104 protein-coding genes, 1 tRNA gene and 2 pseudogenes (1 of these 107 only partly in view) are annotated in these 114,600 nt (G+C 60.3%); 56 read left to right on the top strand and 51 right to left on the bottom strand.

What is annotated here, in order from left to right:
* The 5 genes from ACIPZE_RS09020 to ACIPZE_RS09000 all read left to right on the top strand — a co-directional run.
* Positions 1-710, top strand: partial view of an NADP-dependent glyceraldehyde-3-phosphate dehydrogenase gene (locus tag ACIPZE_RS09020; RefSeq protein ID WP_400772496.1) — the final stretch only. The gene continues 916 nt to the left of window position 1, outside the view; the window shows 710 of its 1,626 coding nt (coding positions 917-1,626); the start codon falls outside the window, past its left edge; the stop codon is at positions 708-710.
* A 128-nt stretch (positions 711-838) separates the two neighbouring features.
* Positions 839-1,204 carry a DUF3302 domain-containing protein gene (locus ACIPZE_RS09015; protein WP_400772494.1) on the top strand — a complete coding sequence of 122 codons (366 nt, stop codon included), beginning with the start codon at positions 839-841 and terminating at the stop codon, positions 1,202-1,204.
* Between the two features lie 3 nt (positions 1,205-1,207).
* Complete coding sequence (locus tag ACIPZE_RS09010) at positions 1,208-2,167, top strand: HlyD family secretion protein (protein WP_129393299.1); 960 nt, start codon at positions 1,208-1,210, stop codon at positions 2,165-2,167.
* A 56-nt stretch (positions 2,168-2,223) separates the two neighbouring features.
* The gene (locus ACIPZE_RS09005) at positions 2,224-3,264 is read left to right on the top strand and encodes an FUSC family protein (RefSeq protein WP_174823934.1); all 1,041 of its coding nucleotides are present in this window, start codon (positions 2,224-2,226) and stop codon (positions 3,262-3,264) included.
* Between the two features lie 83 nt (positions 3,265-3,347).
* Entirely contained in the window at positions 3,348-5,249 is a 1,902-nt protein-coding gene (locus tag ACIPZE_RS09000) for an acyltransferase family protein (RefSeq protein WP_400772492.1), read from the top strand.
* Here ACIPZE_RS09000 and ACIPZE_RS08995 read toward each other — a convergent pair.
* Positions 5,236-6,145: pseudogene (locus tag ACIPZE_RS08995) on the bottom strand (DMT family transporter). The gene ACIPZE_RS09000 and the pseudogene ACIPZE_RS08995 sit on opposite strands and share 14 nt — an antisense overlap.
* 149 nt (positions 6,146-6,294) lie before the next feature.
* Between ACIPZE_RS08995 and ACIPZE_RS08990 the strand changes: the two are divergent.
* Together ACIPZE_RS08990 and ACIPZE_RS08985 are read left to right on the top strand one after the other, a co-directional pair.
* Positions 6,295-6,732: an Lrp/AsnC family transcriptional regulator gene (locus ACIPZE_RS08990; RefSeq protein ID WP_129393293.1), complete on the top strand. Its 438-nt coding sequence runs from the start codon at positions 6,295-6,297 to the stop codon at positions 6,730-6,732.
* A gap of 58 nt (positions 6,733-6,790) precedes the next feature.
* Positions 6,791-7,120, top strand: a complete 330-nt coding sequence (locus ACIPZE_RS08985; RefSeq protein ID WP_129393290.1) for a YceK/YidQ family lipoprotein — start codon at positions 6,791-6,793, stop codon at positions 7,118-7,120.
* 81 nt (positions 7,121-7,201) lie between these two features.
* Here ACIPZE_RS08985 and ACIPZE_RS08980 read toward each other — a convergent pair whose 3' ends face one another.
* On the bottom strand, positions 7,202-7,873 hold the full coding sequence (locus tag ACIPZE_RS08980) for a Bax inhibitor-1/YccA family protein (protein ID WP_129393287.1): 672 nt from the start codon (positions 7,871-7,873) through the stop codon (positions 7,202-7,204).
* 122 nt (positions 7,874-7,995) lie between these two features.
* Between ACIPZE_RS08980 and ACIPZE_RS08975 the strand changes: the two genes are divergently transcribed.
* A tRNA-Ser gene (locus ACIPZE_RS08975) sits at positions 7,996-8,083 on the top strand.
* A 314-nt stretch (positions 8,084-8,397) separates the two neighbouring features.
* Here ACIPZE_RS08975 and ACIPZE_RS08970 read toward each other — a convergent pair.
* On the bottom strand, positions 8,398-8,604 hold the full coding sequence (locus tag ACIPZE_RS08970) for a YceK/YidQ family lipoprotein (protein ID WP_283436656.1): 207 nt from the start codon (positions 8,602-8,604) through the stop codon (positions 8,398-8,400).
* Positions 8,605-8,987: 383 nt separating this feature from the next.
* Here ACIPZE_RS08970 and ACIPZE_RS08965 point away from each other — a divergent pair, with 383 nt between their 5' ends.
* Entirely contained in the window at positions 8,988-9,377 is a 390-nt protein-coding gene (locus ACIPZE_RS08965; protein WP_283436657.1) for a hypothetical protein, read from the top strand.
* A gap of 194 nt (positions 9,378-9,571) precedes the next feature.
* On the top strand, positions 9,572-9,703 hold the full coding sequence (locus tag ACIPZE_RS08960; RefSeq protein ID WP_283436658.1) for a lipoprotein: 132 nt from the start codon (positions 9,572-9,574) through the stop codon (positions 9,701-9,703).
* A gap of 337 nt (positions 9,704-10,040) precedes the next feature.
* Here the strand turns inward: ACIPZE_RS08960 and ACIPZE_RS08955 are convergent, their stop codons facing one another.
* Positions 10,041-10,604: a hypothetical protein gene (locus ACIPZE_RS08955; RefSeq protein ID WP_400772489.1), complete on the bottom strand. Its 564-nt coding sequence runs from the start codon at positions 10,602-10,604 to the stop codon at positions 10,041-10,043.
* 263 nt (positions 10,605-10,867) lie between these two features.
* Between ACIPZE_RS08955 and ACIPZE_RS08950 the strand changes: the two genes are divergently transcribed.
* The 3 genes from ACIPZE_RS08950 to ACIPZE_RS08940 all read left to right on the top strand — a co-directional run bounded on the left by ACIPZE_RS08950 (position 10,868) and on the right by ACIPZE_RS08940 (position 13,319).
* Entirely contained in the window at positions 10,868-11,002 is a 135-nt protein-coding gene (locus ACIPZE_RS08950) for a hypothetical protein (protein ID WP_400772487.1), read from the top strand.
* A gap of 144 nt (positions 11,003-11,146) precedes the next feature.
* A complete protein-coding gene (locus ACIPZE_RS08945; protein ID WP_283436660.1) occupies positions 11,147-13,006 on the top strand; it encodes an ABC transporter ATP-binding protein in 1,860 nt (619 codons plus the stop codon).
* Positions 13,007-13,109: 103 nt separating this feature from the next.
* Positions 13,110-13,319 carry a hypothetical protein gene (locus tag ACIPZE_RS08940; RefSeq protein WP_129393268.1) on the top strand — a complete coding sequence of 70 codons (210 nt, stop codon included), beginning with the start codon at positions 13,110-13,112 and terminating at the stop codon, positions 13,317-13,319.
* 9 nt (positions 13,320-13,328) lie between these two features.
* On the opposite strand, the gene ACIPZE_RS08935 is transcribed toward ACIPZE_RS08940, so the two are convergent.
* A complete protein-coding gene (locus ACIPZE_RS08935; protein WP_283436661.1) occupies positions 13,329-13,742 on the bottom strand; it encodes a cupin domain-containing protein in 414 nt (137 codons plus the stop codon).
* 123 nt (positions 13,743-13,865) lie between these two features.
* On the bottom strand, positions 13,866-14,774 hold the full coding sequence (locus tag ACIPZE_RS08930) for a transcriptional regulator GcvA (protein WP_400772485.1): 909 nt from the start codon (positions 14,772-14,774) through the stop codon (positions 13,866-13,868).
* Positions 14,775-14,884: 110 nt separating this feature from the next.
* Here ACIPZE_RS08930 and gstA point away from each other — a divergent pair, with 110 nt between their 5' ends.
* Positions 14,885-15,499 carry a glutathione transferase GstA gene (gene gstA / locus ACIPZE_RS08925; RefSeq protein ID WP_283436663.1) on the top strand — a complete coding sequence of 205 codons (615 nt, stop codon included), beginning with the start codon at positions 14,885-14,887 and terminating at the stop codon, positions 15,497-15,499.
* On the opposite strand, the gene ACIPZE_RS08920 is transcribed toward gstA, so the two are convergent.
* Positions 15,500-16,198, bottom strand: a complete 699-nt coding sequence (locus ACIPZE_RS08920) for an alpha/beta hydrolase (protein WP_283436664.1) — start codon at positions 16,196-16,198, stop codon at positions 15,500-15,502.
* 137 nt (positions 16,199-16,335) lie between these two features.
* Between ACIPZE_RS08920 and ACIPZE_RS08915 the strand changes: the two genes are divergently transcribed.
* Both ACIPZE_RS08915 and ACIPZE_RS08910 read left to right on the top strand, forming a co-directional pair.
* Positions 16,336-16,716, top strand: coding sequence for a RidA family protein (locus tag ACIPZE_RS08915; protein WP_400772483.1), 381 nt, complete (start codon positions 16,336-16,338; stop codon positions 16,714-16,716).
* A 249-nt stretch (positions 16,717-16,965) separates the two neighbouring features.
* Positions 16,966-17,994: an alpha/beta fold hydrolase gene (locus ACIPZE_RS08910; protein WP_400772482.1), complete on the top strand. Its 1,029-nt coding sequence runs from the start codon at positions 16,966-16,968 to the stop codon at positions 17,992-17,994.
* A 25-nt stretch (positions 17,995-18,019) separates the two neighbouring features.
* On the opposite strand, the gene ACIPZE_RS08905 is transcribed toward ACIPZE_RS08910, so the two are convergent.
* Genes ACIPZE_RS08905 through ACIPZE_RS08885 form a run of 5 tightly spaced genes read right to left on the bottom strand, consistent with a single transcriptional unit; the run spans position 18,020 to position 23,337 of the window.
* A complete protein-coding gene (locus tag ACIPZE_RS08905) occupies positions 18,020-19,045 on the bottom strand; it encodes a GlxA family transcriptional regulator (RefSeq protein ID WP_400772480.1) in 1,026 nt (341 codons plus the stop codon).
* Between the two features lie 50 nt (positions 19,046-19,095).
* Positions 19,096-20,217 (bottom strand): agmatine/peptidylarginine deiminase, encoded by a 1,122-nt coding sequence (locus ACIPZE_RS08900; protein WP_400772478.1) that lies wholly within the window; start codon positions 20,215-20,217, stop codon positions 19,096-19,098.
* A gap of 49 nt (positions 20,218-20,266) precedes the next feature.
* Positions 20,267-21,370 carry an extracellular solute-binding protein gene (locus ACIPZE_RS08895; RefSeq protein WP_400772476.1) on the bottom strand — a complete coding sequence of 368 codons (1,104 nt, stop codon included), beginning with the start codon at positions 21,368-21,370 and terminating at the stop codon, positions 20,267-20,269.
* 1 nt (position 21,371) lies between these two features.
* Entirely contained in the window at positions 21,372-22,280 is a 909-nt protein-coding gene (gene aguB, locus ACIPZE_RS08890; RefSeq protein WP_283436669.1) for an N-carbamoylputrescine amidase, read from the bottom strand.
* Between the two features lie 4 nt (positions 22,281-22,284).
* Positions 22,285-23,337 (bottom strand): agmatine/peptidylarginine deiminase, encoded by a 1,053-nt coding sequence (locus ACIPZE_RS08885; protein WP_283436670.1) that lies wholly within the window; start codon positions 23,335-23,337, stop codon positions 22,285-22,287.
* 111 nt (positions 23,338-23,448) lie between these two features.
* Here ACIPZE_RS08885 and ACIPZE_RS08880 point away from each other — a divergent pair, with 111 nt between their 5' ends.
* On the top strand, positions 23,449-24,357 hold the full coding sequence (locus ACIPZE_RS08880; RefSeq protein ID WP_129393238.1) for a LysR substrate-binding domain-containing protein: 909 nt from the start codon (positions 23,449-23,451) through the stop codon (positions 24,355-24,357).
* Here the strand turns inward: ACIPZE_RS08880 and ACIPZE_RS08875 are convergent.
* Positions 24,306-25,361: a radical SAM protein gene (locus ACIPZE_RS08875; RefSeq protein ID WP_400772475.1), complete on the bottom strand. Its 1,056-nt coding sequence runs from the start codon at positions 25,359-25,361 to the stop codon at positions 24,306-24,308. The genes ACIPZE_RS08880 and ACIPZE_RS08875 overlap by 52 nt on opposite strands.
* Positions 25,362-25,380: 19 nt before the next feature.
* A complete protein-coding gene (locus tag ACIPZE_RS08870; RefSeq protein ID WP_283436672.1) occupies positions 25,381-26,274 on the bottom strand; it encodes a LysR family transcriptional regulator in 894 nt (297 codons plus the stop codon).
* A 115-nt stretch (positions 26,275-26,389) separates the two neighbouring features.
* Between ACIPZE_RS08870 and ACIPZE_RS08865 the strand changes: the two genes are divergently transcribed.
* The 8 genes and pseudogenes from ACIPZE_RS08865 to phnE all read left to right on the top strand — a co-directional run bounded on the left by ACIPZE_RS08865 (position 26,390) and on the right by phnE (position 32,066).
* Positions 26,390-26,791: a RidA family protein gene (locus ACIPZE_RS08865; RefSeq protein WP_283436673.1), complete on the top strand. Its 402-nt coding sequence runs from the start codon at positions 26,390-26,392 to the stop codon at positions 26,789-26,791.
* A 73-nt stretch (positions 26,792-26,864) separates the two neighbouring features.
* Entirely contained in the window at positions 26,865-27,422 is a 558-nt protein-coding gene (locus ACIPZE_RS08860; protein WP_283436674.1) for a DNA-binding transcriptional regulator, read from the top strand.
* 75 nt (positions 27,423-27,497) lie between these two features.
* Positions 27,498-28,055 (top strand): annotated as a pseudogene (locus ACIPZE_RS08855) (HD domain-containing protein); the annotation flags it as partial.
* 3 nt (positions 28,056-28,058) lie between these two features.
* Positions 28,059-28,565, top strand: coding sequence for a GNAT family N-acetyltransferase (locus tag ACIPZE_RS08850; RefSeq protein WP_400772625.1), 507 nt, complete (start codon positions 28,059-28,061; stop codon positions 28,563-28,565).
* 258 nt (positions 28,566-28,823) lie between these two features.
* Complete coding sequence (locus ACIPZE_RS08845) at positions 28,824-29,687, top strand: putative selenate ABC transporter substrate-binding protein (RefSeq protein ID WP_129393220.1); 864 nt, start codon at positions 28,824-28,826, stop codon at positions 29,685-29,687.
* A complete protein-coding gene (locus tag ACIPZE_RS08840; protein ID WP_283436675.1) occupies positions 29,684-30,481 on the top strand; it encodes a phosphonate ABC transporter ATP-binding protein in 798 nt (265 codons plus the stop codon). The genes ACIPZE_RS08845 and ACIPZE_RS08840 overlap by 4 nt, the downstream gene beginning before the upstream one ends.
* Positions 30,475-31,302, top strand: a complete 828-nt coding sequence (locus tag ACIPZE_RS08835; RefSeq protein ID WP_129393214.1) for an ABC transporter permease — start codon at positions 30,475-30,477, stop codon at positions 31,300-31,302. The genes ACIPZE_RS08840 and ACIPZE_RS08835 overlap by 7 nt, the downstream gene beginning before the upstream one ends.
* Entirely contained in the window at positions 31,299-32,066 is a 768-nt protein-coding gene (gene phnE, locus ACIPZE_RS08830; protein ID WP_400772471.1) for a phosphonate ABC transporter, permease protein PhnE, read from the top strand. The genes ACIPZE_RS08835 and phnE overlap by 4 nt, the downstream gene beginning before the upstream one ends.
* Positions 32,067-32,144: 78 nt before the next feature.
* Here phnE and ACIPZE_RS08825 read toward each other — a convergent pair whose 3' ends face one another.
* A complete protein-coding gene (locus ACIPZE_RS08825) occupies positions 32,145-34,133 on the bottom strand; it encodes a U32 family peptidase (RefSeq protein ID WP_400772469.1) in 1,989 nt (662 codons plus the stop codon).
* Positions 34,134-34,308: 175 nt separating this feature from the next.
* On the opposite strand from ACIPZE_RS08825, the gene ACIPZE_RS08820 reads away from it, so the two are divergent.
* The 3 genes from ACIPZE_RS08820 (at position 34,309) to ACIPZE_RS08810 (ending at position 37,503) form a co-directional block, all read left to right on the top strand.
* Positions 34,309-35,172: a LysR family transcriptional regulator gene (locus ACIPZE_RS08820; protein WP_283436678.1), complete on the top strand. Its 864-nt coding sequence runs from the start codon at positions 34,309-34,311 to the stop codon at positions 35,170-35,172.
* Between the two features lie 112 nt (positions 35,173-35,284).
* Positions 35,285-36,430, top strand: a complete 1,146-nt coding sequence (locus ACIPZE_RS08815; RefSeq protein ID WP_400772467.1) for an SRPBCC family protein — start codon at positions 35,285-35,287, stop codon at positions 36,428-36,430.
* A 56-nt stretch (positions 36,431-36,486) separates the two neighbouring features.
* Entirely contained in the window at positions 36,487-37,503 is a 1,017-nt protein-coding gene (locus ACIPZE_RS08810; protein ID WP_400772624.1) for an SMP-30/gluconolactonase/LRE family protein, read from the top strand.
* Positions 37,504-37,610: 107 nt separating this feature from the next.
* Here ACIPZE_RS08810 and ACIPZE_RS08805 read toward each other — a convergent pair whose 3' ends face one another.
* Both ACIPZE_RS08805 and ACIPZE_RS08800 read right to left on the bottom strand, forming a co-directional pair.
* The gene (locus ACIPZE_RS08805) at positions 37,611-37,775 is read right to left on the bottom strand and encodes a hypothetical protein (protein ID WP_400772465.1); all 165 of its coding nucleotides are present in this window, start codon (positions 37,773-37,775) and stop codon (positions 37,611-37,613) included.
* A gap of 109 nt (positions 37,776-37,884) precedes the next feature.
* Positions 37,885-38,127, bottom strand: coding sequence for a YdcH family protein (locus tag ACIPZE_RS08800; protein WP_129393195.1), 243 nt, complete (start codon positions 38,125-38,127; stop codon positions 37,885-37,887).
* Between the two features lie 204 nt (positions 38,128-38,331).
* On the opposite strand from ACIPZE_RS08800, the gene ACIPZE_RS08795 reads away from it, so the two are divergent.
* Positions 38,332-38,853, top strand: a complete 522-nt coding sequence (locus ACIPZE_RS08795; protein ID WP_400772463.1) for a DUF4142 domain-containing protein — start codon at positions 38,332-38,334, stop codon at positions 38,851-38,853.
* Between the two features lie 63 nt (positions 38,854-38,916).
* Here ACIPZE_RS08795 and ACIPZE_RS08790 read toward each other — a convergent pair whose 3' ends face one another.
* Positions 38,917-39,186, bottom strand: coding sequence for a hypothetical protein (locus tag ACIPZE_RS08790; RefSeq protein ID WP_129393189.1), 270 nt, complete (start codon positions 39,184-39,186; stop codon positions 38,917-38,919).
* Positions 39,187-39,437: 251 nt separating this feature from the next.
* On the opposite strand from ACIPZE_RS08790, the gene ACIPZE_RS08785 reads away from it, so the two are divergent.
* From ACIPZE_RS08785 to ACIPZE_RS08760, 6 genes are read left to right on the top strand one after another with little or no spacing between them, the layout of a single operon-like run.
* Positions 39,438-40,289, top strand: coding sequence for an STAS domain-containing protein (locus tag ACIPZE_RS08785; RefSeq protein WP_283436682.1), 852 nt, complete (start codon positions 39,438-39,440; stop codon positions 40,287-40,289).
* Between the two features lie 2 nt (positions 40,290-40,291).
* Positions 40,292-40,654, top strand: coding sequence for an STAS domain-containing protein (locus tag ACIPZE_RS08780; protein ID WP_034155679.1), 363 nt, complete (start codon positions 40,292-40,294; stop codon positions 40,652-40,654).
* Complete coding sequence (locus tag ACIPZE_RS08775; protein ID WP_003225570.1) at positions 40,651-41,055, top strand: anti-sigma regulatory factor; 405 nt, start codon at positions 40,651-40,653, stop codon at positions 41,053-41,055. The genes ACIPZE_RS08780 and ACIPZE_RS08775 overlap by 4 nt, the downstream gene beginning before the upstream one ends.
* Positions 41,052-42,062 carry an ATP-binding protein gene (locus ACIPZE_RS08770; protein ID WP_400772622.1) on the top strand — a complete coding sequence of 337 codons (1,011 nt, stop codon included), beginning with the start codon at positions 41,052-41,054 and terminating at the stop codon, positions 42,060-42,062. The genes ACIPZE_RS08775 and ACIPZE_RS08770 overlap by 4 nt, the downstream gene beginning before the upstream one ends.
* Entirely contained in the window at positions 42,055-42,930 is an 876-nt protein-coding gene (locus tag ACIPZE_RS08765) for a sensor histidine kinase (RefSeq protein WP_400772460.1), read from the top strand. Before ACIPZE_RS08770 ends, ACIPZE_RS08765 begins: the two co-directional genes overlap by 8 nt.
* Positions 42,920-44,863 (top strand): response regulator, encoded by a 1,944-nt coding sequence (locus ACIPZE_RS08760; RefSeq protein ID WP_400772458.1) that lies wholly within the window; start codon positions 42,920-42,922, stop codon positions 44,861-44,863. The genes ACIPZE_RS08765 and ACIPZE_RS08760 overlap by 11 nt, the downstream gene beginning before the upstream one ends.
* Positions 44,864-44,948: 85 nt before the next feature.
* Here the strand turns inward: ACIPZE_RS08760 and ACIPZE_RS08755 are convergent, their stop codons facing one another.
* From ACIPZE_RS08755 to ACIPZE_RS08745, 3 genes are all read right to left on the bottom strand, one after another.
* The gene (locus ACIPZE_RS08755; RefSeq protein ID WP_400772457.1) at positions 44,949-47,579 is read right to left on the bottom strand and encodes an excinuclease ABC subunit A; all 2,631 of its coding nucleotides are present in this window, start codon (positions 47,577-47,579) and stop codon (positions 44,949-44,951) included.
* 237 nt (positions 47,580-47,816) lie between these two features.
* A complete protein-coding gene (locus ACIPZE_RS08750) occupies positions 47,817-49,928 on the bottom strand; it encodes an ATP-binding protein (RefSeq protein WP_400772455.1) in 2,112 nt (703 codons plus the stop codon).
* A gap of 134 nt (positions 49,929-50,062) precedes the next feature.
* Positions 50,063-50,752: a GntR family transcriptional regulator gene (locus ACIPZE_RS08745; RefSeq protein WP_007969663.1), complete on the bottom strand. Its 690-nt coding sequence runs from the start codon at positions 50,750-50,752 to the stop codon at positions 50,063-50,065.
* A gap of 140 nt (positions 50,753-50,892) precedes the next feature.
* On the opposite strand from ACIPZE_RS08745, the gene ACIPZE_RS08740 reads away from it, so the two are divergent.
* The 7 genes from ACIPZE_RS08740 (at position 50,893) to ACIPZE_RS08710 (ending at position 58,360) form a co-directional block, all read left to right on the top strand.
* Complete coding sequence (locus ACIPZE_RS08740; RefSeq protein ID WP_283436686.1) at positions 50,893-51,978, top strand: ABC transporter ATP-binding protein; 1,086 nt, start codon at positions 50,893-50,895, stop codon at positions 51,976-51,978.
* A 1-nt stretch (position 51,979) separates the two neighbouring features.
* Positions 51,980-52,897 carry an ABC transporter permease gene (locus tag ACIPZE_RS08735; RefSeq protein ID WP_129393168.1) on the top strand — a complete coding sequence of 306 codons (918 nt, stop codon included), beginning with the start codon at positions 51,980-51,982 and terminating at the stop codon, positions 52,895-52,897.
* Entirely contained in the window at positions 52,894-53,682 is a 789-nt protein-coding gene (locus tag ACIPZE_RS08730; protein WP_400772453.1) for an ABC transporter permease, read from the top strand. Before ACIPZE_RS08735 ends, ACIPZE_RS08730 begins: the two co-directional genes overlap by 4 nt.
* Positions 53,683-53,697: 15 nt before the next feature.
* Positions 53,698-54,750, top strand: a complete 1,053-nt coding sequence (locus tag ACIPZE_RS08725; protein WP_400772451.1) for an extracellular solute-binding protein — start codon at positions 53,698-53,700, stop codon at positions 54,748-54,750.
* A 255-nt stretch (positions 54,751-55,005) separates the two neighbouring features.
* Positions 55,006-56,202 carry an amidohydrolase family protein gene (locus tag ACIPZE_RS08720; RefSeq protein WP_283436689.1) on the top strand — a complete coding sequence of 399 codons (1,197 nt, stop codon included), beginning with the start codon at positions 55,006-55,008 and terminating at the stop codon, positions 56,200-56,202.
* Positions 56,199-57,686, top strand: a complete 1,488-nt coding sequence (locus tag ACIPZE_RS08715) for an amidohydrolase family protein (RefSeq protein ID WP_283436690.1) — start codon at positions 56,199-56,201, stop codon at positions 57,684-57,686. The genes ACIPZE_RS08720 and ACIPZE_RS08715 overlap by 4 nt, the downstream gene beginning before the upstream one ends.
* 11 nt (positions 57,687-57,697) lie before the next feature.
* Positions 57,698-58,360 carry a flavin reductase family protein gene (locus ACIPZE_RS08710; protein WP_283436691.1) on the top strand — a complete coding sequence of 221 codons (663 nt, stop codon included), beginning with the start codon at positions 57,698-57,700 and terminating at the stop codon, positions 58,358-58,360.
* Positions 58,361-58,515: 155 nt separating this feature from the next.
* Here the strand turns inward: ACIPZE_RS08710 and ACIPZE_RS08705 are convergent, their stop codons facing one another.
* The 8 genes from ACIPZE_RS08705 to ACIPZE_RS08670 form a co-directional block, all read right to left on the bottom strand.
* Positions 58,516-59,175, bottom strand: a complete 660-nt coding sequence (locus ACIPZE_RS08705) for a DUF799 domain-containing protein (RefSeq protein WP_129393149.1) — start codon at positions 59,173-59,175, stop codon at positions 58,516-58,518.
* Positions 59,172-59,528 carry a DUF4810 domain-containing protein gene (locus ACIPZE_RS08700; protein WP_283438634.1) on the bottom strand — a complete coding sequence of 119 codons (357 nt, stop codon included), beginning with the start codon at positions 59,526-59,528 and terminating at the stop codon, positions 59,172-59,174. Before ACIPZE_RS08700 ends, ACIPZE_RS08705 begins: the two co-directional genes overlap by 4 nt.
* Before the next feature lie 41 nt (positions 59,529-59,569).
* Positions 59,570-60,256, bottom strand: coding sequence for a CsgG/HfaB family protein (locus ACIPZE_RS08695; RefSeq protein WP_164979470.1), 687 nt, complete (start codon positions 60,254-60,256; stop codon positions 59,570-59,572).
* 282 nt (positions 60,257-60,538) lie between these two features.
* A complete protein-coding gene (locus tag ACIPZE_RS08690; protein WP_400772449.1) occupies positions 60,539-63,616 on the bottom strand; it encodes an error-prone DNA polymerase in 3,078 nt (1,025 codons plus the stop codon).
* Positions 63,613-65,028 carry a DNA polymerase Y family protein gene (locus ACIPZE_RS08685; protein ID WP_283436693.1) on the bottom strand — a complete coding sequence of 472 codons (1,416 nt, stop codon included), beginning with the start codon at positions 65,026-65,028 and terminating at the stop codon, positions 63,613-63,615. The genes ACIPZE_RS08690 and ACIPZE_RS08685 overlap by 4 nt, the downstream gene beginning before the upstream one ends.
* A gap of 7 nt (positions 65,029-65,035) precedes the next feature.
* Positions 65,036-65,653: a translesion DNA synthesis-associated protein ImuA gene (gene imuA / locus ACIPZE_RS08680; protein ID WP_283436694.1), complete on the bottom strand. Its 618-nt coding sequence runs from the start codon at positions 65,651-65,653 to the stop codon at positions 65,036-65,038.
* Positions 65,653-66,270, bottom strand: coding sequence for a transcriptional repressor LexA (gene lexA / locus ACIPZE_RS08675; protein WP_008085871.1), 618 nt, complete (start codon positions 66,268-66,270; stop codon positions 65,653-65,655). Before lexA ends, imuA begins: the two co-directional genes overlap by 1 nt.
* Positions 66,271-66,438: 168 nt before the next feature.
* Positions 66,439-67,356 (bottom strand): LysR substrate-binding domain-containing protein, encoded by a 918-nt coding sequence (locus ACIPZE_RS08670; RefSeq protein WP_400772447.1) that lies wholly within the window; start codon positions 67,354-67,356, stop codon positions 66,439-66,441.
* Positions 67,357-67,459: 103 nt separating this feature from the next.
* Here ACIPZE_RS08670 and ACIPZE_RS08665 point away from each other — a divergent pair, with 103 nt between their 5' ends.
* From ACIPZE_RS08665 to ACIPZE_RS08655, 3 genes are all read left to right on the top strand, one after another.
* Complete coding sequence (locus ACIPZE_RS08665) at positions 67,460-69,214, top strand: amidohydrolase (protein ID WP_400772445.1); 1,755 nt, start codon at positions 67,460-67,462, stop codon at positions 69,212-69,214.
* Positions 69,215-69,361: 147 nt separating this feature from the next.
* Positions 69,362-70,099, top strand: a complete 738-nt coding sequence (locus ACIPZE_RS08660) for a TorF family putative porin (RefSeq protein ID WP_129393124.1) — start codon at positions 69,362-69,364, stop codon at positions 70,097-70,099.
* A gap of 231 nt (positions 70,100-70,330) precedes the next feature.
* Complete coding sequence (locus tag ACIPZE_RS08655) at positions 70,331-71,989, top strand: phosphoethanolamine transferase (RefSeq protein WP_400772443.1); 1,659 nt, start codon at positions 70,331-70,333, stop codon at positions 71,987-71,989.
* Between the two features lie 140 nt (positions 71,990-72,129).
* Here the strand turns inward: ACIPZE_RS08655 and ACIPZE_RS08650 are convergent, their stop codons facing one another.
* The 11 genes from ACIPZE_RS08650 to ACIPZE_RS08600 form a co-directional block, all read right to left on the bottom strand.
* The gene (locus tag ACIPZE_RS08650; protein ID WP_283436698.1) at positions 72,130-72,402 is read right to left on the bottom strand and encodes a DUF971 domain-containing protein; all 273 of its coding nucleotides are present in this window, start codon (positions 72,400-72,402) and stop codon (positions 72,130-72,132) included.
* Positions 72,399-73,361 carry a HEAT repeat domain-containing protein gene (locus tag ACIPZE_RS08645; RefSeq protein ID WP_400772441.1) on the bottom strand — a complete coding sequence of 321 codons (963 nt, stop codon included), beginning with the start codon at positions 73,359-73,361 and terminating at the stop codon, positions 72,399-72,401. Before ACIPZE_RS08645 ends, ACIPZE_RS08650 begins: the two co-directional genes overlap by 4 nt.
* The gene (locus tag ACIPZE_RS08640) at positions 73,358-74,206 is read right to left on the bottom strand and encodes an ABC transporter ATP-binding protein (RefSeq protein WP_400772439.1); all 849 of its coding nucleotides are present in this window, start codon (positions 74,204-74,206) and stop codon (positions 73,358-73,360) included. Before ACIPZE_RS08640 ends, ACIPZE_RS08645 begins: the two co-directional genes overlap by 4 nt.
* Positions 74,206-74,988 carry an ABC transporter permease gene (locus ACIPZE_RS08635; RefSeq protein ID WP_283436701.1) on the bottom strand — a complete coding sequence of 261 codons (783 nt, stop codon included), beginning with the start codon at positions 74,986-74,988 and terminating at the stop codon, positions 74,206-74,208. The genes ACIPZE_RS08640 and ACIPZE_RS08635 overlap by 1 nt, the downstream gene beginning before the upstream one ends.
* Positions 74,989-75,239: 251 nt before the next feature.
* Positions 75,240-76,643, bottom strand: coding sequence for an ABC transporter substrate-binding protein (locus ACIPZE_RS08630; RefSeq protein WP_400772437.1), 1,404 nt, complete (start codon positions 76,641-76,643; stop codon positions 75,240-75,242).
* A gap of 229 nt (positions 76,644-76,872) precedes the next feature.
* Positions 76,873-77,118, bottom strand: coding sequence for a ferredoxin family protein (locus ACIPZE_RS08625; RefSeq protein ID WP_003225615.1), 246 nt, complete (start codon positions 77,116-77,118; stop codon positions 76,873-76,875).
* 27 nt (positions 77,119-77,145) lie between these two features.
* The gene (locus tag ACIPZE_RS08620) at positions 77,146-78,876 is read right to left on the bottom strand and encodes a fumarate reductase/succinate dehydrogenase flavoprotein subunit (protein ID WP_400772435.1); all 1,731 of its coding nucleotides are present in this window, start codon (positions 78,874-78,876) and stop codon (positions 77,146-77,148) included.
* Complete coding sequence (locus tag ACIPZE_RS08615) at positions 78,873-79,625, bottom strand: GntR family transcriptional regulator (protein WP_400772433.1); 753 nt, start codon at positions 79,623-79,625, stop codon at positions 78,873-78,875. The genes ACIPZE_RS08620 and ACIPZE_RS08615 overlap by 4 nt, the downstream gene beginning before the upstream one ends.
* Positions 79,626-79,835: 210 nt before the next feature.
* A complete protein-coding gene (locus ACIPZE_RS08610) occupies positions 79,836-80,804 on the bottom strand; it encodes a Gfo/Idh/MocA family protein (RefSeq protein WP_400772432.1) in 969 nt (322 codons plus the stop codon).
* 10 nt (positions 80,805-80,814) lie between these two features.
* Positions 80,815-81,702, bottom strand: coding sequence for a Dyp-type peroxidase (locus ACIPZE_RS08605; RefSeq protein ID WP_400772430.1), 888 nt, complete (start codon positions 81,700-81,702; stop codon positions 80,815-80,817).
* Between the two features lie 242 nt (positions 81,703-81,944).
* Positions 81,945-83,042: an AraC family transcriptional regulator gene (locus tag ACIPZE_RS08600; protein ID WP_283436705.1), complete on the bottom strand. Its 1,098-nt coding sequence runs from the start codon at positions 83,040-83,042 to the stop codon at positions 81,945-81,947.
* Between the two features lie 209 nt (positions 83,043-83,251).
* Here ACIPZE_RS08600 and ACIPZE_RS08595 point away from each other — a divergent pair, with 209 nt between their 5' ends.
* The 3 genes from ACIPZE_RS08595 to ACIPZE_RS08585 all read left to right on the top strand — a co-directional run bounded on the left by ACIPZE_RS08595 (position 83,252) and on the right by ACIPZE_RS08585 (position 84,921).
* Entirely contained in the window at positions 83,252-84,199 is a 948-nt protein-coding gene (locus tag ACIPZE_RS08595) for a transporter (RefSeq protein WP_283436706.1), read from the top strand.
* Positions 84,200-84,452: 253 nt separating this feature from the next.
* Positions 84,453-84,647 carry a stability determinant gene (locus ACIPZE_RS08590; protein ID WP_128614194.1) on the top strand — a complete coding sequence of 65 codons (195 nt, stop codon included), beginning with the start codon at positions 84,453-84,455 and terminating at the stop codon, positions 84,645-84,647.
* Positions 84,628-84,921, top strand: a complete 294-nt coding sequence (locus tag ACIPZE_RS08585; protein WP_400772620.1) for a type II toxin-antitoxin system RelE/ParE family toxin — start codon at positions 84,628-84,630, stop codon at positions 84,919-84,921. Before ACIPZE_RS08590 ends, ACIPZE_RS08585 begins: the two co-directional genes overlap by 20 nt.
* Before the next feature lie 47 nt (positions 84,922-84,968).
* Here ACIPZE_RS08585 and ACIPZE_RS08580 read toward each other — a convergent pair whose 3' ends face one another.
* The 9 genes from ACIPZE_RS08580 to gspG all read right to left on the bottom strand — a co-directional run bounded on the left by ACIPZE_RS08580 (position 84,969) and on the right by gspG (position 107,956).
* Complete coding sequence (locus ACIPZE_RS08580; protein ID WP_400772428.1) at positions 84,969-97,466, bottom strand: filamentous haemagglutinin family protein; 12,498 nt, start codon at positions 97,464-97,466, stop codon at positions 84,969-84,971.
* A 203-nt stretch (positions 97,467-97,669) separates the two neighbouring features.
* Entirely contained in the window at positions 97,670-98,776 is a 1,107-nt protein-coding gene (locus ACIPZE_RS08575) for a substrate-binding domain-containing protein (protein ID WP_283436708.1), read from the bottom strand.
* 452 nt (positions 98,777-99,228) lie between these two features.
* Positions 99,229-100,437 (bottom strand): type II secretion system inner membrane protein GspF, encoded by a 1,209-nt coding sequence (gspF, locus tag ACIPZE_RS08570; RefSeq protein ID WP_283436709.1) that lies wholly within the window; start codon positions 100,435-100,437, stop codon positions 99,229-99,231.
* Entirely contained in the window at positions 100,437-101,843 is a 1,407-nt protein-coding gene (gene gspE, locus ACIPZE_RS08565) for a type II secretion system ATPase GspE (protein ID WP_283436710.1), read from the bottom strand. The genes gspF and gspE overlap by 1 nt, the downstream gene beginning before the upstream one ends.
* Before the next feature lie 604 nt (positions 101,844-102,447).
* Positions 102,448-104,820 (bottom strand): type II secretion system secretin GspD, encoded by a 2,373-nt coding sequence (gspD, locus tag ACIPZE_RS08560; protein ID WP_400772425.1) that lies wholly within the window; start codon positions 104,818-104,820, stop codon positions 102,448-102,450.
* Complete coding sequence (gene gspM / locus ACIPZE_RS08555) at positions 104,817-105,365, bottom strand: type II secretion system protein GspM (protein ID WP_400772423.1); 549 nt, start codon at positions 105,363-105,365, stop codon at positions 104,817-104,819. The genes gspD and gspM overlap by 4 nt, the downstream gene beginning before the upstream one ends.
* Positions 105,358-106,533 (bottom strand): type II secretion system protein GspL, encoded by a 1,176-nt coding sequence (gene gspL / locus ACIPZE_RS08550; protein WP_400772422.1) that lies wholly within the window; start codon positions 106,531-106,533, stop codon positions 105,358-105,360. Before gspL ends, gspM begins: the two co-directional genes overlap by 8 nt.
* Positions 106,530-107,489, bottom strand: a complete 960-nt coding sequence (gene gspK / locus ACIPZE_RS08545) for a type II secretion system minor pseudopilin GspK (protein ID WP_400772421.1) — start codon at positions 107,487-107,489, stop codon at positions 106,530-106,532. The genes gspL and gspK overlap by 4 nt, the downstream gene beginning before the upstream one ends.
* A gap of 8 nt (positions 107,490-107,497) precedes the next feature.
* Positions 107,498-107,956 (bottom strand): type II secretion system major pseudopilin GspG, encoded by a 459-nt coding sequence (gene gspG, locus ACIPZE_RS08540; protein ID WP_122590699.1) that lies wholly within the window; start codon positions 107,954-107,956, stop codon positions 107,498-107,500.
* Positions 107,957-108,103: 147 nt separating this feature from the next.
* Here gspG and gspI point away from each other — a divergent pair, with 147 nt between their 5' ends.
* The 4 genes from gspI to ACIPZE_RS08520 all read left to right on the top strand — a co-directional run bounded on the left by gspI (position 108,104) and on the right by ACIPZE_RS08520 (position 111,022).
* Positions 108,104-108,478 (top strand): type II secretion system minor pseudopilin GspI, encoded by a 375-nt coding sequence (gspI, locus tag ACIPZE_RS08535; RefSeq protein ID WP_283436715.1) that lies wholly within the window; start codon positions 108,104-108,106, stop codon positions 108,476-108,478.
* Between the two features lie 323 nt (positions 108,479-108,801).
* Positions 108,802-109,905 (top strand): hypothetical protein, encoded by a 1,104-nt coding sequence (locus ACIPZE_RS08530; RefSeq protein WP_400772418.1) that lies wholly within the window; start codon positions 108,802-108,804, stop codon positions 109,903-109,905.
* Positions 109,906-109,908: 3 nt separating this feature from the next.
* On the top strand, positions 109,909-110,478 hold the full coding sequence (locus ACIPZE_RS08525; RefSeq protein WP_283436717.1) for a LemA family protein: 570 nt from the start codon (positions 109,909-109,911) through the stop codon (positions 110,476-110,478).
* Between the two features lie 154 nt (positions 110,479-110,632).
* Positions 110,633-111,022: a hypothetical protein gene (locus tag ACIPZE_RS08520; protein ID WP_283436718.1), complete on the top strand. Its 390-nt coding sequence runs from the start codon at positions 110,633-110,635 to the stop codon at positions 111,020-111,022.
* Between the two features lie 156 nt (positions 111,023-111,178).
* Here the strand turns inward: ACIPZE_RS08520 and ACIPZE_RS08515 are convergent, their stop codons facing one another.
* Positions 111,179-111,481, bottom strand: a complete 303-nt coding sequence (locus tag ACIPZE_RS08515) for a DUF6124 family protein (RefSeq protein ID WP_400772619.1) — start codon at positions 111,479-111,481, stop codon at positions 111,179-111,181.
* Positions 111,482-112,215: 734 nt separating this feature from the next.
* Here ACIPZE_RS08515 and ACIPZE_RS08510 point away from each other — a divergent pair.
* Genes ACIPZE_RS08510 through ACIPZE_RS08495 form a run of 4 tightly spaced genes read left to right on the top strand, consistent with a single transcriptional unit; the run spans position 112,216 to position 113,807 of the window.
* A complete protein-coding gene (locus ACIPZE_RS08510) occupies positions 112,216-112,713 on the top strand; it encodes a PAAR domain-containing protein (RefSeq protein WP_283436720.1) in 498 nt (165 codons plus the stop codon).
* Between the two features lie 2 nt (positions 112,714-112,715).
* Positions 112,716-112,853 carry a hypothetical protein gene (locus ACIPZE_RS08505; RefSeq protein WP_400772416.1) on the top strand — a complete coding sequence of 46 codons (138 nt, stop codon included), beginning with the start codon at positions 112,716-112,718 and terminating at the stop codon, positions 112,851-112,853.
* Positions 112,846-113,469 (top strand): hypothetical protein, encoded by a 624-nt coding sequence (locus tag ACIPZE_RS08500; protein ID WP_283436721.1) that lies wholly within the window; start codon positions 112,846-112,848, stop codon positions 113,467-113,469. Before ACIPZE_RS08505 ends, ACIPZE_RS08500 begins: the two co-directional genes overlap by 8 nt.
* Positions 113,466-113,807 carry a hypothetical protein gene (locus ACIPZE_RS08495; protein ID WP_283436722.1) on the top strand — a complete coding sequence of 114 codons (342 nt, stop codon included), beginning with the start codon at positions 113,466-113,468 and terminating at the stop codon, positions 113,805-113,807. Before ACIPZE_RS08500 ends, ACIPZE_RS08495 begins: the two co-directional genes overlap by 4 nt.
* Before the next feature lie 238 nt (positions 113,808-114,045).
* Here the strand turns inward: ACIPZE_RS08495 and ACIPZE_RS08490 are convergent, their stop codons facing one another.
* Complete coding sequence (locus tag ACIPZE_RS08490) at positions 114,046-114,405, bottom strand: DUF6124 family protein (RefSeq protein ID WP_400772413.1); 360 nt, start codon at positions 114,403-114,405, stop codon at positions 114,046-114,048.
* Between the last annotated feature and the right edge of the window lie 195 nt (positions 114,406-114,600).

Genomic DNA, 114,600 nt, shown 5'->3' with positions numbered 1-114,600 from the left:
GCGAGGCCGTGACCGGTTCGCTGTCGTTCAACGGTCAGCGCTGCACCGCACTGAAAATTCTCTTCGTGCATGAAGACGTCGTCGACAGCTTCATCGAGAAATTCAACGCTCGACTGGCCACACTGAAACCGGGCATGCCGTGGGACAGCGGCGTTTCGCTGACGCCGTTGCCCGAGTCGGGCAAGGTCGATTACCTGCATGGTCTGGTAGCAGACGCGCAAAGCAAAGGCGCACAAGTGGTCAATCCGAATGGCGGCGAATCCCGCGAATCGTTCTTCTATCCGGCAGTGCTGTACCCGGTGAACCCGCAGATGCGCGTCTATCAGGAAGAGCAGTTCGGCCCGGTGGTGCCGATCGTGCCGTACCGTCATCTCGATACGGTGATCGACTACGTGCTGGAGTCGGACTTCGGCCAGCAGTTGAGCATTTTCGGCACCAATCCGGTGGCGATCGGCCGTCTGGTCGACACCTTTGCCAACCAGGTCGGGCGGATCAATCTCAACGCGCAGTGCCAGCGCGGGCCGGACACTTACCCGTTCAACGGCCGCAAAAACTCCGCCGAAGGGACGCTGTCGGTGCACGATGCGCTGCGGGTGTTTTCGATCCGGACGCTGGTGGCGACCAAATTCCAGGACAGCAACAAGGAGCTGATCAGCGAGATCATTCGCGGACGCGATTCGAGCTTCCTGACCACCGATTACATTTTCTGACCTGTGCGCAGAGCGCTTGGCGATAAACGCAGGAGAAGTCATCAGCTTCGGGTCTAAGGCCACGACCCTCCCGGCCATTCAGTGTCTACACTGTTCCCAGCGCTGCGCTGGATGCCGGGAGGTGAATCATGCTTGATTACTTCGCGTTGGGACTGTTGGTGTTCGTCGGTCTCGTGCTGTTCTACGGGATCATCGTGTTGCATGACATACCGTATGAGATTGCCGTTCATCGCAACCACCCGCATCAGGATGCGATCCACGCCACCGGCTGGGTCAGTCTGTTTACCCTGCACGCGCTCTGGCCATTCCTGTGGATCTGGGCGATGGCGTACCGAGAGGATCGCGGCTGGGGATTCGGCGATGGCAAATCGGTGCAAAGCCATGTCACCCGCCTCGAACAACAAGTGATCCAGTTGCAAACCCGCCTCGAACAACTCGAAGCCCGCGCGCCCAGCGCTGCGCCGCCCTCCAGTCATCCTGGCGAGGGCATTTGAGCAATGGATCTTCTCCTCGTTCTGACTTATGCCGCCATCTGCGTTGCGATCTTCAAGATCTTCCGCATTCCATTGAACAAATGGACAGTGCCCACGGCAGTTCTCGGCGGGATCGCGCTGGTCGGCGCGCTGATTTTCACCATGAATTACAACCATCCCTACTCTGAAGTGGCGCGTTCCTATTTCGTCTCGGTACCGGTGATTCCGATTGTCAGTGGCCAGGTCATCGAGGTGCCGGTACACGGCAACGAACCGCTGGAAAAAGGCGATGTGCTGTTTCGCATTGATCCCACGCCTTTCGAAAACCGCTTGAAATCGCTCAAGGCGCAACTGGTTGCCGCCAAGGGTGATCGCTATCGCATCACCGAACTGATCCGCCGCAATTTCGGCACCCAACGCGAACTGGATGCGGCAATTGCCCGCACCGATGACCTGCAGGCGCAGCTGGATAACGCCCAGTTCGAACTGGACAACACCACCGTTCGCGCGCCGAGCAAAGGCTTTGTCACCCATGTTTCGTTGCGCCCGGGGATGATGGCGAGCAAGTTGCCGTTGCGCCCGTCGATGGTATTCATTCCCGAAGAGGGTCAGTATTTTGCCGCGTGGATGCGCCAGAACAGCCTGTTGCGGCTGACCGTCGGCGATGAGGCGGAAGTGGCGTTCGACGGCATCCCGGGCAAAGTATTCGAAGGTCGGGTGAAGAACGTCATCGGGGTGATTGCCGAAGGCCAGGTACAACCGTCCGGCACACTGATCGGCTATACCGGTTCGCCGCCGGCCGGACGGGTGCCGGTGATCATCGAAATCACCGATCCCGACTTCGCCCAGTACAGCAAGCTGATGCCCGGCGGCGCTTACGGTCAGGCGGCGTTGTACAGCCAGCACTTCCATCACATCGGCGCGATGCGCAAAATCCTTCTGCGCATGTCAGCGTGGATGAATTACATTTTTCCTTTCCACTAGGAATTGATTACGAGAGGCCCGCACTGAGTACTTACAGCACCCATCGACTTCCGCCCTTGCTGCGCCGTGTCTTGCGTCCGTTGCTTGATCCCTATCGACGTTACCGGCATGCGCGGCTGATTCATGCGGTACGCGTTGCCCTCGGATTGTTGGCGACCATCCTGCTGACCACCGGCATCAACCTGCCTCACGGTGAATGGGCTTCGGTGACCATGCTGGTGGTGATCGGTGGTTTGCAGCATCACGGCAACATCGGCAAGAAAGCCGCCGAACGCGCCACCGGCACGCTGATCGGCGCCGGCGTCGGTTTGTTATTGGTGGCACAGCAGGCCTGGCTCGGCATGCCATGGCTGACCTATTTTGCGATGGCGGTGGTCTGCGGATTTTTCTCCTATCACGCCATCGGCAAGGGCGGCTACACCGCCCTGCTCTCGGCCATCACCGTGTTCATCGTCGCCGGGCATGGCGACAATCCGATCACCGACGGCTTGTGGCGCGGTGTCGACATCCTGATCGGCATCGCCCTCGCCCTGGCCTTCTCTTTCGCCCTGCCGCTGTACGCCGTGTACTCGTGGCGCTACAACCTGGCCGACGCCTTGCGCGATTGCGCCACGGTGTACGGGCGCATCATCAGCGGCCAGGCGGTGAGCGCCGATGAGCACCTGAAACTGATGAGCCGCCTCGGTGCGGTGATGGTGCAACTGCGTTCGCTGATGCCATCGGTGTCCAAGGAAGTGAAGATTTCCATGACCGAACTCGATGCCATACAGCGCAACCTGCGAATGTGCATCAGCACCCTGGAGATCCTCGGCAATACCCGGCCGGACAGCAACGATCCGCAGGCCATGGCCCATCTGCAAACCGCACTGAAGGCTGAACACCGGCAGATTCGTGTGCAACTGATCGGCATGGCACGGGCCTTGAAAACCGGCGCTTCGCAACGACTGGAGCGACCGCTGGAGTTGCCGGACGCCAGCCTCGACACAGCGGTCTACAGCGCACTGGACGGCTATCGCCTGTTGACCCGGCAACTGGCCGCGAACATCGGCGAGATGCGCCAGCGCCTGGCGAAGACCGCACCGCGCTGGAACATCTGAACAGCGCCGGAGAATTTACATGTAACAAAACCGACAGGATCATTACAATGCGCCATCACAGTGGACGTGTCATGGGCGCATAAATGCAATTCAGGAAGAATATCAATGCTTTACGAGCGCTAGCCGTCCTCGCGGTGGTGCTTTTTCACTTCCGGATTCCGGGCTTTGACGGCGGTTTTGTCGGCGTTGACATATTCTTCGTGATCTCCGGCTTTCTGATGACCGGGATCATTGTCAGCGGTCTGCAGCAACAAAAGTTCTCCCTTCTCGGCTTCTATGCCTCCCGTGCCCGACGGATCATTCCGGCGCTACTGACCCTGTGTGTGGCGCTGCTGATCTTCGGCTACGTGTACCTGCCGCTGGATGATTTCCGCGAGGCGATCCGCACGATCAAAAGCAGCCTGCTGTTCAGCTCCAATTTCCTCTTTGCCAAAGACGGCAATTACTTCGACGCGCCGCTGCACGAAAACTGGTTGCTGCATACCTGGTCGCTGTCGGTGGAATGGCAGTTCTACCTGCTTTACCCCTTGCTGCTGATGGGCCTGTTCAAATATCTCGGCGCCCGCGCAAGCAAAATCGCCCTGATCGTGCTGGCGGCAATCTCGCTCGGTGCTTCGGTTTACTTGAGCATAACCCAGCCGGTTTTCGCCTTTTACATGCTGCCCACACGCGCCTGGGAGATGATCGCCGGCGGCCTGGCCTTTGTCTTCCCGTTGGCACTCAGCCGACGCAACAGTGCGCTGTTTGAGGGTGCCGGACTGCTGGCGATCGCACTCAGCGTGGCATTTTTCTCGGAGGAAGACCTCTGGCCGGGTTATCTCGCTTTGCTACCGGTGATCGGTACTCTGCTGGTGATTTACAGCAATCGTCAGTCGCTCTTTAGCCGCAATGAAATCCTGCAATTTACCGGCAGCATTTCCTACTCCGTCTATCTCTGGCACTGGCCGCTGGTGGTACTGCTGTATCTCTGCGGCCTGTTGAGTAGTTGGCCGCACGTGCTGGGTGCAATCGCTTTTTCTTTGTTGCTGGGAGCGCTCTCCTACTACTGCGTCGAATCGAAAGTCAGCAGAGTAACCACCGCGCCACGCACGCTGTTCAAGTTTGCTGCGCTGGTGGTTGGTGTCATCGGTCTGTCAGCCGCAACCTCCTCGCTGGTGAAGAAATACCCCGACGCCCGCCTGGCTTTTGTCGATCTCGGGCAGCCTGAATACACCAGCAAACTCTATCCGCAAGAGTGCTACCCCAATCGTTTCGCAGCGGCTGACTGCAAACTGGGCACCGGCAAGATCTCGGTAATTTTGTTCGGTGACAGTCACGCGCAATCCACCGCTGCTGCCGTGCAGATGAGCAATCCGCAAGCCGCATTGTCCTGGTCGCGCGGCGGTTGCCCGCCGTTGCTGAACTTCGAAATGCGCGACAAGGATCTGCAAGACAAATGTCGCGCTTTCAACGAGGAAAAACTGCAAGTACTGAAGACTGACTTCTCCGGCGTTCCCGTAGTGCTGTTCAGCCGCGCCGCGCTGTACGCCGATCCCGGCAGAAGCAACAATTACCGCATTCACTTTCCGGGCAGCCCACATGCTGGCGACGCGGCATTTGTCGATGCTTACATCGCCGAATACAGCAAAACCGTTTGCTCGATTGCCGAAAACCACCCGGTGTACATCGTCCGGCCGATCCCGGAAATGCCGTTCAGCGTCTATAAGGGCCTGAATCTGAATCAACGCCTGTTCCAGCAGACCGCCGATATATCGATCCCGTTGAGCGAGTATGAAAAGCGCAACCGGATCGCCAACTACACGATTGAAGCGGCCGCCAAACGCTGCCATGCGACGGTTATCGATCCGACGCCGTACCTTTGCCCGGCGGGTACTTGCATGGGTTCCAAGGACGGCGTGGCGTTGTACTTCGATGACAACCATCTGGTCGATGCCGGTAACCAGCGGTTGAAAGACCTGTTCAAGGATCTGCTCAAGCCAATCTAGGGCCGCGCCGCCACGCCGGCCCTGGATTTCATCCCCCAACCCTGTTGCATGCCGGCGGCCGCCAGCAGGATCGCTGCCACCCCGAGCCATTGCAGGATTTGCAGACGATGGCCAAAGGCAAACCAGTCGACGAAGATCGCCGCGATCGGGTAGATAAACGACAGCGCGCCGGTCAATGCCGTCGGCAGTTTCTGGATCGCTCCATACAGCAGCACATACATCAGGCCGGTGTGGACGATGCCCAGTGTCACCAGGCTGGCCCAGGCACCGGGTGCTTGCGGCAGCGCCGAAAAGTGCGCGAACGGTGCCAGCAACAGTACACCGGTGCACACTTGAATCAGTGCGATCAAATGCGGTGGCGTGCCGGTCAGGCGCTTGATGATCAGCGCCGCAATCGCATAGAGAAACGCCGCGCCCAAGGCCAGGCCGATGCCCAGCAAGTAGTCGTTGCCGCCCTCGCCCTGCGTACTGTGAGCACTGACAATCGCCAGCATGCCGATGAACGAAACCGCCAGCCAGAACAGCTTCTGCAGGGTGATTTTCTCGCCAAGAAACAGCGCCGCCAGACCGACCAGCATAAACGGTTGCAAGTTGTACACGGCCGTGCCAATAGCAATCGAAGCCCGCGAGTAAGAGGCAAACAACAGCAGCCAATTGCCGACAATCGCGACCCCGCTGAGCACCGCCAGCAGGAACGTCGTGCGCGTGAGAATGCCCGGACGCAAGAAGCCGAAGGCCGCGCAGATCAGCAGCAAGGTGCCGGCGCCGAACACACAGCGCCAGAACACCACGTCGAGTACCGGTTGCCCGGACACCAGTACGAACCAGCCGATCGTCCCGGAAATCAGCATGGCCGCGGTCATTTCAAATGAGCCGCGCCGGATTGGGTTGTCCATCATCAATCTCCTCAGCAGTTGGCGAAAACCTGACAAAATTATGCCAAGCCCGGCGGGGTGTTCTCCAGAGTAAAAAGCAGGCTAAACTCGATTTACGCCTTTTTTATCGCGGGTAATTTCCCTCGATTGCCTAATTTCGGAGTGAGCTCATGACCGACGATATCGACCAGATTCTCATCAGTGCCTTGATGGAAGATTCGCGGCGCTCGCTGAAGGCGCTGGCACAGCTCAGCGGGCTGTCGTCGCCGAGCGTGGCCGAACGTTTGCGCAGGCTGGAGGAGCGCGGTGTACTTCAGGGTTATACCGTCGAAATCGACCCGAAATGCTTCGGTTACCAGTTGCAGGCCATCGTGCGCGTGCGGCCGCTGCCGGGACAGTTGCAGGAAGTGGAGCGGCAGATTATGGCGATTCCCGAGTTTACCGAGTGCGACAAGGTCACCGGCGAAGACTGCTTTATCGCCCGTCTGCACGTGCGCTCGATGGAGCAACTGGACACCCTCCTCGACCGCCTCAACACCTTGGCGGAAACCAATACCGCAATCGTCAAGAAGACCCCGGTCAAGCGCCGACTGCCGCCGATGGCGTGAGTGCTTTTTTTGCACGTTCGGCGTAGATTGAGGTTTTTCCGGCGAAGGATTGGCGGTAATGAGAATTCAGGCAATAGTGCTCGCGGCGGTGATACTCGGCGGTTGCGGGACGGTACAGACCGTGGTGCGCGATGATCAGGTCGCGGTGGACGGCCTCAAGAAGCAGAAGAGTTATTGCGGGGCGGTGCCAAGAATCTACAGCGGCCTCGCCTACGACTTTTGCAGCTTGCATGCCCCTTTGGGCGAAGGCGTGGATGCCGACGACTACAAAAACGCCGCAATTCCTGTGGTGTTGATCGATGCCGTGGTGTCCGGGGCACTCGACACGCTTTTGCTGCCCTACACCGTCTACAAACAACAGACTGACGGCAGCATCGTGATCAACTAGCCGCGAGCATGGCTTCAACACTTTCACACAGACAACAAAAAACCCGCCTAGGCGGGTTTTTCGTTATTTCACAGACTGCGATCAGTCGTCGCGGCTCATGATGCCGAAGATCTGCAACAAGCTGATGAACAGGTTGTAGATCGATACATACAGGCTGATGGTCGCCATGATGTAGTTACGCTCGCCGCCCTGGATGATGGCGCTGGTCTGGAACAGGATGCACACCGACGAGAACAGCACGAAACCTGCGCTGATCGCCAATTGCAGGCCGCTGATCTGGAAGAAGAAGCTCGCCAGCGTTGCACCCAGCAGGACGAAGAAACCGGCGGTGATGAAACCACCGAGGAAGCTCATGTCCTTGCGGGTAATCAGCACGTAAGCCGACAGACCACCAAACACCAGTGCGGTCATGGCGAAAGCCGAGCTGACCACTTCAGCGCCGCCCTGCATGCCCAGGTAACGGTTGAGGATCGGGCCAAGCAGGAACCCCATGAAACCGGTCAGCGCGAAAGCGGACACCAGGCCCCACGCGGAATCACGCAGCTTGTTGGTAAGGAAGAACAACCCGTAGAAGCCGATCAGCACCACGAAAATATTCGGGTAGCCAACGCGCATCTGCTGGGCAACGAAAGCCATCACGCCGCTGAATGCAAGGGTGAGAGCCAGTAGGCCGTAAGTGTTGCGCAGGACGCGGCTAACCTCTAGCTGCTCAGCCTGCACGCCGTTATTAACTGCGTAATCCTGTTCGCGCATGGCGACACTCCTGTTGGTTTGAAACGTTCAGTCGCAAAGATCATAACAGACGCTCTGTAACAAGCCATGCAGAGAGTTTGACAGTGTGTTTCATTCAGGTATTATGGCGCCCGCAACGCAACGGAGGTGTGGCCGAGTGGTTTAAGGCAACGGTCTTGAAAACCGTCGACTGTAACAGGTCCATGAGTTCGAATCCCATCGCCTCCGCCATATTTGGTACCGACAAAGCCCTGATTATTCAGGGCTTTGTCGTTTCTGGGGTTCGCGGAAATACCAGCCCTCACGAATGTGTTCCATGACTTTTATGGACGCGTTCCATGACTCGACCTGTTTGCACCCTTCCCCGGCGTCCTGCCGAACCTGAAACACTCTTCATGTAACACGGTGCCACGCCGGGTTCTTCCACGCAGAAAACCCGATGCAGAACTCAGATCTGCTCCCGTCCCTCAGGGCCAGCAGAATCGTTTTTCGAACCACGTAACATCCTATTGAATGGTCGCATTCATGCCAGCGTTTGGCGCAGATCAGTACCAGCAAAAAGGCAGTGACGCCGTATCAGCCACGAAAGTGAATGGTAAGTCGATGATCACAAGCGGACCGAGAAATTGCGCGAGTACATATTCACCCTTGACGCCGTCATAGCAATCATAGGGAGGGTTCGTTACGGCCCCAAGCCAAGCACAACCACCGAGTTGAGCTATGGCCAAAATCAAGATGAGCTTCCGTAGCACGTAACTTCCTTATTTTTTCCATTGTGCGATCTGTAGACGCTGTCGCGAAGAGTTAGTTACTTTTCCGACACAACCCGAATGCACTCCCCTCCGCGCCCAAGGGCAACCAGCGGCGCGGATGGGTGAAGATCTGTGGTGGAACTGCCAGGGTTGAATCCACCCCCTAAGGTGGACACGATGATGGCAATTGGATAGTGTCCGGCGTTCTGCCTGCGACATCAGCGAACAGCAGATTCCGCCTTCGTCCGTGCAGCGATTTTCCCAAAACAACACCGCGTTCGTCGCAATCACCTTTGAGCCAACGGCGAGCCAGGACAACAGATAACGTTGCACGACACAACATCACATAACATCCAATATCAGTTAGAACTCAGGAGATCTCCTTGAACAAGGTTGTTTACGTACCAGCAAAATTCAAACCAGTCGGAAAAGAAGTCACTGTGAAAGTCCCAACAGGAGAAACCAAAAAGGGTTTTTTTGGTGGCTTGAAGGACGTGACCGTCAAAGAAAAGGAATGGCAACAAACCGGTTGGTCTGACTGTGAAATTGATGGGGAAGTTCTTTCTCAGGATATAGCGTCAGCCGTTGCGGAGCTTAATGCTGAAGGTTACGAAGTCGTTGCCATCCAACCCATCACTTCCGGGGCATATGATTACAAATGGGATAAATACAGCTCGGCTGACACCGGAGCCTCTACCTGCTACAGCTATGGATATGGCTACAGCTATACGGAAGGCACAACCATCATTGCAAAAAAAACCAGCAGCAACTAAGCGTGGTTGCAATGGGACCTGACAGACGGTCCAAGGTTGCTGCGGATGGGCGATGCGAAACCTGATACCAAATCTGCGCGCACCTCGCCGCCATCACTTCACCTACAAAAAAGCCCCGATCACTCGGGGCTTTGTTCTATCCAGGATTTGCAAATACACTCAACAACCTCAACCCTCTGAACAAGGACAGGTTCATGAAGAAGATTTTCCTGCTGTTCACGCTCATCAGCGTGCTGGCCGGCTGCAACACCTACTCTGACGGACACCCGCGTAGCTCCGAAGACCCCGGCTGCAAAACCGCTCAGAAGCAGGCGGGATGCCTTTGAGTCAGCGTTCGTCGATGGGCGCGATAAAATTTTGCCTGGGCATTCTGTTGCTGTTTTGCAATGCCGACTTTAGCTACCGAAAGCCTCGGAGGGTCTTCACTACGGGTTTCGTCTGTTTCTGCATGGTAGTCGCCGTGACTGAGCTGTTGATCCTGACCATGATTTATTACCCACCCCGGTGAAGCCTCGACTAACAACGGCAGCGAACGCGGCTTTTCTTCTATTGGCCCACGATCGCCGCTGATCCCAGTGAACAGTTTGCTAGCCGCCGCAGTATCCGCCCGGCGTACATGCGAGGCGCAAAAATTCTTTCGCCTGACTCAACATCGGAAGATGCCTAGTTCTGCAACGCAACCTGTTTGGCCTCGATTTTCAGTTCACTGAGGCGCTTGAGCATCGCGATGATGTTGACGCGAGCAGAGCCTTCATTAGCCAGGCGCAGGCGCTTGACGCCAATCACGGAGTCACCGAAACCCGCGGTAAAAGGCGTACGGATGACTTCACGCAGAACGACCTTGTTGGTCTTGGCTTCCACCAGCGTGTATTCCACTTCGCTGGTGACCTCGAAATTCAGTCCGAACAGAGGCTGGTCAACGCGCAGCAAATTCGCCCGCAGAGCATAAGTGGCTGATTTTTCGTCGCCAAGCAAATCAGCGTTAGCGAGCGATTGCTTGAGTGCTGCGCCGAAGTCAGGGCTGTCGATTTCCGAAGTCCACAGAGGGTTGGTTGTATCCCCGCCATTCACTTCGCAAACCCGCACATTTTTCTTCAGCTGTGCGTCGTAAGAGCTTGCCTTGTCTTGATCGGCCGCGACGGTCATACCGGAAACCTGTGCGGAGGAGGCACAGCCAGTGCAGAGAGCGATGAAGGCAGAAGCTAAAAGCAGGCGCAGATAGATCATTTGAAAATCCTTGAGAGTGTAAATTCCAACGAGATTGCAAATGCTAGCACTTGGCCACTTTTTCAACCACCCAGCAATTCGCCCCGACAACTCAGTGGGTCCCTCCGCCGCCATTCTCGTGTTCTTTCAAGGACTGCACGACTGGCTTCGGCAGGTTGCAACACGCTCAGGAACAGTTGTGTCTTTTCCCAGAAAAATTGAATTAGCCAGTCATCCACCCGGTCAAGAATCATGAACGCAGTAAATCTGACGAGGTAACAGCGATGACTATCGAAGCAGAGACACTCGTAGAATTGACCGAAGCGCTGCAAGAGCGCGGCATGACCTTGGGTGCCGATGTAGCTTTCACACGGGCGCCGTACCGGCACAACCACCGCTGGATCTGTACATTGGAATAACCCTGCGCTATGCCGACGGCGCGACGTTAACGCCCGCCGCCGGCTCCATCCTGCCGCGCCACGCGTGTTCGCGCTCGACAGCAACCAGCCAAAGCCGCCGATAAATGGCAGAATCCCCTCATCCTGATCATTTCGGAGACCACAATGCTTCGCGTGTTTGAACAACGGCTCGACCCATTCCCGCCCGACGAGGCGCCGCCTCCGCCAGTCGGTCTGATGCGGTTTCTGTGGGCCTGCATGCGCGGTGCGCGCGGTTATGTGCTGGTGCTGGCGCTGCTCAGCGCCAGCGTGTCGATCTATGAAGCGTGGCTGTTTTCGTTTCTCGGCCAGGTCGTCGATCTGCTGTCGACATGGCAGGCCGGCGGCGAGGCGAATGGCCAGGAAACCCGAGTGCTTTGGGGGATCGGCATCGTGTTGCTCACCAGCATTGGCCTGGTGGCGCTGCGAACCATGGTCCAGCACCAGATATTGGCGATCAATTTGCCGCTGCGCCTGCGCTGGGATTTCCACCGACTGATGTTGCGCCAAAGCCTTTCATTCTTCTCCGACGAGTTTTCCGGGCGGGTCACGACCAAGGTCATGCAGACCGCATTGGCGGTGCGCGAAGTGCTGTTTACCCTGATCGAGATCCTCCCCGGCATCGGCGTTTATTTCATCGCCATCATTGCCTTGGCCGGCGGTTTCGCGCTGAAACTGATGCTGCCTTTCATTATCTGGGTCGCATTGTTCGCAGTAGCGATGCTGTACTTTGTCCCGCGCCTGGGTGAGGTCGGGCAGGAGCAGGCGCATGCGCGCTCGTCGATGACCGGGCGGATTTCCGACGCCTATACCAACATCACCACGGTGAAACTGTTCTCCCACTCCAAACGTGAAGCGCATTTCGCCCGTGCGGCGATGGAGGACTTCAAGCAGACCGGTTTTCGCCAGATGCGTCTGGTCAGCCAGTTCGAGATCGTCAATCAGGCGCTGGTGGTCGCGTTGATCATGGGCGCCGGCGGCTATGCGTTGTGGCTATGGCACCAGGGCGAAGTCGGCACGGGCGCCGTCGCGGCGATTACCGCCATGGCGTTGCGCATCAACGGCATGTCGCACTGGATCATGTGGCAAATGACCTCGCTGTTCGAAAACATCGGCACCGTTCAGGACGGCATGGCCACCCTCACCCGTGGCCCCAAGGTGCAGGACGCGCCGAACGCCACCGCGCTGGTGCCATCGGGCGGCGCGGTGAGTTTCGACAACGTCAGTTTCAACTACAACGGTGAACGCCAGGTGCTCGACAGCTTGAGCCTGAACATTCGTCCGGGTGAGAAAATCGGTCTGGTGGGCCGCTCCGGCGCGGGCAAATCGACGCTGATCAACCTGCTGCTGCGCTTCTATGACGTAGAAAGCGGCGAGATTCGCATCGACGGGCAAAACATCGCGAAGGTGACACAAGACAGCCTGCGCAGCACGATTGGCATGGTCACTCAGGATACGTCCCTGCTGCACCGCTCGATTCGCGACAACATCGCCTATGGCCGGCCGGACGCAACCGACGCGCAAATCCATCGCGCCGCAGCCAATGCTCAGGCCGACGGTTTCATCAGCCAACTGAGCGACAAACAAGGTCACAACGGCTACGACACGCTGGTCGGCGAGCGCGGCATCAAGCTGTCGGGCGGCCAGCGCCAACGCATCGCCATCGCTCGGGTGATGCTCAAGAACGCGCCGATCCTGTTGCTTGACGAAGCGACAAGCGCTCTGGATTCGGAAGTCGAAGTGGCGATCCAGGAAAGCCTCGATGAAATGATGAAGGGCAAGACCGTCATCGCCATCGCTCATCGGCTGTCGACGATTGCCGCGATGGATCGGCTTATCGTCATGGATGAGGGGCGCATCGTCGAACAAGGCACTCACGCCGAACTGCTGGAGAAAAACGGCATCTACGCGCGACTCTGGCAGCATCAGAGTGGTGGATTTCTGGGTGAGGATCAGGGCGTGAGTGCGGCGCTGGATCAGGCGTAAACGCGTGCCCAAGGACCGTCGCTCGCCGTCGTGCGGTCCTTGTCCCACAGCGCCAGCGGCCCGCCAAACGGGCCAAACCGATCAATGCAGGAATGATCTTCGTATGCCGAAAAAACCGCCCGTTAGCCAACCAGCCGCCAGCGCCGCCGACATCGAGCGCTCGATCCAGGCCCTGAATAAAATGGCCGAGCGCCTTTGGGGCGAGGGTCGCGAAGCGGAAGCCAAAGCCCTGCTCGATGCCCTCGACGCGTTGAACCGGGCGCTCGATCGAATCCGCATTGGCGAGAGCCGCAGGGCCGCGACCCTGCATTGAGCCTTGCGCTTACGGCTTGAGAATCAGCAAGGGCTCAGCTTTCCTGACGATGTAGGTTGCCAGCTCCGAACCCTTGTCCGCGCCGACATTCCTGGCGATATGCGCCACGCCCTCAGGAATGAACAGCGAATCCCCCGCCTGCAACGTCACTGGCGCCCTGCCCTCCAGTTGATATTCAAAAGTGCCGCTGATCACGTATGCCACCTCGACACCGGGGTGCGCATGTTTCGGTGACGTCACGCCGGGGGCGAAATCGACCCGTGCCTGAATCACTTCGCGATCCGCCGCTCCGAGATCCTCGCGGACCAGATCGGTACGGCTCAAGCCTTGTTGCCAACTCTTCGGTTGAGCGTCTGCCGCGTGGGCGATACCGATCATTGAGACGAGTACTGCAGCGGTGGTCAGAAACAGGGGACGGCGCATGGTGTTGCCCTCTCAAACGTAGTGGTGTGGAGGGCTTTACTCTGAATGCGGCATGTCGGCGGAATGTGTCGCGAGCCTGGGGTTTGTTATGCGCGTGTGTACGCGCACGGGATGGATACACGCTTATACAAAGGAGGCTTCTTTTTGCAGCAGCGCCAACAGCCAGGTTCGGAAAGCGACGATCTTTTTCGAGTCAGCCGTTTCGTGCGGCGTGACCAGATAGAAGCCCAGATCATCTTTCAGGCGCAGATCAAAGGGCGCCACCAGCCGCCCCGCGCGCAAATCATCGTCGACATAACTTGAGCGCCCGATGCACACGCCCTGCCCGTCAATCGCCGCCTGCACCGCCATCATCGCCAGGTCAAAGGTCAACCGTGAACCTTTGGCCAATGCTTGCGGCTGACCGGCAGCATCGAGCCAGGTGTTCCAGTCGTTGGCGGTCATGCCGCTGACCTGCAGCATCGTCTGTCCGGCCAGATCGGCCGGCGTCCGCAAGGCCTGCGTTCCGGCAAGCAACGCCGGGCTGCACACCGGAAAAATTTCGTCGGACATCAGCCAGTCCGCGCGCAAACCCTTCCAGTCGCCGCGTCCATAACGGATCGCCGCATCGATACCACCGTGGCGAAAATCCACCAGTTCGGTCGAAGCACTGACCCGCACATCGATATCGGCAAATGCCTGCTGGAAGGCCGGCAAACGCGGAAGCAACCACTTCGACGCCAGCGAGACCAAGGTGCTGATGGTCAACACGCTGTGGCTGCCTGATTCGAGCAGTCTTTGCGTCGAGTAGCGCAGTTCATGAAACGCCGCGCGCACACCGGGCAGATACTCTTGCCCTGCTTCGCTCAGCGTCAGGCCGTCCTTGCGCCGCAGAAACAGGACAACGCCAAGTTCTTCTTCAAGCCTGCGAATTTGATGACTGATAGCGGTTTGCGTGACATTCAACTCAGCGCCCGCCTGGGTAAAACTCATGTGGCGCGCAGCGCATTCGAAAGCGCGCAAGCCGTTTAGCGAAGGAAGTCTGGCGACCATATGACAATTCATACTCATGAGATTTTGTCATACGCTATCACCCAAAATGCCCTTTGCGAAAGCCTTGTTGAAAGTCGATTCTGACGCCCTTTCACCGTCAGGAAAATGCCATGAAACTGTACTTCGCCCCGATGACCTGTTCGCTCTCCCCGCACATCGTACTGCGAGAATTGGGTCTGCCTTTCGAACTGATTCGCGTCAATAACCAGACCAAGCGCACTGCCGACGGCCGTGATTTTCTCGAGATAAATCCCAAGGGTTATGTCGCCGCGCTGGTGCTGGATAACGCTGAAGTGCTGACGGAAGGCCCGGCGATCCTGCAATACCTTGTCGACCTCGTACCGGGCCATCGACTGGCGCCCGCACCTGCAACCTGGGCGCGCACGCGCTTGCAGGAACAGCTGAATTTCATCAGCACGGAAATCCATGGCGGCAGCGCGCCGCTGTTCAGCGCGGACATTCCCGAATCGGTCAAAAATATCTTCAAGAAGAAGCTGTGCAAGCGCCTGGACTATCTGAACCAAACAATCGCCAATCAGGACTGGCTGATCGGCGACAACTTCAGTGTCGCCGATGCCTATCTGTTTACCGTGCTCAGATGGCTGCCGACCTTCAACATCGACATCGCCGACTGGCCAGCCCTCGGTGCTTACATGCGCCGCATCGGCGCGCGTCCCTGCGTGCTGGCGGCTATCGCCGCAGAAGCGGCGACGCAACCAGTCTGATCAGGGCGTGACGGCAGCCGTCGCGGCCTCATCGATGAACGCCGCCACCTCGTTAGCCCGGGAGGCCAGCGAGGCATGGCTGGCGTCCAGCGTGATGATCTTTTTCGCGCCCAGCCTTGCCGACATCTGCCGCTGGTTATCCGGGTGAATCATGTGATCTTCAGTGGAGATCTGATACCAGGACGGTTTGTTCTTCCAGGCCGGATTGCTGATCGTGTCGCCGAACGTGCTGGCCACCGGCGCCTTTTGAGTGACGGCCATGACCAGAGCCTCATCCGCCGTCAGGTCCTGACAAAAGCTTTGGTGGAATTTGTCTGCCTTGAGCCACAGAAAACCATCGCTGTCTGGCGCAAGGTTCGGCGCTGCGGCCGGCAGATGTTGTTGCGTCAGACCGCCGGGACTTTCCCCGGCGTCCGGCGCAAACGCAGCGATATACACCAGCCCGACGACATTCGGTTGGTTGCCCGCCTCGGTAATCACCGCGCCGCCGTAGGAGTGCCCGACCAACAACACCGGGCCGCTCTGTTGCGCGATCATTTTGCGCGTGCGCTCGGCGTCGTCGGCCAGCGACGTCAGCGGCATCTCCACGGCGTGAATATTCGTGTAGCCCTTGCGCGTCAGTTCGACAATGACTTTGCCCCAATGCGCGGCGCCGCCCCAGAACCCGTGTACCAGCACAATCGTTGGTTTGTTGCTCATGGCCCTGCTCCCGTGTGTGAAGAGAAGATGGTTTGCCAATTACGCGCAGAAGTATGGTGCCGATCGCCCGAACGGGCCATGTCGACAACGAATATGTAAACTGGCGCGATCTTCACTCGCTCAAACAAGAGAACCCCATGGCCAATCAAGACATCATCTTCACCCCCGATCCGGACGCCGATTCGATTTCCTCTGACGTCACCACGTTCAACGGCATCATGGTCTCCACGCAGATCCCGACCCGGGCCGATGGCAGCCTGGAACTGGGTGGCGTCACCGAGCAGAGCGAATGCACGCTGCAAGCGCTGAAAGTCGCACTGGAACGCGCCGGCAGTTCGATGGATCGCGTCATGCACCTGACCATCTACCTCACCGACATGGCTGACCGCGCCGCGTTCAACGAAGTCTACCAACGCTTCTTCGCCAAACCGTGGCCGGTGCGTGCGGCGGTGGGCGTGGCGTCGCTGGCGGTTGCAGGGATGCGCGTGGAAGTTACGGCGATGGCGGCAAAAGCCTGATTCAAGATTGCTCGCGATGGCGTTTGATCTGCGCATATTGAAATTGAATGTGCCGACGCTTTCGCGAGCAGGCTCGCTCCCACTCAGTGTTGTGTATCGCAGTGTGTACGAAGCTGCTGGCGATACAGCGACTTGCAACTGCAGCCTTCTTCGACACAGACCGGATACGTCTGCACGCTCCAATGCACTCAAGGTTTCAGGGGTTCATTCAGCACCCTTGGCCAACAGGCTCGCACAGGAGACGTCAGCATGAAGAAGGCCCTGCTCACCCGCACAAGCGCATTTGGTTTGTCGATTCTGGCGTTGGCGTTGTCCGGCACGCTTGCCACTGCTCAAGCGCAAACGGCTGAACCTGCCGCTGTCAGTTACTCCGCGCCCTCGCCTTTTGGCCCACTCAAGCATGTAAAGGCCGGTGTACTCGACGTGGCCTACGCCGAAACCGGTCCGGCCGATGGCCCGGTGGTGATCCTGCTGCACGGCTGGCCCTACGATATTCACAGCTATGACGAAGTCGCACCATTGCTCGCGGCCAAGGGCTATCGGGTGTTGATGCCGTATGCGCGCGGTTATGGCGATACGCAATTCCTCGCCAAAGACACATTGCGTAACGGCCAGCCAGCGGCACTGGCCAGCGACGTCATAGATTTCATGGATGCGCTGAAGATCAAGCAAGCAGTGCTCGGCGGCTATGACTGGGGCGCGCGTTCGGCGGACATCGTCTCGGCGCTGTGGCCGGAACGCGTGAAGGCGCTGGTCTCGGTCAGCGGCTACCTGATCGGCAATCAGGCGGCCGGGCAAAACCCGCTGCCACCCAAGGCGGAATTACAGTGGTGGTATCAGTTCTACTTTGCCACCGAGCGTGGGCGCGCCGGTTACGAGAAGAATACTCACGATTTCGCCAAGCTGATCTGGCAGACCGCCTCGCCGCAGTGGAAGTTTGACGACGCCACCTTCGAGCGCAGTGCCAAAGCGCTGGAGAACCCCGATCACGTCGCCATCACCGTGTTCAACTACCGCTGGCGTCTGGGTCTGGTGCAGGGCGAAGCGCGCTACGCTGCGCTGGAACAGAAACTCGCCACCGCGCCGTCGATCAGCGTGCCGACCATCACCCTTGAAGGCGACGCCAACGGTGCCCCGCACCCAGTGCCGGAGGATTACGCCAAGCGCTTCAGCGGCAAGTATCAGTTCCGTTTGATCAACGGTGGCATCGGCCACAACCTGCCGCAGGAAGACCCGCAGGCGTTTGCCAAAGCGCTGATCGATGCTGATCACCTCTGAGCAAACCTGAAAAAAACGGCTGGTGCTATTTGACCAGCCGTTTTTCTTTCGACGGCCGATAGCCGAAATACGCGCTGTAGCATTTGCTGAAGTGGCTCGGCGAAACGAAACCGCACGCCACCAGCACTTCCACTTGCGACAGCTCGGTGTGCTGCAACAACCGTCGCGCTTCGGTGATGCGCAGCTCCAGGTAATAGCGCTGCGGCGTGGTGCCCAGTTGTTCCTTGAAAAGACGTTCCAACTGTCGACGCGAGCGCCCGGCGTACACCGCCAGTTGTTCCAGCTCCAGCGGCTCTTCCAGGTTGGCGTCCATCAGTTTCACCACTTCCCGCAGCGGCGCACTGACGCAGATGTTCTCGTCCGGTTTGATGCGCCGGTAGCGCGACTCTTCGAAAGCCAGAATATCTTCGATGCCCTCGACCAGCGCTTTGCCGTGCAGGCTTTTGATCCAGTCCAGCGCCATGTGGAAAGCCCCGGACGGACTTGAGGCCGTGAGCCGGTCGCGATCAATCACGTAGGGTTCGCTGCTGACGTGGGTGCTTTTGGCGATTTCGGTCAGCGCCGGACGATGTTCCGGGTGGATCGCGCAGCGGTAGCCATCGAGCAATCCGGCGCGGCCGAGAAACCACGAGCCGTTCCACAATCCGGCGAGGCTGATACCGCGCTCTGCGGCAGCCTTGAGCAAATGAATGAACTCGTCATTGGCGCGCAACTCGGTGCGGTAACCGCCGCACACCACCAGCAGATCCAGTTCCTGCAACGCGGCTGAATCAATACGCGCATCAGGCCGGATCACCAGGCCCAGATCACTGATCACCTCGCCATCTCCCAAACCGAACGTGCGTGAAGAAAACAGCCCCGGCCGCAACAGGTTGGTGGTGACCACCGTATCCAGTGCCTGGGTGAAGGCCGGCAGTGAAAAGTGCTCGAGCAGCAAGAAACCGGTGCGAGTCACGCGCGTGCTGTCAGCAGATTGCTCATTCAGATAGCGGAGGTTTTTGCCTTTCATGCCTCCGCTGAATTGGCGTCGTTCGATCAAGTTGTGGTCCATCGGTCATGTTGTTATGCGCCGATAGTTGGCTTGATCCGCGTCAGAGTCAATCACGCCTGTGGTTGATGGCTCGTCACACAGTGAATTCCGCCACCACCGGCGGCGATTGCATCGATGTTGAGCTGGACGATTTCGCGCTGCGGATACAGTTGCGACAACAGATCGAAAGCCTTCTTGTCGGCGGCTTTATCGCCGAACTGCGGAGCGATGATCGCGCCGTTGATCACGAAGTAGTTGATGTAGCCGGCGGCGAAGTCCGGGTTGTTCTTGTTGAACTTGCTCTTGCGTGGATTCAGCGGCGGCGAAATCGTGTGGATCTGTAATTTGCGACCGTCAGCATCGGTGGCGTTCTTGAGGATTTCCAGGTGTGCCAAAGTGACCTTGTGATCGTAGGATTCAGGGTCGGTGTCGAGGTTGGCAATCACCACACCGGGTTTGATAAAGCGTGCGTAGAAATCGACATGGGCGTCGGTGATGTCCTTGTTCTTGATGCCCGGCAGCCAGATGATTTTGCGCAGGCCGAGGCGCTCTTTCAGTTCGGCTTCGACGTCAGCTTTGCTCCAGTCCGGATTGCGATTGCTGTTGATCCAGCTGCTCTCGGTCATGATCCCGGTGCCGTGGCCGTCGACCTCGATGCCCCCGCCCTCGCCCACCAGATCGGTGCGGATGTATGTGGCTTGTGCGTCGTCGGCGACCAGTTCAGCGATCTTCGAGTCTTTACTGTGCTGCTGTTTGCCACCCCAACCGTTGAAGTTGAAGTCCACCGCGCCGAGACCACCCTTGTCGTCGATGACGAAATTGGCGCCGATGTCGCGCATCCAGATGTCATCCAGCCCGGCAGTGACGTAAGTGATATTGCGCGTGCCGCAGAATTCTTCGGCGATGCTGCGCTCGTTCTTGCGGCAGAACACGGTGACGGGTTCAAACCGGGCGATGGCGCGGGCAATGCGGCCTAGAGCTTCCTGGACGTCTTCGGTGAAGTCTTCCCAGATCGCATCCTGCGCGCCGAAAGCGATGTAGGCGCGCTCATGTTTATCGCCCTCGTCGGGCATGAACCAGCGGCCTTGCGCAGCAGCCAGGACTTTGCCCGGCGAAAGGCCCAGGCCTGTCACCGCAGCGCTGACAGCGGCGACCACCGAGGCTTGTTTGATGAAATCGCGACGAGTCGTCATGTTGCTTTTCCTGTAGAAAAGAGGGCCGGCGCAATACGCCGGCCGTGGATCATTTGCCAGTGGCAGTCTTGAACTTGGTCCAAGTGCGCATGCGTGCGCGCATGTCTGCCTGGGGAATATCCTTGCCCGGGATCAAACGAGCGTAGGTCGCCTCGTCGAGGTAGATGTCCGGGTTGTCACGCATGCTCGCATCGACACTCGCCCGCGCCTTGGCGTTGGAGGTCGGGTAACCGGTGAAATTGCTGATCGCCGCCATGTTCTGCGGGCGCATGACGAAGTTGATGAACGCATAGGCGTAGTCCGGGTGTTTGGCGTCGACCGCAATGGCCATGGTGTCCATCCATACCGTGGTGCCTTCACGCGGCACGCGATATTCGAAGCGTGTGTGTTTGCCGGCGCTGTCGGAGGTGCGTTGCGCCTGGGTCATGTCGCCGCTGTAACCGAGCGAAAGGCACAGGTTGCCGTTGACCAGATCGGTCACCGGTTGCGACTGGAACTTGCGGATGTACGGCCGCAGCTTCATCAGCAAATCACTCGCCGCCGCCAGATCCGCAGGCTTGGCGCTGCGCGGATCGCGACCGAGATAATTGAGCACCACCGCCAGCACTTCGTCCGGTGAGTCGATCATCGAGATCCCGCAGTCGGCGAATTTCGCCGCCAGTTCCGGCTTGAACAGCATGTCCAGGCTGTTGACCGGTGCGTCGGCCATGCGCTTTTTGATCTGTTCTTCGTTGTAAGTCAGGCCGATGGTGCCCCAGGTGTAGGGCACCGTGGCTTTGTTGGAGTGCTCGTAATGGCTGCGCAGTTTCTGTAACCCGGGTTCGATGTCCGCTGTTTCAGTCAGCTTCGCCTGGTCCAGTGGCATCAGGCTGCCGGCGCGCATCAGCCGTTCGGCCACGGTGTCGCCGGGGAAGATCAAGTCATAGCCGCTGCCGCCGGAGAGCATCTTCGCTTCAAGGGTTTCGCTGCCATCCATGACGTCGTAGATCACCTTGATCCCGGTTTCGGCAGTGAAGCGGCTCAGGGTGTCTTCGGCAAAATAATCGGCCCAGTTGTACAGGCGCAGGGTTTTGTCCTCGGCATGCAATGACGGGATAACGCAGGTCAGCGCCAGGCCCATCGCGCCGAGCAACCGCTTGTGGTTCATAGCCATGTCAGACCCCTTGAGTGTTCCAGCGTGCATGAAGGTGGCGGCCATCCTGGCTGAGCAGTGCGCCGTACATCTCCGGACGGCGATCGCGGTAGATGCCCCAGATCAAACGTTCTTCGCGCATCGCCGCCAGATCGAGGCTTTGCAGGAGCACGCCAGTGCTGTCGCGGTCGGCTGTGGCGAGCAACTGGCCCTTGTGATCGCTGATGAACGATGAACCGTAGAAGCTCATTTGCAGCGCTGGATCGGTGGTCGCCACTTCGCGCCCGACACGGTTCGAGGCCACCACCGGCAGCAGATTGGCCGCGGCGTGACCGCGCATGGTCATCTGCCAGTGATCGCGAGAATCCAGCGCCGCGCAGCCCGGCTCCGAACCGATGGCGGTCGGGTACAGCAGCACTTCGGCGCCCATCAAGGCCAGGCAGCGCGCGGTTTCCGGGAACCACTGATCCCAGCAGATACCCACGCCGAGACGGCCGAACGCGGTGTCCCAGACTTTGAAACCGGTGTCGCCGGGGCTGAAATATTCCTTTTCCTGATAGCCGATGGCATTGGGGATGTGAGTCTTGCGATACACCCCCAGCAGGCGCCCGTCGGCATCGGCCACGGCCAACGAATTGAAGTAGGCGTTGCCGGCCTTCTCGAACCAGCTCAACGGCAACACCACGCCCAACTCGCGGGCCAATGCGGCGAAGCGTTCCAGCACACGGCTGTCGCGATATTCTTCGGCCAGGGCCATGTGCTTATGGCTTTGTTCGATGCAGAAATATGGCGTGGCGAACAGCTCCTGCAACAGGATCACTTGCGCGCCCTGCTGCGCCGCATCGCGGACGAGTTGCTCGGCACGATCGAGGTTGCCCGACAGATCCCAGGTGCACGGCATCTGGGTGGTAGCGATGGTCAGCGTTGTCATGATTTCAACCCTTCACCGGCCAGGCTGGCTGCTGCTGGGTGATGCAGTGCACCCCGCCGCCGCCATGCGCCAGATGATTGATGCGCACCGGCACCACTTCGCGTCCGGGGAAGGCTTGCGCCAATACCTTGGCTGCAACGTCGTCGGCCTCGATGCCATACGCCGGCATGATGATCGCGCCGTTGGCAATATAGAAATTGGTGTACGAGGCGCAAAACACTTCGGCTTCGGTATCGACCGCGTCGCTGGCTTCGAACAGTTCGATCAGCTCGAATTTGCGCCCCTGTGCATCGGTGGCGAGTTCCAGCGCTCGACGGTTTTCGCGTGCCACTTCGGCGTACACCGACGATTGCTCGTGAGTCGCATCCACCAGTAAAACGCCGGGCCGGGCAAATGCGCAGACGCCATCGACGTGGCCGTCAGTCATGTCGCCGGTGACGTAATCCGGATCGCCCGGCAGCCAGATGGTCTTCTTCACGCCGAGCAAACGGCTGAAGATCTCTTCCATCTCGGCCTTGCTCATGCCCGGGTTGCGGTTCGGGTTGAGCAGCACCGATTCGGTGGTGATCAGTGTGCCTTCGCCGTCAACGTGAATCGCCCCGCCCTCGTTGCTCAGCGGTGTGCCGAAACATTCCAGGCCGAGATGATTGAGCGCACGGCGCGCCAGGCTTTCGTCGAGATCGTGGGCCGACTTGCCACCCCACGCATTGAAGCGCCAGCTCACGCCAGCCAGCCCTTGTTGCGGGTGGCAGACAAACGTCGGGCCGGAGTCGCGACACCAGCTGTCGTTGACCGTCAATGGAATCAATTCAACGTTGGCGCCGCACAGTGCTTTCGCGCTGGCAATGGCCGAAGGATCGACCACCAGTTTCACCGGTTCGAACCGGGCGATGGCGTTGGCCACACGGGCGAAATCTTCCTGCACCTGCGCCAGGGTCACGCCCCAACCTGACTCCCACAAAGCCTTGTTGTGCGGCCAGACCATCCACGTCGCAGCATGCGTGACCCATTCTGCCGGCATCATCCAGGCGCTGTTTTTATTGTCGTTGTGCTGCATGATATGCCTCGTTAGTTAAGCCAATGTGTTCACGACGCCAATGCTACGTAGGCGCAAACAGGCAAACAAACGATGGATTTTGCGGATAACTGATTAGAGGAACTTATCGATATGCTCAAGCACTGGCCACCGCTCAGCTCGCTGCGCGGCTTTGAAGCGGCTGCCCGACTTGGCAGTTTTCACAAGGCGGCTGAAGAGCTGAGCCTCACTCAATCAGCGATCAGCCAGCAGATCCGCAGCCTTGAGGCGTATCTGGAACAGCCGCTGTTTTTCCGCAGCGGGCGCAGCGTCGCGCTCACCGATGCCGGGCATGATTTGCTCAGCACCACGCAGGCGATGCTGCAGCAATTGTCAGTCGGCATTCGTCGCCTGGGGCAATATCAGAAACCCAATCAATTGGTGCTCAACACCACGCCGGCGTTCGCCCGACATTGGTTGCTGCCGCGTCTGGCGGACTTTCGCGCGCAACATCCAGAGGTCGATCTGTGGATCTACAGCACCGATGAAGTGCCGGACATGGCCACGCAAACCATCGACATCGCGGTGCGCGACGACATCAGCTCGCAGGCCGAATGCAGTTTCAAGGTGCTGCACGCCGACCGACTCTATCCCGCCTGCCATCCGAGCCTGTTGACCCAGCCAGCAGCCGGACGCACCACGTTGCATGGTGAGCGGGAAATGGACTGGAGTCATTGGGCAGTCGAAGCCGGGATCGACGTCGGCCAGCAGGATCAGGGGCTGAACTTTTCCGATCCGGGATTGCTGCTCGACGCCGCCTGTGCGGGGCTTGGCATCGCTCTGGTCAGTCAGTTGCTCAGCCGTCAGGCGCAGGCTGACGGCTTGTTGCAAGCGCTGGTCGAAGACACCATTCGCGGGCCGAACTGGGCCTTGTTGACCCATCGCGACAGTGAGCATGACCCGCTGGCGAAAAGCTTTATCGCCTGGTTGTCAGCCAATCTCAGCGCTGATCAGATCACCGAGAAAACACCGGCGCCGAGTCTTCCTTCCAAGCGGCCATAAAGCACATAGTGCTGATAGCCATTCTTCAATTCACCGGTAGACACTGCGCGCCTGACGTCTTCGTTCAATTGCAGATACTGGGCCTCATCGAAATTTTCCGCACTGACTTCGCCAGCACGTCCCAGCATCTCGCTGTCCACCGGAAGTCCCATGCTGGCGAGATTCTCGAAATCAATGATGCGACTGACCGCGTGTCGCTCCAGTACCCCTTGGTTGGGGAACATCGAGTAGACATGCATGCCCTTTTTCGCGCAGCGGCTGCACATGTCGACGCAGTTTTTTTGCGTGTTTTTGCGCTGCATCAGTTCCGCCACCGGCATGTCGAGGTACTTGCCGACCTGATATTCGTTCTGATTGAAGATCGTGCAGCACAAAATCGTATTGCCATTGCAGTCGATCACCAGCCAGTCATCCTTGAGCAGGCAGTCTTGCTGATGATGCTGCTGGGCTACATTGACAATATCGTCGTAGGGCGGCAGCGCCAGTCTTTTCAGGGTTTCGTAATCGGTATCGGTGACTGAAGGATCGCGGTCGATAATGGCCAGCGTTTTCTCCAGCGGCATCATCACTGAATACCCGGTAGTGAAATTGAAGCCAAGGCGCTCGCTGAATTCACGCATCAGCGCTTCCTCCTCGATGTTATCGAGGTAGCGGTGATAGTAGACGTCGGTCCGGGTTCTCAAACCCAAGCGCTGCTTGATCTCGTGCAGCGCAATCATGTTCTGTTTTACAACTTCGATATCACCACCTACATGGCCCTTTTTGTAGGTTTCCTGATAAAAGCCTGACAGCGAAATACGGAAGTAACCCGGTTCGGCCAACAAGGCTTTTTCCATGTTCTTGGCAAGATTGAGGTTGGTGCTGATACCGCTGCCCATACCGGCGGCATTGATGACTTCGATGAATTCACCAATTTTTTGATGAACCAGAGGCTCGGTCCAGTTGTACAGATAGATCGCCTTGACGCCTTCAGTTTGGGCTTTCTCGACGATCTGCTTGAACATGTCGAGTTGCCCAATTTGCCTACGCCATCAAGGCCACAACCCAGTCGATGAAGACCCGCAACTTCAGGCTGACATGCCGGTTTGGCGGGTACGCCACGTAGAGCGGCATGGGCTCGAGTTGCCAGTCTTCAAACAAGGGCACCAGTTCACCTCGGGCAACGTGGGCATCGGACATATACTTCGGTAACCAGAGCACGCCCATTCCGGCGAGTCCGGCAGCCAGATAGGCATTACCGTCATCGACCGCCAACACATGCCGCCCCTTGATTTGCAGGTGTTCATCGGCGTTGTGCAAGGCATACGGCAGCGGTTTTCCGGTGCGCGCCCAGAGAAAACCGACCACCCGATGCCGGGAATCTTCCAGTTCCCTTGGGTGCCTGGGCGTGCCTTCGCGAGCCAGATACGCGGGTGCGGCGAATACGCCCAATTGCAGATCAGCGATCCGCCGCGCCATCAGCGATTGATCGAGCAGCTCACCGCCGCGCACCACGCAATCGACGTTCTCATCGATGATGTCGACCATGCGATCGCTGACGCCCATGTCGATCTGGATGTCGGGGTAGCGTCGGTGAAAGTCCGGCAGCGCCGGCATCAGAATGTGCCGGGCGAAAGGACTCGGCACATCGACCCGCAATCGGCCCGAGGGCACTGCGGCAACCCCGGGCAGGCTGGTTTCGGCGTCTTCCATGTCGGCCAGCAATTTGATCACGCGCTCGTAGTAAGCGGCGCCATCAGCGGTGACGTTGACCTTGCGCGTGGTGCGATTGAGCAGTTTGACTCGCAAGCGTGCCTCCAACTGCTGAACCAGTTGCGTCACCGTGGTTTTGCTCATGTGCAGGGTTTCTGCCGCCTTGGTGAAACTCCCCGCCTCGACCACCCGCGCGAAAGCCTGCATTGCATCGAAACGGTCCAAGATTCGCCCCTTGATTGTTTGGGATTCACAAACAGTGAAGGCCAAGCTTGCGCGTTTATCGCTGCCCTGCAAATACCTAAAGTGGCGTCATCCACTCAACTGCAGGAGACACCCCATGACGCAGCGCGATGTAGTTTTTCCGCCGGCACGCCGCACGCTTTACGAGCGCAACCGCTACTCCCCGGCGCTTCGCTCGAACGGTTTTCTGTTTGTCTCGGGGCAAGTTGGCAGCGGCGAAGACGGCAAGCCTGAAGCGGATCTGCAGAACCAGGTGCGCCAGGCGTTCCACAACCTCAATGCGATTCTCGACGAGGCCGGTTGCAGCTTCGACGACGTGGTCGACGTCACGGTGTTCATCGTCGATCCGCAGATGAAGTTCGAGACGATCTGGAATGTTGTGCTGACAGAGTTCTGGGGCGATGCGCCGCATCCGACCGTGACGGCGGTTGGCGTGACCTGGCTGTACGGTTTCGATTTCGAGATAAAGGTGATTGCCAGGCTGCCCGAAGCAGCCTGATCGTCAGATCGATTTGCAGCATGGGTCGCCAGTCTTCAGACTGTCGACCCTTTCGACTTTTCCACCATCACTCATGTCAGTTTCATTGCTCAAACCTGCCCTCCCCGGCATCGCCATGCGTCGTTGGCGCTTGTTGCATCGCGTCAAGCAAAGCCACGCCGCGCAGATGTTCAATGTCACCCAATCGACTATTTCCCGCTGGGAAAGCGGCGTGCTGGCGATGGATCCGGCGGCACACTTACAGCTTGAGCAACTGTTGGCCGCGCGTCTCGACACGGCTGCCGACCAGGCCCTCGCCCGGCTGGTCTGCGAAAGCGCACGCCCGGTGCACCTGGTCTGCGACCTGACCCACCGTTTGCTGGCCTGCTCTGCGTCCCGCGCCGCACAGTTCGCCAGTCCGCTGAGCGAATTGCTCGGGCAATCGCTGTGGCGTTTCGTCACGCCAGAAATCGCCAGCAACGAACTGGCGCTCGACGCGCTGGGCTGGCGCGAACTGCAGGCACCACCGGCGCTGCAATTCATCACCGGCAGCAACGACTCCGACCTCGTGCCAATTCGCCAGAGCCTGTGCCGCTGGACACGCATTCCCCTGTCTGACGGTACGGCGGCGCGGCTGGTCGAGACACTCTGAACGCATATTTTATGCGTGGACGCTCACCACCATCGGCTCTAGGCTTGCTTCTCGGCTCCACCACCGGGCAAGCTCATGAACCTCGAAAAACTCAGTGGACGCCTCGAGTTCCTGCGTGAAGCGGAAAAACTCAAGGATGTCCTCAGAAGCGCACACACTTCCAGCGGTCGCACCGAAAGCACCGCCGAACACAGCTGGCGCCTGTGCCTGATGGCGATCGTCTTCGCCGATGAACTGGCCGGTCTCGACCTGCTTAAAGTGCTCAAGATGTGTGTCATTCACGACTTGGGCGAGGCGATCAACGGCGACATCCCGGCGGTCGATCAAGCCGCATTCCCCGCCAAGGCCGAGCAGGAGCGTAACGACCTCCTGCTACTGACTCGCTCACTCGACGAGACGGTGAGAAACGAAATCCTCGCGTTGTGGGACGACTACGAAAATGCCCTGTCTGCCGAGGCCAAAGCAGTCAAGGCGCTGGACAAACTCGAGACCCTGCTGCAACACACTCAAGGGCAGAACCCGGCCGATTTCGACTACCGCTTCAATCTGACTTACGGCATCAAACACACCAGTACCGAACCGGTGTTCGCAGCGCTGCGAGCGCTTATCGACCAGAACACCCGAAAAAGGATGAACATGAACCTGACTATTCGCAACGAACAACCCGACGACATCGACACCATCGCCCAGCTGACTGCAGCGGCATTTCAGAACGAAGAACACTCAAGCCACACCGAACAGCTCATCGTCAATGCATTGCGCGAGGCCGACCAACTGAGCGTTTCGCAGGTTGCCGTGGAGAATGGCAAGATCATCGGCCATGTGGCGATCTCACCGGTGACAATTTCGTCTGGCGCCACCGGTTGGTACGGTCTTGGTCCGATCTCGGTATGGCCTGAACGTCAGCATCAGGGCATCGGTTCGGCATTGATGAAAGCCGCATTGGCGCAATTGCAAAATCGGCACGGCGCTGGCTGCGTGGTCTTGGGCAATCCAGGTTATTACGGGCGTTTCGGCTTCAAGAATCATCCTGAGCTGACGTTGCCCGGTGTGCCGCAGGAATACTTTCAAGTGCTGTCATTCGGCGCTGAGCTGCCTGTCGGAGAAGTGAAATACCACGATGCATTTGAGGCTACCGAATAAGTCTCTGGCTGGCGCGAACCACCCGTAAATATTCGGACACACCCATTCGTTTGCCATTTCAGAGGTCGTCTGTTTGCATGCCATCCCACATCAGCAGGCAGATCAGCGAGGCGCGGGATGACCCACTACGCACTCCAGCACTTATGGCGCTGGCCTTTGCGCGCGGGAATACGTATAACCTCGCCGTTTCGTCTACCCTGAGCTTGCGCCTTACCTCGCCACTTCAGCTTTTTTGACGCTCACGAAACGGAGAATTCCATGCTCAAACGAACCCTGGCACTGACCGCCGGCCTGGCCCTGTCCTTCAATGCGCTGGTGGCGCAGGCCGCTGACGTTTTGCGGGTCAGCGCGATTCCTGATGAAGCCCCGACTGAACTGCTGCGCAAATTCGAGCCGCTGGGTGCTTATCTGGAGCAGCAGTTGGGCATGAAGGTGCAGTTCGTGCCGGTGGCCGATTATCCGGCAGTGGTTGAAGCCCTGGCGACCGACCGTCTCGACATGGCCTGGCTGGGCGGTTTCACCTTTGTGCAGGCGCGTCTGAAGACCGATGCCACGACGCCGGTGATCCCGTTGGTGCAGCGTGAACAGGATGCGCAATTCACCAGCAAATTCATCACCGCCGACCCGAATGTGCACAGCCTTGCCGACCTCAAGGGCAAGACCTTCGCCTTCGGTTCGGTGTCGTCCACTTCCGGCAGCCTGATGCCGCGCTATTTCATGCTGAAAAACGACGGCATCAAGCCCGAAGCCTATTTCAGCCGAGTCGCCTACTCCGGCGCGCACGACGCCACTGTCGCCTGGGTTCAGGCCGGCAAGGTCGATGCCGGCGTGTTGAACGCCAGCGTCTGGCAAAAACTGGTCGACAGCGGCAAGGTCGACACCAACAAGGTCAAAGTCTTCGCCACCACCCCGACTTACTTCGATTACAACTGGACCGTGCGCGGCACGCTTGATCCGGCACTCGCGGCGAAGATCAAAAAAGCCTTCCTCGACCTCGACCCGGCCAACCCCGAGCAGAAGAAGATTCTTGATCTGCAGGCAGCCAGCCGCTTCATCGACACCAAGCCCGAGAACTACAAGGGCATCGAGGAAGCCGCCCGCGCCGCCGAACTGCTGAAATGACCCTGAGCCTCAACCAGGGCAGCCTGCGCCACGCCAACGGAGTCGAGGCCCTGCGCGGCATCGATTTGCACATTGGTGTTGGCGAACAGGTGGCGATCATCGGTCCGTCCGGGGCCGGCAAATCGAGTTTGCTCAATCTGCTGGCCACCGCGTTGCGACCGAGCAGCGGCGAGATCGAAGTGCTTGGCGAACGCGCCTGGCACTTGTCCGCCGGCCAACGCCAACGTCTGCGTGCGCGTATCGGCCTGGTGCATCAGGCGCCGCCGCTGCCGCCGCGCCAGCGTGTGGTGACCGCCGTGCTCGCCGGTAAACTCGGCCAGTGGAGCCTGGGCAAAAGCCTGCTGAACCTGATGCATCCGCTGGACGTCGCCGGTGCTCGCGCGGTATTGGCGCGACTGGATCTCGGCGACAAACTGTTCGCCCATTGCCAGCAACTGTCCGGCGGCCAATTGCAGCGCGTCGGCATCGCCCGGGTGCTGTATCAGGCCCCACAAATCCTGCTCGCCGATGAACCAGTGTCGGCGATGGACCCGGTGATGGCCGGGCACACCCTGTCGATCCTGTCGCGGCATGCCCGCGAGCACAACGTCACGCTGGTGGCGAGCCTGCATGCTGTCGATCTGGCGTTGTCGCACTTTCCACGCATCATCGGTTTGCGCGACGGCCAGATCTTTTTCGACAGTCCTTCCGGGCAAGTCAGCGCGGACATGCTCGACGCCTTGTACGCCAACGAAAAACTGCAGTCGCCGACCGCTGCGGTCGCGCCGCTGACTGTGCAGATTCCACGATGCTGAGCGCCGATTCACGCGATCCCGCCGCATGGCCGCGACTGTTGCTGAGCGTTTTGGCGATCGCCTTGTTGTGGCCGGGGATCCAGCTCAGTGAACTGAACCTTGGCGTGTTGCTGCAAGATGATAGCCGCAGCGAAATGGGTCGCTTCGTGTCGGCGTTCTGGCCACCGGCGCACGATCAAGCGTTCTTGCAACTGTTGCTCAAAGCGACGTTGCAAACCCTCGCCATCGCCACTGCCGGCATGGCCTTGGCCCTGCTGCTGGCGGTGCCGGCCGGGCTGCTGGCGAGTCGCGCGCTGTCGTTGTCCGCCGCCTCGCGCGGTGGCGTGCCGAGCGCCATGGGCCGGTTGTTGCGCTGGCCGATTCGCGGCTTGCTGATCTTCCTGCGCAGCGTGCCGGAGATTGTCTGGGCGCTGTTGTTTGTCCGCGCGGTCGGCCTCGGGCCGGCGGCGGGCGTGCTGGCCATCGCGATCACCTACAGCGGCATGCTCGGCAAGGTCTACGCGGAGATTTTCGAATCCACCGATCAGCGCCCGGCCCACGCCTTGCTGCAATCGGGCAGCGGCCGGCTGGCGAGTTTTGCCTACGGCATCGTGCCCAATGTCGCGGCGGAATTGCTCTCGTACACGGTCTATCGCTGGGAATGCGCAATCCGCGCTTCTGTGGTGATGGGTTTTGTCGGTGCGGGTGGGCTCGGCCAGCAGATCGATCTGTCGATCCGCATGTTTGCCGGCGGTGAAGTCGCCAGCATGCTGCTGACCTTCCTGGTATTGGTGCTGGCCGCCGACCAGCTCAGTCGCTTGTTGCGCTGGAGGCTGGCATGAACCGGCTGATCAATCTGGCGCTGATCATCGGCATCGTTGCGGCGGTGATTGCCTCGTTCAGCTATCTTGGCCTCGATCTCGGCGAGCTGAGCAGCGCCAACAGCCTGAAGCAGATGGGCGCTTACGTGCAGCGCTTTCTCAGCCCGGATGTAAGCGCCGGTTACCTGCAAGCGATTGTTCACGGCTCGCTGGAAACCCTCGCCATGTCGGCCCTCGGCACCCTGCTCGCGGCAGTGTTGGGGATCATCCTCGCCCTGCCCGCCGCCGGCCGTTTCGGCTGGCCGCTGCAAAGCGTTTCGCGCCTGTTGCTCAATGGTTTGCGGGCGATTCCGGAACTGGTCTGGGCGGCATTGATGGTACTCGCTGCCGGGCTCGGACCGAATGCCGGCACCCTCGCTCTCGCCCTGCACACCACGGGCGTGCTCGGCCGTCTGTTTGCCGAAGCACTGGAAAACACCCCGCCGCAACCTGCCGAAGCGATTCGTTTGCAAGGCGGCAATCCGCTTCTGGCGTTCTGTTACGGCACCTTGCCGAACCTGACGCCACAACTGCTCGCCTACATTCTGTATCGCTGGGAAAACAACATCCGCATGGCCAGCGTACTGGGTTTTGTCGGCGCGGGTGGACTGGGGCAGATGCTCTATGTGAGCCTCAGCCTGTTTCAGGAGGCGCAGGCCAGCACGGTGATCCTGGCGATGCTGTTGCTGGTATTGGCAGTGGATTCGCTGAGTGCCTGGAGCCGGCAGCGCTGGGTCAAGGCGTAAAACACCCCGCCTCGATCATTCGTGCAATCCGCTCAACGTCGGCAAGCGCGCTACCCGGGCAGCGCGCTTGCCGGTCGCTTAGTGCGGTGCGCGCGGGATGGTTTTCATCAGGTCTTCAGGGCTGATGTGGCCGACCACGCTGCCCGGTTGCGGCAGATTGAGGATGTGCCCCTTCATTTTGCCGATGATGTGCATCTCGCACGGTTTGCAGTCGAATTTCAGCGTCAGTACTTCATCGCCGTGAACCAACTGCATCGGCGCGACCTTGGTGCGCACGCCGGTCACGCCTTTGGCTTGTTTCGGGCACAGGTTGAAGGAGAAGCGCAGGCAGTGCTTGGTGATCATCACCGGCACTTCGCCCGCCTCCTCGTGAGCTTCGTAAGCAGCGTCGATCAGCTTCACGCCGTGACGGTGATAGAAGTCGCGAGCCTTCTGGTTGTAGACGTTGGCAAGGAACGTCAGGTGCGAATCCGGGTACACCGGCGGCGGGCTGGTTTCGGCTTTGCGGCTGCCACGCGGGTGAGCGGCAACACGGGCGGCGGTGAGGTTCTCGATCACTTCACGGCGCAGAGCTTTGAGCTGCGAGTTGGGGATGAAGAACGCCTCTGGCGCATCCAGTTTGATGTCGGTGGCGTGGTACTGCGTGGTGCCGAGCTGGCCGAGCAGATCGCGCAGCTGTTCCAGCGCCTGTTCAGGCTTGTTGGCTACACCGAACGGCCCGTCGAGGGTGACGCTGGCGCTGATGCCTTCCTCGCTGGTGGCGGTCACTTCCAGCTGTTGTTCACGCAGACGCGCAACCCAGCTGAGGGCCACGCGACGCTCCGAAGAAGTCTTTTGCAGCGCCTGTTGCCAGTTGTGATCGAGGTTGCGATTCAACGGGTGATTCGGGCGCAGCTTGTACAGGCCTTCGGGCATTTCGTTCGGCTCGACGCGGTAGCGGTAACGCTTCTCGCCGTCTTCCTCGAACTCGCCTTTGGCCTCGGCGATGTTGGCGCGGAAACCGACCACTTCGCGTTTGACCAAGACGTTCAGGCCATCACCGTTGGACAGCGGCTCGTGGGTCACCACCTGCATGTCACGCTTGGCGACTTTCTCGACGATGCCGACCGGCAGCCCGGTGAAGGTCGGCGAATCGAAGGCGCCGATGTCGATCTTGCGGTCGGTGACGAAGTAATCGGTGCTGCCACGGTGGAAGGTCTTTTCCGGGTCGGGCAGGAAGAAATGCGCGGTGCGGCCGCTGGAAGCGCGGGCCAGATCCGGACGGTCTTCAAGGACGTCGTCGAGGCGCTGGCGGTAATAGGCGGTGATGTTCTTCACATAGCCCATGTCCTTGTAGCGACCTTCGATCTTGAACGAACGCACACCGGCTTCGACCAGCGCGCGGATGTTGGCGCTCTGGTTGTTGTCCTTCATCGACAGCAGGTGTTTTTCGTAGGCGATTACCCCGCCCTTTTCGTCTTTCAGGGTGTACGGCAAGCGGCAGGCCTGCGAGCAGTCGCCACGGTTGGCGCTGCGCCCGGTCTGCGCGTGGGAAATGTTGCACTGGCCGGAGAAGGCCACGCACAACGCGCCGTGGATGAAGAACTCGACGGCGGCATCGGTTTCATCGGCGATCGCGCGGATTTCCTGCAGGTTCAGCTCACGGGCCAACACCAATTGCGAGAAACCGGCCTGATCGAGGAACTTCGCCCGCTCAAGGGTGCGAATGTCGGTCTGGGTCGAGGCATGCAGCTCGATCGGCGGAATGTCCAGTTCCATCACGCCCAGATCCTGGACGATCAACGCATCGACACCGGCGTCGTACAGCTGGTGGATCAGCTTGCGGGCCGGCTCCAGTTCGTTGTCGTGCAGGATCGTGTTGATCGTGGTGAAGATGCGCGCGTGGTAACGGCGGGCGAATTCGACCAGTTCGGCGATCTCGCCGACTTCGTTGCAGGCGTTGTGGCGTGCACCGAAGCTCGGGCCGCCGATGTACACGGCGTCGGCGCCGTGGAGGATCGCCTCGCGGGCGATGGCGACATCGCGTGCAGGGCTGAGCAATTCCAGATGATGCTTGGGCAAGGACATAGTTTTTTTAGTCAGGCTGTCACGGTAGGCGCGCATTCTACCCCTGAAACGCGCGCCCGGCACGCCTCTGCTGCCCGATGGCTGGCGTCGCGCCACAGATGCCCGCCCACTATCGACGATGACGCGCCGGCGAAGCTGCACTTACAATGCGCGGACCTTTTGCCTCGGCCCGCCCATGGACATCGACCTCGCTCGCACCTTCCTCGAAATCGTCCGCCACGGCAGCCTCGCCGCCGCCGCGCAGAAGCTCTTCGTCACGCAAACGGCGATCACCGCGCGGGTACAGAAACTCGAAAGCCAGTTGGGCAGCACGTTGTTCGTGCGCAACCGCGCCGGGGCGAAACTGACGCCCAATGGCGAGGCTTTCGTCGTCTACGCCAATCAACTGGTGCAGACCTGGGAAGCGGCGCGCCGCGATCTGCCGCTGCCCGAGGGCTATCACAACGTGCTGCACATCGGCGGCGAGGTCAGCCTGTGCAACCCGCTGATGCTCAGTTGGGCTGCCGAATTGCGCGAGAAAATCCCCGGGCATGCCCTGCGCATGGAAATCCGCGACGGCGAAAACCTCCTGCGCCAGCTCGAACTCGGCGTACTCGATGCGGCGCTGGTCTATCAGCCGGAATACTGGCCGGGCCTGCAGGTCGAGCAAGTGCTGGAGGAAAAACTGATTCTGGTGCGTGCGCCCGAGCGCCCGGATCCTTACGTCTATATCGATTGGGGCCCGGATTTCCGTCGTCAGCACGACGCCGCCCTGCCGGAAAAAGCCAAGGCTGCGCTGAGTTTCAACCTCGGCCCGCTGGCCCTGCAATACATTCTCGAACACGGCGGCAGCGGCTATTTCCGCACCCGCGTCGTGCGCACCTACCTGGAGAGCGGCGCCCTCGAAGCCGTGACCAAAGCCCCGGAATTCAGCTATCCGACTTACCTGGTGTACTCACGCGACCGCGACTCGGCGATCCTGCAACAAGCCTTTGACCTGCTGCGCGAAGTGATCAAGGCCGATGACGACTGGTCGCAGCGCTGGAACCCGTTGAGTTGAGGCGGCTGCTTTACACCGGAACATGGCGTATGTGACCTCAAGGTCCGGCCTGCACAAACGGCCGGATCGGCTAATCTGCCGGGTATAACCACAATACCGACAGGTGATTGCAGTGAGGCAGACCACCGAGGCATTTCGCAGCCGCTACCGCGCGGCCATTCATCCGCTGTACAACCCGTGGCTGCATGGCGCTTTTGTGCTGCTGTTCGGTGTGTTGGCCATCGGCGCGTTCTGGAGCAGCGTGCACCAGGTCAACTGGCTGGAATGGCTGACAGTGCCGCTGACGCTGTTGTTCTTCAACTTCGGCGTGTACACGGTGCATCGCCATCTCGGCCATCACAAAAAGACCTTTGCCAAACTGTTCTACGCACGCCACGCCGGCGACCATCACAGCTTTTTCACCCCCGGCCACATGACTTACGACAGCGCTCGCGACTGGCGGGTGATTCTGTTCCCGGCATGGCTGATCGTCGTCCACACGCTGCTGATCACTTTGCCGTTGTGGTGGCTGTTCGCGCAGTTCAACGGCAACGTCGCCGGGCTGTTTGGCGGTTGCATGGTGCTCGGCTACCTGACTTATGAAGTGTTTCATGCCGGCGAACACCTGCCGCCGAGCAACCCGCTGACGCGCCTGCCGTGGATCCGTCAGATGCGCCGCCTGCACGAACTGCATCACCGTCGCGAGCGCATGCAGGAGCGCAATTTCAATATCGTCCTGCCGTTGATGGACTACCTGTTCGGCACCCTGTACTGGGAACCGGAGCCCGCCCCTTTGAGCTATTCGAGAATGCCCATGACCCGCATGCAGCACCAGATCGATATCGCCGGCGAACCGGTTGCCGTGCTCGCCTACGCGGCCAGCGTCAGTCGCTGGCCGGAATGGCACCCGTCGTCCTTGCGAATCGTCGGCGCACAAGGTCCGCTGCACGCCGGAGCGCATTTCGAAGAGGACATCAATGCTGGCGGACGCGAAGGTCATTTGCGCTGGGAAGTCACGGAGTACCTGCCCGGCCGACGCTGGTGCGCGCGGGCTCAGGGCGATCATGGTTTGTCGTTGCTGCTGACTTACGAGTGCGCGGCCGAGGCTGGCGGTACGCGGTTTGTGCGCACGCTGGATTACCGCTTTGACGGCCTCGGCATGCGCATTGCCAATCAGTTGTTGCTGAAGCGGCGCATCGATCGCGAATCGGCCGCCTCGATGCTGGCGCTGCGCGACATGGCCACGCAATACCTGGCTGCGGCGAGGGCCAGCGCGTGAGGCTGCGGCATGTTTTTTTGCTGCTGATCATTATCGTCATCGCGTTTTTACTGTTGATGCCGACCAGAGTCGAACCGGTGGCCTGGACGCCGCAGCCGGCACCTTCGTTGACGGCGGGTGTCTACGCCGAAAACCAGCGCCTCAAAGCCGTGGCGCAGGTCGGGCCGGGCGATATCGAAGGCCCGGAAGCGTTGTTGCTGGAAGAGGACTTCCTGATCACCGGCCTGCATGACGGCCGACTGATTCGCACCAGCCTCGACGGCACGCAGCGCAAGGTGCTGGCCGATACCGGCGGGCGGCCGCTCGGTCTCGCGCGCCATCCCAACGGGTTGCTGGTGATTGCCGATGGCGTCAAAGGTTTGCTGTCTCTGGATGCTCAGGGACAGTTGATAGCGCTGACCAAGAGTGCCAATGGCGTCGACTTCGGTTTTACCGATGACGTCGCCATCGATAAATCCGGGCATTACGCCTATTTCAGCGATGCTTCCAGCCGCTGGGGCTACGGTCATGACGGCGAGGCCATCATCGAGCATGGCGGCGACGGGCGCCTGCTGCGCTATGACTTTCAGAGCGGTAAAACCAGCGTGTTGCTGGACAAGCTGGAGTTCGCCAACGGCGTGACCCTCGGCCCGGATGACGCCTATGTGCTGGTCAATGAAACCGGCGCCTATCGCATCAGCCGTTACTGGCTGAGCGGGCCGAAAGCCGGCACCCATGATCTGTTTATCGACAACCTGCCCGGGTTGCCGGACAACCTCGCGTTCAATGGCAGCAACCGTTTTTGGGTGGCGTTGTATGCGCCGCGCAACGCCCTGCTCGATGCCACTGCCGGGCACCCCTTCGTGCGCAAGATGATTGTGCGGGCGTTGAGCGTGCTGCCGAAACCGGTGGAGAAGCGCGGGTTTGCGCTGGGGCTGGATCTGAACGGCAAGGTGATTGCCAATCTGCAGGATGCGAGCAGCGGCAATTACTCGCCGATTACCACGGTGCGCGAGTATGGGCAGTGGTTGTATTTCGGCTCGCTGAAGGCGACGCATATGGCGCGGATGCCGTTGGATGCGGCCCTTGAGTGAGCCAACGGATTTTCTGTTGCATGGGCGGATGCCATCGCGAGCAGGCTCACTCCTACAATTGAAATGCGATCCCCTGTAGGAGTGAGCCTGCTCGCGATAGCGGTCTGTCAGTTGCTGGACTTGTCAAACTTGTCCGGATCTTCGTCTTCCGGCAATTCCTCATCCCGCTCTTCAGGATTGGCCGTGGTATGCGCCGGGCTGTTGGGTTCGGGATGGGTGGGAACCGGGTCGAATGCGCCCTGCTCTTCACTGGGGAATTTGGGATCGTTCATGAGGCACCTCGCAAAGAGTCAGTATAGGAAGACTCTGTACATTCGAGGTGCCGGTCGTGGGCGTCGTTCCAGTCAATTCACCACCGGGGGCCGGTGGCGCGACTGGCGGTCAGGTACGGGCCTGCAGTTGCTCGACGATCTTGTCTTTGACTTGCAAGCGCTTCTCTTTGAGTTTTTTCAGCGTGTCGTCGCTGGGCGCATCCGAAGTCGCCGTCTCGGCCTTGACGACGTCGGCGTCTGCCTGGGAATACTTGTTGATCAGTGCGTCCAGATGTGGATCCGCGGTGCGTTTTTGCTGGATCTCTTCCTTCGTCAGTTTCAAATCCTGTAACAAATCATGGGTCACCGGCATGGAACACCTCCGTCAGTTGATCGGCAGCCAACGCGACCGATGCGCTGGCCAGTTATCAGAATGGCCTCGGTTGCCCGGTTCTGTCGACCACCTGTCAGACCAGCGGTGTCCGTTCGTCGCCCTGTCGCAAATGCGATAAAACCTTTGTTCGCGCAATTCCCTCCATTGCATAACACCCATAAAAACCTGCGTGGAGATACACCAATGGACGGATTCAAACTGCGTCATCTGGTTCTGGCTGTCGCTTTGAGCAGCGGCATGGGCAGTGCTTTCGCCGCCACTGACAACGATTTTGTCGATAACGCCGCCGCCGGCGGGATTGCCGAGATCGAAGCGAGCCGTCTGGCCCTGGAAAAAAGTTCGTCAGCCGACATCAAGGCTTTCGCCAACATGATGATCACCGACCATGGCAAGGCCAACGACGAGCTGGCCAGCATTGCCAAGGCCAACGACATCGAAGTCCCCGACAGCACGACGCTGGTCAAGCAGGCCAAGGAAAAGATCCTCGACATGCGCGATGAATCCTTCGATGCGGCCTACGCCAACAACCAGGTCAAGGCCCACGAAGAAACCATCGAGTTGTTCAAGAAACAAGCCAACACCGTGACCGACGACAAGGTCAAAGGCGCCTCCGAACTCAAGGGCTTCGCGCAGAAAATGCTTCCGGGGCTGGAAAAACACCTGGCGGCGGCGAAAGAGCTGCAAGCCAAACATCCGAGCAAATAATCCCTCTGTTTCGTCACAAAAAAGGCCGCATCCTCGGATGCGGCCTTTGTTTATCTGCGCAAATCAACCGCCATCAGTATCGATATCCGCATCCGTCTCCTCATCCGGGCTGGCCCGGTCAGGCTGCGGCTTGAAGCCCGGACTGAACTCGTTGTCGTTGTCCGTGTGCCGGTTCTTCTGATCCACCGCCGGATCGGCGCTTTGCACCTGATCGTCTTCGCCCTGTGGCAGGGTCGGCGCGGGTTGCCCCGGAACCTGCGGGTCAATCGCCGGATCATTGCGATTGATCGGCTCGGCGGATTGATTTTGCGGATTTTTCGATTGCTCGTTCATGGCCACCTCGTTCGTCAAAGCCAGCGCGACTGCAACCAGCCGGGCCTTGAAGATTCGAAGCCTGTATCGCGCCAACGTTCAAAACATCGCCACTCGTCTTCTCGCCGACTAGAGTTAGCAAAGTCTTTCTTGCGCCAAATCAAAAATATCCGCGCCGGAAGGAACAACTATTTCAAACGGCAAATGTCATTGAATTCGCGCCGCTCATATTTTATCGATCGGCCCCCCATTCGCTACGGAGCAACAGGCACATGGCAGCACTGCAGAACAGCACCCTCGACGCGCTGAAAAAACAACAAACGCAACTGCTGAACGAATGGATCAGCGGCCTCGAAGCCAGCGGCGCCACGCGCAACCTCAAGGATCACGACATCCAGCAACAGACTACCGAGTTCCTGCAACTGGTGGTCAGTGGCATCGAGAACGACAATGGCACCAACATCGGCGCACCGGGATGGGAAAGCACCCGCCAGTTTCTCGAAAAGCTCTCGCACAGTCGCGCCCTGCTCGGCCAGGACTCGCAACAGACCGCGAGCTTCATCTTCGCCCTCAAAGGCCCGCTGTTCAATCTGCTGCAAGCGCACTACAAAGAACAACCGGCGTTGCTCGCTGAACAACTCTGGGAAGTCTCGGAGCTGCTCGATGCATTCGGCCTGCACACCATCCGTACTTTCCAGAAATCCCGCGAGGCGGTGATCAAGCGTCAGCAGGAAGAACTGCTGGAACTGTCGACCCCGGTGGTCAAACTGTGGGACGGCGTGCTGGCGCTGCCGATGATCGGCACCCTCGACTCACAACGCACGCAAGTGGTGATGGAGTCGTTGCTGCAACGCATCGTCGACACCGGTTCGGAAATCGCTATCATCGATATCACCGGCGTGCCGACCGTTGACACCCTCGTCGCCCAGCACCTGCTGAAAACCGTCACCGCGATCCGCCTGATGGGCGCTGACTGCATCATCAGCGGCGTGCGTCCGCAAATCGCGCAGACCATCGTCCACCTCGGCCTCGACCTGCAAGGCGTGGTGACCAAGGCCAATCTGGCCGACGCGCTGAAACTGGCGTTGACCCGCCTGGGTATCAGCCTCGTCAAGACGGTTTAAGCATGGAACGTATCCCGATTCTTCAAATGGGCGACTTCCTGCTGGTGACCATCCAGGTCGACATGCATGACCAACTCGCCCTGACCCTGCAGGACGACTTGTCCGAACGCATCAGCAAAACCTCGGCGCGCGGGGTGTTGATCGACATCTCGGCGCTGGACATGGTCGACTCGTTCATCGGCCGGATGATCGGCACGATTTCCGGCCTGTCGAAAATCATGGACGCCGAGACTGTATTGGTCGGTATGCAACCAGCGGTCGCGATCACCCTGGTTGAACTCGGTATGACCCTGCCCGGCGTCAGCACCGCCCTTAACGTCGAGCGCGGGATGAAACTGCTGCGGGAACGAGTATTGCAACAATGACCGTGCGCAGTAGCGGTACTCAACCCATTCATATCGAGCAAGACGTGGTGCTGGCGCGCCAGACTGCGCGCAAGCTGGCCACCGAGTGCGGCATGCGCCTGATCGACTTGACCAAAATGGTCACGGCCGTCAGCGAACTGGCGCGCAACACCATGGTTTACGGTGGTGGCGGCGACATGGACTGGCAAATTCTCGATGAGGACCACAAAGTCGGTCTGCGCCTGACGTTTCGCGATGAAGGCCCGGGCATTGCCGATATCAAACTGGCGATGACCGACGGCTGGACGTCCGGCAGCGGCATGGGGCTGGGCCTGACCGGTGCGAAACGGCTGGTCGAAGAGTTCGAACTCGACACCGAGCCCGGCAAAGGCACGCGCATAACGATCACCCGATGGACATGAATATCGTTGGGTCGCTGACCCAGGTTCTGCCGATCGAAGACAGCAGCCAGATCGGTCATGCCCGCCGCACCGCGCAGCAACTCGCCGAACAGCATGGCTTTGATGAGCGTGATGCCGGGCGTGTCGCTTTGGTCGCCACTGAACTGGCGAGCAACGTGCTCAAACACGCCACGCACGGCGAACTGCATCTACGCGCATTACCTCGGCCCGCCGGTTTCGGCATCGAAATGCTCGCAGTCGATCGTGCGCAGGGTTTTGATCTGCAGGCGTGCCTGGCCGACGGGTTTTCCACCGGCGGCACACAAGGCATCGGCCTCGGCGCGATATCGCGGCTGACCGAGGTGTTCGATGTCTACGCCGATGCCCGTGGCGCGGTGTTGTTGGCACGCCTTTACCCGCGCACCGACCGCGAACCGGACATCCGCTATGGCGTCAGTCAGCATTCGTTGCACGACGATCCGGCGTGCGGTGACGTCTGGTACCTGGCGTATGAAGGCGCCAGCATCAGCGCCCTGGTGATCGACGGCCTCGGTCATGGCGAGGAAGCCGAGCGCGCCGGTCGCGCCGGGGCGAAAGCCTTTGCCCTGACGCCGTTTGCCGATCCGGTGATGTTGATGGAAGACATGCACCGCGACATGATCGGCACCCGTGGCGGCGCCGTTGCGTTCACCCAGTTCGACGGCCGGCGCGATAGCCTGACGTTCGCCGGTGTCGGCAACATTGGCGCCAGCCTGATTGCCGCCGACAAATCGCGCGGGCTGGCCTCGCATCCAGGTATCGTCGGCGTGCAATACCGAAAAGCCCGGCCCTTTGACTATGCTCACGTGAACGGACATCTATTGATCATGTACAGCGACGGCTTGCAGTCCCGTTGGAACCTTAAAGACTACCCCGGCCTGGTGCACCGCCATCCCGCCGTGATAGCCAGCGTCCTGCACCGCGATTTCAGTCGCGGGCGTGACGATGCAACGGTGCTGGTCGTTGCCCTGGAGGCCGCCCATGGCTGAGTCGCCCATTTTGAGCAGCGCTGAACAGACCGCGCTGATTGCGCAGTTGCAGAGCGAAACTGCGGCCCTGCGCGAAGAACTCGATGAGACCAATCAGGGCGTGCTGGCCCTGTACGCCGAACTCGACATCCAGGCCGAAGAACTGCGCCAGGCTTCGGACTTGAAGAGCCGCTTCCTGTCGTACATGAGCCATGAATTCCGCACGCCACTGGGTTCGATCCTGAGCATCAACAGCCTGCTCGCCGATGAACTCGACGGCCCGCTCAGCCCGGAGCAGCACAAGCAGGTGGCGTTCGTCAGCACCGCGGCGCGCGAGCTCAGCGACATGGTCGATGACTTGCTCGATCTGGCCAAGATCGAGGCCGGGCGTATCAGTATTTCTCCGGCATGGTTCGACATGTTCGACCTGTTTTCCGCGTTGCGCGGGATGTTCCGGCCGATTGTCGATGCGAGCGCCGTCGACCTGATTTTCGAAGAGCCGATCGGCCTGCCCCGTCTGTACACCGACGACAAGAAACTCGGGCAGATCCTGCGCAATTTCATTTCCAACTCGCTGAAGTTCACCACCCGTGGCGAAGTGCGAATCTCTGCACAGCTTGAAGGGGCGGATAGAGTGCGCTTTGCCGTCCGCGACAGCGGAATCGGTATCGCGCCGGAACTGCATGGCGCATTGTTCGAAGACTTTTCCCAGGTCGACTCGCCGTTGCAGAAACGTCTGCGCGGCACCGGTCTGGGCTTGTCTCTGTGTAAACGCTTTGCCGCCCTGCTCGGTGGTGAAGTCGGGCTGGAAAGCACGCCGGGGGTCGGTTCGACCTTTTTCGTGATCATTCCGCTGGCGATCGCTCTGGAGAACGTCGATGAAACGTGACATCCGCCTGTTGATCGTCGATGACAACGTCGCCACCCGCTACGCCCTGCGCCGTCGTCTGGAACGCCACGACTATGAAGTACTCGAAGCCGGTACCGGCAGCGAGGGCCTGGCGCTGATCGAGAGCGAGCCGCTCGACGCGCTGATCCTCGACGTCAATCTGCCGGACATGAGCGGTTTCGACATCGTCCGTATCCTCCGTGCTGATATCCGCACCGCTCTGCTGCCAGTGATTCACGTCTCCGCCGCGTCGATCCAGACTGGCGACATCATCACCGGTCTCGACGCCGGCGCCGACGCGTACCTGATTCACCCGGTCGACGCCGATGTGCTGCTGGCGACCCTGCGCACCCTGCTGCGCGTGCGCGACACGGAAAACGCCCTGCGCGAGAGCGAGGCGCGCTTCCGGGAGATTTTCGCCAATGTCTCTGCGCCGATTGCAGTGCTCGATGCCAGTCTGAAAGTGCATGAATGCAACCACGCCTTCGCGCAATTGATACTGGACAACAGTGATCCGCAGATCCTCCGTGAATGCTTCGCCGGCGAGCAAAGCGCAATCATCAACGAACTGCGCCTGCGGCTGGTCGATGGCGAGCGCTGGAAAGGCACGCTGAACATGCGCGTGCAGGGCGAGATTCGCGAGACCGAATGGCAGATCTCACCGTATCGCACGCCGGAACTGAGCCTGGTGTTCGTCGAGGATGTCACCGAACACCGCCACCGTGAGCGCTCGCATCTGGCCCGCCTCGACGACACCACCACGCAACTGGTCAAAGAAACCGCCGAGCGCGTGCGTGCCGAGGCGCAGTTGCTGCAAGTGCAGAAGATGGACGCGCTGGGCAAGTTGACGGGCGGCATCGCGCACGACTTCAACAACCTGCTGACCGGGATCATCACCAGCCTCGAACTGATCCAGAAACGCATCGCCGATCAGCGCCTCGACAAAGTGCAGTTCTATACCGAGGCGGCGCTGAATTCGGCCATGAGTGCGGCGTCCCTCACCCATCGGCTGCTGGCGTTTGCCCGCCAGCAGCCGCTGGACACGCGACCGGTGGATATCAACGAACAGGTGCGCTCGCTGGAAGAATTGCTGATGCGCACCATCGGCGAACGCATCACTCTCAAACTCGAGCTGACCAGCAAACCGGCGATTGCGCTGGTTGACCCGGTGCAACTGGAAAGCGCGGTGTTGAACCTGGTGATCAACGCCCGCGATGCGCTGCCTGCGGGCGGCAATATCTGGGTCAATACCTACGCCGCTTACTCGCATGGCGATCCGAATCTGGCCGATGGCGCGTATGTGGCACTGTCGGTGCGCGATGACGGCACGGGGATTGAGCACAGCGTGATCGACAAGGTCTTCGACCCGTTTTTCACCACCAAACCGCTGGGCCAGGGCACTGGGCTGGGTTTGTCGACGATTTATGGTTTTGCCCGGCAGTCCGGTGGCGATGCGCATATTCGCAGCGTCGCGCGACGCGGTACCGAGGTGACCATCATGTTACCGGCGACCAGCGATCCGACCGGCGCCGACATTCCGGCAGCGGCTATCGATCCGCAAGGCACCGGTGAGCATGTGTTGATTGTCGAGGACATGGCCTCGGTGCGCATGTTCGTCACCGAAGTGCTGGAGGACGCCGGTTATCGCTGCACCCAGGCGGCAGATATCGAAACGGCGCTGGAGCGCTTGCAGAACGATGCTTCGATCAATCTGCTGCTGACCGACGTTGGTCTACCGCGCATGAGCGGGCGCGAATTGGCGGATGTGGCGCGGGGCTGGCGTGAAGGCTTGCCGATCCTGTTCATGACCGGTTACGCGGAAACCGCGATCAATCGCCAGGTGTTTCTCGGCAGCGGCATGGACATGCTGGTCAAACCGTTCCAGATCAGCGAACTGCTCGACAAGGTGCGCCGCACCCTCGACGGTAGTTAAAAGCCAAAGATCGCAGCCTGCGGCAGCTCCTACAGGGATGAATGAGTACCTGTAGGAGCTGCCGCAGGCTGCGATCTTTTTGCTGCTACCGTAACGCACGGGCCAGAAACGGCGCGGTCTTGCTCTTCTTGCTCGCCGCGACTTTCTGCGGTGTGCCCGCCACGACTATCCTGCCACCCTGATCCCCCGCCCCCGGGCCGATGTCGATCACCCAGTCACTCTGTGCGACCACGCGCATTTCGTGTTCGACGACGATCACCGTATGCCCCGCCGTCACCAGCGTATCCAGCTGTTCGAGCAACCGGTCGACATCGCGCGGATGCAGCCCGGTGGTCGGTTCATCCAAAACGTACAGGGTCGCGCCGCGCTGGTTGCGCTGCAATTCGGTGGCCAGTTTGATGCGTTGCGCTTCGCCGCCGGAAAGCTCCGTGGCCGGTTGCCCGAGGCGCAGATAACCCAGGCCAATGTCGCGCAACACTTCCAGCGAACGACGAATCCCCGCCTGCTCGGCGAACACCGGCACCGCTTCATCGACGGTCAGTTGCAGCACCTGCGCGATGCTCAAGCCGTCCCAGAGGATCGCCAGGGTTTGCGGGTTGTAGCGCGCGCCATGGCAGGTCGGGCACGGCGCATACACGCTGGGCATGAACAGCAATTCAACGCTGACAAAACCCTCTCCCTCGCACGTGGCGCATCGACCCTTGGCGACGTTGAAGGAAAACTGCCCGGCGTCATAGCCTGCCGCCCGTGCTTCGGGCGTCGCGGCGAACAGCTTGCGCACGTGATCGAACAACCCGGTGTAAGTCGCCAGATTGGAGCGTGGCGTGCGGCCAATGGGTTTCTGATCGACCTGCACCAGACGCTTGATCGACTCCAGTCCCGCCGTGACCTGGCCGCTGCTGACCTGCGGCGCATCGTCCTCAAGGCTGAGTTCTTCCGGTTCCGCTTCAACGGTCGGACGCCCCAATTGCGCACCGACCAGCTCCAGCAACGCCTGGCTGACCAGACTCGACTTGCCCGATCCGGAAACGCCCGTCACCGAGGTGAAACAGCCCAAGGGAAACTCGGCGCTGAGGTTATTCAGGTTATTGCGCGTGATGCCGTCGAGTTTCAGCCACGCCGTCGGCTTACGCGCTGTGCGCTTTTGCCGTGAGGTTTCGGCGAACAGATAGGCGCGGGTCTGCGATGCGTCGATCCCGGCCAGTCCCGCTGGCGGGCCGCTGTACAGCACCTGCCCGCCCTTCTCGCCCGCCGCCGGGCCGACATCGATCAACCAGTCGGCACGGCGCATGGTTTCCAGATCATGCTCGACCACGAACAGCGTATTGCCGTCAGCCTTGAGCCGTTGCAACGCCTCGAACAGCGCCTCGCCATCGGCTGGATGCAAACCGGCGGAAGGTTCGTCGAGCACGTAGATCACGCCAAACAGTTGCGAGCCCAATTGCGTGGCCAGCCGCAGCCGTTGCAACTCGCCGGACGACAGCGTCGGCGTGCTGCGCTCCAGCGCCAGATAGCCGAGGCCGAGATCGGTCAGCGTGCTGACGCGCTCGAGCAGATCCTCGGCAATGCGCTGCGCCGCCAGACGTTTTTCCAGCGACAGGTTGGGCGTGTGCCGCACGTCCGGCGCACTGGCGTGGCCACTGGCGCCGTGAGCCACGCGCTGCTGGCGGGCCTCGCGGGTTTGCGCGTGGCTCAGGGTTTCCCCGCTTTCTTCGGCATGCTCCAGGTAACTTTGCGCCGCTACCGGTTTTAACACTTCAGCCACTTGCAGCAACGGCATCTGCGACAACTCGCCAATGTCGTAGCCGGCGAAAGTCACTGACAACGCTTCGCGCTTCAGGCGCTTGCCATCGCACAACGGGCACGGGCTGCCGAGCATGAACTGCGAGACGCGCTTCTTCATCAGCGCACTTTGCGAATGGCTGAAGGTGTGCAGGATGTAGCGCCGGGCGCCGCTGAAGGTGCCCTGATAGCTCGGCTCCATCTTGCGTTTGAGGGCGACGCGGGTTTCTTCCGGGGTCAGCCCGGCATACACCGGCACGGTCGGGGTTTCTTCGGTAAAGAGAATCCAGTCGCGCTGCTTTTTCGGCAGTTTCTTCCACGGGATGTCGACGTCGATGCCCATGGTCACGAGGATGTCGCGCAGATTCTGGCCCTGCCAGGCCAATGGCCAGGAGGCGACGGCGCGTTGACGGATGGTCAGGTTCGGATCCGGCACCATCAGCGCTTCGGTGACTTCGTAAACCCGACCCAGGCCGTGACACTGCGGGCAGGCGCCTTGTGGCGTGTTCGGTGAAAAGTCCTCGGCGTACAGCATCGGCTGCCCCGGCGGGTAACTGCCGGCGCGGGAATAGAGCATGCGGATCAGGCTCGACAAGGTGGTAACGCTGCCTACTGATGAGCGCGTGCTCGGCGTGCCACGCTGTTGTTGCAGGGCCACGGCGGGTGGCAGGCCTTCAATCGAGTCGACATCCGGCACGCCGACCTGATCGATCAGGCGCCTGGCATACGGCGCCACTGATTCGAAATAACGCCGCTGTGCTTCGGCATACAAGGTGGAAAACGCCAGCGAGGATTTGCCCGAACCGGACACCCCGGTGAACACCACCAACGCATCGCGGGGGATGTCGACGTCGACATTCTTCAGGTTGTGTTCACGCGCGCCACGGACCCGGACCATGCCGGCGGGCGCATTGGAATTACGCTTGGAAGTCATTGGCGGGCCTTGATCGAAGAACAGAAAAAACGTCTATGACTAATGAGGCCTCATTGATTGCGGAGTTCATTGTGGCGAGGGGATTTATCCCCGTTGGAGTGCGAAGCGCTCCCCTGCATTTTTCCAGTTGAACCGCATTCTCAGGGTTTACGACTGCTGCGCAGCCGAACGGGGATAAATCCCCTCGCCACAGGTAACTCCCTACAGAGCTCGAGTAGGCTCAGGGTTCTGTCCCAGTCATGCACTGAGCACCACTCGAATCATCTGCAACATTGCCTCTGGGCTGTACGGTTTGCCCAGCAGATGCGTGTCGGGACTCAACTGGTGATTGCGCGAAATGATGTCGCGGGTATGCCCGGAGGTGAACAGCACCGGCACCGGCGGCGTTTGTACTTTGGCCCAGGCAACCAGATCGGAGCTTTTGATCAGGCCGGGCATGACCACGTCAGTGAAGATCAGATCCACCGCAACGCCTTCCAGCAACATCTGCATCGCCATGTCGCCATTGGCGGCGGTCAACACCTGATAACCCTCTTCGCGCAGCAACTCGACTGCCGAAGCGCGCACCGCGTCGTTGTCCTCGACCACCAGAATGCTTTCGTGGCCGCCGTTCTGCTGCCTCTGCAGGTTGGGCGATTCATCCAGAACCGGGCGCAAACTGCGCGGGAAGTACAACTGCACCCGCGTGCCCTCACCAACCGTGCTGTCGATCTCGACGTGGCCGCCGCTCTGTTTGACGAAGCCGAAAACCATGCTCAAGCCCAGCCCGGTGCCCTGGCCGTCGGCCTTGGTGGTGAAGAAGGGTTCGAACACCTGCTCGAGAATCTGTGGCGGGATACCACCGCCGGTATCACTGACCGCGACCCGGACAAACTCGCCGGGGACGATGCCCTTGCCGCTGCAAAACTCGCGGTCGAGCTGCACGTTGGCGGCGCTAAGACCAATGGTGCCCTCGCCTTGCATGGCGTCGCGGGCGTTGATCGCCAGGTTGAGAATGGCGTTTTCCAGTTGATTGCGGTCAACGTTGATGTGCCACGGCACCGGCGGCAGCTGCACATCGATCTGAATGGTTTCGCCCAGCGCGCGCTGGAGCAATTCGCCGACGCCATCGAAAATCTGCTGCGGATTGCACACCGCCGGCGACAGCGGTTGCCGACGGGCGAACGCAAGCAGTTGCGAAGACAGCTTGGCGCCACGCTCGACCGCCGCCAGCGAAGCACTGACGCGGCGCTGCACGTTGGCATTTTCCGGCTCATGCCGGGCCAGTAAATGCAGATTGCCGGCAATCACTTGCAGCAGGTTATTGAAGTCGTGCGCGACGCCTCCGGTGAGACCGCCAATGGCTTCGAGCTTCTGCGACTGGCGCAATTGCTCTTCCGCTGCCAGCCGCGCCTCGACTTCTTCGACGACGCGCTGTTCGAGGTTGCGGGTAAATCTGAGCAGGGATTCTTCAGCGTTCTTGCGCTCATGGATGTCGATCAGCACGCCGGGGAAACGCAGCGGCTCGCCGTGCTCGTTGAATTCGCAACCGCCGCTGGCCAGCACCCACAGATAACTGCCATCGCTGCGCCGGACGCGGTATTCGGCGTTGTACGGCTCGCCGGTCTGCACCGAATGGGCGACGCGCTCCTGCACCCAGGCGGAGTCGTCGGGATGAATGCGCGACTCGGCGATATCTTGCCGCAGGTTGCTCAAGTCCTGGTCGGGCGGATAGGAGAATGTGCGGGCGAAACGCTCGTCGGCCGACAGCGTATTGTTCTTCACGTCCCAGACGAATGAACCGAGCAAAGCCCCGGCATTCAAGGCCAGGCGCACCCGTTCGTTGTCGGCGCGATAAGCATGTTCGGCGGCTTGGCGCAGGCGTTCGGAATGCATGAATTCGGTGGTTTCGACCACCATCGCCATGACCCCGGCGGGCATCCCGTCATCATTCGCCACCGGGCTGTAATACAGATCCATCCAGACGTCTTCAGGCACGCCATCGCGCAACAGCACCAGCTCTTTATTGCGAAACGACAACGTGCCGCCGGCCAGACAGGTATCGACCACATGCCGGTTGAACTCGGCGACTTCCGGCCAGCCCAGTTCAACCGGCGAACCGAGCAAATAAGGATGCCGACCACCGGCAAATATCGAGTAGGCGTCGTTGTAGATCATGTAGCCGGAGCGACCCCAGAGCATGACCATTGGCAGCGGCGACGCGAGCATCAATTGCACCGCACTGCACAGGCTGGCCGGCCAGCTACTCAGCGGACCGAGTTCGGTAGGACTCCAGTCGAACGCACAAATACGCCCGGCCATCTCGCCTTTCCAGCCGTCACAACCGTGGCTATCGGATAAAAACTGCATCGCCTGACTCAGTGTCCTGTGCTGATTGCCCGGTAATTTACGACGCCAATACAACACGACGCCCGTCTGTTTCGAGCGTCTTGCGTCGTATTGGTTTCATATGAGGTATAGCCGATTTCACCCCCGTCCGGGGACTAGACCCCGATCAGGTGCTTGAGCGGATGGTAGCCAGTTTTCATCTTCGCGGCGACGTCGAGAATGGCCTTCTCGATACCGTTCAGGTGCATGCAGGTCAGTTCGATGGCAGCGCTCTGATTGCCGGCCTCGATGTACTCGATCAGGCGTAAATGTTCATCGTCGCGGCAGGCTTCGTGACTGTCGTCATCCAGCGCGGCGGCATACAGCGAGGCGCGCGAAATCAGTTTCTGGAACCAGTCGAGCAACACCGGATTGTTCAGGCTGCGCGCCAGTTTGATGTGGAACTCGCCGAGCAGATGGATCAGCCGCTCATGGTCACCCGCAGCGTGCGCTTCGTCTTCGAGCAGCAGGTGTTCACGCAGGTCCTGCATCGCGGCGGTGTCCTTGCGGCGACACAGTTCGGTGACGATGCCGATCTCGATCAGCCGGCGGGTTTCGAACAGCGAACGAATCTCTTCGTTGCTCGGCAACGACACCGATGCACCTTTATTGGGCTCGGTGGTGACCAGCCCATCGGCCTCCAATTGCTTCAATGCAGCACGCACCGACGTGCGGCTGACATTAAATAATTCGGCCAACGAGGCCTCGCCCAGTTTCATTCCCGGGCGCAACGAACGCTTGCTGATCGCCTCGTAAACCCCTTGGTAGACGCGGTCGACCGTGGTTTCCAGTTTCTTCTCGGTCATTCAAACACTCCTTTGGCGTCAGGCAACCTGCCCCTGGCGATGCACGGCCATGGAAAAAGGGGGTTGCACACGCAGATTAATCCGGGTATTTCTAAATTGCATTCAGATATTGCATACAATAAATAGAGGATTGCACCATTATGGGTCAACCAATAGCAATTGAAGTGCGCAACGTCTCAAAACGCTACTCCGAGGATCCTGGCCTCGCGCCGGCCCTCGACAATGTCTCGGTAAACATCGCCGACAATGAATTCTTCACCCTGCTCGGCCCCTCGGGCTGCGGCAAAACCACCTTGCTGCGGACCATCGCCGGCTTCGAACACGTCAGTGAAGGCGAGATTCGCCTGGCCGGCGAACCGGTCAACGATCTGCCGCCGTTCAAGCGTCGGGTCAACACGGTGTTCCAGAGTTACGCGCTGTTTCCGCACATGAGTGTTGCGCAGAATATCGCCTTCGGGCTCGAGATGCAGGGTCTTGATCGCAAGTTGATCCCCGAGCGCGTCAACGAGATGCTCGCGCTGGTGCAAATGGAGCACCTGGCCGCGCGCAAACCGGCCGAACTATCGGGTGGCCAACAACAGCGCGTGGCTCTGGCTCGGGCCTTGGCGCCGAAACCGAAAGTGCTGTTGCTCGACGAACCGCTGTCAGCACTCGACTTGAAGCTGCGCAAGGAAATGCAGGTCGAACTCAAGCGTGTGCAGAAAGAAGCCGGAATCACGTTTATCTTCGTCACCCACGATCAGGAAGAAGCGCTGACCCTGTCCGACCGCATCGCCGTGATGTCGGCCGGCAAGATCCTGCAGATCGGTACGCCGACCGATATCTACGAGCAGCCGAAACACCGCTTTGTCGCGCAGTTCATCGGCGACATCAACTTCCTCCCCGGCCAGCTCAAGCACGGCGAACACAACGAAAAACTCTTCGTGCCAAACGGCATGCCGATCGAAATCCCTTGTCAGCAACAGAGCTTCGCCGGCAGCAGCGTGCAACTGGCGTTTCGCCCGGAGCGTTCGCAACTGGTCGATGCCAGCCAGCCGCATCACCTGCGCGGGGTGATCGAAGCGGTGCTCTATGTCGGCACCGCGACGCTGTACCAGTGCCGGTTGAACAACGACATCAAGGTCATGCTGCGCGAAAACAACGAAGGCCTGAACCGTGGTCGCGCCGTCGGTGAACGCGTCGCCGTGCACCTGCCGCCGCACGCCTGTCTGTTGATGGAGGCCTGAGATGAGCGTCAGCAGCACTTCCCCCGCTCTCAACCGCGCGCTGTTGCTCAGCCCGGTGGTGTTGACCCTGCTCGCCCTGATCGCCATTCCGCTGGGGATCATGGGCTACATCAGCTTGCTGCCGCGCAACACCTATGGCGGCGTCGACTGGCAAGCGCAATGGCAATTGCAGAGTTACGTGCAGCTGTTTTTCCAGGAAGGTTTCGATGGCGAACTGGAGCTGAATTGGGTCTACGCCCAGGCGCTGTTGCGCTCGGTGCTACAGGCCGGCGGCACCACCGTATTGTGCTTTCTGCTCGGTTTTCCGGTGGCGTTGTGGATGTCAAGCCTGACCCCGCGCCGGCGCAACCTGATGGTCTTGCTCATCACCATTCCGTTCTGGACCAACCTGCTGATCCGCAACTACGCGTGGCTGATCATCCTGCGCGAACACGGCTGGGTCGCGCAAAGCCTCAACGCGCTGTTCCCGAGTGCCGGCGGCATCACCCTGCTCTACAACGATTTTGCGGTGAGTGTCGGTCTGGTCTACAGCTTCCTGCCGTTCATGATTCTGCCGATCTATTCGACGCTGGAGAAACTCGACTGGCGTCTGGTCGAAGCCGCTTACGACCTCGGCGCCAATCGCTGGCACGCGTTGCGGCGGATCATCCTGCCGCTGTCGATGCCCGGCGTAATTGCCGGCGCGTTGCTGGTGTTTGTGCCGAGCCTCGGCGCCTTCATCACCCCGGCGATTCTCGGCGGCGGCAAGACACTGATGATCGGCAACCTGATTCAGCAACAGTTCGGCACGGCGCGTAACTGGCCGCTGGGCAGTTCGCTGTCGTTCCTGTTGCTGGCGATTCTGCTGGTGTCGCTGGTGCTTTACGCGCTGTACAGCCGCCGTGCGGCGAAGACTATCCATCGGGGGGCGAAAGCATGATTTCCCTGCACCTGAAAAAACTCCCGGCAACCCGCGAAATCAGCCTGCTGATCCTCGCTTATCTGTACCTGCCGATTTTCGTGTTGATCGCCTACAGCTTCAACGCCAACCGTTCGGCGACGGTGTGGACCGAGTTCTCGTTTGCCTGGTACGGGCGGATTCTGGCCAATCCGTCGATTCAGACGGCGGCGCTGAATTCGATCATCGTCGCGACCCTCGCCACGGCCTGCGCCACAGCGATTGCGCTGCTCGCGGCGCTGGCCACTTACCGGCCGTTCTACGGGCAGAAAATGGTCGAGGGCGGGATCAACCTGCCGCTGATCCTGCCGGAGATCGTCACCGCTGTGGCGACCTTGCTGCTGTTCATGGCGCTGGGTATCAAGCTCGGTTTGCTGACGGTGATCGTCGCGCATATCGGCTTCTGCATTCCCTTCGCCTACTTGCCGATTCGTGCGCGCCTCAACGATCTCGACAAGAGCCTGCTGGAAGCGGCGAACGATCTGTACGCCAATCCATGGCAAGTATTCCGCCGCGTGACCTTGCCGCTGTTGTGGCCCGCAGTGTTGTCCGGTGCGGTGCTGGCGTTCGTGGTCAGTCTCGACGATTTCATCATGACCTTCTTCGTCGCCGGCCCCGGTTCGACAACGTTGCCGGTGTACATCTTCTCGGCGATCAAGGCTGGCGTGACCCCGGAAATCAACGCGATCTCGACGTTGATGCTGGTGATCTCGATTGTTCTGGTGGTGCTGGCCTTCTGGCTGGGCCAACGCGGTAAACAACCATAAATCTGGAGCGCTCTCATGAAAGTCAAAAGCCTGCGTTTGGCAGTATCCGGTCTGGCCCTGAGTTGTTTCACCGCGTTCGGCGCTTACGCCGTCGAGCCGAAAGAGCTGTTTTTCTACAACTGGACCGACTACTACCCGGTCGATCTGCTGGCCAAGTTCGAGAAGGAAACCGGGATCAAGGTGACCATGGACGGCTACGACAGCAACGAAACCCTGCTCGCCAAATTGCAGGCCGGCGGCGCCGCGTATGACGTGATCGTGCCGTCGCAATCGATCATGCAGACGCTGATCAAGCAGGGCTTGCTGATGGAAATCGACACGCCGACCCTGAGCAATTTCCAGTACGTGAAGGGACCGTTCCGTGATCCGAGCTTCGACCCTGGCCGCAAGTTCTCGGCGCCGTATCTGTGGGGCACCACCGGGTTTTCCTACGACAGCGCGCGGGTGCCGGGCGGCAAACTGGATGACTCGTGGAAGGAGTTCTTCGAACCGCGCAAGGAGCTGCAAGGCCAGCTCGCCGCGCTGGATACGTCGAGCAGCGTGATCAACGCCGCCAGCCATTACCTGAACGTCGACGAATGCAGCGAAAACCCGCAGGACGCCAAGCGCATTCTGGAGTTGCTGCAAAAGCAGAAGCCGTTTTTGAAGATGTACAGCTCCGACAACACCGTCGACCGCATGGCCTCGGGCGAGGTGATCATGATGCAGAACTGGAACGGCTCGACGGCGCGGGCGACGTTGCAGAAGAGCACGATCAAGTATGTCTATCCGCGTGAAGGCCTGGCGATGTTCCAGGACAACTTTGCCGTGCCGAAAAGCGCGCCGCATCCGGGCAACGCGAAGATCTTTATCGACTGGATGATGAAGCCGGAGAACGCCGCAGCGGTGTCCAACGCGATTGCTTACGCCAACGGGATTCAGAGCGATTCGTTGCTTGATCCGAAGTGGAAAGTGATGGACGCAATCAACATGCCCGACGAATACGCCTCGCGTTTGCGGCCGGAGAAGGAGTGCAGCAACAAGGCGCGGGAGCTGCAGGACCGGATCTGGTCGAAGCTCAAGGGTTGATCCGAGTCCGCTGCCCTCACCCTAGGTAGAGGGGACTGACCGAGGTGTCTTGCGACTTACGCCGACCTGATGAACCGAGTCGATTATGGATTCACAACTGAGCTTGCAAACCAGTCAGTTTTGGATTCACAGCCGGACGTTCAGGTCGGCGTACATCTTCAATATCCCCCCATTCAGCCCCCTCTCCCTCCGGGCGGTCCGACGTTTCGGGAGGGCTAGGGTGAGGGAAAAAATTCAAAGAACACAGAGGTTGATATGACCCAGCCACACTGGCTCCGCAACGTGCGCCCCTACAGCGCCGCCGCCGAAGATCTGCTGATCGAAAACGGTCGGTTCACTCAACGCCGACCCGCTACCAACACGCCGCTGGCCGCCAGCGATATCGATGGCCAACATCAACTGCTTACCGCAGCCTTGGTCGAAAGCCACGTCCACCTCGACAAAACTCTCTACGGCCAACCCTGGCGCCCCAACAGCGCCGGGCCGACGCTCAAGGACTACATCAGCAACGAACGGCGCATCCTCCGTGAAGTCACCGCCCCCATCGCCGAACGCGCCGGCGCCCTGCTGGAAAACTGCATCGCCCGAGGCTCGCTGACCCTGCGTTGCCACGTCGACATCGACCCGGAATTCGGTCTGCGTCACGTCGAAGCCATGCAGCTACTGCGCGAACGCTACAAAGACCTGATCGACCTGCAACTGGTGGTCTTCCCGCAAACCGGGCTGATCAGCCGCCCCGGCACCGCCGAATTGATGCGCGAGGCGATGGCGCTGGGCGTGGAAAACGTCGGCGGGCTCGACCCGTGCGGCATCGACAACGACCCGATCGCGCAGCTGGATTTCGTCTTCAAACTCGCGGCGGAATTTGGCCGTGGCGTTGATATTCACCTGCACGACAAAGGTGAGCTGGGCCTGTGGCAGATCGCGCTGATCGCCGACTACACCGAGCGTTTCAGCCTGCAAAACCGGGTAATGATCAGCCACGCCTACTGCCTCGGCATGTTGCCGTGGAGCCAGGTCAAACCGGTCGCCGAACGTTTGGCGGCGTTGGGCATTTCGCTGATGAGTTCAGCGCCGGCCGACACGGCGGTGCCACCGTTTCTGGCGTTACGCGAAACTGGCGTGAATGTCTGCCTGGGTTCCGACGGCATCCGTGATGCGTGGTCGCCGATGGGCAATGGCGACATGCTTGAACGGGCGATGTTGCTGGCGTTCCGCTTTGACCTGGGCAAGGACGATGAACTCGCGGCGGCGTTCGAGGCGGCCACGGTGAATGGTGCGCGGGCGCTGGGTATTGAGGATTACGGCTTCGCACTCGGCCAGCGTGCAGACTTCTTGCTGATGCCGGTCGAAACCCTTGGCGAAGCCGTCGTCGCGCGGCCATTGCGGCAGGTCTATCGCGCAGGTGTTTTGATCGCCGAAGGTGGCCGCTTGCTGAGCAGCCGTCTGTGAAACGCATCGGTCTGCGCGCCAGCTGCGTGGTTGGCTTCGACGGCACGCAACATGTGCTGTGGCGCGACGGCGAAGTGGTCTTTGCCGGGGCGCGCATCGAGTTCGTCGGACGCGGTTACACCGGGCCGGTGGATCAGTGGATCGACTACGGCAACGCGTTGATCGGTCCCGGTTTCATCGACCTCGATGCACTCGGCGATCTCGACTCCACGGTACTGACGCTGGATAACGGCGACGAACGCGCCATGGGCCGCATGTGGTCTGCCGAGTACTTGGCGGCCGGCCCGCGCGAGACTTACAGCAGCGAAGAAGAAGTCTTCAAATACCGCTACGCCTTCACCCAGTTGATCCGCAACGGCATTACCACGGCAATGCCGATCACCTCGATGTATTACCGCGAGTGGGCGCAAACCTACGACGAATTTGCCGCCGTTGCCGAGGTGGCCGGCGAGCTCGGTTTACGCAGCTACCTCGGCCCCTGCTACATGAGCGGCATGAGTTATTGGCGCGCCGACGGCAGCCTCGGCCATCACTGGAACGAGGCGCGCGGGCTGGCCGGACTGGATGCCGCTGAACGCTTTTTCAAGGATTTCGACGGCGCACACCACGGCTTGATTCGCGGCGCACTGTTGCCTGATCGCATCCAGACCTGCACCCCGGCGCTGCTGCAACGCACCTCGGCGCTGAGCCGCGAACTGAACGCGCCGATGCGTCTGCATTGCTGCCAGGCACTCAGCGAAGTGGCGATGGTCGAGCAGTTGCGCGGGACTTCGCCGCTGGGCTGGTTGCAGCAACTGGATTTGCTCACCCCGCGCAGCTTGCTGCCGCACGGCATCTACACCACTGGCGATGATGACTTGCAGCGGGTGATCGACGGCGGCGCGAGCCTGGTGCATTGCCCGTTGGTGTTCGCCCGCGATGGCGAGGCGCTGAATTCATTTGGTCGCTACCGCGCCAAGGGCGTCAACTTTGCCTTGGGCACCGACACCTGGCCGGCAGATTTGCTGGAAAACATGCGCCACGGTCTGAACATTGCGCGGTTGATGGAGGGCGGATCTGCGCTGACCAGCAGTCTCGATCTGTACAACGCCGCCACTCTCGGCGGTGCGCGGGCGCTGGGGCGTGATGACCTCGGCCGCCTGGCCCCCGGCGCCAAAGCCGACATCACCGTGTTCAGCTTGCGCGGCCTGCATCTGGGGCCGCTGTTCGATCCTTTGAAAAACCTGCTGCTGGCCGGGCGCGGCGACGATTGCATCGCCAGTTACATCGACGGTCGTTGCGTGATGCACGACGGTCAGGTCAGCGGCGTCGACTACCCCGCCCTGCAACGCCAGGCACAACGCCAATACGAAAAACTGATGCGCAGCCACAGCGAACGAGCCTTTGCCCGACCGGACTGGAAAAGCCTGTTCCAGCCGGCCATTCCGTTCGCCGACGACTACAGCGCCGAAGCGCCGTTGAGCGCGATTGATCCACTTTCCTAGAGAGTTCTGCCATGCACAGTTTCGATTTCAGCCAGCTCAGCCCACGGGAAAAATACAAGATCCTCATCGGCAGCGTCGTGCCCCGGCCGATTGCGCTGGTGACCACCATCGATGGCGAGGGCCGGGTCAATGCCGCGCCGTTCAGTTTCTTCAATGCGCTGTCGGCGGATCCACCGATTCTGGCGCTGGGCGTCGAGAACTACGGCGACCAAAGCCCGAAAGACACCACGCGCAATATCCAGCTCAATCAGGAGTTCACCGTGAATATCGTCAGCGATGCGCTGGTGGAGGCGATGAATGTGTGTGCCGTGCCGTTCGCGCCGGGTTTCGATGAGCTGACCGCAGCAGGGCTGACGGCGATTGCCGGCACCACGGTGAAATGCCCACGCATCGGCGAAGCCCCGGTGGCGCTGGAGTGCCGACGGATGATGGCGCTGAACATCGGTCAGTCGCGCGAGATCATTTTTGGCGAGGTGCTGATGGCGCATGTGCGCGATGAGTTGATCGATCCGAAGACGCTGTACATCGATCAATTGGCGCTGGATGCGATCGGGCGCATGGGCGGCCATGGTTACGCGCGAACCCGCGATTACTTCGATTTGCCGACCCGTTCGTTGCAAGCGTGGACGGACGCACCGGGCGGTGGCGAACGCTTTTGGCCAACCCCCAAATAAACGGCAACAGCAAAAGATCGCAGCCTGCGGCAGCTCCTACTGATCGTTCCCACGCTCCGCGTGGGAATGCCGCCATGGACGCTCTGCGTCCACTGTGACGCGGAGCGTCACGGGATGCGTTCCCACGCAGAGCGTGGGAACGATCATTACCGGGTTTAGTCCGTGCCGTATTTCGGCGAACGCGGGCCGTACAGCAGGCCCGCCGGGTGCCCGGCCGAGAGCAGTCGATTGCTCGCCACACCGGCAATCGGATAACCGGCATCGGTGGAACTGTTGATGATCTGCTTCACTGCCGCCGTGATCAGCATGCCAACCAGACCGCCACCACCGTTATTGCCGCCCTCTTCGCTCGACGCCCGCGCCGCACCGGTCCACAGCGTGGTGCCGGTTTTCAGGTCAACCAGTTTCGCCGTCGCGGTCACTGCGGTTTCGCTGCTGATCACCATGTAACGCGTACCGTATTCGGAAACGGTGATGTACAGCGCCGCGTCCGCACCGAAGATTTCCTTCAGTTTGTTCGGCGGTGCCTGATGAATGTCATCCGGTGTGGTCAGGCCGTTCTGGCGGAAGGTCTCGTCGACCAGCGCAATCGGCAACACGTAGTAACCGGCTTCGGCCAGCGGGAACGTCACTTGCGACAACAGGCTGTACGACGCCTTCACATCCGGCGAAGTGTTCAGCGGTGGCAGCACCAGAATGGTCTTCGGCCGCGCCTGTTTGTACGCCGAATAGTCGACGGTTTTCGGCGCGACACAGCCACCGAGTACGGTCAGGGCCAACGCGCCGGCCAGCAGTTTCAATGCGCGCGAAATCATTGCACGACTCCGGCCTTGGCGTTTTTAAGGAGAAAATCCATGTACGTGCCGGACTCGGGGAACAGCGCTTTCTCGGTGTTGAACTGCTGCACCATCTGATCGTCCTTGCCCATGCTCAGGTACAACAGGCCCAGGTGCGCGTGGTAACCCGGCGGTACGGCTTTGCCGGTGGAACGGATCTTTTGCAAATCACGTTCAAGCGCTTCGGCCTGGGCTTCTTTCGGCTCTTCGCCTTTGAAGTATTCGTAGACCTGCGGCTCGTAGCCTTCCCACTGGTACAGGGTTTTCGGGCTGCTGCAACCGGCCAGCAAGGCGCTGGCGGCCAGCGTCAGCACCAACAATGTGCGCGACATAGTCAAATTCATGGGGTGTTGCTCCTTGCAATGGGCGTCGATCAGTTGCCCGGTTTCCAGGCACCGGCGTTCATGCCGTCCACCAGACGATTGATTGCCTCACGCATGGCCAGGTCGAGGACTTTGCCGTTGAGGGTGGAGTCGTAGGCAGCGGTGCCGCCGAAGCCGATGATTTCGCGGTTGGACAAGGCGTATTCGCCCGCGCCCTGTGTCGAATAGACCACTTCGGAAGTACTGATGTTGACGATGTTCAGGTTGACCTTGGCGTAGGCGACCTGGGTCTTGCCACGGCCGAGAATGCCGAACAACTGGTGATCGCCGGTCTCTTTGCGGCCGAACTCGGTAACGTCACCGGTGACCACATAATCAGCGCCTTTCAAGCGTTGGGCCTGGCCCTTGATCGCCGCTTCCTGCTGGATTTCACCCATGTTGTCGCGATCCAGCACGCTGAAGCGGTTGGTCTGCTGCAAGTGGGTGATGAGAATAGTCTTGGCCTGACCACCGAGACGGTCGACGCCATCGGAGAAGATCCCGCGCATGTAGCTGGAGCGGTTGTCGAACTTGCCCACGGCCATTGGCACGCGAACGCCGGTCCAGATCTGCGAAGCGCTTTCAACCTTGGCCACCGGCAATGCGCGGGAGCTTTCAGTGGCGCAACCGGCGAGCGAGCCAGCCAGCGTGCCCAGCACCGCAATCGCCACGCCTGAGACCAACATCCGGGAGATCATTCTCACTGAGTATTCCTTTTTGAAAAACAGGGGTGTCCCGGCACGGCAAAGCGTTGAGGCTCGGGAAAGGGCCGGCATTATGCCAAAGTGCCATCACCGAATACAGATTTTTTTGACGCCACCAATTTGACCCGCTTGTCACCTGTGGAGGTGCCGCAGGCTGCGATCTTGATCGTTCCCACGCTCTGCGTGGGAATGCAGCCACGGACGCTCCGCGTCCACTGTGACGCAGAGCGTCACGGCAGGCGTTACCACGCAGAGCGTGGGAACGATCAGGGTGCGCTAATGGAAATCGCGGCTCTGCACGCGGATGCCATTGAGCAACGGGCTGAGGTCGCTCAGGCGGCCGGCGATCAGGTGGCGCACTTCGCCTTCGCGTTCCCAGCGGCCGTCGACCTTGAGCAATTGCGAGCCGACCAGCACCTGGCGTTGACGCTCGGCCAGATCGCGCCAGACCACCACGTTGATGTTACCGAACTCGTCTTCGAGGGTGACGAAGGTCACGCCGCTGGCGGTGCCCGGACGTTGCCGGCCGGTAACCAACCCGGCAACACTCACCGGCCTGCCATGCTCGACGTCGAGCAACTCCTGCGAACTGCGGCAGCGCCGGGCCTTGAGTTCGCCGCGCAACAACGCCAGCGGATGCGGCCCCAATGTGGTGCCGAGCGTGGCGTAGTCAGTGTGCAAATCCTCGCCGACGCTGGGTTTTGGCAGCACCACGTCGGGTTCTTCCTGGCTCGGCAACCCGGCAAACAAGCCAAGCTGTTTCTGCACCCCGGCCACCTCCCAGCGCGCCCGATGACGATGCCCGGCCAAACCGCGCAACGCCCCGGAATCCGCCAATAACGCCTGCGCCCGGCTGTCGAGCGCCGCCCGCTCGCCGAGATCAGCAACATCGGCAAACGCCCCGCGCGCCCGAGCAGCTTCGATGCGCCGGGCATCGTCTTCGCGAAAGCCCTTGATCATCCGCAGGCCCATGCGGATCGCCGGTTGCGCCGCCGTGGTGGTTTCCAGGCTGCAATCCCAGTCACTGGCGCGCACGTCCACCGGACGGATCTGCAATTGATGCCGGCGCGCATCCTGGAGAATCTGGTCGGGACTGTAGAAACCCATCGGCCAGCTGTTGATCAGCGCACAGGCGAACGCCGCCGGTTCGTGGCACTTGAGCCAACAACTGGCGTAGGTCAGCAAGGCGAAACTGGCAGCGTGGGATTCGGGAAAACCATAGCTGCCGAAGCCCTTGATCTGCTCGAAAATCTGCGCGGCGAACTCCGGCGTGTAGCCGTTTTTCTTCATGCCGGCGGCGAGGCGCTCCTTGTGCGGCTCCAAGCCGCCATGGCGTTTCCATGCGGCCATCGAGCGGCGCAACTGATCGGCCTCGCCGGGGCTGTAGTCAGCGGCGACGATGGCGATCTGCATGACCTGTTCCTGAAACAGCGGCACGCCGAGGGTGCGTTTGAGCACCACTTCCAGCTCCGGTGACGGGTAGGTTTCCTCTTCTTCCTTGTTCCGCCGGCGCAGGTACGGATGGACCATCCCGCCCTGAATCGGCCCCGGGCGGACGATGGCCACCTCAATCACCAGGTCATAGAACTTCGCCGGTTTCAGGCGCGGCAGCATCGACATCTGCGCCCGCGACTCGATCTGGAACACGCCGATGGTGTCGGCGCGGCTGATCATTTCGTAAGTCGGTTTGTCCTCGGCCGGAATCGTCGCCAGGCTCAAGTCCTGATTACGATGCCGGCGCAGCAGATCGAAGCAACGGCGGATCGCGCTGAGCATGCCGAGGGCGAGGATATCCACCTTGAGCAAGCCGACTGCGTCGAGATCGTCCTTGTCCCACTGGATGATCGTGCGCTCGGCCATCGCCGCGTTCTCGACCGGCACCAGGGTGTCCAGCGGCTGCTCGGAAATCACGAAGCCGCCAGGATGCTGGGACAGGTGCCGGGGAAAGCCGATCAGTTGCCCGGTCAGGCTCAGCACCCGGCGCAACACCGGACTGTCCGGGTCGAAGCCGCCCTCGAGCAGGCGCTCCAGCGGCGGTGTTTCATCGCTCCAGTGGCCGCAGCAATCGGCCAGTGCATTGATCTGATCCGGCGGCAGGCCCAAGGCCTTGGCCACATCGCGTACCGCACCGGCGGCGTGGTAGGTGCTGACCACCGCAGTCAACGCTGCGCGGCCACGGCCGTAACGGCGAAACACGTATTGCAGGACTTCTTCGCGGCGTTCGTGCTCGAAGTCGACATCGATGTCCGGTGGCTCGTTACGCTCCTTGGACATGAAACGTTCGAACAGCAGCGTGGTGCGATCCGGGTCGATCTCGGTGATACCCAAGGCAAAACACACCGCCGAGTTGGCCGCCGAGCCACGGCCCTGACAGAGAATCTGCTGCTCACGGGCGAAGCGCACCACGTCGTGTACAGTGAGGAAGTAGCTTTCGTAGCCGAGTTCGGCGATCAGTTGCAGTTCGTCGTCGATCTGCTTGAGCACTTTGGCTTGCGGGCCTTTGGGCCAGCGCCAGGCGATGCCCTCTTCGGTCAGATGGCGCAGCCAGGAACTGGCGCTATGGTCCTCGGGCACCAGCTCCTTGGGATATTGATAACGCAACTCGCCGAGATCGAAGGTGCAGCGTCGGGCCAGATTCACCGAGGCGTCCAGCAAGGCCTGCGGATACAACCCGCGCAACACCTCGACAGTGCGTAAATGCCGCTCGCCATTGGGGTGCAAACGCAACCCCGCCTCGGCCACCGGCAGGTGATGACGAATCGCCGTCATGGTGTCCTGCAAGGCGCGCCGGCCACGGGCGTGCATGTGCACGTCGCCGCTGGCCACGGGCGGAATCTGCAACTCGGCGGCCAGACTCAACAATGCCGCCAGGCGCTGCTGATCGTTCTGTCCGCAATGCAACTGCACTGCCAGCCACAGCTGCTCGCCGAAGGTCTGCTTCAACCAGCGGCCTTCTTCGACCTCATCGACCGCGTCCGGTACCCACAACACCAACAGGCCCGCCAGCGGTTCATTGAAGTCCTCGCGCAGCACTTGATACTGGCCCTTTTGCGTACGCCGGCGGGCACGGGTAATCAAGCCGCACAGCGCCTGATAACCCGCCAGGTTCTCGACCAGCAGTACCAGTTTCGGGCCGTTGTCGATGCGGATTTCACTGCCGATGATCAGCGGCAGCTCCACCGATTTCGCCGCTTGCCACGCCCGCACAATCCCCGCCAGCGTGCATTCGTCGGTAATCGCCAGCGCTTGATAGCCGTGCTTTTTCGCCCGCTGAAACAACTCCAGCGCACTGGAAGCACCGCGCTGGAAGCTGAAGTTCGACAGGCAGTGCAGCTCGGCATAGCCATCGTTCATGCAAACCAGCCCTGCAGCCACAACGGACCGCCCTCACCCACCGCCCGATAAGCCCAGCCCTGCTGACCGGCGCGGTTCTGGATCAGGTAATAATCGCGGCGCACATCGGCGCCGTCCCACCAGCCCGATTCGATGCGCTCCGGGCCCATGAGAATCCGCGCCGAACCTTGCGGCACGCTTTGCGGTTCATCGAGCAACCAGCCCGGACGCTGCACCTTCGGCAACCCGCTGCAGCGCAGTTTGTCGACGCCGTTCTGCCACGCACACTCGGGCCGGTGATCGGCCTGAAAACGCAGCCCCTGCACCGCGTCATCGCCCAGACGTGCCCGCAGGCGTTCGCGCAATTGCTCCCAGGGCAAGGTCTGCTGCGGACGGTCGTCAAACAGCTCCTGAAACTGCGGGACGAAACTCGGCAGATCCTCGGCGCGCAAGCGAAAGCCACGCACCGGCGCCTCGACCTGCACTTGTTCCAGGCGTCCACGGGCCAGTTCGAAGAGCATCGCCGGATCACGTTCGGCGCTGAGCAGGCCGACCTTGATCACTGTGTCCGGCAGCCCGGCGTGTTCCAGATGCAGATCGAAACGCTGCACGCCGCTGTCGCGTCCGCAAAGGAACGCCGACAGGTCACCGGTCAAACGACGTAACGGGAACAGCAGCGCCTGATGCGATTGCACGTCGAAATTCAGCTCGATGCGCACATCGAAACGATCCGGCGGCAAGTAAAACTCCAGCGCCAATGGCCGCGCACCGAACAAGGTGTCGAGGTGTTTGAGCATCTGCGCCTCGAAGCGTCGGGCCAGCGCCTGCCGTGGCAGGCTCTGTACCTGACTGAGGTTGCGCAGGCCCATGCGCGACAGCGCCGTGGCCACATTCGGCTCCAGCCCGACACGGTCGACAGGCAACTGGCCGAGGTGATGTTGCAAGGCTTCGCCATCGGGCACCACCAGACCGTCATAAGCGTTGGCCAGCACCCGTGCTGCCACTGGATTTGGCGCGGCAACGATGCGGTGGCGAAAGCCCAGATCCGTCAGTTCCTTACGCAGCCGTGCTTCGAACTGCGCCCAGGAACCGAACAGACCCAGGCTCGATTCAATCTCGAAGACCACGGTACGCGGGTAATGCACACTGACCTGCGCGCTGAAACCGTAGGCCCAGGCGGCGAGAAACTGCTGCCAGTGCTCGACCTCGGCCGCTTCGTAATCGGCGGTGATAAAACCTTTGCTCATCGCCTGAGCGGCCGTCATCGACTGGCCGGGACGCAAGCCAAGCTTGCGCGCTGGCGGATTGACCGCTTGCAGCACCCGACGCTGGGCCGGACCGCTGAGCAGGACCAGCGGCTCATCGGGATCGGGGCGTTGGCGCAATACAGCGTCGAGGGCCAATTGCGGAAACAGGATACATACCCAGCGCATGGCGACCTCAATGACCCACGGCAAAGGCAATCGGCGCCGTGCGCGCCAATCCGCCACGGCACTTGAGGACGCGCAACTGCGCGGGTTTGGCGTCGATGGCAATGCGCAACGCCGCCGGTGACGGGTTGACCGCTTCGCTCAACGACCGCCAGGCAAATGCCAGGGTCTGGCCGGTTTCCGCCGCCACCTGCAAACGCCGCAACGCGCGGTCATCGGCCTTGTGCGGCCAGCACAGCACCGCGCCACAACTGCCGGAACGCAAACACTGTTCCGCCGCCCACAAGGCATCGCGTTCACTGGCCTGAATCACCGACAACTGGCGCAGATCGACGCCGGCGCTTTCCCACGCCTGCGGGTACGGCACGAACGGCGGCGCTATCAGCACAATGCGCTCGCCCGCTGCCGACAACCGCGCCAGCGTCGGCCAGACCAGTTGCAGTTCGCCGACACCAGGGGCGGCCAGGAGGATTTCGCTCAGCGCCGCTTCCGGCCAGCCACCGCTGGGCAGTGCCGCGTCCAGCGCGGCGTGCCCGGTCGGTTGCGGGCTGGCGGCCGGTGGCGCAGGTCGGCCCTTCCAGACCTGGCCGCCATTGAACAGCGTATCCAACGCAACGACGGCGCCCATCAGCCTTGCCTCACCAGGCCACAGAACACCCCTTCGATGGCCAGATCCTGATCGTCGCGCACGACAATCGGCTGGTACGCCGGATTGCGCGGCAACAGCCGCACTTCATCGCCGAGCCGTTCGAAGCGTTTGATGGTGACTTCACCGTCGAGCCGCGCCACGACGATCTGGCCGTTGAGCGCTTCGGGATTGCGCCGCACACCGACCAGATCACCGTCGAGGATGCCGTCCTCGATCATTGAATCGCCCTGCACCCGCAACATGTAATCGGGTGTACGCGAGAACAGCGCCGGGTCGAGCAGCAAGCGGCTATGCACGTCGGCATCGGCGCCAATCGGCGCACCAGCAGCGACGCGGCCGAGCACGGGAATGTCGAGCAGCTCCGGACGCGGCGGTTGACCGAGCAAACGAATGCCCCGGGCCTGATTGGGGTTGACCTCGATAAACCCCGCTTCAGTCAGCGCGAGCACGTGCTTGCGCGCCACGCTGCGCGAGGCAAAACCAAAAGCCTCGCTGATTTCAGCGAGGCTTGGGGGCTGACCGTGTTCAGCGATTCGATCGCGGATAAAGGTCAGGATGGCGGTACGGCGGGGAGTGAGGTTCGTCATGGAGTACATTTGTACTCTTTTCGGATTTTCCTGACAACAGCCGCAGGTCGGCCCACCCCACGTTGATCGTTCCCACGCGCCGCGTGGGAATGCAGCCCGTGACGCTTCGCGTCACTGGACGCAGAGCGTCCCTAGAGGCATTCCCACGCAGAGCGTGGGAACGATCAGTGCGGTGAGTCAGCTCAGGCCGCGTTCGGCGAGGAACCCGGCGATGTAATCGATAAAGGCGACGACCTTGGCCGTGGCCCGTCGATGGCTCGGGTACACCGCCAGAATGTGCGGGCCAAAGGTGTCCGGGTCGATCTCATAGTCGGCCATGACCCGCACCAGTCGCCCGTCGGCAATGTACGGCGCGGCGCTCCACAGCGGCGTGTGCAGCAGACCGCGCCCGGCCAAAGCACTGGCCAGCAACAAATCGTAATTATCGCTGCGCAATAGCGGCGCGGTGGGTTGCGCCAGACTCAAACGCTGCCCGTCACGCTCGGCCCACCAGAATTCGCGACTGAGCAACGGATGCTGATACAGCAGCCATTCATGCTGCTCAAGGGTTTGCGGATTCACCGGCAAGCCCTTGCGCGCCAAGTACTCCGGACTGCCGCACAACGCCAGGCGATTACTGCCCACCACCCGCGCAATCAGCCCCGGCAAATCATCATGCCCCTCGCGCAACGCCAGGTCATAACCACTTTCCAGCAGATTGACGAACGCATCGCACAGGTCCACTTGCAGGCTGATCTGCGGGTATTGCTGCAAAAAGCCGTCACACACCTGATCGAGAAACGCCCGGCCATAGGCCAGCGGCGCGGTGATTTTCAGGCTGCCGCGCAAACCGTGCTGCAACTGCTCGATTTCCTCACTGGCCTCGTCCAGCCGATGCAACACCAGCCGCGCGGTTTCCAGGTACACCCGGCCAATTTCCGTGAGCAGAATCCGCCGCGTACTGCGCTCGAACAGCCGCGCGCCCAGCTCCGATTCCAGATGATTGACCGCTTTGGTCAGCGCCGACGGGGTCTTGCCCAATTGCTCGGCGGCACGGCTGAAACTGCCGAGCTGCGCGGTGACCACGAACATTTTCAATGCACCCAACTTGTCCATGCTTTTTCCATTCAGGCAAAAACGTTTTTCGTGAGGGAGGCGTTCTGTCGGCCGTTGCCAGCCACTAATCTGGCCATCAGACGCAATAACAAGGAAATCTTCAATGAAAAGATTCATCCCGCGATTCATTCCAAACCTATTGGTAGCCGCCATAAGTTTTGCCTCGATGGAAGCCATGGCTGCCGCCGACCTGATCCTGCTCAACGGCAAGATTTTCACTGCCGACCACGCTCAACCCAAGGTGCAAGCGCTGGCCGTGGAGAACGGCAAAGTGCTGAAAGTCGGCACCGATGCGCAAATCAAAGCCTTGATCGAACCCGGCACCCAAGTGATCGACCTCAAGGGCAAAGCGTTGATGCCCGGCCTGATCGACAGCCATTCCCATGCGATTTTCGGTGGCTTGGAGATGACTTCGGCGAACATGGAAGACGAAGTCGTCGGCCTCGACGAACTGCAAAAGCGTCTGCGTGACTGGCGTGCGGACGGTAAGGCAAAGCATGGTGATGTGCTGAGCATTGCCGGCATGAGTTCGGCTTACTGGGCGCAAGCCGAGGCGTTGGGCAAAACCTTCAACAGCGGCGAATGGGCCAATGCGCCGGTGGTATTTATCGGCAGCGACCACCACACAGCGTGGGCCAACAACGTCATGCTCAAGCGCGCCGGGATTGACGCGGCGCTGCTGAAAACCCTGCCCGACGCGGAAAAAGACACCATCGGCAAACTGGCCAGCGGCGAGCCGAACGGCTTTGTGGTCGACGCCGGTTGGGATCGGGTCGCCTCGAAAATGCCGGTGCCAAGCCCCGCCGACATGTTGAACGCGGCCAAATCAGCGGTGCGCTACAACAACAGCCTCGGCATCACCGCGTGGATGGACCCGGCCGCCAACGCCGCCCCGGGCGAAGCGGTGTTCGCCCTCAAGCCCACCGAGAAAACCGTCGGCGTGCTGCCGGCCTATAAAGCCTTGTCGGAAAGTGGCGACATGAGCGTGCACGTCGCCGCACTGCTGGTGGCCAATCCGAAAAGCGTGCCCGCCGACCTCGATACACTGGACAAGGTGCGCCAGCAATTTCAGGGCATTCCCAACCTGACCCTGCCCGGGATCAAGATCTTCGCCGACGGCGTGATCGAATTCCCGGCGCAGAGCGCGGCGATGATCGACCCGTACAGCAACTCGCACAAACAGGGCGAATTGCTGATCGATCCGCAGCATTTCGGCGAACTGGTCAGCGCCATCGACCAGCGCGGCTGGCTGGTGCATATCCACGCGATCGGCGACCGCGCGGTGCGTGAATCACTGAACGGCATTGCTCAGGCGCGCAAGGATCGCCAGAGCGGCGTGACTCATTCGATCACTCACCTGCAAATGGTCAACCCGAAAGAGTTCGCCCGTTTCAAACCGCTCAACGTCATCGCCTCGATGCAATTGCTCTGGGCCAGCGCCGACGACTACACCACCGACATGATCAAGCCCTACGTCAGCGCCCTCGCCTTCCGCTACCAGTACCCGGCGCACTCGCTGCTCAAACAAGGCGCGACGATTGCCGGTGCGAGTGACTGGCCGGTGTCGTCGCCGAACCCGTTCAACGCCATGGCGCAGGCGATCACTCGCGTCGGGCCGTTGGGCGTGCTCAATGCCGATGAGCGTCTGGACCGCGACACCATGTTCTATGCCTACACGGTCAATGCGGCGCGGACGATTGGCCTGGAGAAACAGATCGGCTCGCTGACGCCGGGCAAGCAGGCTGACTTTATCGTGCTCGATCGTGACGTGTTCAGCGTCGACAACAAGGCCCTGCATGACACCAAAGTCCTGCAGACCTGGTTCGGCGGTCGTCAGGTCTACACCGCCGAAAAATAACAACACTGATCCCCCCTGTAGGAGCTGCCGCAGGCTGCGATCTTTTGACTTTGATTTTAAAAAACCAAGATCAAAAGATCGCAGCCTGCGGCAGCTCCTACAGGTTTCTCTATCTGCCCAAAAATAATCACAATATCGGGATTTCACATGAAAGCCTTGCCCCTGTTCGCCCTGAGTTTCTTGAGCGCGCTGCCCTTGAGCAGCCAAGCGATCCCTTTGAACGATGACTTTGCGCTGGTGGTGGATCTGAATTTAGCCAGCGATTACCGCACTCGCGGCATCTCGCAAACGCAAAACGACCCAGCCGTACAGGCCGGCCTGACCCTGGCTCACAGCAGCGGTGCGTACCTCGGCGCCTGGAGCTCCAACGTCGATTTCGGCGGCGGTCTGAAAACCCGCCAGGAAGTCGATTACTACGGCGGCTGGCTGTGGCAGGCGACCGAGGATGTCAGCCTCGATCTGGGTTACATCAAGTACGCCTACCCCAAGGAAAGCCAGTTCAACCAGAGCGAGGTCTACGGGATTCTCGGCGTCTACGGGGTGAAGCTGGCGGCGTATTACTCCAGCGATGCGCCGGGGATCGATAGCAAACAGAGTTCGCTGTACACCTACATCGGTTATGAAACTGAACTGCCGTACGACTCGGGGCTAAAGCTGCGGTACGGCAACATGGATTTCAAGGATGCGCATTTGTACTCGGCCTCAGGCAACGCTGAAGAGTCGTACCGCGAATGGGAGGTCAAAGTCACTCACAACCTCGCCGGCGTGGTGTTGGGCCTGAGCTACATCGACACCGATCTCTCACAAAGCCAATGCCTGAGCAACTGGGGCTTCAAAGACGTCTGCACCGCCACCGTCGTCGCCAGCCTCAGCAAATCCTTCTGACCCCCCTGCCCCCCTGCCCCCCTGTAGGAGATGCCGAAGGTTCGGGCCGCGATCGGACGATCTTTTGATCTTGATCTTTAAAAACAAGATCAAAAGATCGCAGCCTGCGGCAGCTCCTACAGGGTTTTCTTTCGACTTGTTACAGGATGTTTACGGAATTTTTACTATTGCTCTTCTACAGTTACACGCGCAACCGTGTGTGTTTTCTATTTGAGTAGAGGAAAAATGCGAATGGCTTTGGGCAACGGACTGCGTTTACCGTCCATCTCTGCGACCCGATTGGTGCTGCTGTTTTCCCTGGCGCTGGTGGCGCTGTACAACCTGGCGACCTGGAAGGCGCTGGGCACACTGATCACCCTGCAAGGCGCGCACAAACTGGGGTTTTTCGTCTCGTTCGGGCTGTTCTTGTGGGCGGCAATTACCTTGCTGCTGACCCTGGTGTCATTCCGCTGGACGCTGAAACCGGTGCTCACCGTGGTCGCCCTGCTCTCGGCGTGCGCCGCGTATTTCATGAACGAATACGGCATCACCATCGACACGGTGATGATCCAGAACGTCTTCGAAACCAACCCCGCCGAAGCCACCGCGCTATTCAACGGCAAGCTGCTGACCTACCTGTTGCTGCTCGGCGTGCTGCCGGCGGTTTTGATCTGGCGTTGGCCGGTGAGTTATCGGCCGTTCTTTCGCGGGCTGCTCAACAAGATCCTGGTGATCGTCGCCTGTGTGCTGGTGATCGCTGCGTCGGTGGGCGCGTTCTATGCGACCTACGCGCCAATCTTTCGCGAAGAAGACAAACTCACCCACTTCATCAACCCGACCAACTACATCTACGCGATCAGCAAATACACAAAACAACGCCTGGGCATCAAAAAGCACTTCGTGGTGCAAGCCATCGGCGAAGACGCGGTGATGAGTGCTAAAGCGGCGAGTCGCGAGAAGAAATCGCTGATGGTGTTTGTGGTCGGTGAAACCGCGCGCGCCGATCACTTCTCGCTGAACGGCTATGAGCGCGAGACCAACCCCGAACTGAGCAAACTCGACATCCTCAATTTCACTCAGGTGCATTCCTGCGGCACCTCGACAGCGGTCTCGGTGCCGTGCATGTTCTCGATGTTCCCGCGTGAGGATTACAGCGACAAGAAAGGCAAAACCTACGAAGGCCTGCTCGACATCCTCCAGCGCGCCGGCGTACAGGTGTTGTGGCTGGACAACAACAGCGACTGCAAAGGCACCTGCCTGCGCGTACCGCATCGGGACATTTCGAAGAAACAGCCGGGGCCGTTCTGCGACGGCAACAACTGTCTGGATGAAGCGCTGCTGGCCGATCTGCAAAGCTACATCGACAGCCTCAAGGGCCACGCGATCATTGTCCTGCATGCGGACGGCAGCCACGGCCCCGAGTACTACGAGCGTTACCCGAAAGAGATGGAGCGCTTCAAACCGATCTGTCACACCAACCAGTTGGGCAGTTGCAGCCGCGATGAACTGGTGAACGTGTACGACAACACGATTTTGTACACCGACCACTTTCTGGCCAAGGTCATCGAGTTACTCAAGCGCAATCAGCAGACACTGGATACGTCGATGGTGTACGTCTCCGATCACGGTGAGTCGCTGGGTGAAAACGGCTTGTATCTGCATGCGGCGCCGTACGCGCTGGCGCCGCAAGCGCAAACGCATGTGCCGATGGTGATGTGGTTTGGCGACGGCACGCTGGCCAGTGAAGGGATTGATCGCGGGTGCCTGCAAGGCAAGACCGGGCAGGCGGATCTGAGCCACGACAACCTGTTTCACTCGGTGCTGGGGTTGTTTGAGGTGAAGACCTCGCTGTATCAGCCGGGGCTGGATATTTTCCATGACTGCCGGCCATCGATGACAGCAGCGCAATAACCCTTCTTGCTGATTGCTGATTGCTGATTGCTGATTGCTGATTTGCAATGTAGGAGCTGCCGAAGGCTGCGATCTTTTGATGTTGATTGTTAAAAACAGGATCAAAAGATCGCAGCCTTCGGCAGCTCCTACAGGGATTGTCATAGGTTTGCCAGATAGGGCCACGGGTAGATCCCGCGCTGGTGGCCGTCGCTGAAGATCAATTGCACGCCGTAACCCTGGGGGTTGAGTTCGATCAGGCGTACGCGTTCATCGACCAGCGGCGTCAGGCCTTTCAGGCGAAAGGCGCGGCATTGCGAGCATGGGCACTGGCGGCGCAGTTCGGCGTGGTTGAACTGTTGTTCGCGACCGTCAGGCCAGCTTAACCGCAGGATCTGTTCGCTCTGCGAATTCCCTACCGACAGCGGGTTCATTGCAACTGGCCCAAGGCAATCCGCACGGCTTTGCGCACTTCCGGGTCGCCGTCATCCTGCGCGGCCTGCAATGCCGCGACGGCGCCGCGATCATTCAACTCACCCAAGGCCAGCGCAGCTTCCTTGCGCAGGTTGCTGATGCGATGGCCGAGAGTGTCGATCAACGCGTCCAGCGCCGGGGCGAAACGCAGACGGCCGAGACTGCGAGTGGCGCGCAGGCGCACTTGCCAATAGTCGTCGCTCAGCGCTTCGACCAATGCCGGGCCAGCGTCAATGTGGCCGACTTTACCCAAGGTCGTCGCGGCTTCTTCGCGCACTTGCCAGGCGTGGTCCTGCAAGGCCTGGCGCAGGGCTGGCAACACTTCGGCGCTGGAGGCCAATCCCAAAGCACCGGTAGCGGCGCGGCGCACTTCGGTGTCCGGGTCGTCGCTGGCCAATCGTGCCAGGGCGGGCAGTGCATCGAGCTGCTTGAGCCAGCCGAGCACGCCCACCGCTTCACGGCGAACACTGGCATCCGCATCGTTCAACGCAGAGACCGCAGCCGGCGCGGCATCGGCGAAACGCAGCTCACGCAAGGCGCGATACGCGGCAATACGCACGCTGACGTCGGCGTGAGCGGTCCACGGCAAAATCACTCGCCCCGCCGCTGCCGTTTTCAACAGGCTCAGACTCTGCGCCGCGGCAGATTGCACGGCGGGCGCCAGATCGGTCAGCGCCACGCACAACGCTTGCACGACTTCTTCATCCTCCCAGGCCTCGAGCAATCGCGCAGCTTCAGCGCGGACTTCTTCGGCAGGATCCTCGCCGAGGCGATCGACCAGCCAGAGCAAGCCATCCGGTTCTTCGAGATCGGCCAGATCGATCAGGGCAATACGGCGCACGCCAGCGTCTTCGGCGGTCAGGCGCGGTTGCAAGGCGAGGATGTCTTGGTTATCGGTCACAGCAAAAATAGAGGTCATAGGGCAAATCGCGGCAAAGGGTTTTCGGGAGGCAGGCCGAGCGGATTAAGGCGCGGCAGCGGTCGGTCGTCGTCATGGCGCAGCAGATCGAGGCAGTGACGCTTGAGGCGGGAAAATTCGGCGCTGGTCACCAGTTCGCTGGTGCGCGGGCGGGCAAAATCCAGGCGCAAGTCTTCGATGATTCGCCCCGGCCTGGCGCTCATCACCAGCAAGCGATCGGCGAGGAACAGCGCCTCGTCGATGTCGTGGGTGACGAACACTACGGTGGTGCGGATGCGCGTCCAGATGTCCAGCAGCAGCTCTTGCATGTTCAACCGGGTCAGCGCATCCAGCGCACCGAACGGCTCGTCCATCAGCAACAGCCGTGGACGATTGACCAGCACTCGGGCGATTTCCACGCGTTGCTGCATGCCGCCGGACAGCTGATCGGGCCAGCGCTCGGCGAAGCCTTCGAGGCCGACCAGTTTGAGAATGTCATCGGCGACGCGATGCCGTTCAGTCTTGCCGATGCCACGCATTTTCAGGCCGAAGGCAACGTTGTCGCGCACCGTGCGCCACGGAAACAGCGTGTGATGCTGGAACACCATGCCGCGCTGCGGCGATGGCCCGGACACTTCGCCGCCATCGACTTTGAGGCTGCCGGCATGCGCGTGCAGATGCCCGGCCAAGGCGCCGAGCAAGGTCGATTTGCCGCAACCGGACGGGCCGAGAATGCACACAAACTGGCCTGGTTCGATCTGGCAATCGAGGCCCTGCACCGCTTCGAACGCCTCCGGCCCTGCGCCAAGCACGATGGATAACTGGCGGATATCGATCCGCCCTTCCGGCGTTTGCATCACGCTCATCAGGCTTTTCCTCGCGGTCGATGCCAAGGCGTGAACAACCCGCCCAGGCGTTTGATCAGCAGACTGCTGCCCATGCCCAACACGCCGATCAGAAGCATGCCGACGACGATGTCGGCGTAGTTCTGAATGGTGTAGGACTCCCAGGTGTAATAGCCGATGCCGAACTGGCCGGAGATCATTTCCGCCGTCACCAGGCAGAACCACGAAGTGCCCATGCCAATCGCCAGACCGGTGATGATGCTCGGCGCGGCGCCGGGCAGGATCACTTCCAACAGGATTGCGCGGCGCCCTGCCCCGAGGCTTTTCGCTGAGGCGATCAAACGTGGATCGACGCCTTCCACACCGTGCACGGTGTTGAGCAGGATCGGGAACAGCGCGCCGGTAAAGGTGATGAAGACCATCGACAGTTCCGAGGACGGGAACATCAGGATCGCCAGCGGAATCCACGCAACGGCGGGGATTGGGCGCAGGACTTCCAGCGGCGGCAGCAGCAGGTCTTCGGCCCATTTCGAGCGGCCGATGGCCAGGCCCAATGCGATGCCGATCAGCAGCGCCGCGAGGTAACCGGCGAAGACGCGGCTGAGGCTGGCGGTCAGGTGTTGCAGGAGCTTGCCGGAGTCGCCGAGGCCCAACGCCGCGTCGATCACCGCGATGGGTGTCGGCACGTTGGCGAAGGTGACGAGGCCGAGGTTCCAGTGGTGACTGGCGGCGAGTTGCCAGAACAGCAGGCAGAGCAGCAGTGAAGCGGCTCTGGATGTCCAGCGTAGGGTGGGTGTTTTCATGGAGCGGGTTTCCGGTTGTGGAACTGTGATGTGGCTGATATTTACCCCCTCACCCCAGCCCTCTCCCCCAGGGGGGCGAGGGGGAAAGGGAGCCGATCTTCATGCTTTTCAAAACTTGAGTTCGACTCGATAGAGTCTTTTCAAAACCTGAGTTCGGCTCGATATTTCAGGTCGGCGTAGCTAGTCCAAACACCACGGTCAGTCCCCTCTCCCTCTGGGAGAGGGCTAGGGTGAGGGGCTTTTGATCTTCATCAACGGACAGCGACGGCTTGGGTAGTGGCATCGGTGAAATCGAAGACCTTGCCGCCCTGCGCTGAGGCATATTGCTGGGCCTGGCCTTTGAGCAGGAAGGCGCTCAGGCGGCCCTGGGCATCGCTGGCGAACCACGCCTGTTCGGCGAGCAATTTGATCCCGCTGTCACTGGCTTGCGTGTACACCGCACGGACGTTTTTACCTTGCTGTTTCAACGCGGCCAGCGCGGTGAACGCCTCTTCCGCTGACGCGTATTGGCGTACTTTGTCCTCACCGCGCACCCAGATCTCGGCGACATGGCTGAAGTCAGTGATGGCTTTACCGGTCGTGGCATCCGTGGCTTTCAGCGGCGTCTGCGCGTAATTGGCCAATTGCGCCGTGTAATCCAGATTCGACGCCTTGAACGCCGCGCGAATGTATTGATCGTCGATGAAAGTGTTGAGATCGAGCCCGCGATCAGCCTTCTTCAACAGCTTCAAGGTGTCGATGGCGGTGCCGACGGCTTGACGATATTCCGGCTTCCAGCTCAGGTCGCGGGTCTGCACGCCGAGCGGGCCGTGGAACAGGTAATTGACCTCGGCATCGACGCCAGTGACTTTGGCGATCAGCTCGCTGTACTTCTCCGGTTCCGCCGCGAGCAGTTGATTGGCTTCGATGCTGGCGCGCAGATAAGCGACGACGATCTCCGGATACTTCTTCGCATACGCCTGATCCACCAGCGCACCGTGGAACGTCGGCGCGTTGGCCTGGGCACCGTCATAAATCTTGCGGGCGAAACCACGGCTCGGAAACAGTTCGGCGAACGGCACGAAATCGGCGTGAGCGTCGATCTTGCCGGCCTGCAACGCGGAGCCGGCGACTTCTGGCGGCTGAGCGATGATGTTCACGTCTTTCAGCGGATCCCAGCCCTGCGCCGCCACGGCGCGCAACAACATGCCGTGGGCAGTGGAAGCGAACGGCACGGAAATCGTCTTGCCCTTGAGTTCGCTCAGCGACTGCACGCCCGACGCGCTCGGCACGACAATGCCGTTGCCGCTGCCCTTGATGCTGCCCGAAAGCACGCTGATGAACAGGCTGTGCTTGCCGGCGGTTTCAAACGCGACGCCGTTGAACGCACCGGGGAAATCGGCCATGGCGCCGAAATCGAGTTTGCCGGCGACCATTTCGTTGGTCAGCGGTGCGCCGCTGGTGAAGTTTTTCCACTGCACGTCGTACTGGGCGTCTTTATAGGCGCCGTCGTGGGGCAGGTATTTGTCGAGCAGGCCGAGTTCACGAATCAACAACCCGCCGGCGGCGCAGTTGATGGTGGTGTCCTGGGTGCCGATGGCGATGCGGATGGTTTCGGCCGAGGCCGACAAGGTGAACGAAGCCAGTACCAGACCGGCGATTGCTGCACGCAACATGGTTGTTTCCCCTCGAATCATTTATTTGAGTTCGTCTCCGCCGCGATCAGGGCGCGGTGGGAAACGAGGGGTTTTTGGTCATTCCAGCGTCCGGTGTTTCCGGATGGCTTTGGGTTGTCGTAGATCTACTGTAGGAGTGAGCCTGCTCGCGATAGCGGTGTGTCAGCCAGCACATCTACATCTGACCCACCGCTATCGCGAGCAGGCGAAGGCCTACAGAGATCGGGTTTCAACGCAGGAGATAGGGGATGTCGACTTTCACGGCACCCGTCGGGCAATCCTTCTCGCACGGCATGCAGTACCAGCATTCATCAAACGCCATGTAGGCTTTCTGCGTCGCCGGATTGATCGCCAGCAAATCCATCGGGCAAACATCCACGCACACGGTGCAGCCCTTTTCGGCGATGCATTTGTCTTCGTCGACGGTGACGGGAGCGTTGGAGCGGAAGAAGATTTCCTGAGCTTGATAGGCCATGGTGCGGACTCTCTTTTTAGTAGTGCATCAAGCAGCGCAAGCGCCGACCCGCAAGCGGTCGTAGGCCTGCATTTCTTCGGCATCGAGCGGGATGATGTAGGGCTCGACGGCTTTCTTGAAACTGGTCATCTGGCCGTCATCGCCCTTCTTCAGATGGCAATGGCAGAACCACTCGCTGTCGTTACGTTGCGGGTGATCGACGCGATAGTGGTACAGGCCCCAACGGCTTTCGGCGCGGAATAGCGAGGCGCGGGCGGCCATTTCGGCGCAGTCGCGGATCACGCTGGTTTCCATCGCGCGCATCAGTTCGTGGGCGTTGTTGGCCTTCATCTGCTCGAGATCGCGTTCGATGTCGCTGAAGCGTTGCAGGCCGATCTGCATTTTCTTGGTCACTTTCGGCGGTTGCAGGTAGTCGTTAACGAAGCGCCGCAGTTTGTATTCGACCTGCGCCGGCGGCAGACCGTGTTCGCGATCCAGCGGCGCGTAGACCCGGGCCTTTTCCTTCTCGATCTGCTCGGCATCCAGTGCAGAAAACTCCCGTCCGGCGACAAAATCGGCAGCGTTGTGCCCGGCAAACCAGCCGTAAGTAAACGCGCCGAGCATGTAGTTGTGCGGCACGGCGGCCATGTCGCCCGCCGAGTACAAGCCTTTCACCGAGGTTTCCGCGCGCTCGTTGACCCACACGCCGGACGCCGAGTGGCCGCTGCAAAAGCCGATTTCGGAGATGTGCATTTCGACCATTTGCGTGCGGTAGTCGGTGCCACGATTGGCGTGGAACTGGCCACGGCTCGGGCGTTCGTTGCTGTGCAGGATCTCCTCGATGTTCTGGATGGTTTCTTCGGCCAGGTGATCGAGTTTGAGGAACACCGGGCCGTTGCCGCTTTCCAGCTCCTGGTGAAACTCCCACATCATCTGCCCGCTCCAGTAGTCGCACTCGATGAAGCGTTCGCCCTTGTTGTTGGCGGTGTAGCCACCCAACGGGCCGGTGACGTAGGCGCAGGCCGGGCCGTTGTAATCCTTGATCAGCGGGTTGATCTGGAAGCACTCGAGGTTCGCCAGTTCGGCGCCGGCGTGATAGGCCATCGCGTAGCCGTCGCCGGCGTTGGTCGGGTTTTCGTAGGTGCCCATCAGGTAGCCCGACGACGGTAGACCGAGACGCCCGGCAGCACCGCAGGCGAGAATCACCGCTTTGGCCTTGATCACGTGGAAATCAGCGGTGCGGCAATCGAAACCCATCACGCCATTGACGGTGCCCTCATCGTCGGTCAGCAACCGCGTGCAGACGAGGCGATTGGTGATGCTCACCCGTGCGCGTTTCAACTGCCGGTAGAGGACTTTTTTGATGTCGTGCCCTTCCGGCATCGGCAGCACGTAAGCGCCCATGTGGTGGACTTTTTTCACCGCGTAATCGCCGGTTTCGTCCTTCTCGAACTTCACGCCCCAGCGATCAAGCTGTTCGATGGTTTCGAAGCTGTGCGTCGCGTAGGCATACACGGCGGCCTGATTGACGATGCCGTCGTTGGCGATGGTGATTTCCTTGGTGTACTGCTCGGGCGTCGAGTGGCCGGGGATGATCGCGTTGTTCAGACCGTCCATGCCCATGCTGATCGCGCCGCTGCGTTTGACGTTGGCCTTGTCGACCAGCAACACGCGCAAGTCACGGTTCTTTTCCTTGGCCTTGATCGCCGCCATCGGGCCTGCGGTGCCACCGCCGATGACGACGATGTCGTATTCCTGTTCGAGAACGTTGCGGGTCATACCTGCTCCCCTTTTTGCCGGTCGATCCGCAGGCGGTACTGGAACGCATCGCCACGGTAGTAAAGGTGTTCGAAATCCAGCGGCTGGCCCTGTGCGTCGTGGGTCAGGCGCTCGATGCGCATGATCGGCGAGCCAGCCTCGACGTTCAGCGCCTGGGTCAGGTCGCTGTCAGCCAGCACCGCGTCGATGGCCAGATCAGCATGGCCGAGGGCAATGCCGCAGTCGTTTTCGAGGATCAGGAAGATGTCGCGGGTGACCAGATCGGCCTTCTCCAGGCGCTCGCCGACGGCTTTGGGCAGGTAGGTGATTTCCAGCGAGATCGGCTCGCGATTGATCAGGCGCACGCGTTTGATCTGCGCGACGATCTCGCCTTCGGCTACCTGCAAGCGCTCGGCGACACGCTTGTCGGCAGGGATGAATTTGAAGCTGCGCAGGCGGTTGATCACCTCGTAGCCACGGCCGGTCATGGACTCGGCGAGGCCTTGCAGGCTGCTGACGTTTTGAAAGGTTTTCGGCTTGGCGACGAAGGTGCCTTTGCCGTGGATCTTGAAGATCAGCCCTTCTTTTTGCAGATCGCCGAGCGCTTGGCGCACGGTGATGCGGCTGACTTTGAACAATGCACCGAGTTCGCTTTCGGAGGGCATCTGGCTGTCTTGCGGGTATTCGCCGTCAAGAATGCGCGCACGGAGGACATCGCGCAGCTGGGTGTGCAGAGGAACGCTACTGAGAGAAAGAACGTTATCGGTCATCATGGGATCACTTGTTATAACGAGTTATGACGTGATCTTAGAGTTGTTATGACAAGGTTGAGAAATACCGAATGGGCATAACCTTAGATGCTTAACACGATCGCTTTCTGTAGGAGTGAGCCTGCTCGCGATAACGGTGTATCAGATACGAATCCGGTGTCTGACACTCCGCTATCGCGAGCAGGCTCACTCCTACAGGGGAATTGTGTGCTAGTAGCGTTTGAGGATCTGATCCATGACCCAGTCGGTTTTCAGGGCCTGTTCGGCAACGGCGGGATGTTGTGAACCACCACGAATGTGCGCATTCATGCCCAGCACGTGATGCCACTGAATATGTTCGTGATGCGGGATTTCCAGGCTGATGATTTCATCGGCATGCAATTGCACGGGATGCTCATCAAACACCGAAAAACTGATTCGCCCACGGCTGCCGATGATCTCGACCCGATCCTCGCGCCGATCCGCGACAAAGCTCCAGCAACCCATGCCCAGCGCCCCGCAGGCGAACCGCCAACTGGCGCTGACGGCATCTTCGGCGGCATACAACCCGGCCTGACGCGCGGTGAATCCGGCCACTTCGACAATGTCGCCAAGCAGATACTGGAACAGGTCAAAACCATGACTGGCCAGATCGGCGAAGTACCCGCCGCCAGCCACTGCCGGGTCAGTGCGCCAGTTGTCGCGACCGTCCAGATCCGTCGGTGAAGGTGCTTTGGTCAACGTCCAGCTCAGATGCCGAACCTCACCGATGCGCCCCTCCGCCAACCATTGCCGCACCTGCGCAAAACGCGGCAATGAACGGCGGTAATAGGACACGAACAGATGAAAACCGGCCTCGGCAAATGCCTGCTGCATCTCGCGACTTTGCCCGGCACTCAGCGCCATGGGTTTTTCCACGCAGCAATGTTTGCCGGCGGCAGCGACTTTCAGGCTATAGGCGTGGTGGCTGTCGGGGGGCGTGGCGATGTACACCGCGTCGACCTCGGGATCGTTGATCAGCGCATCGACGTCGGTGTAGACCCGCGCGATGCCGTGGCGCGCGGCGTAGTCAGTCACCGCCTCAAGCCGTCGGCCCATCACCGCCACCAGCGCCGAACCGGGCGCCTTGTAGAAGGCCGGCCCGCTCTTGCGCTCGGCGACGCTGCCACAACCGATCATGCCCCAGCGCACCACGTCCATGTCTGTTCCTTTAGCCGATGCGCAAGGCGCGCAGGTCGAGGTGGCCGTCCTTCAGCGGCGGGCACCAGTAGTAGCCGCCAGTGATCGGTCGGCTGATGCGATACAAACCGTCGGTGATGCCGTCTTCCAGACCGCTCATGCGCCGCAATTGCGCTTCGAAAGCATCCAGCGAGAAACCAAAGGCAAGGAACATCAGGCCGGCGCGATCACCTTCTATCCACGGCATCGAGCGGCGCACGACGAACGCTTCCGGGGCGAAGCTTTCCTGCGCGGTGCGTTTGACGTGGGCGGAAACTGGCGCGTCGTCGATCTCTTCGTTATCGCTGAGGCGCCGGCCCATGATGTTGTCTTTGTCATCGGCGGAAAGTTTGTGGAAACCCTTGAGGTCGTGCTGCCACTGCTGGATCGCGGCGAAACTGCCGCCGACCATGCCGTCGGTGCCTGCACTTTGCAGGGCGGCAGCGATGGCGGCTTCGTCGTGCGGGTTTTCCGTGCCGTCTTCGTAACCGGTGAGGTCGTGGCCGTCCTTGTGGCGGAAGGCTTCCTGCATTTCGACCAGGCGCAGCGCCGGGGCCAGTGCGGCTTCGATAGCATTGCAGCGATTGAGCAATTCACCACGGTCGACGCCGTGCAGCCAGACCCACAGTGCGTGTTGGGTCGACGGGTTTTCGACGCCAACGCCGGTCAGCGCCGGGAAGCTGCGCAGGCCGTCGATCTGCACGTTGAGGGCCTTGGCCAGGGATTCGCCAAAACCGACCACTGCCGACTTGCCGTCCACCTGATTCATCAGGTTGTCGATCGCCTGCGGCAGTGCTTCTACCGACTCGAGGGCGAAAAACAGGTGACGTGCTTGCGCAGGAACGGGGGTGGCGAGAATGCCCGGCTGGTAGTAACTCATGAGAACTCCTTGAAAAAGTGCGCGGAGTTTACCTGTGGCCGGAGGTTTTGTGTGGGTTTGGATGGAAGTCAAAAGCCCCTCACCCTAGCCCTCTCCCGGGGGGAGAGGGGACTGATACGGGGATATTAGAGATCTACACCGACTTGAACGTGCATCACGTGAATCCATAATTTCGGGTCGGTGCATGACTCAAGACACCTCGGTCAGCCTCAATCTCTCAAGTCCATAATCGACACAATCTTTCAGGTCGATGTAACTCGCAAGACACTGCGGTCGGCTCCCTCTCCCTCTGGGAGAGGGCTGGGGTGAGGGTTGGCGTCATTACGCCAGGCGCTGGGGCTCAACCCCGTCCACCGTTTGAACGCCCGGCGAAAACTGCGCACATCGCTGTAGCCGACTTCTTCAGTGATCCGCTCGATCGGCATATCAGGATTGGCCAGCAAACTCATCGTCCGCGCCTGGCGCACCTGCTCCAGCAACGCCTCAAACGTCAGCGCATGCTCGGTCAAGCGCCGACGCAACGTGCGACTGCTCATGTTCAAATCACCGGCAATCTTTTCGATATGGCTGCCGCGACTCAGATCCCGCGCAATCGCCCGCTCCACCGCCTGAATCAGATCAAGCTTCTGATGCACCTGCGCCGCTTCCAGCTCCAGCAAGGCGACGGCCTGACGCAGCGCCAGCGAATGATGATTGGGCAGGTTGACGTCCAGCCATTGCACATCGATCAGCATGCGATTGTGCAAGCAACCAAAACGCACCTCCGGTCCCAGCAGACGATGGTATTCGCTGAGGTAATCCGGCGCGGCGTGCACAAACTCGACGGCAATCGGCTTGAAATCAGCGCCCGCCAAGGCTCGGCCGTACACCAGCAAACTGGCGAAAAACTCTTCCACCGCGAACACCTGAACATCGGCAAACGGCAAGCGACATTCAGCATCGAGATGCACCTGAGCGCCGACCACATCGACACTGGACACCACAATCCCGCCCGAGGTGTGCTGATGACGAATCCCGAGGGCAAAGGCATCGCGCAAAGTCTTGCACAGCGACAACACATGCCCAAGCAAACCCAGCGTACCCAGCACGTTCTGCGCGCCGACCCACAGCCCCAAACCTTGATTGGGCAGCACTTTGAGTGCGCGTTGAATCATTGCCACGGCCTGGCGATAGGAAATTCGCTGCGCCGGGTCTTGCAGATCTTCAAGGGTGAAGCCCAGGCCACGGCACAGGCTTTCAGGGTCGACGCCCTTGTTCTGCGCGACTTCGGCGAGGGTTTGCAGGAGGAACGGCGAGACCAGCGCCAGTTCGAAAGTCGGGTCTTGGACTTTTACATTCATGGGGATGACATTCCGGATCACGCTTGATTGTTATTTTTGTAACCGGTTATGTCGATGGAAGTTAGCACAGGGTTTGCCAGCTGTCCGCAGAAGTCCCCTCAATGTCCGCCAATACCCTGCCCTGCCGGGCGCCAAGCGCTTATTTCTAGAGTGCCGGGCGTACTGCGTGCCGGCGTTGCGCCCAAAACACAATAATAATGAGGACGGATATGCACCCGAACCGCGCGACATTCCCCCTGCGCCTGGCCCTTTGCTTGCTGGGCGGCGCCGTGACCCTACCGGCGTTGGCGACCGAAGCCGGCGTCGACAACATCGGCACCGGCACCGACGGTTTCTTCATGTTGCCGCTGGAAGTCGACAGCCTTCCGGAAAACATGGTCGCGTTCAACCTCTACTACAACCATTACAAGGCGACCAAACTCAACATCAGCTCGTTCGGCGGCAAGGTGCCCAACGTCGAAATCGAATCCACTGCGGTGATTCCGCGCCTCGACTATCTGAGCCCCGTGCGGATCTTCGGCGGGCGCCTGGCCGGCTACATCGCCCAGCCGTGGCTGAAACAGGAAGTCTCGGTATTCGGCTTGAGCGACACCCGCGAAGGCATGGGCGATACCACCATTGCGCCGATCATTCTGTGGGACATGGGCAAGAACCTGACGCTCGGCGCGGCCATTGAAGTCACCGTGCCGACCGGCGAATACAGCGTCGATCGGCTGGCCAACACCAGCAACAATTTCTACACCTACAAACCGTTGTTCTCCTTCACCTGGCTGCCGACCGACAAGACCGAAGTGTCGATGAAGACCACCTACAGCTTCAACGAGAAGAACAAGGACACCGACTACAAGTCCGGGCAGATCTTCCACTTCGATTATTCGGCCAGCTACAAGATCACTGATGATTTGATGCTCGGCCTCAACGGCTACTACCTCAAGCAGACCACCGACGACAAACAGTTCGGCCACACCGTGCAGTTTGCCGGACAGGACGTCGATGACGGCGTGCGCGGCGAAGTCTTCGCGATTGGTCCGGCGCTGCACTTCACCTTCCTCAAATACGCCAGCGCGGAGATTCGCTGGGCCAAGGAATTTGATGTGGAGAACCGGCCAGAGGGTGAAATGTTGTGGGCGAAGGTGAGTATCCCCTATGCGTTCTGAGTGCATTTGTAGGACAGCGCACTTTGACTTGTAGCCTGAAAACCTGACAAACGCATGAGTGGAATATGCCTACAGCGGCGGTCGAGATTACCGGACAACAGGAGGAAACGTCTGGCAGATTTAAAGGGGGCGCTTGCAGATACTGGGCTACGTTATCCCATGGTTCTTCAAGGGCTCATGGGGTGCATCGTCAGCCAGTGACGACAACGGGCCGTTCCCCCTTAGACTGCTTGACATTGATCACGGAGGTCATATGAGCATATTGCTTTCCCCGTTTTATTCTGAGTTCGAATCCGAAGAAGAGGCCGAGAGCTACGATCGCTGGTTTCGTGCCAAGGTGCAGGCTGCACTGGATGATCCTCGCCCAGGCATTCCCCATGAGGAAGCCATGGTGCGGCTCGACCAATTATTAGAAGAGAAACGCAAGAATCGACGCGCTGCCGCTTGAATGGAGCGATCAAGCTCTGGACGATCTGGCTGACATTATCGATTACATTGAACAATACAATTCCAACGCTTCAGCGGCTCTGCAGCGCAAGGTGGGTGCAGCAACGCAAAGGCTTTCATCAATTCTCTATGGTTACAGATCCGGTCGGGTACCGGGCACTCGGGAAATGGTGGTCAATCCAAACTATCTACTGGTCTATCGAGTGAACGGGCACATCAGAATACTGACGTTAGTCCACACTCGACAACAATACCCACTAATCTCATCAACATAAAAAAAGGGCGACCAACCGGCCGCCCAAACGTACTGCACGAGAGTCTTTTACAACGTCAGTTGCCCGCGCTCCTCCTCGGTCAACTGCTGTTTCGCCTGCTCATCCAGCGCCCCTGCCCCCAGCACCTGCACCGGGCTGTTCGGGTTGTAGCCCGGCGCCGGGGCACGGCTTGCACCATCGCGAGACGGCGCAAGTTGTTCGTTGCCGAAGCTCAGCACCTGCACGGTAAACACCGACGCCTGGTTCTGCCGCGCAGCTGCTTGCTGCTGACGGGCGACGTCTTCCGCCGCTTGCGTGGCCGAGGATGCAGCGGAACTGGCTGATGTGATCGCGCCGGTGTTCACCGCCGACACCACCGGTACACCCGACGCCTTGCCCTGCACCGAAATGTTGGCGGCGTTGACCACCGTCAGTGCGGCAATGTTGACGTTGCCCGACACACGAATCCCCGCCTCGCCGGCATCGATGGTGCCGAGCGGCGCGATCAGGTCGATGTCACCCGGCGCCACTTCGGCGATCGGGTTGAGCGTGGCGATACCGGCGCCGGTGCTCGGTACCGATGGCGACAGCGTTACGTTGCCCCAGGTGTCGTAAACACGTTTCGGCGGGGTGTAGACCACCGTGGTTTTCGAGCCGCGACCGGCGTTGATGTCGCCCTCGGCCGACCAGCCGAGAATCGAGCCGCCGAAGGTAGTCATGATCCGGCTCTGCCCCAGCAGAATGCTGCCCTGCGAATAGAGCTGAATGTTGCCCGAGCCTTGGGTGATGATCCCCGCCGTCGACGGTGGCGCGGCGCCTTCGATGCCGAACACCTGACCGCCGCCCGGCGTGAGCATCTGGATGTCGCCGCCGAACAGGGTCTTGACCCCAGCGCCGCCGTACAGCGTGATATCGCCGTCGTAGCGGATCGGATTGCCCGCCACATCAGTAGTCGGGAACAACGCGGCGATAGCGTTGCGACCACGCAGATAACTGCCTTGGCGTGGGCCGTCGACATCGTTGTATTCCAGACCGCCGGCACGCAGTTCAGCGAAGTACACCTGACGCGCGAAGATTGCCTGTTCGGCGCTCGGTATCGCGGCGTAGAACGCTTGTGCCTGTTCGGCATTGCCGCTGAAGCCATAGCCGAGGGTCAGCCAGCTCTGCAACTCGTCCAGGTAGGTCTTGACCACTTTGCCTGGCTGGCCGTTGAGAGAGGCCTGCGGATCAGCGAGGTTCTGCGGGTTCAGGTAACGCGCGATGAACCGTGAGTAATCCAGCCCTTGCGCGCCTGTGCCCGCCTGCAGCACAACACTGGCGCCAGGCCGCTGATCCCCGGCCACCAACGAACCCAGGCTGGTGATACTGGCGCGGTTCTCCATGAGGATGTTGCGCCCGGCGTTAATGTCCAGCGTGCCTGGGCCGGCAATATCGAAGCTGCTGTAAAGAATGTCGCGTCCGGCCGACACCCGCGATACATCTCGCGGGTCGTTATGAACGAACAGGTTGCCGGTCGAGGTGATGCCTTCCCGACCCACGCCCATCTCATCGGGCCGCACGGCTGTCGGTTGGCCCAGGTTGGTCCCGGATGCCACGATGTCACGTCCGGCAACCATCCAGACCGGGCCTGCGGCTTCGTACCAAGTGCGTTTCGAGTTATCGAATCTCAACGTCTCACCACTGCGTATCCCCACCAGATCGCCGGTCAAGGCATAAAACCTTGCGGGTCCCTGCACGTCATTCAATCCGGAATAGCTGTTGGGACCAAAAGCGAACAACGGATAACGCGAATTGGCGTCAGGCTTAACACCGTCGCTGGCGTAGTTGCTGTTGAGGGGCTTCTGGACCCTACTGCTGGAGAAGGCTTGGAATGCCGGTTTGAAAGGCGTTGCAATGGCCAGTGGGCTAGCGCCGGATTGATTGATCGCATAGCCACCGGCATAGATGGAATCGCCGGCCAACAGTTCGAGTTGTCCGGCTGTCGAAGGTGCCAACAACAGTGAATACGCGGTAGTCGGCGCTGCGTTGCCCTCGCCGTATGCCGCCGATGGACCGGCATAAATCGACCCCTGAGCCGCCACAGCCCGAAGAATCGACGGATAGACAAAGCGCCCATCGGTGGGCGAGGTATTGGCGCCGCTCACAGGGTCGAGACGCCCATCGACCTCCGCCAATTGAGTACTCGGCGTAAGATTGCCACCGGCAGAAAACAGATCGATGGCGGTGTGATCGGTCCAGAGCGAGAAGCCGCTCAGGATGCCCCCGATACCCATATTGCCGCTGCTATCGAGCAGTGGCGAGGCGTTGAACAGACGCACCCGACCTGGATCGGCCGCACCGCCCAGCACCAGGTCGCCACGAGTACTCAGGCTCATGCCCGAGTCACCAGGAATCAGCACCAGACCACCGGACGCGTTGCTGGTGGTCGAGGTGAAAGGATCCAGCGGTCGGGTTTCACGGACATCATGCGACTGTGAAATGGCACCGTATTGCAGGTTGATGCCGCCCAGTGCCCCGCCCGTCAATTGCGCCGCCCCGCGCAAATTGATCAGCGCGCCTTGCAGGTCGTGCCTCGGCGCCCTCGTCCCATTGTCTCCGGCCCGCGCTTGCAGCGATGGGTTCAGCGCGCCGCCGATGCGAATGTCCATATCGCCGCCGCCGGTCATCTGCACGCTGCCATCGCTGGCGATACGACCTGTGCTGCCCACGGCAACGATAAGCCCTTGGCTGCGCGGATAATTGATGGCATCGCCCAACGGTTTGAGCATACCGGCGTCACCTCCGGCACGCAGGCTGATATTACCGCCGCCCAAGGTGCCGAAACCGGTAAAGCCCATCAGATACGGTTCGGTATTGCCGTCGGCTGTCATCAACTGAGTGGCGTAACTGCCGAAGTTGATCCACCAGGCGGTGGGCACATCCGGATTGCCTGTGCCTTGGCGCCACAGCCAGTTACCCACTGACGCGCTGGCAATCTGCTCACGGAAACCGCCACCCGACGATAGCGCCTTCTTGCCTACTGAATCGGCGGAAACCGAGCCCCCGGCGTTGATCGTCAGGTTGCCGCCCAACTGCGGATACCAGGCTTGATACAAGCTGTCCGCTCCACCGTTGACCCATTTCTCATAGTCGACACCCGCCGTGCCCAGCACCGAATCGCTGTCCGAGAGATGCCCGCGTTTCTGGTTATAGAGCGGGTCAACGCTGGCTGACTGAGTGCCTGCGGTATACACGCCGAACGGCGAGTCCATGCTCAGATTGCCGGCGGCGATCAGGTCGAGATCGCCAGTGCCGGTGCGTAATACGCTGAACATCTGCGTATGGGCATTGGCGGATTTCCCCGGATTGTTGCCGATGCACAGATCAGGTTGTACTTCACAGATAATCTGGAAGTCTTCCGGGACCGGCTCATAATCGGCTCCCATTCCGCTGCCTGGTGCCCAGACCCAGCGCGCCATGGGTGCGCAACTACCCACCTGTACATCGCAAAGGGGAAGATACTCATCTGGCACAGGCTCAAACTCGGCAAAACCAAACGGGTTGTCAGCAGTCCAGACCAGTTTCCCCGCAGACGTTGTCACTTTCACCCCGTAGTGAGTATCCGCCAGGTGCAGATTGCCCTCAGTGGTCAGCGGCCGCACCGCCCGACTGTCAGCGGCGCCAAGATCTGCACCCGCCACCACGCGCATCGACCACGACGCACTGCCCGACGGCAACATGCTCGCCACTGCCCAGTTCTTGCCTTGCTGGTCGCCGGTAAACGGACGCAGTTCGATCAATGAAGTGCCGTCGGCCAGTTTCACGTCGGTCATGGAAGGAATCAGCGATCCGCGCAGCAATGCCAGCGAACCACTCAGCCTGACCCCGGAAACGCTTTGCAGGTCGGCGTTGTAAACCCCCGGCAACGGCACGCCTTTGGGCCAGTTCATGGCTTGCAGGCTGGTCGCCTTGTTCAGACGGATACCGGCACCCAAACGGCTGTTCGCCGGCACCGTCACACTGTCACTGAACAACGTCCCGGTCGCATACAGCAAGCTGCCGCTGGCATCATGGATAGCCCCGGCCAACACGGTGCCGGCGCTAAAGGTATACGCCTCAGCCAACACCGCCTGAGTCGGCAGCAACGTGCCGCTGGCCAACACCGCGCCCTGAATTGTCACGTCGTAATTGAGCGTGGCGCCGATCGGGAACTGTGTCCCCTCAGCCAGCGAAACACCGCTGCCCGGCACGATCAGATCAGCGCCGAACGGCTGCACACCGGCAATCAATTTCCAGCCGGCATCATCCTGAGTTTCCGGCGGCGGCGCGAAACCGTCGTTGATGCTGCCGTAAATATCGAGGTTGCCACCCGCGCGGATCACCAGGTTGCCGGCCTCACCGGAACCGTACACCGCCGGGTTCAAGCGCGTGTGCGGATTGAGGCTGGCATAGCGATAACCGGACAAGTCCAGATCGCCCTCCACCACCAGGTCGCCGTCGGCGGTTTTGCTGGCGATTTCCACGCCCGGACGCAAATGGAATGCATCGGCGTAGGCAGCGTTGTTCAGACCGGCGAGTTTGCGTTGCAGCAGATCGTTGTTGCCCAGCGCCGCATTGATGAAGGTGTTGCTGTCGCCATGGATGCTATCAAGCATGGCCTGATCGATGACTTGATACGGTCGGCCACTGACCGCTTGATCGACGCCATCGCGGGCATCGGTGTAGCGGCGTGTAGCGTTGAGGCCAATGGAGCGAGCGCCCTGAATGGTCAACGCACCGCTGGCGTCGATGGCGATGTCATTGCTGCCCAGACGCGGCGCGTTCAATTCCAGGGTGCCGCGCAGCATTCCGTCGTGTTGACCGGCGAGGAAACCGGGCAGCGCATCGGTGCCGTGACGCAGGTCGATGCGCGCGCCGGATGCCAGCGTGAGCACGCCCTCGCCGGAATTGAGCTCCACCGTGGCGCGGTTCGGCGCATCGATGATCTTGCCGTAGCTGTCGACGCGCAAGACTCGACCGTGGGCGTCGAGCACGCTGTTGCCGGCCAGCGTCATACCGTTTTTCGCCGCCAGACGAATGTTGCCGACGCGCTCGCCACTGGCGTCGATCAGACCGGCCACCGTCAGGCTGCCGTTGTCCACCGAGACATTGATGTCACCGGCCTTGAGGCCATCGCCGATCACAAGATTGCCTTGCTTGAGCTGCAAACTGCGGCTGCCGAACACCTGCCCGGCGTTCAGGCGTTGATTGAGCGCGGCGAACTGCGCCGTGGCATCCCCGCCGAGGTTTTGCGCGCGGATGTCCACGCTCCCGGCCTTGTACGGCACCAGCGTGCCGCCGGCATCGTAATAACCGCTGCTGCCGCCGAGGATTTCACCCTGCAAATCGACTGTCCCGGCAGCGTCGCCCAGCGCGGTGGCCGTGAGGTTGCCGGCCTGATGATTCTTCGCCGACAGATCAATCCGCGAGCCCGCCGCCTGCCGGATATCGCCGTTGGCGCTGTACAGCGACACGTCGCCGCCCCAACTGTACTTGTTCACATCGTTGAACGGCAACGTACGCCCGGCCATGTCCAGCACCGCAGCATTGCCGAGGGTCAAATCGCCTTCGGACTTGACCGTCAGCTTGCCGCTGGCCAGGGCGATACGGCTATCGAGCACGATGTTGCGAGCCTCAAGGTTCAACTCGGCACCCAGCGCGTCCGCCACCCCGGCAGCCCCGCCACCGCTGAGCGTCAGATTGTTGCCAGCCTTGAGCACACTGACCGACGCCGCTTCACCGGTAAGCAACGGCGTACGCAGATTCAGGTTGCCGCCGCTGTAGCGGTAACCCTTGACCGGGTCGTAAGTGCCCTGCTCCTGATACACCGCGAGGCTGCCCTTGTGGTTGGCGGTGATGCGGTCGCTGGCGGTCAGGTTGACGTTGGCAAAACCCAGCGCCAGACGATTGTTCTGATCCAGGCCGCTCGCTTGCGGCATCGAGTCGTAACCCAACTCGATACGTTGCGCCTGAATGTCCAGCGTGCCGCTGCCCGTACCGGCGCCAGCGGTGATCACGCCGCCAGGGCTTTGCGTGGCGCCGTTCCAGATCAAATTGGCAGTGCGGATGCTCGCCACATCACTGGCGTCGCCCCAGCCATAAATCGCCGGGGTGACCAGCAGCAGATTCTGCAGTTTACTCTGGCCGGTCTGGGGATCGAGAGTGTCGAGGCTCACGCTGCCGTAGAAATTGAAGGCATCGCGAGTGGTCAGGCTCAGGGTTTCCAGCGCCGGTGCGCCGTACTGCGTATCGCCACGCAGCAGTCGATTGAGCACGTTCTGGTTGAGCATCAACCCCGCCGGTACGCGACTGCCTGCCGCTGTCAGTGCTTCGGCGCTGCCGGCATTGACCGAGCCGACCGAAAGCGCCAGGTGGCGCGTGCCGAAACGCACCGCTTCGTCGAGTTCGAATTGATTATCCGTGGCGGCCGTCAGACTGCCGTCCGAATAAAGGATCGCCGGGTTGCTGCACACAGTCGTGGTGCAGACACCGATGCGGATGCTGCCACCGCCGGAAATGCCGCTGGCCGCTTTCGGCGCCAGAACATGGGTCCAGCCGTTGGAAGCGAGCAACAGACTGGATTGGTCAGGCTGATAGAAATAGCCGGCCGTTGAGTCGTAGGCCACATCGCCGCGTCCCAGTGTATTGATCCCGGCCCCCGCCTCGACCGTGATGCCACCAAGGGTCGACGTGGTGCGCAACAAGACTTCCGGCGCCGACAGGATCGCCCCTTCACGCAGAACAATGTCTTTGCTGGTGCCAAGGAATCCGATGATGTTGGCCGAGTTGCCGTACATGACATTCGGCATCGCTCCGATGCTCAGGCGTCCGGCGTTGAGGTTGTTGAGCGTGTCCGCGTAGACCGAGACGCCATCGAAGTCAGCGGTTGGCGCATGCCCTGCACCAAGGATTTCAAAGTTCGCGCCGGCATTGCCCCCGCGCAATACGGCGGTGCCGGTAAAGCCACCCTCGGCGGCCTTGAACAGCGCCTGCCCGTTGAACTGCAAAGCAATGTCTTGTTCGCCACCGGCGTTCAGACGCAAGTCCAGCGTCTTGCCGTCCATGGGTGCCAGCGCACGCGGCACGCCCCGTCGCGCGGCATCGCTGTAGATGAACTGGGTCAAGCTGGTTTCGTTGTATTGCGAGTAGCGGCGCAACACATCGGCAGACGTCAGGATCACTTGACTGGCGAGGCTGTCACGCAAAGCGGTATTGGCAATCGACATCTGCCCGCTGCTGGTCCAGGAACCGTTGCGCAGTTGTAGCGCAGGCGTCGTCCCGCTCGGCGTCGCCTGAGCATTCACTTCAACGCGGAACGCCCCCGGCAACAGGGCAAAGCTGGAGGGCAACAAGGTATAGGTGCCGGCTGCCAGACCGGGTACGCCGGCGCCAAGGGTGATCTGCTGGCCGACCCGCGGATCTACCGCAGCGGCCTCTGCCACCACCGGCGCATACACGCTCTGATTGCCCGGCACGATGGCGTACACCGGATTGCTCGCAAGCCCTGGCAAGCTGAAGGTGCCGTCAGCGGCATTGCGCACCAACGGATTGAGACGGGCATCGGTGGAGCCGCCGCGCCCTGAAACGAAACCGGCGCCGCGAAGATCACCGCCACCGGACAGATCAAGAGTCGCACCGCCCTGTACATCGATGTATTGCGAGTTGACAACCACGCCATTGGTTTGGCCAGTGATGCCATTCAAGATGACCGACTTGTCGTTGTAGCGATAGTCGATGCCGTCGGTGGTGCCACCGTAAGGCATGACCAGCCCGGCGGCGCTGACCGACGTCATGCTGCCCGGCAACAGGCGCACCTCACGTGTGGCGGTCAGAACATCGTCACCCAGGGTAATCAGGCCCAACGGTGCACGGATCACCCCGCCCTGCTCGATGGTGCCTGCGGTCAGGCTCAAACTGCCGAATACAGAATAAGGCACCGCCGCAGGTGCCGCGCCGCGACCGCTGATCCGCAGGGTGTGTTCGTTCGCCCGGTCGGCGCCCTGATAGCCGGCGCGGACATCAGCCTGCACGCCCGTGGCGGGGTAGATTTGCGCCGCACCGAGATTCAAGTCTCCCGGGGTCCACAGGCGGGTTTTTTCGGCACGGTCATTGGGCGCGAGGAAACGCAGGTCACCGCTGCTGTCGAGCGACACCAGGCCGAATGCCCGGCGGCTGTATGCAACGGCAGGTCCTTGCTGTTGCAAGATCGCACCCTGCGTACCGAACGACAGTCCGTTGCCCACATCCAGCAGATTCGCCGAGGCATTGAACGTGGCCTGCGACAATCGGTTCGTGGGATTGAGGGTCACCCGTGGCCGCGTCATGGTGGGCGCTTCAAAGTAAGTACCGACACCGGACAGGCGCAGGTACGGCGCGCGCAAATCGATACGTGCCGCATCAGTGGAATTTTCTGCCAGCGAGAGCGCCCCGGCATACAGATTGAGGCTCTGATTCATGTGCAAATTGACGTCACCGTCAAACGACAGCAAGCCGTTGCTCAGCAGACTCAGGTTGTCGAAACCGCCGGCCATCAACTCATCCGCACTCAGGCGCGTCTGCCCGTAGCGCAAACTATCGTCGCCATCGCCCGGCCGCAGGTTGGCGGACAGCTTCTGGTCCCCAGAGCCTTGGCCGATAATGATTTCCCTCGGCGCGCGCACCGCATTGCCTGCCGAATCCAAGTACAACGGGACCTCAAGCGCCAGCTCCAGACGCCCACCGGCAGCGCCGACACCTCCGGCCGCCGCACGCAAGCTGCCCTCCATGAACAAGCCGTTGTAGGAGCTCAGGCTGATGCGCCCGCCATCGGTTGCAACGCGGGTCGGCCCCTGATCGGCGATATCGAGAACAGCTTCGGTGCCGGACGCATCGATTCGAGCCCCTTGACGAACGATGACATAGGCATCGGCCGCTGTGGCCGTCGCCAGTTTCGGGTCAATTTCGCCACCAATGATGATGCTGCCGCCCTTGCCGACCTGACCGTACGTGCGCCCCAGAACATCAATGGCCGTATTGGCGCGTCCGGCGACATCCAGTACGGCCTGCTCGCCGATCCAGATCGAACGGTTGTGCGCAGTCGAATCCGCCACTTGATTGGAGGTGCCCGGGTTGATCGCGCCAAACTGTTGCTGACGAATATCAATCGTCCCGCCCCAGGCATTCAGTTCACCTTCGACCGTTATCTGCCCTGCCCCTCGCAGCTTGATGCTCTGCCCCGGATCGACACTGATGCGCGAACCGCGGCCCAGGGTCAACGGGCTGTTGGCGGCATCAATCAAGCCGATCAGGCTGGCGCCGCCCTGCAGCGTCAGGCTGGCGCCGGCGCGCTGGGTCAGCAGGCCCTTGGTCGGATTTTCCTGGAACAGCGTCGGCGTCCACAACTCAAGCGCCGTTTGCGGATCGACACCACTGACCTGATTCGGCGCGGCATCACCGAATCGGAACACCGGCAGGGTGACGTCAATCGCGGTGTCTTCGGCAACATCCAGCCCGCTCAGGCCGATCAGGTTGTAGGCGGAAAACCCCTTGCTGAACAGATCGCCGGACAGTTGCAGGGTGTTGTCGGTCAATGCCTGGTCGGTCTGGCCAACGAGGATCTTGTTGGCCTGCACCGTCAGCGTGCCGCCGCCCGTAACGCCGTAGCCACGCAACTCACCCGCAAGGTCGAGATGGGTTTTACCGGGCGCCGAAATCGCACTGGATTCCAGCGTCAAGTCGCCGCCCTTGCCACCCCGGGTCTTGCCGTTGGCCAGCACAGCGCCGCCGGAGGACACATCGAGCAGACTGCCCGCGCCGATATCGATATCGCCACTGCTGCGGACCGATACCAGGCCGCCATTCAAGTACGCGAGGTTCGCGCCATCGTCCGGGTTTGTGCGCAAATTGCTCCACACGCCACGCGTATCGAGTCGTACACCGTCGGCCACATTGACCTGCGTCGCCTTGTCGGCCTTGGCCGTGAGCCGAGTGTCGGCGATATCGCTGGAGAGGAATTGATTGAGCACGTTGCCCAGGCGCAGGCTACCGCCACGCGCAGTCAGGCCAGCGCCGATCTGCACATCCGGGGCATACAGGGTGATGTCGCCACCGTTATCGACCGTCAGTGCGCCGTCGACGACGACCTGATCCTTAGCCGCCACTTTGAGCGCACCGAGGCGCAAGCCATTGAGTTGATCGTTATCGAGAAACAACTTGCCCTTGCGTGCATCGGACACCGCCCCGGCCAGGTCCAGATCACTGCCGGCAAGCGGACGTTCGCCGCCCATTTGAACCTGGTCCAGCGTCGGATTGAGCGTATACAACAAGCCACTCGCCGCCGCGACGTAGGTCGGGTCGTAACTGCCGACGATCAATTGCGCTCGCCGCGCCAGTGCTGTCTGACTTTGTTCATAGCCGTCGAGCACCGGTTTCGGCGCCTGATTCTGCCGTTCGCCCTGATACACCTCGCCGATCATTTGCCCGTCGAGTACCGCATTGGCAGTGGCGATCACCAGTTGCCCGGCGTCGCGGCCGACGGTGTAACCCGACTCGAACCGTGAGCGCGGCGCGATCAGCGGGTTGTAGAAGTAACTGGTCTGGCCCCAGCGTTCGCTGCTGTCCTCATAGCCTTTGTACAACCCGGTGTAGAGCAGATCGCCCGGCGCGCGCGAGACTTCGTAAAGTTTGCCATCGGCCCCCCGCAGCCAGCTCTGACGAATCTGGCCGCTCTGCACATCCAGCGTGCCGCCAGACAGATTGATCAGCGACCCCTTCTCGGTGACCACGTCGTTACCGGCGAAACTCACCGTACCGCCCTGGGCCATCCATTCGCCGATGCTGTGGCCTTGGGTGCCGAGGTAGCCGCCCACTTCGAGCAAGCCACCCGCCGTGTACCAGCGATCCGTGGCATAGCCGTTGGTGCCGGCCGGCACGTAGACCAATTCGCGGACATCGACCCAGACGTCGTTGCTGTTGAGCGCGCCCTTCTCGCGGTTGATCGACGCGTCGCGCTGTTCGTTGCCCTGCACGTTGATCTTGATGTTGTTGTTTTCCATCGCGACCTTGACGCCGAGGGCGCCGGACACATCGATCATCGCGCCATCACGAACCACACTGCGTCGTTGCGCACTGACCGCGACCTGGCCGCCGGTCGCCAAAGTAATCGAGCCGTTCTGGAACTCGACGCTGCCGCCGCTCTGGATCTCGATGCGCGATTGATCGCCACGGATGCGGTTGTTGGCGTTGACGCCGGTCAGCGCGGCGTCGCGTTGACTGTCGAGCGCCGTGAGGTCGCTGCTGTCGAGCATGATTGCCATGGCGCTGCCCTGCCCCAGCGTGACGCTGCCGGTGCTGTCAGTGCTCGGGTTGAGCAAATGAATCGTGCCGCGCGTGGACACCGAAGTGCTGGCGAGCAAAACACCGTTCTGCACCACTTCATGACCGGCCAGGGTGATGTCGCCGGTGGCGGACTGAATCAGCCCGTTGTTGGTGACTTTGCCGGCAACGGCCCCGGCCTTGAAGCCCGGCGTGACCTCACTGCCAAACGTCGTCGAAAAGGTATTACCCTCAGTGCCCGAGCCTTTGCGAATGTAAAAGCGATCACCAGCAGCCAACACCGCCTGCCCTTTGGCGGTACTGATGCTGCCGTCGTTCTGCACTTCGTTGCCCAGCAGTAACGCATAGCCACCGGCATCGGTGGACACCGCCGGTTTGTGCGTCTCGATGGACGCGCCGCGCTCCACCAACACCTTGCCAGCCGCGTCGGTGAACGTCGGCTGAGTGCCGGTGCTGTCGAAATACAGCCCACGGTCGCGGAACTGGATATCGGTGATATTGGCCGCCGCCGCCACCAGGTTGCGCACGTTGACCTGGCTGCTGCCGCTGAAAACGATGCCGTTGCGGTTGACCAGCATCACCGTGCCGGCGCCCTTGATCTGCCCCTGAATCTGACTGGCCCGCGCACTCGGGTCGTTGACCCGGTTGAGCACCGCCCAGTTCGCTTGTTGAGCGAATTCGACCGTGGTGTTGCGGCCGACGTTGAAGGTTTCCCAGTTGAGGATCGCTTTGTCGGCGGTCTGCTCGATCTGCACCGTGGTCTTGCCGTCAGCCTGAGTCTGCTGTGGGCCCTTGGCGTTCTGCCAACCCTGGGCGAGGCTGTTATCGACTTTCAAACCGCCCTCACCCAGACCGTCCGGCACAAACTGCACCGTGCCCAGCGCCGCTGCACGTCCGGCCGCCTGCGCCGCTTGTTGTGCGGCAATCGCGGCAACGGTGTTGTTCAAGGTCTGGATCGAACGCTGCAATTGCTGATTGGCTTTTTGTTGTTGAGCCAGCGGTGGCGTCATGCCCGGCAAACCGCCCATGCTCGGCCGTGCCGCCGCGGCTTGCTGCGCTGCGCCCTTGGCAGCAAACCAGCTCGAACTGAACGCCGTCTGCGCCTGCGCACTGCCCGCCACCAGACACAACGCCACGGCGTGCGCCAACGGCTTGAGCAGCCACAGCGTCGGCTCCACAGCTTCACGCCTGGAGGACAGAACACGGGTACGACGACGGGATGGGCGAGCGAGCATCACTACGAGATCCTTTTTTGATTGCCACACTTGGGTGGCCAAAGCTGCCGCAGGCCTGCAAAAACCTGCTGTTACGACATAGGCCGTTGGCGAGGGCCGCGACCGAACGGATGTCACACAAACTTCATGTTCGAGGAGTAGTCGGGCAAAAAAAATGACGGCAACCCGAAGGTTGCCGTCATTTGTGTTACGGCAGTCTGAGCTTAAGGACGACCGATAGCGTTGCAGACGCTGGCGTTGTTGATGTCCAGGTTGTTGCCCGACGAGTTGGTGATGAAGTTGGCGGTTACAGCGGTTTTCCAGGCGGTAGGCACAGCGACGAATTTGTGAGCCTGAGTCGCGGCGTTATTGCCCGGGTTGCTGTAGTGGGTGGTCAGGAACGCTTTAACGTCAGCGGCCACGGCTGCATCCTTGTAGCACTGGCCGAAGATGAAGTTGGTGTAAGCAGCCAGTTTGTAACCGGAAGTCGGGTTAGGCACCACTGGCGACCAGTTGGCAGGGTTTGCGGCCTGGGCTGCAGTCGAAGGCGCGGACGCCGACAACAGTGCCAGCGTGACGTTGGCCGACGTTGGCTGAACGCCGTTTACGCGAGCAACGACAGCGTTGCTGGTAGCGTCGACACCGTCCGGACCGACATAACCGATGGAGCCATCAACCGCGTTAACGGCAGTGGCAACATCAGAAGTGTTGGCAACGCCGACCCAGCCAGTAGGCAGAGCGCCGCCACCGACGCGAGCGGCAGTGAAGGTCGAGTTGGTCACGAACTGACTCGAGCAAACCGAGTTCAGGTGACGGGTGAGGATTTCCGTAGTACCGCTGGAAACGTTGCGATAAACCACGCGGATCGGGGTGGTGTCAGCCGTGCCCAGCAGAGCGCCCCAAGTGGTTTTAGCGCCGGAGAACGCATCGCACAGTTGAGCGCTGGTCAGGTTCAGAGCAGTCTGGCCGGCCTTTTTGTACGGGATGGCAACCGAAGTGGCCACCGAAGGCAGTTGGATCAGCGGGCCGTACGAACCACCGAATTCGGTGGTGTAGGTGCTGAGTTCCGAAGCGCTGAGGATCGAGTCGCTACCGGCGAAGTGCACGGTGCCGGTAGTGCCGAAGCCCGCCGGGTTGTTCTTCAGGAAAGCAGTCTTGCCACCGCCGCTACCGATGGCGGCGTAGCTGAAGTTGGCTGGCAGGATGCTGTCGGCAGAACCTTTGTACAGAGACGCTGGCAGGGTTGCACCACCACCGGTAACGGCCATGGCTTGAGCGGAAGCCAGAGCGGCGACGGTCAGAGAGGCGGCGATCAGAGTGCGCTTGAACATGAAGAATCTCCTTTTCAACTGGTTTGTGAACACAGGTTTTCGGGGTTGCTTGCATGACACTGGGAAGACTCACCGGGCCCTCGCTGGCGTTGGCCGTGGTGAAGTCGCACTGAGAAATTCGCAGTTTCCGGTGACAGATAAAGGAAAAAACCTCGGGAGCTGCGAGGTGTTTCTGAAGGGATTTTCTCGGGTGTTTGCGCTGGCCGGCGGCGCGTCTGGATTGGGGGTTTGGCGGAATCGGGCTGGAGCCGTTGGCGGGTGGTTGCAAATGACAGAAAGGAGAACCCGAGGATGGTTCTTTTGAGGGTCGGGTGATGCTGAAGCCCTGGAAAAAATCTGGATTATTTATTGCCCTGACTGGCCCCTTCGCGAGCAGGCTCACTCCTACATTTGAAATGCGTACCCCTGTAGTAGTGAGCCTGCTCGCGATGAGGCCCTGTGCAACAACACCACTACTGGACCAGTTGATTGATCTCGATGATCGGCAACAACACCGCCATCACAATCACCAACACCACCCCGCCCATGACCACAATCATCAGCGGCTCCAGCAATGCAGTCATGCCCATTGCCCGCCGCTCGATATCGCGCGACAGGGTTTGCGCCGCGCGCTCAAGCATGGGTGGTAGTGACCCGGTTTTCTCGCCGCTGGCGATCAGGTGAATCAACACCGGCGGGAAGACGTTCTCCACCCGCAACGCAGCGGCCAGATTGACCCCTTCGCGCACCTTGGCCGTAGCATCGCTGACGCTCAGGCTCAGGCGATCGTTGGACAGCGTCTGCCGTGCCGCCTCCAGTGCGCGCAACAACGGCACCCCGGCGCCGCCGAGAATCGCCAGCGTCGAGGCGAAACGCGCGGTATTCAGACCGAGGATAAACCGCCCGAATAACGGCAGTTTCAGCACCCGATGATGCCAACTCAAGCGTGCCGCTGGATTGCGCAGATACAGGCGCCAGCTCCAGAACGCGCCTGCGATGATCGCCGCACACAACCAGCCCCACGCCCTTATGAAATCACTGGCGTTTAGCATCGCCAAGGTCAGCCCCGGCAAATCCTGCCGCGCCTGGGAAAACGCACTGACCACCTGCGGCACCACGTAACTGAGCAAGAAAATCACGATGCCGATCGACACCAGCCCGACCACGCCCGGATAGATAAACGCGGTGAGAATCTTGCCGCGCAGGTTGTTGCGCTCCTCGATGTAATCCGCGAGCCGCTCCATGACTTGCGCCAGATCGCCGGACTCTTCCCCGGCCGCGATCAGTGCGCGGTAGATCTCGGGAAAGTCCCGTGGCCGCGCCGCCAGTGATTCCGCCAGACGCATGCCGCTGCGCACATCGGCGCGCACAGCGCTGAGGGTGTGGGCGATGTGCTTTTTCTCGGCCTGCTCGACCGTGGCGCTGAGCGCCGCTTCCAACGGCAGACTCGCACCGAGCAGGCTCGCGAGTTGGCGTGTCGCCCAGGCCAGATCGTTGTCCGAGAGTTTGGCGCTGAACAATCCGCCGCCGTGTTGGGCGACATTGCTCTCCTTGTGCACCGACAATGCGGTCAACCCGCGCCCGCGTAATGTTGTGAAAGCGGCGCTCTGGCTGTCCGCCTCAAGGTGCCCGGATTCGATCTTGCCAGTGGCATCAGCAGCTTCAAAACGATAGCGATTCATCAGGCGTCCCGTGTCACACGAAGGATTTCTTCAGGGGCGGTGGCGCCGCTGCGGATCCAGCGCTCACCGTCCTCGCGCAGGCTGAACATCCCGGCTTTCGCGGCGGATGCGCGCAAGGCCTGCTCCCCTGCCCCTTGGTGAATCAGGGTGCGGATGTCGTCGTCGATGCAGAACAATTCGTGGATACCGGTGCGACCGCTGTAACCGGTTTGGTTGCACGCCGCGCAACCGACCGGGCGCCAGGTGCCGGGGGTTGCCGGGTCTTGCTGTTTGCATTGATTGCAAAGGCGGCGCACCAGCCGCTGCGCCAGTACGCCGAGCATCGATGAGGCCAGCAGGAACGGCTCGACACCCATGTCGATCAGGCGGTTGACCGCTGACACGGCGTCGTTGGTGTGCAAGGTCGCCAACACCAGGTGACCGGTCAGCGAGGCTTGCACAGCGATTTGTGCGGTTTCGAGGTCGCGGATCTCGCCGATCATGATGATGTCCGGGTCTTGGCGCAGAATTGCCCGCAGTGCGAGGGCGAAGGTCATGTCGATCTTGGCGTTGACCTGAATCTGGCTGATGCCTGGCAGGTCGTATTCAACGGGATCTTCAACGGTGAGGATGTTGCTGGTACTCGCATCGAGCCGCGCCAGTGCCGCGTAGAGACTGGTGGTCTTGCCGCTACCAGTGGGACCGGTGACCAGGACGATGCCGTGGGGCTGGCGGATCAGGTGATCGAGTTTGGCCAGCACTTGCGCGTCCATACCCAGGGTTTCCAGGTGCAGGCGTCCGGCCTGTTTGTCGAGCAGGCGCATCACCACGCGTTCGCCATGGCCTGTCGGTACGGTGGACACGCGTATGTCGATCGGCCGACCGGCCACGCGCAGAGCGATGCGACCGTCCTGCGGCAGGCGTTTTTCGGCGATGTCGAGCTGCGCCATGATCTTGATCCGCGAGACCAGCGCGCCGTGCAGAGCCTTGCGCGGCGAGACCACGTCACGCAGGGTGCCGTCGACGCGATAGCGCACCACCGAATGGGTTTCGAAGGGTTCGATGTGGATGTCGCTGGCCTCATCACGCGCGGCTTGCGTGAGCAGTGCGTTGATCATGCGGATCACCGGCGCGCCGTCCTGGGTGTCGAGCAGGTCGGTGATTTCCGGCATGTCCTGCATCAGCCGATCGAGATCGACCTCGTTTTCCGCCGCGCCGACCACCGCCGCTGCGCTGCCTGTGTCGGCGTAAGCGGCCGCGAGCAAACCGTCGAGTTCGTCATCACGCACCCGCTCCAGCCGCGCCGCACCGAACTGACGGCGCACTTCACTGATCGACCAACCCGGCGTCGACGGACACACCGTCAACACCCCATCACACAACAAAACCCGCTGCGCCTTGGCCCAGGCATAAGGCAAAACACTCATCTAAAACCCTCCCGATCCCCTGTAGGAGCTGCCGCAGGCTGCGATCTTCTGATCTTTGCCCGGTTGAGTCCGTCGAAGAGCAAAGTCAAAAGATCGCAGCCTTCGGCAGCTCCTACAGGTCCGGAATCTGTGGCGAGGGAGCTTGCTCCCGCTGGGCTGCGCAGCGGCCCCAAAATCCGCAATCCAGTTTCGTCAGGCATACCGGGTACACCGCACTTGCGGGTGCTTCGCCCCCGAATGGGGGCAAGCCCCCTCGCCACAGTTGGCATTCCACTCATGGTGGTAGGCGTCATTGAATCGGCACCATCTTCGACTGCAAACCAACCCCGATCCCCTGTAGGAGCTGCCGCAGGCTGCGATCTTTTGATCTGTGCCCGGTTGAGTTCGCCGAAGAGCAAAGTCAAAAGATCGCAGCCTTCGGCAGCTCCTACAGGTCCGGAATCTGTGGCGAGGGGGCTTGACCCCGCTGGGCTGCGCAGCAGCCCCAAAATCCGCAATCCAGTTCCCACAGACATACCGGGTACACCGTGCTTGCGGGGGCTTCGTCCCCGAACGGGGGCAAGCCCCCTCGCCACAGTTGGCATTCCACTCATGGATGTGGGGGTCATTGGATGGGTACTGCTTTGATGGTGGCGCGGGGGCCGGTGGTGGGTAATGCCGCTGGTACACCCTGCGCGGCCGTTGGCAATTGCGGCGCTTGCATGTCCGGCATTGCCCAGCTGCGTTCCGGCTGCAAACCGCTTTGGGCGCGGCGCATGAAGTCGTAGCGGTTCAGAGTGATGCTGCGCCCCGCTTCGCTGTCACGAATGATGTACGGGCGCAAGAACACCATCAGGTTGGTCTTGGTGATCGCGCGGCGCTCGTTGCGAAACAATGCGCCGATTCCCGGAATGCTGCTCAGCCACGGCACCGCATCATTACTCTGGCTGTAACCGTCCTGGAGCAAACCGCCAAGCACCATGATCTGCCCGTCATCAAGCAGAATGCTGGTATCGATCGCGCGTTTATTGGTAACGATGCCCGCCGACGCCGCACTGTTCGAAGCGCGCTCGTCAATGCTGCTGACCTCCTGATAAATATCGAGCTTCACCGTACCGCCCTCGGATATCTGCGGCCGCACATTGAGCTTCAGCCCCACCTCTTCACGAGTCACCGTCTGGAACGGGTTATTACTTGTACCCCCGCCGCCAGTCACGTAGCTACCGCTGACAAACGGAATGGTCTGGCCGACAAAAATACTCGCCGCCTCGTTGTCGAGGGTCAGCAGATTCGGCGTCGACAACACGTTGGTGCCGCCCTTGCTCTTCAACGCCCGCGCCAGCACTTTCAAATCAAGAATCTTGCCGATCCCGGGGATATCGACGGTGCCGTTGACGTAACCCAGATTCAGCCCCTGGGGCAACACATCAATGCTGGTCTTGCCGTTGAGATTGATCCCCGAGCCACCCAGATTCGCCCCACCGATCACGCCATTGCCGCCGAGATTGCCAGTCTGCCACTGCACGCCAAACTCACTGGCATCGTCCTCGCCGACCTCGACGATCAAGCTCTCAATCACCACCTGCGCACGGCGTTGATCAAGCAAATCAATCACCTCACGGAGATTGCGATACACCGGCTCCGGCGCGGAAATCAGCAACGTGTTGGTAGTCGCATCCGCCTGAATCGTCACCCCGCCAGCACTGAACGCAACGTTCTGCTCACTGTTCTGCGCGCCGCCACTGCCGCTGCCGGTCGAACCGCTACTGCCCTGCGCATAACTGCCGCCCGTGCTGCCGCTGTTGGTCGTGGATGTCGTGCCGCTGCTGGTCTGGCTGCCAGTCTGGCCGCTCTGCCCATTGGAATTGCTGTTGCTGCCCATCGCACTCAGCACCGATCGCGCACTGTCGCTGCTGCCGCTATCGCTCTCACCCGTGAGCAACCCACGCAACGCCTGCGCCAGTTTCGCCGCCTGCGCGTTGCGCAAATACACCACATGCAGATTGCTCGGATTGCTCTGCGCATTGTCGAGTTTGTAGATCAGGTTGCGCGCCAGCTCCGTGCGCTCCGGGCTGCCAGAGCGAATGATGATGGTGTTGGAACGCGGATCACCAATCACCGCGATTTTCTGCGTCGGATCATTGCCCGGCGCATCGAGCAACTCGGCGACCATTGGCGCGATATCGGCGGCGATGCCGTTCTGGATCTGCACCACATCGGTGTCGATTGCACTTTGGGTATCGATGCTGGCGATCAACTGCGCCACACGGTTGAGGTTCTCGGCGTAATCGGTGACGACGATGGTGTTGTTGCCCGGATAGGCGTTGATCGGGTTGTTCGGCGAAACGATCGGGCGCAGCACCGGAATCAGGTTCACCGCGTTCTCGTATTGCAAACGAAAGGTGCGCGTGAGCATGCCGTTGCCGGCGGGTTTGCCGGGACTGTAGACCGGCCCGCCAAGCAACTTCGCATCAGCCTCCGGCACCACATGCGCGACACCGCCGACATCGACCACACTGAAACCCTGCATGCGCAACGACGCCAGCAACATGTCGTAGGCTTGGTTCGCCGGAATTTGACCTTCCGACACCAGCGTCAAAGTGCCCTTGACCCGTGGATCGACCAGAAACTGCTGACCACTGGAACGCGACAACGAGCGCACCACCGCCTGAATATCGGCATCGACAAAATTCAGCGTCACCGGCTGATTGCCCAACGGATTGCTCGCCACCGGACTGCTCGGCGCAACGGCGCCGGTGCGCGCGGTTTTACTGATGTTGTGCAGTTGCTTGGGCACCGGCCGCGCCTGGGCCTGCGCCCGCTCGCGATCAGCCACCGCATCGCCGCTGCGCTGGGTGTTGGCCAAAGGTCGACCGAGTTCGCTGTCGACCAGCAACGGCGCTTGGTGTTGTGGCGCGTTGGTGTTGCTGCACGCGCTCAGCGCCATCAGCAACATCGGCAATGCCAGACGTGCCGGTTTGGATCCTGACCCCTTCATGAAGCTTCCTTAGCGCCCAGCGCCTGATCCATGCGAACGGTGCCCGACAAAGTGCCGGCAGTGACTTCGGTCGAAGCGTTGTCGGCGCGTTGCAACCGGGCCTCGACCACTTGCAGAGAAAGTTGCGACGGTTGGCTCAACAGCCAGTCGAGCAGCGCATCGGCCGGCGCGGCGTCGAAACTCAACTGCCATGCGCCGCCATCCGCAGCCTGTAATTGGTAATGCCCGCCGAGGCCGCTGGCCTGCAACGTTTGTTCGAGTGACGCGCCGACGCCTTGCCCGTCCGGCCGTACAACCACGTCACGCAGCAGCACTTCCAGCGCTTCGGTCTGCGCCCGCAACTTGGGCGATTCAGCCTGCCAATAAGCGATTTTTTTCAGTGGTGGCTGGATCAAAGCAACCCAGACCAGCAGGCTCAACAGCGCGATCGCCATCCCGGCGACCATGCGTTTCTCGCGCAGCGCCAAGGGCTGCCAGCGCGCCTGCAACTGAGCGTTGAAGCGCTGCCACCGGGCGCGATAAACCGCCAGCGATGCCTTATTCATCTTCTGCTCCGCTGCTGTCATCGTTTTCGGTTGCGCTGGTTTCGCCGGACGGCCGCAAGGTCCAGCCATCGTCATCGGCGGTAACGCTGATGCCGGCCTGGGCCAGCGCGCTTTGCCATTCCTTGTCGCTGCCCATGCGCCGGGCTTCGCTGAGCAGGCGCAACTGCAAGGTGTCGTCGACAAACGACAATTGCTCAACGCTGCCGGCCATGAACGGCATGCCGCTGCCAGCCTGCAACACCAGGCGATTGAAGGTCTGCGCCGGATCATCCGCCGCGCCTTTTTGCCGCGCGGCCAATTGCTGGCGGGCCTGTTGCAATGGATTGAGGATCACCGGCAACTCGGGAAAAGCCTGTTTTACCCGCAGGTTCATTTGCGTTTTCAGCTGCTGGCCCTGACTGGCTTCGCGAGCGGCATACAGGTTCAAACCAATCACCCACACCGCCACGGCCAACACGCAAAGACCGATCGCCCGTCCCCAACCGCGATGCTCGCCGCGCGGCTGTTGAACAGCGCCGTGCAAACCCCAGCCCGGCAATGGCCCGGTCCAGCGCTGGGCATCGGCCATCGGCACTTCCGCGGTTGACGGCGCTTGATCACCGATCCAGTGCAACGTAGTCCCCGGCTGCCACAGAACGCTATCGACACCGTCCTCGAACAGCGGCTGAACCCGCGCGGTCTGCACACTTTCGCGCAGCAACAGATGATCGTCCTGCACGCAGGCAACCGTCCCCGGCAGCACCGGCAAACCATACGGCGCCGGATACAGACCGCGCAGGTTCAGCGCGCTGTGCTTGAGCATCTGCCCGAGCAGTTGCAAGCGCTCACGCGGCGCCCAGGCAATCTGCACCTGCCCCGCTTCGTCACGCGGACCGTGGGCGATATGCATCGCACTGCTGTCGCCAAGCATCAACGCCTGCGCGGCACATTGCACGGCGGCGGCGATCTTGTTGGCCGGTAATGGCGGCAAATCGATGCTCGCCAACAGACTGTCCAGCGGATGCAGAAAACACACCAGCGGCGGCAATTTCGGCGTCTGCGCCAATTGGCTGAGGCTGAGCCGATCTTCGCGACTGACCTGCCCTTGGCGGTCCAGCCAGGCGCAACGCAGTTCACTGTGCAGATCGAGTTCGGCCAATGGCGGCAGCGCAATTCTGAGCTGGCTCATACGCCCACCCGCGACCAGATCACTTGCGGCAACCGATCCTGACTGCGATGCAGCAACGCCTCCAGACTGACCCGGCGCTGATCGCGCCGCGCTTCGCCACGCAGACGAAACCAGTCGCTGGTGATGCCGACCTTGACGCTGGTGATTTCCAGTTGCGGCATGCGCAAGCGGTTGACGAAATCACCGCGATTGATAAACCAGCGACCGGCATCGCGCTCATTGATCATGGCCTGCGCGCGCTCCAGCGAGAGCCCCGGCACATAAGCGGCCAACACCGGCGCGGTGGCCGTGTTGCCATTGAGCCAAGTGGTTGCCGGAATCACCGTCAGGTACGGCGCGAGTTTGCCGATGACCGCGTCATTCACACCGTCGACGCTGCGCAAATCATCGAGGCTGCGCAACATCGGTAGCGTCGGATTCTGCGGCTTGCGCGAAGCATTCGGCGACGTCGCCCGACCGCTGTCGAACCCGGGTTTACTGCTCTCGGCAATCTGCGGATTCGACAATCGCGGATAAGAGGCGATGACCCGCTGGCTGATGCGCTGACTCAATCCGGCGTTGACCCCGATCAACTCGCACAAGCGCTGAAACGTCTGCACCTGCGCCTCATCGACCCGCTCGTTGGCGACCAGATTGCGCAGGTTGAACTTACCCTGCTCATCCTCCAGCCGCCCTTCAAAACCCTGCGCGTTCAAGCGCTGCGCCCACGGCTGATCGAGACGCGTCAACGGGTCACGCTGGCGCGCGTCCCACAACAATTGCCGGCTGATTTCCAACCCGCCCTGCACCACCCAACGCCCCTGCACGCGCTGCTGATCGGCCTCAAGACTGCGCGTCGAAATGCTCTGGCGCGTAAGCATGCCAGCGGCAATCACCGCCACCACAGCGGCGATGAGCAACGCGCTGATAATCGCCATGCCTTGTTCCTTCGCCCGGTTCGGCGAACGGCTGTTCATGGTCGGCCTTACAACTGCCAGGAACCGATATCGGCATTCACGCCGTCGCCGTCAGGCTGACCATCAGCGCCGAGGCTGAAGATGTCGATCTCGCCGTTGGCACCCGGATTGAGGTACTGATAAGGACGGCCCCACGGATCGTTCGGCAAACGCTCCAGATACGAACGCCAGTTGCTGTTCTTCGCATCCGCCGGACGCTCGACCAACACTTTCAAACCCTGATTCATCGACGGATAAGTACCGTGATCGAGGCGATACAACTTCAGTGCCTGCATCAAACCGCCAATGTCCTGCTTCGCCGCCGTCGCCCGCGCCTGATCCGGCCGATCAAGCACCTTCGGCACCACCATCGCCGCCAAAATCCCCAGAATCACCACGACCACCATGATCTCGATCAGGGTAAAACCCCGTTGCCCCCGGGGCTTGCGCGGCAATGGTTGAAGCGGTGTGCACGGTGCGATATCCATCTCGACATTCCCTGGCTAGATTCGATTCGACGCGCAGTGTTGCAAGAAGATATGTCAGGGATGTTGAAAATCCTCGGGAGTTTTCGTCGTCAAGCCGTCAAGCACGCGGGTTAGCGTCGGGGGCTGTGCTTTGGCTTTGGGCCACTTATGCGTGCGCGTTCCCGAGAAGCAGGTTTCACCCTGATTGAAGTGCTGGTGGCGCTGGCGATTATTGCCGTGGCCATGTCCGCGGCCGTGCGCGTGGCGGGGTTGATGACGCAGAGCAGCGGGGTTTTAAGGGATCGGTCGGTTGCGATGATTGCGGCGCAGAGTCGGATGGCGGAGTTGCGGTTGGAAGGCAAACTACCGTTAGGAATGAAAGCTATCGATTGCGACCAAGGCCGACTATCGCTGCGCTGCGAACAGCAAATCGGCCCAGCCGAAAATGGCCGCCTACTCAAAATCGCCATCCAGGTATTCGACCGCAACCAAGACGCCCCGCCACTGGCCAAACTAGAAACCCTGCTAACCCGCCCCCTGTAGGAGCTGCCGAAGGCTCGGGCCGCGATCGGACGATCTTTTGATTTTGTTTTTTGAAGGGCAGGGTCAAAAGATCGTCCGATCGCGGCCCGAGCCTTCGGCAGCTCCTACAGGTCTCAAACCCCTGCTGGCGATAGCGGTGTGCCAAACAGCAAACACGTCCCACATGTCATCGCCTATCTCTTAAAAGGCCAGAAGCCATCATTGCCTGACAATGGTATCTTCCTCTCCTTTTTCAAACTTCTGACAGATCATGAATAGCGCCAAAACCTCAATCCGGGCCATTGCTCCCGCACCAGGCATCCCTGAATCAATGGATACCTGACATGCCCAACACATCGCAGAACGCGAGATTAAACAGATTGCTGGTTGACAGCGAAGCCAGTCTTGCCACGGCTGAATCCAATGCCGACCTATTGAAGACGATCCAAGCGTTCGTCTCGTACAACGGCCCGCTCAAATTCAACTACACACGCGCATGGTGGTTTTTCGGCACCGGCCTGTTATTGATTGCGGGCACTGTCGCCCTTTGTTGGTTTGCGAACACCTACACCGTCGCGGTTTTTTTCTACCAGCTGGAAATTGATCCCGTCATGTTCGGCATGGCCATTGGTTTTCTTGGCCTCGTGATTGTCGTTGGCAGTTTGATACGGATGAAATCCCAATCTAATCGCCTGCCTTCACTCAGCAACAAAATTGCTCGACTGTCCTCCTACTTCCACAACGGATTGACCGGACTGGAAGAAGACAAGCGCGTGACCCTGAACAAGCTGGACGCGCAGTTTGGCGATTACAAACGGGGCAATTACAGCCGTGAGGTGGTCACGTCAATTCGGGGGGTATTTACCGGCACGCTGCGCAAGCTCCCTTATACGTACCACCAACTGCACTACGTCAACAGACGGACGGTGCACACCACGGTGACCGATAAAGACGGAAAAACCAAAACGGTAACTCGCGTGGTTTATGACCACTACGACCGCTACAGTCTGGTCATCGACTTTCCATGGGTTGCCGGCATATCGGTCAGATCTGATGATCACAAACAGAACGACTATCCGAGCCCCATGGACACAGCATCTCCGGATTTTAATAAAGCGTTCTGTTTGACGGGTAGCAGCGAGATTATCTGTGCGAAGTTCATCAAACCTTCGACAGTGCTGCACTTGCTGAAGGTATTCAACGTACTCAAGGTTCCGAACCTGGAGTTCGCCGACAGTGGCAAGCTCTGCCTCAGCTTCGCCAGCAGCGACCTGCTCACGTACGGTACTCAATATTCGCTGTCTTCACCCAACGAGTTCTACGCAGAAGTAGATGCGGGTGTTGAACTGCCGCGCTTGATGTCTGCGCTCCAATGGAGCCATGCCCTCAGTGAACTGCACGATGACAACTTTAGCGCCTCACCTCAAAAAAACCTCCAGGAGAAGTAAGCCATGGACATTATCCTCATCCTCTGCGCTGTGACTGCTGTCGTCATAATCATCGCGGGCATCAGCATCTACAACGGCATTATTGGCGGACACAACCGAGTACAACGTGCCTGGTCGGACGTCCTCGTTTACGAACGCCAGAAGTCCAAAGTGCTCGATCAGCTGCAAAAGGTACTCGCCGACTTCATGGTCTTTGAGACCAGCCTCCTCGAAAAAATCACCGGCCTTCGCAGCGCGGTCCACGCCCTTCCTGCCGGAGCGGACGGCAATGCCCTCGGAAAAGTTGAACTCGCCTCGAAGGAACTGATGGGTGGCCTGCGCGTCGCTTTTGAAGCTTACCCTGACCTGAAAGCATCCGAAGCCGCGAACAACATGATGCGTGAAATCGCCGAACAACAAGAAAACGTCGGCGCGGCCATCACCATCTACAACCGCAACGTCGAACTGTTCAACAACTCCATCGAAATGTTCCCAGGCTCGGTGGTCAACGGCCTGTTCAACCAGAAAGCGCCGGTAATACCGTTCTCCGATATCGAAGCCTCGCAAGGTTTCTCTTACACGCCGAATTTCTAACCTGCGTGATCCGTCGCACCCATCACCCTTGCGGGTGATGGTCGACCCCTCCCTCTTAAAATAAATCCGCCACTGACTCTCCCGGGCGAACCAACCTTACGCCGAGCACCCAGAATCTTTGTCGAGCCTCAAAACCGGCTGGAGGAACTGTCAATTGAAGGCTTCAACCCTCGTACTTGTCGCACTTTATTGCACGGGAATCGGCGCAGCGTTTGCCAATGGCTCACAGGCGCCAAACGACAAGAGCGGGCCAGCAGGCATCGTCGTCGGTGAGCGTTTGGTTGCCGCCAAGTCCAGGCTAGTCAAACAAGGCTGGAAGCCAACGCCGATGCATACCACCGACGGCTATGAATACAGCGGCGCGGAGAAAGAGCTGGCTGCACGCAAGTTCATCGAACTGGATACCTGCTCGTTTGATAGCTCGCGCTGCATCTTGTACTACTCGAAGAAAGGCACGTGCCTACGCGTCGATACCATCGGAGAGCAGTTCAATGACATGACGGTGACGCGATGGACCCGCGAATGTCCTGAAGCGCCTCAATAACACACGAAGACGGCACGGTAATAATCAACTGCTCCCACAGGTGTCAGCGTCGTACAAAACATCTGCAATCAGCATAAAACCCTGTGGGAGCGAGCCTGCTCGCGAAAGCGCCAGAATGAACACCCGATCAATCACCTGGTGATCCCGACACCCGCATCACCCCGGCAATTGCAAATTATCCAACGCCCGATTCACCGCCAACTCCCCCAGCATGATCAACTGTGCAATCCCCGCCAGCGCCTGGCGCTGCGATGCCGGCAACAGGCTGGAGACGTTCTGCGCGAGGGTTTTCGCCGAAGCGAGTGTTTCACTGGCATCGACCAGCAGTTCTTCGGTTTTGTTGTCCGCCGTCACGGCGTACATCCCACGGTTTTTACGCGGGGGCGGCGTGGAGCCGGGCGGACAGAGGTAATGGTCGAGCGCGCGGTCGGCGGCTTCGTGGAGTTTTTTGGAATCGATGGATTCGTAGGGGGAAACCGACGCGGTTTAGGGCGGATTGGGTGTTGGTTTGATCATGGTGAAGCTCCTTGATGACTGGAGCCGCCACCGTTCGCGGTCAAACAAACAGGGTGGCAGCTGTGCGCGGGTTGACCGACCGGATATCAAGGAATCCGGCACACCCGAAGGTGTCCCACGCACAGCCACCGCGACATGATTTCAGACAATGCCTGAACACGTGCAGAACGCTGTCGCGCCTTGATATTGGGCGGACGGTCAAATCCGATCGCTGATTCGTCAGCGACCGCACCACAATAGAACCCGCCCCCAAGGCGCACAAGCCGGCGGATTCTGGCGTAGCTGTAGGCAAAGGCGCAAGGGCGTGTAGCCTGAGAGAGTGTCTGGAGATGTCTTTTTAGACGTTGGTGTTTATCGCGTCTCATCGCGTCCTGCCGTCTAAAATCGATCCCATCACCTGTTGCCAAGGATTCCCCCTGCTCGCCCCGCTTCGCGACCATATCTAGCAGTCAACCAATAATTTGTAAGTAGATATTGAGCGCGCCGCCTGCCTCGGGCATGCTGCGCGCAGCACATTTACATGGACAGTAAAACTTTATGCGCCCCTCCAAGGACACGCCCTTTTCTTCGCGCTTAAACGCTGGACACCCCGCATTATTTTGGCGGCCGATACCCCTCGTTCCCATATCGACTCCATTCCGGTCAAGGAAAACTGAAACTTTGAAAAGGAACAATTCATGAGTGGAAAACCTGCTGCGCGAGTTACAGATCCAACCAATTGCCCGCTCCCGGGGCATGGCACAAACCCTATTGTCAGCGGCTCGCCCAATGTGAATTTCGACGGACTTGCCGCCGCTCGAATGACCGATAAATCCGCGTGCGGTAGCCCGATCACCGGAGCGGTCAGCTCGACGGTTTTTATCAATGGGCTGAATGCTGCGACCAAAGACAGTACCGGTGGCCACGGCAACGTAGTTGTAGGTGGCTCCGGCACGGTCATCATTGGCGACACCGTCGTATCAGCGCCTTTCAGCGGTCTGACGTCGATGCCCGTGCACTTCAGCGACAAGTTCAGGCTTATTGACGACGAGTCAGGGGAGCCGTTAGCTAATCTTGATTACGCCATTCAGCGAGCTGACGGCAGCATTGAGCACGGTGTCAGCGATTCAATGGGGTATACGCACGTAATTAGCTCGCACCTCGCGGAAACGATCCAACTGTTTTTGGAGGATTGAAAATGGATGTAGATGCAACTCAAAAAAACTACCGTGTACAAGGCTCCATGGCCAAAACCATAAACTTCTTTATTTTCACTCTCCAAAACAGCCACCAGCAGAGCGTCAAAGAAAATAACGGAAGTTTTCCTCATGGCTGAAGTCATTAGCAAAAACGGCCGAAAAATGTCATCTGTAGCCACCAGAACGGTGACGCCTGTCAAAGACTCCAGCCCTAAAGCTGTATCCGTAGACGCAAAGCAACAAAAGAGGCGTGCCGAGAATGCGGAGTTCTTAAAGAATAAAAATGTGAAGGCCTTTCTGGATACGTTGGCAAAAGTCGAGGGTGGCGACTATCACGCGAAATTTGGATATGGTTGGGCAGCTGGCTGGAAATCCGGGAAGTGGACATTCAGTGATGAGTCTACTCACCCAGGACCAGGTTATGGTGGTTCAACCACAGCTTCTGGAAGGTACCAAATCACGAAAGTCACATGGTCGGAACTCTCCATCAAAGCGATGGGGCTATCTGACTTCAGCCCCGGAACGCAGGACTTGATTGCCGTTGAACTCCTGCGGAACGTGAGTGCCATCGAACCGCTGATCGGTGGCGACTTAAAAACTGCAGTTGGAAAAGCATCAAAAAAATGGGAAGCGTTGCCTATGGGGCCGGGGTTGGCAAATCGACCAGTCAATGGAAAGCCTTCCGGCCAACCTTATACTGAGTACGACGAAGTAGAAAAAATATATAGAGGCTTTGGCGGTACTGTTAAATGAAACTAAAAATATTAGTTATCAGCCTTTTATGTTGCGTCAGTTTATTTTCAAGCGCAGCAGACGTTCCTATCAAAGAGGGAATGCCCTTTTCTAAAGCCCGAAAAGCTTTGATCAAAAATGGCTGGAAGCCGAATCCGTCTTACTCAGGTGAGTTCGGGGTTGAAAACGTCATCCAAAGAAAAGGCTTCACTGAAATCGAGTCTTGCACGGAGGGCGTCCGTTTCTGCAGCTTCAACTACATCAAGAACGGAGATTGTTTAGGTGTAGGAACTGTCGGCGAAGAAGTCAAAGACATGAAAGTTTATTCCTGGAACTTCAAATGCCCTGAAAAGGATTGAAACCAGAAATCAACAACAAAGTGATAACAAAGGGGACTGATTTATTTTATGGAATAAATCAGTCCCGTTTTTTTGATGGACCCGAGAGTGCCCCGACGCGCCTCAATAACCAGCCCCCCCAGGTTTCAGCGCCGAACACGATTCCCGTGACCAACACAAAACCCTGTGGGAGCGGGCTTGCCCGCTAAGGCGCCAGAACGGCCACCCCATCAATCAGCAGGTGACCCCTCCCCGCGCATCAACCCAGCAATTGCAAATTATCCAACGCCCGATTCACCGCCAACTCCCCGAGCATGATCAACTGCGCAATCCCCGCCAGCGCCTGGCGCTGCGACACCGGCAACAGACTGGCGACGTTCTGCGCGAGGGTTTTCGCCGAAGCGAGTGTTTCACTGGCATCGACCAGCAGTTCTTCGGTTTTGTTGTCCGCCGTAACGGCATACATCCCACGGTATTTACGTGGCGGTGGTGTGGAACCGGGCGGACAGAAGTAATGGTCGAGGGCGCGGTCGGCGGCTTCGTGGAGTTTGTTTGAGTCGAGGGATTCGTAGGGGGAAACCGAGGCGGTTTCGGGCGGGTTGGGTGTTGGTTTGATCATGGTGAAGCTCCTTGATGACTGGAGCCGCCACCGTTCGCGGTCAAACAAACAGGGTGGCAGCTGTACGCGGGTTGACCGACCGGATATCAAGGAATCCGGCACACCCGAAGGTGTCCCACGCACAGCCACCGCGACATGATTTCAGACACTGCCTGACCACGTGCAGAACGCGGGCGCGCCGGGCGCGGGGGCGGA

The sequence above is a fragment of the Pseudomonas sp. NPDC089741 genome, from assembly GCF_044748825.1.
Classification (GTDB): Bacteria; Pseudomonadota; Gammaproteobacteria; order Pseudomonadales; family Pseudomonadaceae; genus Aquipseudomonas; species Aquipseudomonas helmanticensis.
This window is presented reverse-complemented; position numbering and strand designations above follow the sequence as displayed.

Bases quoted from the DNA above. Each gene is read 5' to 3' on its own strand.
- ACIPZE_RS09015 (WP_400772494.1), top strand. From the start codon at position 839: ATGCTTGATTACTTCGCGTTGGGACTGTTGGTGTTCGTCGGTCTCGTG.
- ACIPZE_RS09010 (WP_129393299.1), top strand. From the start codon at position 1,208: ATGGATCTTCTCCTCGTTCTGACTTATGCCGCCATCTGCGTTGCGATC.
- ACIPZE_RS09000 (WP_400772492.1), top strand. From the start codon at position 3,348: ATGCAATTCAGGAAGAATATCAATGCTTTACGAGCGCTAGCCGTCCTC.
- ACIPZE_RS08990 (WP_129393293.1), top strand. From the start codon at position 6,295: ATGACCGACGATATCGACCAGATTCTCATCAGTGCCTTGATGGAAGAT.
- ACIPZE_RS08985 (WP_129393290.1), top strand. From the start codon at position 6,791: ATGAGAATTCAGGCAATAGTGCTCGCGGCGGTGATACTCGGCGGTTGC.
- ACIPZE_RS08980 (WP_129393287.1), bottom strand. From the start codon at position 7,873: ATGCGCGAACAGGATTACGCAGTTAATAACGGCGTGCAGGCTGAGCAG.
- ACIPZE_RS08960 (WP_283436658.1), top strand. From the start codon at position 9,572: ATGAAGAAGATTTTCCTGCTGTTCACGCTCATCAGCGTGCTGGCCGGC.
- ACIPZE_RS08955 (WP_400772489.1), bottom strand. From the start codon at position 10,604: ATGATCTATCTGCGCCTGCTTTTAGCTTCTGCCTTCATCGCTCTCTGC.
- ACIPZE_RS08950 (WP_400772487.1), top strand. From the start codon at position 10,868: ATGACTATCGAAGCAGAGACACTCGTAGAATTGACCGAAGCGCTGCAA.
- ACIPZE_RS08945 (WP_283436660.1), top strand. From the start codon at position 11,147: ATGCTTCGCGTGTTTGAACAACGGCTCGACCCATTCCCGCCCGACGAG.
- ACIPZE_RS08940 (WP_129393268.1), top strand. From the start codon at position 13,110: ATGCCGAAAAAACCGCCCGTTAGCCAACCAGCCGCCAGCGCCGCCGAC.
- ACIPZE_RS08935 (WP_283436661.1), bottom strand. From the start codon at position 13,742: ATGCGCCGTCCCCTGTTTCTGACCACCGCTGCAGTACTCGTCTCAATG.
- ACIPZE_RS08930 (WP_400772485.1), bottom strand. From the start codon at position 14,774: ATGGTCGCCAGACTTCCTTCGCTAAACGGCTTGCGCGCTTTCGAATGC.
- gstA (WP_283436663.1), top strand. From the start codon at position 14,885: ATGAAACTGTACTTCGCCCCGATGACCTGTTCGCTCTCCCCGCACATC.
- ACIPZE_RS08920 (WP_283436664.1), bottom strand. From the start codon at position 16,198: ATGAGCAACAAACCAACGATTGTGCTGGTACACGGGTTCTGGGGCGGC.
- ACIPZE_RS08915 (WP_400772483.1), top strand. From the start codon at position 16,336: ATGGCCAATCAAGACATCATCTTCACCCCCGATCCGGACGCCGATTCG.
- ACIPZE_RS08910 (WP_400772482.1), top strand. From the start codon at position 16,966: ATGAAGAAGGCCCTGCTCACCCGCACAAGCGCATTTGGTTTGTCGATT.
- ACIPZE_RS08905 (WP_400772480.1), bottom strand. From the start codon at position 19,045: ATGGACCACAACTTGATCGAACGACGCCAATTCAGCGGAGGCATGAAA.
- ACIPZE_RS08900 (WP_400772478.1), bottom strand. From the start codon at position 20,217: ATGACGACTCGTCGCGATTTCATCAAACAAGCCTCGGTGGTCGCCGCT.
- ACIPZE_RS08895 (WP_400772476.1), bottom strand. From the start codon at position 21,370: ATGGCTATGAACCACAAGCGGTTGCTCGGCGCGATGGGCCTGGCGCTG.
- aguB (WP_283436669.1), bottom strand. From the start codon at position 22,280: ATGACAACGCTGACCATCGCTACCACCCAGATGCCGTGCACCTGGGAT.
- ACIPZE_RS08885 (WP_283436670.1), bottom strand. From the start codon at position 23,337: ATGCAGCACAACGACAATAAAAACAGCGCCTGGATGATGCCGGCAGAA.
- ACIPZE_RS08880 (WP_129393238.1), top strand. From the start codon at position 23,449: ATGCTCAAGCACTGGCCACCGCTCAGCTCGCTGCGCGGCTTTGAAGCG.
- ACIPZE_RS08875 (WP_400772475.1), bottom strand. From the start codon at position 25,361: ATGTTCAAGCAGATCGTCGAGAAAGCCCAAACTGAAGGCGTCAAGGCG.
- ACIPZE_RS08865 (WP_283436673.1), top strand. From the start codon at position 26,390: ATGACGCAGCGCGATGTAGTTTTTCCGCCGGCACGCCGCACGCTTTAC.
- ACIPZE_RS08860 (WP_283436674.1), top strand. From the start codon at position 26,865: ATGTCAGTTTCATTGCTCAAACCTGCCCTCCCCGGCATCGCCATGCGT.
- ACIPZE_RS08850 (WP_400772625.1), top strand. From the start codon at position 28,059: ATGAACCTGACTATTCGCAACGAACAACCCGACGACATCGACACCATC.
- ACIPZE_RS08845 (WP_129393220.1), top strand. From the start codon at position 28,824: ATGCTCAAACGAACCCTGGCACTGACCGCCGGCCTGGCCCTGTCCTTC.
- ACIPZE_RS08840 (WP_283436675.1), top strand. From the start codon at position 29,684: ATGACCCTGAGCCTCAACCAGGGCAGCCTGCGCCACGCCAACGGAGTC.
- ACIPZE_RS08835 (WP_129393214.1), top strand. From the start codon at position 30,475: ATGCTGAGCGCCGATTCACGCGATCCCGCCGCATGGCCGCGACTGTTG.
- phnE (WP_400772471.1), top strand. From the start codon at position 31,299: ATGAACCGGCTGATCAATCTGGCGCTGATCATCGGCATCGTTGCGGCG.
- ACIPZE_RS08825 (WP_400772469.1), bottom strand. From the start codon at position 34,133: ATGTCCTTGCCCAAGCATCATCTGGAATTGCTCAGCCCTGCACGCGAT.
- ACIPZE_RS08820 (WP_283436678.1), top strand. From the start codon at position 34,309: ATGGACATCGACCTCGCTCGCACCTTCCTCGAAATCGTCCGCCACGGC.
- ACIPZE_RS08810 (WP_400772624.1), top strand. From the start codon at position 36,487: ATGCCGACCAGAGTCGAACCGGTGGCCTGGACGCCGCAGCCGGCACCT.
- ACIPZE_RS08805 (WP_400772465.1), bottom strand. From the start codon at position 37,775: ATGAACGATCCCAAATTCCCCAGTGAAGAGCAGGGCGCATTCGACCCG.
- ACIPZE_RS08800 (WP_129393195.1), bottom strand. From the start codon at position 38,127: ATGCCGGTGACCCATGATTTGTTACAGGATTTGAAACTGACGAAGGAA.
- ACIPZE_RS08795 (WP_400772463.1), top strand. From the start codon at position 38,332: ATGGACGGATTCAAACTGCGTCATCTGGTTCTGGCTGTCGCTTTGAGC.
- ACIPZE_RS08790 (WP_129393189.1), bottom strand. From the start codon at position 39,186: ATGAACGAGCAATCGAAAAATCCGCAAAATCAATCCGCCGAGCCGATC.
- ACIPZE_RS08785 (WP_283436682.1), top strand. From the start codon at position 39,438: ATGGCAGCACTGCAGAACAGCACCCTCGACGCGCTGAAAAAACAACAA.
- ACIPZE_RS08780 (WP_034155679.1), top strand. From the start codon at position 40,292: ATGGAACGTATCCCGATTCTTCAAATGGGCGACTTCCTGCTGGTGACC.
- ACIPZE_RS08775 (WP_003225570.1), top strand. From the start codon at position 40,651: ATGACCGTGCGCAGTAGCGGTACTCAACCCATTCATATCGAGCAAGAC.
- ACIPZE_RS08770 (WP_400772622.1), top strand. From the start codon at position 41,052: ATGAATATCGTTGGGTCGCTGACCCAGGTTCTGCCGATCGAAGACAGC.
- ACIPZE_RS08765 (WP_400772460.1), top strand. From the start codon at position 42,055: ATGGCTGAGTCGCCCATTTTGAGCAGCGCTGAACAGACCGCGCTGATT.
- ACIPZE_RS08760 (WP_400772458.1), top strand. From the start codon at position 42,920: ATGAAACGTGACATCCGCCTGTTGATCGTCGATGACAACGTCGCCACC.
- ACIPZE_RS08755 (WP_400772457.1), bottom strand. From the start codon at position 47,579: ATGACTTCCAAGCGTAATTCCAATGCGCCCGCCGGCATGGTCCGGGTC.
- ACIPZE_RS08750 (WP_400772455.1), bottom strand. From the start codon at position 49,928: ATGCAGTTTTTATCCGATAGCCACGGTTGTGACGGCTGGAAAGGCGAG.
- ACIPZE_RS08745 (WP_007969663.1), bottom strand. From the start codon at position 50,752: ATGACCGAGAAGAAACTGGAAACCACGGTCGACCGCGTCTACCAAGGG.
- ACIPZE_RS08740 (WP_283436686.1), top strand. From the start codon at position 50,893: ATGGGTCAACCAATAGCAATTGAAGTGCGCAACGTCTCAAAACGCTAC.
- ACIPZE_RS08735 (WP_129393168.1), top strand. From the start codon at position 51,980: ATGAGCGTCAGCAGCACTTCCCCCGCTCTCAACCGCGCGCTGTTGCTC.
- ACIPZE_RS08730 (WP_400772453.1), top strand. From the start codon at position 52,894: ATGATTTCCCTGCACCTGAAAAAACTCCCGGCAACCCGCGAAATCAGC.
- ACIPZE_RS08725 (WP_400772451.1), top strand. From the start codon at position 53,698: ATGAAAGTCAAAAGCCTGCGTTTGGCAGTATCCGGTCTGGCCCTGAGT.
- ACIPZE_RS08720 (WP_283436689.1), top strand. From the start codon at position 55,006: ATGACCCAGCCACACTGGCTCCGCAACGTGCGCCCCTACAGCGCCGCC.
- ACIPZE_RS08710 (WP_283436691.1), top strand. From the start codon at position 57,698: ATGCACAGTTTCGATTTCAGCCAGCTCAGCCCACGGGAAAAATACAAG.
- ACIPZE_RS08705 (WP_129393149.1), bottom strand. From the start codon at position 59,175: ATGATTTCGCGCGCATTGAAACTGCTGGCCGGCGCGTTGGCCCTGACC.
- ACIPZE_RS08700 (WP_283438634.1), bottom strand. From the start codon at position 59,528: ATGTCGCGCACATTGTTGGTGCTGACGCTGGCCGCCAGCGCCTTGCTG.
- ACIPZE_RS08695 (WP_164979470.1), bottom strand. From the start codon at position 60,256: ATGATCTCCCGGATGTTGGTCTCAGGCGTGGCGATTGCGGTGCTGGGC.
- ACIPZE_RS08690 (WP_400772449.1), bottom strand. From the start codon at position 63,616: ATGAACGATGGCTATGCCGAGCTGCACTGCCTGTCGAACTTCAGCTTC.
- ACIPZE_RS08685 (WP_283436693.1), bottom strand. From the start codon at position 65,028: ATGCGCTGGGTATGTATCCTGTTTCCGCAATTGGCCCTCGACGCTGTA.
- imuA (WP_283436694.1), bottom strand. From the start codon at position 65,653: ATGGGCGCCGTCGTTGCGTTGGATACGCTGTTCAATGGCGGCCAGGTC.
- lexA (WP_008085871.1), bottom strand. From the start codon at position 66,270: ATGTACTCCATGACGAACCTCACTCCCCGCCGTACCGCCATCCTGACC.
- ACIPZE_RS08670 (WP_400772447.1), bottom strand. From the start codon at position 67,356: ATGGACAAGTTGGGTGCATTGAAAATGTTCGTGGTCACCGCGCAGCTC.
- ACIPZE_RS08665 (WP_400772445.1), top strand. From the start codon at position 67,460: ATGAAAAGATTCATCCCGCGATTCATTCCAAACCTATTGGTAGCCGCC.
- ACIPZE_RS08660 (WP_129393124.1), top strand. From the start codon at position 69,362: ATGAAAGCCTTGCCCCTGTTCGCCCTGAGTTTCTTGAGCGCGCTGCCC.
- ACIPZE_RS08655 (WP_400772443.1), top strand. From the start codon at position 70,331: ATGGCTTTGGGCAACGGACTGCGTTTACCGTCCATCTCTGCGACCCGA.
- ACIPZE_RS08650 (WP_283436698.1), bottom strand. From the start codon at position 72,402: ATGAACCCGCTGTCGGTAGGGAATTCGCAGAGCGAACAGATCCTGCGG.
- ACIPZE_RS08645 (WP_400772441.1), bottom strand. From the start codon at position 73,361: ATGACCTCTATTTTTGCTGTGACCGATAACCAAGACATCCTCGCCTTG.
- ACIPZE_RS08640 (WP_400772439.1), bottom strand. From the start codon at position 74,206: ATGAGCGTGATGCAAACGCCGGAAGGGCGGATCGATATCCGCCAGTTA.
- ACIPZE_RS08635 (WP_283436701.1), bottom strand. From the start codon at position 74,988: ATGAAAACACCCACCCTACGCTGGACATCCAGAGCCGCTTCACTGCTG.
- ACIPZE_RS08630 (WP_400772437.1), bottom strand. From the start codon at position 76,643: ATGTTGCGTGCAGCAATCGCCGGTCTGGTACTGGCTTCGTTCACCTTG.
- ACIPZE_RS08625 (WP_003225615.1), bottom strand. From the start codon at position 77,118: ATGGCCTATCAAGCTCAGGAAATCTTCTTCCGCTCCAACGCTCCCGTC.
- ACIPZE_RS08620 (WP_400772435.1), bottom strand. From the start codon at position 78,876: ATGACCCGCAACGTTCTCGAACAGGAATACGACATCGTCGTCATCGGC.
- ACIPZE_RS08615 (WP_400772433.1), bottom strand. From the start codon at position 79,625: ATGACCGATAACGTTCTTTCTCTCAGTAGCGTTCCTCTGCACACCCAG.
- ACIPZE_RS08610 (WP_400772432.1), bottom strand. From the start codon at position 80,804: ATGGACGTGGTGCGCTGGGGCATGATCGGTTGTGGCAGCGTCGCCGAG.
- ACIPZE_RS08605 (WP_400772430.1), bottom strand. From the start codon at position 81,702: ATGAGTTACTACCAGCCGGGCATTCTCGCCACCCCCGTTCCTGCGCAA.
- ACIPZE_RS08600 (WP_283436705.1), bottom strand. From the start codon at position 83,042: ATGAATGTAAAAGTCCAAGACCCGACTTTCGAACTGGCGCTGGTCTCG.
- ACIPZE_RS08595 (WP_283436706.1), top strand. From the start codon at position 83,252: ATGCACCCGAACCGCGCGACATTCCCCCTGCGCCTGGCCCTTTGCTTG.
- ACIPZE_RS08590 (WP_128614194.1), top strand. From the start codon at position 84,453: ATGAGCATATTGCTTTCCCCGTTTTATTCTGAGTTCGAATCCGAAGAA.
- ACIPZE_RS08580 (WP_400772428.1), bottom strand. From the start codon at position 97,466: ATGCTCGCTCGCCCATCCCGTCGTCGTACCCGTGTTCTGTCCTCCAGG.
- ACIPZE_RS08575 (WP_283436708.1), bottom strand. From the start codon at position 98,776: ATGTTCAAGCGCACTCTGATCGCCGCCTCTCTGACCGTCGCCGCTCTG.
- gspF (WP_283436709.1), bottom strand. From the start codon at position 100,437: ATGAATCGCTATCGTTTTGAAGCTGCTGATGCCACTGGCAAGATCGAA.
- gspE (WP_283436710.1), bottom strand. From the start codon at position 101,843: ATGAGTGTTTTGCCTTATGCCTGGGCCAAGGCGCAGCGGGTTTTGTTG.
- gspD (WP_400772425.1), bottom strand. From the start codon at position 104,820: ATGAAGGGGTCAGGATCCAAACCGGCACGTCTGGCATTGCCGATGTTG.
- gspM (WP_400772423.1), bottom strand. From the start codon at position 105,365: ATGAATAAGGCATCGCTGGCGGTTTATCGCGCCCGGTGGCAGCGCTTC.
- gspL (WP_400772422.1), bottom strand. From the start codon at position 106,533: ATGAGCCAGCTCAGAATTGCGCTGCCGCCATTGGCCGAACTCGATCTG.
- gspK (WP_400772421.1), bottom strand. From the start codon at position 107,489: ATGAACAGCCGTTCGCCGAACCGGGCGAAGGAACAAGGCATGGCGATT.
- gspG (WP_122590699.1), bottom strand. From the start codon at position 107,956: ATGGATATCGCACCGTGCACACCGCTTCAACCATTGCCGCGCAAGCCC.
- gspI (WP_283436715.1), top strand. From the start codon at position 108,104: ATGCGTGCGCGTTCCCGAGAAGCAGGTTTCACCCTGATTGAAGTGCTG.
- ACIPZE_RS08530 (WP_400772418.1), top strand. From the start codon at position 108,802: ATGCCCAACACATCGCAGAACGCGAGATTAAACAGATTGCTGGTTGAC.
- ACIPZE_RS08525 (WP_283436717.1), top strand. From the start codon at position 109,909: ATGGACATTATCCTCATCCTCTGCGCTGTGACTGCTGTCGTCATAATC.
- ACIPZE_RS08510 (WP_283436720.1), top strand. From the start codon at position 112,216: ATGAGTGGAAAACCTGCTGCGCGAGTTACAGATCCAACCAATTGCCCG.
- ACIPZE_RS08505 (WP_400772416.1), top strand. From the start codon at position 112,716: ATGGATGTAGATGCAACTCAAAAAAACTACCGTGTACAAGGCTCCATG.
- ACIPZE_RS08500 (WP_283436721.1), top strand. From the start codon at position 112,846: ATGGCTGAAGTCATTAGCAAAAACGGCCGAAAAATGTCATCTGTAGCC.
- ACIPZE_RS08495 (WP_283436722.1), top strand. From the start codon at position 113,466: ATGAAACTAAAAATATTAGTTATCAGCCTTTTATGTTGCGTCAGTTTA.
- ACIPZE_RS08490 (WP_400772413.1), bottom strand. From the start codon at position 114,405: ATGATCAAACCAACACCCAACCCGCCCGAAACCGCCTCGGTTTCCCCC.